This is a genomic window from Mucilaginibacter sp. P2_A4, assembly GCF_056405015.1.
Genome location: NZ_JBFUCX010000008.1, coordinates 1 through 115,343, shown reverse-complemented (window position 1 = coordinate 115,343; position 115,343 = coordinate 1). Strand labels below are relative to the sequence as shown.

General features: G+C 41.4%; 95 protein-coding genes (1 of these 95 running past the window's edge). 53 read left to right on the top strand and 42 right to left on the bottom strand.

Features of this window, described 5'->3' with window-relative positions:
• Nucleotides 1-151, bottom strand: the start of a protein-coding gene (locus AC1DYB_RS15975; protein WP_477436377.1) for a hypothetical protein. It extends 284 nt beyond the left edge of the window; 151 of the gene's 435 nt are visible here — the first part of the coding sequence; it begins with the start codon at nt 149-151; the stop codon falls past the left edge of the window.
• A gap of 203 nt (nt 152-354) precedes the next feature.
• On the opposite strand from AC1DYB_RS15975, the gene AC1DYB_RS15970 reads away from it, so the two are divergent.
• The 10 genes from AC1DYB_RS15970 (at nt 355) to AC1DYB_RS15925 (ending at nt 14,617) form a co-directional block, all read left to right on the top strand.
• Nucleotides 355-984, top strand: coding sequence for a hypothetical protein (locus AC1DYB_RS15970; protein WP_477436375.1), 630 nt, complete (start codon nt 355-357; stop codon nt 982-984).
• Between the two features lie 294 nt (nt 985-1,278).
• Nucleotides 1,279-1,725 carry a Fur family transcriptional regulator gene (locus tag AC1DYB_RS15965; RefSeq protein WP_295719095.1) on the top strand — a complete coding sequence of 149 codons (447 nt, stop codon included), beginning with the start codon at nt 1,279-1,281 and terminating at the stop codon, nt 1,723-1,725.
• The gene (locus AC1DYB_RS15960) at nt 1,722-2,555 is read left to right on the top strand and encodes an N-acetylmuramoyl-L-alanine amidase family protein (RefSeq protein WP_477436373.1); all 834 of its coding nucleotides are present in this window, start codon (nt 1,722-1,724) and stop codon (nt 2,553-2,555) included. The genes AC1DYB_RS15965 and AC1DYB_RS15960 overlap by 4 nt, the downstream gene beginning before the upstream one ends.
• Nucleotides 2,556-2,619: 64 nt before the next feature.
• Nucleotides 2,620-4,914, top strand: coding sequence for a glycoside hydrolase family 20 protein (locus AC1DYB_RS15955; RefSeq protein ID WP_477436371.1), 2,295 nt, complete (start codon nt 2,620-2,622; stop codon nt 4,912-4,914).
• Nucleotides 4,915-5,184: 270 nt separating this feature from the next.
• Nucleotides 5,185-6,615 (top strand): serine/threonine protein kinase, encoded by a 1,431-nt coding sequence (locus tag AC1DYB_RS15950; RefSeq protein WP_477436369.1) that lies wholly within the window; start codon nt 5,185-5,187, stop codon nt 6,613-6,615.
• 32 nt (nt 6,616-6,647) lie between these two features.
• A complete protein-coding gene (locus tag AC1DYB_RS15945; RefSeq protein WP_295719105.1) occupies nt 6,648-7,610 on the top strand; it encodes a hypothetical protein in 963 nt (320 codons plus the stop codon).
• A 90-nt stretch (nt 7,611-7,700) separates the two neighbouring features.
• Nucleotides 7,701-9,140: a PP2C family protein-serine/threonine phosphatase gene (locus AC1DYB_RS15940; protein WP_477436367.1), complete on the top strand. Its 1,440-nt coding sequence runs from the start codon at nt 7,701-7,703 to the stop codon at nt 9,138-9,140.
• Entirely contained in the window at nt 9,140-13,231 is a 4,092-nt protein-coding gene (locus tag AC1DYB_RS15935) for an FtsW/RodA/SpoVE family cell cycle protein (RefSeq protein ID WP_477436365.1), read from the top strand. The genes AC1DYB_RS15940 and AC1DYB_RS15935 overlap by 1 nt, the downstream gene beginning before the upstream one ends.
• A gap of 12 nt (nt 13,232-13,243) precedes the next feature.
• Entirely contained in the window at nt 13,244-14,041 is a 798-nt protein-coding gene (locus AC1DYB_RS15930) for an FHA domain-containing protein (protein WP_477436363.1), read from the top strand.
• Nucleotides 14,042-14,059: 18 nt separating this feature from the next.
• Nucleotides 14,060-14,617 (top strand): hypothetical protein, encoded by a 558-nt coding sequence (locus AC1DYB_RS15925; RefSeq protein WP_477396899.1) that lies wholly within the window; start codon nt 14,060-14,062, stop codon nt 14,615-14,617.
• A gap of 790 nt (nt 14,618-15,407) precedes the next feature.
• Here the strand turns inward: AC1DYB_RS15925 and AC1DYB_RS15920 are convergent.
• The 4 genes from AC1DYB_RS15920 to AC1DYB_RS15905 all read right to left on the bottom strand — a co-directional run bounded on the left by AC1DYB_RS15920 (nt 15,408) and on the right by AC1DYB_RS15905 (nt 18,758).
• Nucleotides 15,408-16,292 carry an alpha/beta hydrolase gene (locus tag AC1DYB_RS15920; RefSeq protein ID WP_477396901.1) on the bottom strand — a complete coding sequence of 295 codons (885 nt, stop codon included), beginning with the start codon at nt 16,290-16,292 and terminating at the stop codon, nt 15,408-15,410.
• A 92-nt stretch (nt 16,293-16,384) separates the two neighbouring features.
• The gene (locus AC1DYB_RS15915) at nt 16,385-16,765 is read right to left on the bottom strand and encodes a hypothetical protein (protein WP_477436361.1); all 381 of its coding nucleotides are present in this window, start codon (nt 16,763-16,765) and stop codon (nt 16,385-16,387) included.
• 91 nt (nt 16,766-16,856) lie between these two features.
• Nucleotides 16,857-17,744, bottom strand: coding sequence for an alpha/beta hydrolase (locus tag AC1DYB_RS15910; RefSeq protein ID WP_477436359.1), 888 nt, complete (start codon nt 17,742-17,744; stop codon nt 16,857-16,859).
• A gap of 27 nt (nt 17,745-17,771) precedes the next feature.
• Nucleotides 17,772-18,758: an MBL fold metallo-hydrolase gene (locus AC1DYB_RS15905; protein WP_477436357.1), complete on the bottom strand. Its 987-nt coding sequence runs from the start codon at nt 18,756-18,758 to the stop codon at nt 17,772-17,774.
• A 29-nt stretch (nt 18,759-18,787) separates the two neighbouring features.
• Here AC1DYB_RS15905 and AC1DYB_RS15900 point away from each other — a divergent pair, with 29 nt between their 5' ends.
• Nucleotides 18,788-19,018 carry a hypothetical protein gene (locus AC1DYB_RS15900; protein WP_477436355.1) on the top strand — a complete coding sequence of 77 codons (231 nt, stop codon included), beginning with the start codon at nt 18,788-18,790 and terminating at the stop codon, nt 19,016-19,018.
• Between the two features lie 63 nt (nt 19,019-19,081).
• Here the strand turns inward: AC1DYB_RS15900 and AC1DYB_RS15895 are convergent, their stop codons facing one another.
• From AC1DYB_RS15895 to AC1DYB_RS15875, 5 genes are all read right to left on the bottom strand, one after another.
• A complete protein-coding gene (locus AC1DYB_RS15895; RefSeq protein ID WP_295717334.1) occupies nt 19,082-20,224 on the bottom strand; it encodes an AI-2E family transporter in 1,143 nt (380 codons plus the stop codon).
• A gap of 286 nt (nt 20,225-20,510) precedes the next feature.
• Nucleotides 20,511-21,014: a hypothetical protein gene (locus tag AC1DYB_RS15890; RefSeq protein ID WP_477436353.1), complete on the bottom strand. Its 504-nt coding sequence runs from the start codon at nt 21,012-21,014 to the stop codon at nt 20,511-20,513.
• An 81-nt stretch (nt 21,015-21,095) separates the two neighbouring features.
• Nucleotides 21,096-22,073: a Gfo/Idh/MocA family protein gene (locus AC1DYB_RS15885; protein ID WP_477436351.1), complete on the bottom strand. Its 978-nt coding sequence runs from the start codon at nt 22,071-22,073 to the stop codon at nt 21,096-21,098.
• A gap of 118 nt (nt 22,074-22,191) precedes the next feature.
• Nucleotides 22,192-23,181: an L-glyceraldehyde 3-phosphate reductase gene (gene mgrA / locus AC1DYB_RS15880; RefSeq protein ID WP_477436349.1), complete on the bottom strand. Its 990-nt coding sequence runs from the start codon at nt 23,179-23,181 to the stop codon at nt 22,192-22,194.
• A gap of 94 nt (nt 23,182-23,275) precedes the next feature.
• Nucleotides 23,276-23,611, bottom strand: coding sequence for a winged helix-turn-helix transcriptional regulator (locus tag AC1DYB_RS15875; RefSeq protein WP_477396917.1), 336 nt, complete (start codon nt 23,609-23,611; stop codon nt 23,276-23,278).
• Nucleotides 23,612-23,729: 118 nt separating this feature from the next.
• On the opposite strand from AC1DYB_RS15875, the gene AC1DYB_RS15870 reads away from it, so the two are divergent.
• Nucleotides 23,730-24,221, top strand: coding sequence for a lipocalin-like domain-containing protein (locus tag AC1DYB_RS15870; RefSeq protein WP_477436347.1), 492 nt, complete (start codon nt 23,730-23,732; stop codon nt 24,219-24,221).
• Nucleotides 24,222-24,402: 181 nt separating this feature from the next.
• Here AC1DYB_RS15870 and AC1DYB_RS15865 read toward each other — a convergent pair whose 3' ends face one another.
• The 7 genes from AC1DYB_RS15865 to AC1DYB_RS15835 form a co-directional block, all read right to left on the bottom strand.
• Nucleotides 24,403-25,716, bottom strand: a complete 1,314-nt coding sequence (locus AC1DYB_RS15865; protein ID WP_477436345.1) for a bifunctional folylpolyglutamate synthase/dihydrofolate synthase — start codon at nt 25,714-25,716, stop codon at nt 24,403-24,405.
• A 129-nt stretch (nt 25,717-25,845) separates the two neighbouring features.
• Nucleotides 25,846-26,661 carry an energy transducer TonB gene (locus tag AC1DYB_RS15860; RefSeq protein ID WP_295717318.1) on the bottom strand — a complete coding sequence of 272 codons (816 nt, stop codon included), beginning with the start codon at nt 26,659-26,661 and terminating at the stop codon, nt 25,846-25,848.
• Nucleotides 26,662-26,797: 136 nt separating this feature from the next.
• Entirely contained in the window at nt 26,798-27,199 is a 402-nt protein-coding gene (locus AC1DYB_RS15855) for an ExbD/TolR family protein (protein WP_477398387.1), read from the bottom strand.
• Nucleotides 27,196-27,909 carry a MotA/TolQ/ExbB proton channel family protein gene (locus tag AC1DYB_RS15850; protein WP_295717314.1) on the bottom strand — a complete coding sequence of 238 codons (714 nt, stop codon included), beginning with the start codon at nt 27,907-27,909 and terminating at the stop codon, nt 27,196-27,198. The genes AC1DYB_RS15855 and AC1DYB_RS15850 overlap by 4 nt, the downstream gene beginning before the upstream one ends.
• On the bottom strand, nt 27,906-29,018 hold the full coding sequence (locus AC1DYB_RS15845) for an HU domain-containing protein (protein WP_477436343.1): 1,113 nt from the start codon (nt 29,016-29,018) through the stop codon (nt 27,906-27,908). The genes AC1DYB_RS15850 and AC1DYB_RS15845 overlap by 4 nt, the downstream gene beginning before the upstream one ends.
• Before the next feature lie 36 nt (nt 29,019-29,054).
• A complete protein-coding gene (locus AC1DYB_RS15840; protein ID WP_477436341.1) occupies nt 29,055-30,950 on the bottom strand; it encodes a hypothetical protein in 1,896 nt (631 codons plus the stop codon).
• A 36-nt stretch (nt 30,951-30,986) separates the two neighbouring features.
• On the bottom strand, nt 30,987-34,109 hold the full coding sequence (locus AC1DYB_RS15835; RefSeq protein ID WP_295717309.1) for a tetratricopeptide repeat protein: 3,123 nt from the start codon (nt 34,107-34,109) through the stop codon (nt 30,987-30,989).
• Between the two features lie 273 nt (nt 34,110-34,382).
• On the opposite strand from AC1DYB_RS15835, the gene AC1DYB_RS15830 reads away from it, so the two are divergent.
• The 3 genes from AC1DYB_RS15830 to AC1DYB_RS15820 all read left to right on the top strand — a co-directional run bounded on the left by AC1DYB_RS15830 (nt 34,383) and on the right by AC1DYB_RS15820 (nt 36,705).
• Nucleotides 34,383-35,480, top strand: a complete 1,098-nt coding sequence (locus tag AC1DYB_RS15830; RefSeq protein WP_477436339.1) for a PD-(D/E)XK nuclease family protein — start codon at nt 34,383-34,385, stop codon at nt 35,478-35,480.
• Between the two features lie 273 nt (nt 35,481-35,753).
• The gene (locus AC1DYB_RS15825; protein WP_477436337.1) at nt 35,754-36,260 is read left to right on the top strand and encodes a GbsR/MarR family transcriptional regulator; all 507 of its coding nucleotides are present in this window, start codon (nt 35,754-35,756) and stop codon (nt 36,258-36,260) included.
• A gap of 73 nt (nt 36,261-36,333) precedes the next feature.
• Nucleotides 36,334-36,705, top strand: a complete 372-nt coding sequence (locus tag AC1DYB_RS15820) for a hypothetical protein (RefSeq protein WP_295717303.1) — start codon at nt 36,334-36,336, stop codon at nt 36,703-36,705.
• 72 nt (nt 36,706-36,777) lie between these two features.
• Here the strand turns inward: AC1DYB_RS15820 and AC1DYB_RS15815 are convergent, their stop codons facing one another.
• Nucleotides 36,778-37,149 (bottom strand): response regulator, encoded by a 372-nt coding sequence (locus AC1DYB_RS15815; protein ID WP_477436335.1) that lies wholly within the window; start codon nt 37,147-37,149, stop codon nt 36,778-36,780.
• A 1,032-nt stretch (nt 37,150-38,181) separates the two neighbouring features.
• On the bottom strand, nt 38,182-38,541 hold the full coding sequence (locus tag AC1DYB_RS15810) for a response regulator transcription factor (protein ID WP_477399139.1): 360 nt from the start codon (nt 38,539-38,541) through the stop codon (nt 38,182-38,184).
• Between the two features lie 391 nt (nt 38,542-38,932).
• Between AC1DYB_RS15810 and AC1DYB_RS15805 the strand changes: the two genes are divergently transcribed.
• From AC1DYB_RS15805 to AC1DYB_RS15785, 5 genes are all read left to right on the top strand, one after another.
• Nucleotides 38,933-40,249 carry a gluconate:H+ symporter gene (locus AC1DYB_RS15805; protein ID WP_295717300.1) on the top strand — a complete coding sequence of 439 codons (1,317 nt, stop codon included), beginning with the start codon at nt 38,933-38,935 and terminating at the stop codon, nt 40,247-40,249.
• Between the two features lie 8 nt (nt 40,250-40,257).
• The gene (locus AC1DYB_RS15800) at nt 40,258-41,070 is read left to right on the top strand and encodes an alpha/beta fold hydrolase (RefSeq protein ID WP_477436333.1); all 813 of its coding nucleotides are present in this window, start codon (nt 40,258-40,260) and stop codon (nt 41,068-41,070) included.
• A 293-nt stretch (nt 41,071-41,363) separates the two neighbouring features.
• The gene (locus AC1DYB_RS15795; protein ID WP_295717298.1) at nt 41,364-41,714 is read left to right on the top strand and encodes a hypothetical protein; all 351 of its coding nucleotides are present in this window, start codon (nt 41,364-41,366) and stop codon (nt 41,712-41,714) included.
• Between the two features lie 205 nt (nt 41,715-41,919).
• Nucleotides 41,920-43,143, top strand: coding sequence for a BamA/TamA family outer membrane protein (locus AC1DYB_RS15790; protein WP_477436331.1), 1,224 nt, complete (start codon nt 41,920-41,922; stop codon nt 43,141-43,143).
• Nucleotides 43,144-43,250: 107 nt separating this feature from the next.
• Nucleotides 43,251-44,477: a multidrug effflux MFS transporter gene (locus AC1DYB_RS15785; RefSeq protein WP_477436329.1), complete on the top strand. Its 1,227-nt coding sequence runs from the start codon at nt 43,251-43,253 to the stop codon at nt 44,475-44,477.
• 30 nt (nt 44,478-44,507) lie between these two features.
• On the opposite strand, the gene AC1DYB_RS15780 is transcribed toward AC1DYB_RS15785, so the two are convergent.
• The 6 genes from AC1DYB_RS15780 to AC1DYB_RS15755 form a co-directional block, all read right to left on the bottom strand.
• The gene (locus AC1DYB_RS15780; protein WP_477436327.1) at nt 44,508-45,170 is read right to left on the bottom strand and encodes a dioxygenase family protein; all 663 of its coding nucleotides are present in this window, start codon (nt 45,168-45,170) and stop codon (nt 44,508-44,510) included.
• An 81-nt stretch (nt 45,171-45,251) separates the two neighbouring features.
• Entirely contained in the window at nt 45,252-45,935 is a 684-nt protein-coding gene (locus tag AC1DYB_RS15775) for a ClpP family protease (RefSeq protein WP_477399152.1), read from the bottom strand.
• Nucleotides 45,936-45,965: 30 nt separating this feature from the next.
• Nucleotides 45,966-46,238: a hypothetical protein gene (locus AC1DYB_RS15770; protein WP_477436325.1), complete on the bottom strand. Its 273-nt coding sequence runs from the start codon at nt 46,236-46,238 to the stop codon at nt 45,966-45,968.
• Nucleotides 46,219-46,764, bottom strand: coding sequence for an RNA polymerase sigma factor (locus AC1DYB_RS15765; protein ID WP_477436323.1), 546 nt, complete (start codon nt 46,762-46,764; stop codon nt 46,219-46,221). The genes AC1DYB_RS15770 and AC1DYB_RS15765 overlap by 20 nt, the downstream gene beginning before the upstream one ends.
• Before the next feature lie 426 nt (nt 46,765-47,190).
• A complete protein-coding gene (locus tag AC1DYB_RS15760; RefSeq protein ID WP_477394256.1) occupies nt 47,191-47,598 on the bottom strand; it encodes a hypothetical protein in 408 nt (135 codons plus the stop codon).
• Between the two features lie 54 nt (nt 47,599-47,652).
• Nucleotides 47,653-47,811, bottom strand: coding sequence for a hypothetical protein (locus AC1DYB_RS15755; RefSeq protein WP_477436321.1), 159 nt, complete (start codon nt 47,809-47,811; stop codon nt 47,653-47,655).
• A gap of 617 nt (nt 47,812-48,428) precedes the next feature.
• On the opposite strand from AC1DYB_RS15755, the gene AC1DYB_RS15750 reads away from it, so the two are divergent.
• The 4 genes from AC1DYB_RS15750 (at nt 48,429) to AC1DYB_RS15735 (ending at nt 52,638) form a co-directional block, all read left to right on the top strand.
• Nucleotides 48,429-50,336: an SPFH domain-containing protein gene (locus AC1DYB_RS15750; RefSeq protein ID WP_477436319.1), complete on the top strand. Its 1,908-nt coding sequence runs from the start codon at nt 48,429-48,431 to the stop codon at nt 50,334-50,336.
• A gap of 242 nt (nt 50,337-50,578) precedes the next feature.
• Nucleotides 50,579-51,289, top strand: a complete 711-nt coding sequence (locus AC1DYB_RS15745) for a hypothetical protein (protein ID WP_477436317.1) — start codon at nt 50,579-50,581, stop codon at nt 51,287-51,289.
• 196 nt (nt 51,290-51,485) lie between these two features.
• Nucleotides 51,486-51,992: a helix-turn-helix transcriptional regulator gene (locus tag AC1DYB_RS15740; RefSeq protein ID WP_477394262.1), complete on the top strand. Its 507-nt coding sequence runs from the start codon at nt 51,486-51,488 to the stop codon at nt 51,990-51,992.
• 55 nt (nt 51,993-52,047) lie between these two features.
• Nucleotides 52,048-52,638, top strand: coding sequence for a nucleotidyl transferase AbiEii/AbiGii toxin family protein (locus AC1DYB_RS15735; protein ID WP_477436315.1), 591 nt, complete (start codon nt 52,048-52,050; stop codon nt 52,636-52,638).
• Between the two features lie 97 nt (nt 52,639-52,735).
• Here AC1DYB_RS15735 and AC1DYB_RS15730 read toward each other — a convergent pair whose 3' ends face one another.
• Complete coding sequence (locus AC1DYB_RS15730) at nt 52,736-53,218, bottom strand: N-acetyltransferase family protein (protein WP_477436313.1); 483 nt, start codon at nt 53,216-53,218, stop codon at nt 52,736-52,738.
• A 186-nt stretch (nt 53,219-53,404) separates the two neighbouring features.
• A complete protein-coding gene (locus tag AC1DYB_RS15725) occupies nt 53,405-53,671 on the bottom strand; it encodes a DUF4342 domain-containing protein (RefSeq protein ID WP_295717275.1) in 267 nt (88 codons plus the stop codon).
• A gap of 461 nt (nt 53,672-54,132) precedes the next feature.
• Between AC1DYB_RS15725 and AC1DYB_RS15720 the strand changes: the two genes are divergently transcribed.
• The 4 genes from AC1DYB_RS15720 to AC1DYB_RS15705 all read left to right on the top strand — a co-directional run bounded on the left by AC1DYB_RS15720 (nt 54,133) and on the right by AC1DYB_RS15705 (nt 58,137).
• On the top strand, nt 54,133-54,549 hold the full coding sequence (locus AC1DYB_RS15720) for a LytTR family transcriptional regulator DNA-binding domain-containing protein (protein ID WP_477436311.1): 417 nt from the start codon (nt 54,133-54,135) through the stop codon (nt 54,547-54,549).
• 353 nt (nt 54,550-54,902) lie between these two features.
• Nucleotides 54,903-56,114 carry an epoxide hydrolase family protein gene (locus tag AC1DYB_RS15715; RefSeq protein WP_477436309.1) on the top strand — a complete coding sequence of 404 codons (1,212 nt, stop codon included), beginning with the start codon at nt 54,903-54,905 and terminating at the stop codon, nt 56,112-56,114.
• Between the two features lie 231 nt (nt 56,115-56,345).
• Nucleotides 56,346-56,798, top strand: coding sequence for an organic hydroperoxide resistance protein (locus tag AC1DYB_RS15710; protein WP_295717270.1), 453 nt, complete (start codon nt 56,346-56,348; stop codon nt 56,796-56,798).
• A 124-nt stretch (nt 56,799-56,922) separates the two neighbouring features.
• Nucleotides 56,923-58,137, top strand: a complete 1,215-nt coding sequence (locus AC1DYB_RS15705; RefSeq protein WP_477436307.1) for an epoxide hydrolase family protein — start codon at nt 56,923-56,925, stop codon at nt 58,135-58,137.
• Nucleotides 58,138-58,344: 207 nt separating this feature from the next.
• Here the strand turns inward: AC1DYB_RS15705 and AC1DYB_RS15700 are convergent, their stop codons facing one another.
• Together AC1DYB_RS15700 and AC1DYB_RS15695 are read right to left on the bottom strand one after the other, a co-directional pair.
• Nucleotides 58,345-60,156: a hypothetical protein gene (locus AC1DYB_RS15700; protein ID WP_477436305.1), complete on the bottom strand. Its 1,812-nt coding sequence runs from the start codon at nt 60,154-60,156 to the stop codon at nt 58,345-58,347.
• A 23-nt stretch (nt 60,157-60,179) separates the two neighbouring features.
• Nucleotides 60,180-60,878: a hypothetical protein gene (locus AC1DYB_RS15695; RefSeq protein WP_477436303.1), complete on the bottom strand. Its 699-nt coding sequence runs from the start codon at nt 60,876-60,878 to the stop codon at nt 60,180-60,182.
• A 462-nt stretch (nt 60,879-61,340) separates the two neighbouring features.
• Here AC1DYB_RS15695 and AC1DYB_RS15690 point away from each other — a divergent pair, with 462 nt between their 5' ends.
• The 4 genes from AC1DYB_RS15690 to AC1DYB_RS15675 all read left to right on the top strand — a co-directional run bounded on the left by AC1DYB_RS15690 (nt 61,341) and on the right by AC1DYB_RS15675 (nt 63,895).
• Nucleotides 61,341-61,985, top strand: coding sequence for an SGNH/GDSL hydrolase family protein (locus AC1DYB_RS15690; RefSeq protein ID WP_477436301.1), 645 nt, complete (start codon nt 61,341-61,343; stop codon nt 61,983-61,985).
• Nucleotides 61,986-62,522: 537 nt separating this feature from the next.
• Nucleotides 62,523-62,645 (top strand): hypothetical protein, encoded by a 123-nt coding sequence (locus tag AC1DYB_RS15685; RefSeq protein WP_477436299.1) that lies wholly within the window; start codon nt 62,523-62,525, stop codon nt 62,643-62,645.
• Between the two features lie 252 nt (nt 62,646-62,897).
• Nucleotides 62,898-63,539, top strand: coding sequence for a TNT domain-containing protein (locus AC1DYB_RS15680; protein WP_477436297.1), 642 nt, complete (start codon nt 62,898-62,900; stop codon nt 63,537-63,539).
• Nucleotides 63,536-63,895, top strand: a complete 360-nt coding sequence (locus tag AC1DYB_RS15675) for a hypothetical protein (protein WP_477436295.1) — start codon at nt 63,536-63,538, stop codon at nt 63,893-63,895. Before AC1DYB_RS15680 ends, AC1DYB_RS15675 begins: the two co-directional genes overlap by 4 nt.
• 49 nt (nt 63,896-63,944) lie before the next feature.
• On the opposite strand, the gene AC1DYB_RS15670 is transcribed toward AC1DYB_RS15675, so the two are convergent.
• Complete coding sequence (locus tag AC1DYB_RS15670) at nt 63,945-64,766, bottom strand: hypothetical protein (RefSeq protein ID WP_477436293.1); 822 nt, start codon at nt 64,764-64,766, stop codon at nt 63,945-63,947.
• Nucleotides 64,767-65,053: 287 nt separating this feature from the next.
• Nucleotides 65,054-66,787 (bottom strand): reverse transcriptase domain-containing protein, encoded by a 1,734-nt coding sequence (locus tag AC1DYB_RS15665; protein WP_477436291.1) that lies wholly within the window; start codon nt 66,785-66,787, stop codon nt 65,054-65,056.
• Nucleotides 66,788-66,990: 203 nt separating this feature from the next.
• Here AC1DYB_RS15665 and AC1DYB_RS15660 point away from each other — a divergent pair, with 203 nt between their 5' ends.
• Nucleotides 66,991-67,977 carry a BT4734/BF3469 family protein gene (locus AC1DYB_RS15660; RefSeq protein WP_477436289.1) on the top strand — a complete coding sequence of 329 codons (987 nt, stop codon included), beginning with the start codon at nt 66,991-66,993 and terminating at the stop codon, nt 67,975-67,977.
• 790 nt (nt 67,978-68,767) lie between these two features.
• On the opposite strand, the gene AC1DYB_RS15655 is transcribed toward AC1DYB_RS15660, so the two are convergent.
• The 3 genes from AC1DYB_RS15655 to AC1DYB_RS15645 are packed head-to-tail and all read right to left on the bottom strand — an operon-like array spanning nt 68,768 to nt 71,380.
• Nucleotides 68,768-69,763 carry an MlaD family protein gene (locus AC1DYB_RS15655; protein ID WP_477436287.1) on the bottom strand — a complete coding sequence of 332 codons (996 nt, stop codon included), beginning with the start codon at nt 69,761-69,763 and terminating at the stop codon, nt 68,768-68,770.
• A gap of 21 nt (nt 69,764-69,784) precedes the next feature.
• Nucleotides 69,785-70,558, bottom strand: coding sequence for an ABC transporter ATP-binding protein (locus tag AC1DYB_RS15650; RefSeq protein WP_295713265.1), 774 nt, complete (start codon nt 70,556-70,558; stop codon nt 69,785-69,787).
• Between the two features lie 12 nt (nt 70,559-70,570).
• Nucleotides 70,571-71,380, bottom strand: coding sequence for an MlaE family ABC transporter permease (locus AC1DYB_RS15645; protein ID WP_477436285.1), 810 nt, complete (start codon nt 71,378-71,380; stop codon nt 70,571-70,573).
• Nucleotides 71,381-71,945: 565 nt separating this feature from the next.
• Here AC1DYB_RS15645 and AC1DYB_RS15640 point away from each other — a divergent pair.
• The 5 genes from AC1DYB_RS15640 (at nt 71,946) to AC1DYB_RS15620 (ending at nt 78,913) form a co-directional block, all read left to right on the top strand.
• Nucleotides 71,946-72,824, top strand: a complete 879-nt coding sequence (locus AC1DYB_RS15640; RefSeq protein ID WP_295713269.1) for an AraC family transcriptional regulator — start codon at nt 71,946-71,948, stop codon at nt 72,822-72,824.
• A 241-nt stretch (nt 72,825-73,065) separates the two neighbouring features.
• Complete coding sequence (locus tag AC1DYB_RS15635) at nt 73,066-74,898, top strand: sodium:solute symporter family protein (protein ID WP_477436283.1); 1,833 nt, start codon at nt 73,066-73,068, stop codon at nt 74,896-74,898.
• A gap of 13 nt (nt 74,899-74,911) precedes the next feature.
• The gene (locus tag AC1DYB_RS15630) at nt 74,912-76,099 is read left to right on the top strand and encodes a glycoside hydrolase family 130 protein (protein WP_477436281.1); all 1,188 of its coding nucleotides are present in this window, start codon (nt 74,912-74,914) and stop codon (nt 76,097-76,099) included.
• Between the two features lie 148 nt (nt 76,100-76,247).
• On the top strand, nt 76,248-77,483 hold the full coding sequence (locus AC1DYB_RS15625; protein ID WP_477436279.1) for an AGE family epimerase/isomerase: 1,236 nt from the start codon (nt 76,248-76,250) through the stop codon (nt 77,481-77,483).
• Nucleotides 77,484-77,839: 356 nt separating this feature from the next.
• A complete protein-coding gene (locus AC1DYB_RS15620) occupies nt 77,840-78,913 on the top strand; it encodes a glycoside hydrolase family 26 protein (RefSeq protein ID WP_477436277.1) in 1,074 nt (357 codons plus the stop codon).
• A gap of 442 nt (nt 78,914-79,355) precedes the next feature.
• Here AC1DYB_RS15620 and AC1DYB_RS15615 read toward each other — a convergent pair whose 3' ends face one another.
• The 3 genes from AC1DYB_RS15615 to AC1DYB_RS15605 all read right to left on the bottom strand — a co-directional run bounded on the left by AC1DYB_RS15615 (nt 79,356) and on the right by AC1DYB_RS15605 (nt 84,913).
• On the bottom strand, nt 79,356-80,051 hold the full coding sequence (locus AC1DYB_RS15615; protein ID WP_477436275.1) for a hypothetical protein: 696 nt from the start codon (nt 80,049-80,051) through the stop codon (nt 79,356-79,358).
• Nucleotides 80,052-81,439: 1,388 nt separating this feature from the next.
• Nucleotides 81,440-82,738, bottom strand: coding sequence for a Na+/H+ antiporter NhaA (gene nhaA / locus AC1DYB_RS15610; RefSeq protein ID WP_477436273.1), 1,299 nt, complete (start codon nt 82,736-82,738; stop codon nt 81,440-81,442).
• A gap of 306 nt (nt 82,739-83,044) precedes the next feature.
• Entirely contained in the window at nt 83,045-84,913 is a 1,869-nt protein-coding gene (locus AC1DYB_RS15605) for a M1 family metallopeptidase (RefSeq protein ID WP_477436271.1), read from the bottom strand.
• Nucleotides 84,914-85,062: 149 nt separating this feature from the next.
• Here AC1DYB_RS15605 and AC1DYB_RS15600 point away from each other — a divergent pair, with 149 nt between their 5' ends.
• Nucleotides 85,063-85,299, top strand: coding sequence for a hypothetical protein (locus tag AC1DYB_RS15600; protein ID WP_295713288.1), 237 nt, complete (start codon nt 85,063-85,065; stop codon nt 85,297-85,299).
• Between the two features lie 33 nt (nt 85,300-85,332).
• On the opposite strand, the gene AC1DYB_RS15595 is transcribed toward AC1DYB_RS15600, so the two are convergent.
• Nucleotides 85,333-86,094 (bottom strand): NUDIX hydrolase, encoded by a 762-nt coding sequence (locus AC1DYB_RS15595; protein WP_295713291.1) that lies wholly within the window; start codon nt 86,092-86,094, stop codon nt 85,333-85,335.
• Between the two features lie 198 nt (nt 86,095-86,292).
• Between AC1DYB_RS15595 and bglX the strand changes: the two genes are divergently transcribed.
• From bglX to AC1DYB_RS15550, 9 genes are all read left to right on the top strand, one after another.
• Nucleotides 86,293-88,602: a beta-glucosidase BglX gene (gene bglX / locus AC1DYB_RS15590; RefSeq protein WP_477436269.1), complete on the top strand. Its 2,310-nt coding sequence runs from the start codon at nt 86,293-86,295 to the stop codon at nt 88,600-88,602.
• 932 nt (nt 88,603-89,534) lie between these two features.
• Entirely contained in the window at nt 89,535-92,702 is a 3,168-nt protein-coding gene (locus AC1DYB_RS15585) for a SusC/RagA family TonB-linked outer membrane protein (RefSeq protein ID WP_295713295.1), read from the top strand.
• A gap of 24 nt (nt 92,703-92,726) precedes the next feature.
• A complete protein-coding gene (locus tag AC1DYB_RS15580; RefSeq protein WP_477436267.1) occupies nt 92,727-94,493 on the top strand; it encodes a RagB/SusD family nutrient uptake outer membrane protein in 1,767 nt (588 codons plus the stop codon).
• 81 nt (nt 94,494-94,574) lie between these two features.
• Nucleotides 94,575-98,192, top strand: coding sequence for a VCBS repeat-containing protein (locus AC1DYB_RS15575; RefSeq protein WP_477436265.1), 3,618 nt, complete (start codon nt 94,575-94,577; stop codon nt 98,190-98,192).
• Between the two features lie 10 nt (nt 98,193-98,202).
• On the top strand, nt 98,203-99,522 hold the full coding sequence (locus AC1DYB_RS15570; protein ID WP_477436263.1) for a vanadium-dependent haloperoxidase: 1,320 nt from the start codon (nt 98,203-98,205) through the stop codon (nt 99,520-99,522).
• Nucleotides 99,523-99,538: 16 nt separating this feature from the next.
• On the top strand, nt 99,539-101,095 hold the full coding sequence (locus tag AC1DYB_RS15565; RefSeq protein WP_477436261.1) for an FG-GAP repeat domain-containing protein: 1,557 nt from the start codon (nt 99,539-99,541) through the stop codon (nt 101,093-101,095).
• A gap of 91 nt (nt 101,096-101,186) precedes the next feature.
• Complete coding sequence (locus tag AC1DYB_RS15560) at nt 101,187-102,740, top strand: FG-GAP repeat domain-containing protein (protein ID WP_477436259.1); 1,554 nt, start codon at nt 101,187-101,189, stop codon at nt 102,738-102,740.
• A 162-nt stretch (nt 102,741-102,902) separates the two neighbouring features.
• A complete protein-coding gene (locus AC1DYB_RS15555) occupies nt 102,903-105,698 on the top strand; it encodes a glycoside hydrolase family 2 protein (protein WP_477436257.1) in 2,796 nt (931 codons plus the stop codon).
• Between the two features lie 159 nt (nt 105,699-105,857).
• Entirely contained in the window at nt 105,858-106,556 is a 699-nt protein-coding gene (locus AC1DYB_RS15550) for a hypothetical protein (protein ID WP_477436255.1), read from the top strand.
• A gap of 60 nt (nt 106,557-106,616) precedes the next feature.
• Here the strand turns inward: AC1DYB_RS15550 and AC1DYB_RS15545 are convergent, their stop codons facing one another.
• Nucleotides 106,617-107,675, bottom strand: coding sequence for an agmatine deiminase family protein (locus AC1DYB_RS15545; RefSeq protein ID WP_477436253.1), 1,059 nt, complete (start codon nt 107,673-107,675; stop codon nt 106,617-106,619).
• Nucleotides 107,676-107,963: 288 nt separating this feature from the next.
• Nucleotides 107,964-108,833, bottom strand: coding sequence for a carbon-nitrogen hydrolase (locus tag AC1DYB_RS15540; protein WP_477396711.1), 870 nt, complete (start codon nt 108,831-108,833; stop codon nt 107,964-107,966).
• Nucleotides 108,834-109,004: 171 nt separating this feature from the next.
• On the opposite strand from AC1DYB_RS15540, the gene AC1DYB_RS15535 reads away from it, so the two are divergent.
• The 4 genes from AC1DYB_RS15535 to AC1DYB_RS15520 all read left to right on the top strand — a co-directional run bounded on the left by AC1DYB_RS15535 (nt 109,005) and on the right by AC1DYB_RS15520 (nt 114,059).
• On the top strand, nt 109,005-109,949 hold the full coding sequence (locus AC1DYB_RS15535; protein WP_477436251.1) for a lysylphosphatidylglycerol synthase transmembrane domain-containing protein: 945 nt from the start codon (nt 109,005-109,007) through the stop codon (nt 109,947-109,949).
• A 117-nt stretch (nt 109,950-110,066) separates the two neighbouring features.
• On the top strand, nt 110,067-111,842 hold the full coding sequence (locus tag AC1DYB_RS15530; RefSeq protein WP_477436249.1) for an aromatic amino acid hydroxylase: 1,776 nt from the start codon (nt 110,067-110,069) through the stop codon (nt 111,840-111,842).
• Between the two features lie 8 nt (nt 111,843-111,850).
• Entirely contained in the window at nt 111,851-112,555 is a 705-nt protein-coding gene (locus AC1DYB_RS15525) for an SDR family NAD(P)-dependent oxidoreductase (protein WP_477436247.1), read from the top strand.
• 64 nt (nt 112,556-112,619) lie between these two features.
• Nucleotides 112,620-114,059 (top strand): PAS domain S-box protein, encoded by a 1,440-nt coding sequence (locus tag AC1DYB_RS15520; protein ID WP_477436245.1) that lies wholly within the window; start codon nt 112,620-112,622, stop codon nt 114,057-114,059.
• 229 nt (nt 114,060-114,288) lie between these two features.
• Here AC1DYB_RS15520 and AC1DYB_RS15515 read toward each other — a convergent pair whose 3' ends face one another.
• Nucleotides 114,289-114,627, bottom strand: coding sequence for a single-stranded DNA-binding protein (locus AC1DYB_RS15515; protein ID WP_477393747.1), 339 nt, complete (start codon nt 114,625-114,627; stop codon nt 114,289-114,291).
• A gap of 150 nt (nt 114,628-114,777) precedes the next feature.
• On the opposite strand from AC1DYB_RS15515, the gene AC1DYB_RS15510 reads away from it, so the two are divergent.
• The gene (locus tag AC1DYB_RS15510) at nt 114,778-115,137 is read left to right on the top strand and encodes a hypothetical protein (RefSeq protein WP_477436243.1); all 360 of its coding nucleotides are present in this window, start codon (nt 114,778-114,780) and stop codon (nt 115,135-115,137) included.
• Here the strand turns inward: AC1DYB_RS15510 and AC1DYB_RS15505 are convergent.
• Nucleotides 115,118-115,343: hypothetical protein (locus AC1DYB_RS15505; RefSeq protein ID WP_477436241.1), on the bottom strand; the 226-nt coding region annotated here is incomplete at its 5' end. The genes AC1DYB_RS15510 and AC1DYB_RS15505 overlap by 20 nt on opposite strands.

The window sequence follows — 115,343 nt, the reverse complement described above, 5'->3', positions numbered from 1 at the left end:
TTTTTATTTCATCCACTATCTCATCTGCCAGGCCGCTCAATTCAATATCGAATGTAGTGCTTACAGCTTTTGCAAAGCCGCTGCAATTGGCGCTGTTTGCGTTAAAAACAGCCTCGCATGTATTGATTATTTTTTCTGCTAATGGGTTCATAAGTAGGTTTTTAGGTTAGTATTTGTTAATGTTTCAATAAAAATACGTAATTTTTTTTTGAAACATTATAGTTAGCCGGCGCAGTTTCCTGGCGCATCATATTACAGGGCATTTTAATTCTGTATACGGTAAACGTTCTTACTTAAATGTTTCTGTTTGTTACTTATAAATCATAATATTATTTTAGCCTAATATAATCATTCATGAAAAAACTTATCCTAAGCCTGTCTTTAGCTATAACCTGCCTTATAGCCTCGGCACAATCATTTGAAGGCAAAATTACTTATAGCAACACCATTAAAAGTAAATTACCTAATGTAAGCGATGCGCAGTTTACCACTATGATGGGCAGTATTCAAAACTATTATGTAAAGGGCGGCGATTACAGGTCTGATTTGAACGGGACTTTGCTGCAATGGCAGCTGTACATTAATGCTGATAATAAGCTTTATAACAAAATGAGCAACTCCGAAGCTATTCTTTGGAATGATGGCGCCGTTAACGCCGATGAGGTCATCAGCGCCGAACTGCACAAAGCGGTTACTGATATCCTGGGTTATAAATGCGACGAACTGGTACTTACCTGCAAAAGCGGCATTCAGAAATACTATTTCACATCCAAAATACCGGTTGATAGTAAATTGTTTATCAACCACAAATTTGGCAACTGGTATACCATCCTTTCAAAAACCAACGCCATGCCATTAAAAATGACTATCGACAACGCCCAGTTTTACATAGAAAGTACCGCGACCGAAATTAAACCCGGTAAATTGGATGCGGCCTTATTTACTTTGCCTGCTGGTGTAGCTTTGCAAAAAAGCCCGTATTAATACAAAACTACACACAAGGAGATAGATGTGCTACTGCCATCCCGAAACGGGGTGGCAGTTTATTTTTGAAAATCAAAAGCAAGATAGTTGCTGAATGAAAAGCTGTTGAGCATGTTTTGCCTGCGGGGTGAAACGCGCTTTGTATAGCTCAATTACAGGTTTGCAATTTCATCCTTAATTCAGCGTTATACATGCAATCGGGGATTTACAAATTAACCTCGTACGCAATTTTAAACCATTGTATATTCTTGTTAAATTTGTATCCTTATAAAACACTACTCCCCGAAAGGTTAAATGGCACAAACCCGTAATAATTTTCACTTTGAAGATTTGCTGAACAAGCATCATTTAAAAAAAACAGCCCCAAGACTAAGGGTGTTGTCCATGATGTCGTCGCGCAGCGCGGCCACTTCCCAGCCCGATCTGGAAAGTGTGATGAATGATATAGACAGGGTTACCCTGTACCGTATCCTCAACGCGTTTGAGGAAAAAGGAATCATTCACAAAGTATTTGATTTGAACGGTACAGCCAACTATGCCCTCTGCTCATCCAATTGCAGCGAGGAGCATCATCACGATGAGCACCTGCACTTTAATTGTACCGAATGCAAAAATGTGTATTGCCTGAATGATCTGCACCTGCCGGCCATCAACCTTCCCCCCGGGTTTGAGCCCCGGTGTTTTACATTATATGCAACGGGTTTATGCCCCAAGTGCAGTAAAAAGGCTATAAAAAAATGATCCTGAATAAAAAGCTTTTACATATTATAGCTGCTAACTGCTGCTTTGTGTCCCTGATTTTTTGTCTTTGCTCTTTCGCACCCGGCAGGGATACTATTCCCGTTAGTTCAGCCTTCCGGTTTAAAACGGTTATCATAGATGCCGGTCATGGTGGTAAAGACCCCGGCGCGCGTGGTTCCTATTCTGTTGAAAAGAATGTGACGCTGGCAATCGCCAAAAAACTTAAAATAGCTATAGATACAGGCATCAAAGGACTAAACACCATCATGACCCGTACCGATGATACCTTTATTCCGCTTAATCAGCGATCGGCCATAGCCAACCAGAATCATGGTAACCTGTTCATTTCTATCCACTGCAATTCATCGCCGGAGGGTAACGCGGCTTCGGCACATAAACGCAAGGGGGTGCTGTTGCTGGTTTATGGTTTTCACAGGCTGAAAGAGCAGGAGGAGGCCGTAAGAGAAAACTCGTCTATATTTATCGAGAAGGACTATAAGCAAAACTACGAGAGCTATGATGAAAGCGACCCTTCAAATGCCATTATCCTAAACGCCTATATTCAAAAATACCGCAAGCAAAGTATCCTGTTTGGCGACCTGGTGAACTCCGAGTTTACAGACACCAACGGCCGCTCAAGCGAGGGGGTAAAAGAGCAGGGCGTATTGGTACTGGCCCACAGCGCTATGCCCGCCGTACTTGTTGAAACAGGTTTTATTAACAACCCCGAGGAGGAGGATTACCTGAACTCTCCCGATGGGCAGAACGAAATTGTACAATCTATTATTACCGCCATAAATAATTACCGCAAGGCTATAGGCAGCTTGTAATTTTCTGGGATAATATCATACCGTCGCTATAATCAGTTATATTCGGCTTTATAAATCTATACTGATGATAAAGCTGCTTAACTCCTGTAAGTTCCTGGTAAAAACTTTAGTCCTGGTATTGTTCATCAGCAGTGCATCGGCACAAATTAAAGAGCAGGGCATAATTCCACAGCCTTACAAAGTTGAAAAAAGTAATCTTGTATTTGCTTTCTCCCCGGCAACAGGAATAGCTGTTGGTGATGGTATCGATGTCAACAATCTTAGTTTTTTTAATCAGTATTTCCATTCCCTTTCAGGGCATACGCTGTCGGTAAATAATAAATCGGTAATTCCTTCTATCAATTTAGATATCGACTCTTTGGCCATCACTGCAAAAGAAGGTTACCGGCTAATCGTCACTCAAAAAAAGATAAAAATAATTGGTCATGATGAGGCCGGTGTATTTTATGGGCTGCAGTCGCTTGTTCAATTGCTGAAACCATCCAACGGAAAAATAACCGTACAAGGCTGCACCATTGAAGATCATCCGCGCTTTGCCTACCGTGGGATGCACCTGGATGTAAGCCGCCATTTTTTTGATGTGGAAACCATTAAAAAATGGTTAGATATGCTGGCGCTGTACAAAATCAATACCTTTCACTGGCACCTTACCGACGACCAGGGCTGGCGTATAGAAATAAAGAAATACCCATTACTGCAAAGCATCTCGGCCTATAGGGATGAAACTATCATTGGGCATAAAAGGGATAGCCCGCACCTGTTTGATGGCAAACGATATGGAGGTTACTATACGCAGGACGAAGTTAAAGCGGTTGTAAAATACGCCATGGAAAGGCATATCAGTATCATCCCTGAAATTGAAATGCCCGGGCATGCACTGGCTGCACTGGCTGCTTACCCGCAGCTGGGCTGTACCGGTGGTCCGTATAAAACGGCTACCTACTGGGGCATATTTGATGATGTGTATTGTGCCGGTAATGATGAAACTTTTATATTTCTGCAAAACGTGCTGGATGAGGTGCTGCCGCTATTTCCATCAAAATATATTCATATAGGTGGCGATGAATGCCCAAAAACCAAATGGCAAACCTGCCCCAAATGCCAAAAGCGAATTAAGGATGAGCATTTAAAAGATGAGCACCAGCTGCAAAGCTATTTTATTGGTCGCATGGAGAAATACCTGAACAGTAAAGGCCGGCAAATTATTGGCTGGGATGAGATATTAGAAGGCGGCTTAACCCCCGGCGCAACCGTAATGAGCTGGACGGGCGAGGAGGGTGGCATAGCTGCAGCCAAACAACACCACGACGCTATCATGACCCCCGAGAAATATGTGTACTTGGATTATTACCAGTCTCTTTACGCTGCCGAGCCAATTGCAGGCGGGGGCTACACGCCGCTACGCAAGGTTTATAATTATGAACCAATAACCAAAGAGCTATCCGGCGATGAAGCCACCTACATTAAAGGGGTACAAGCCAATGCATGGAGTGAGTACATGACCAGCCCGGCACAGGCCGAGCGGCAACTATTCCCCCGGATGCTGGCTCTGGCCGAGGTGGGGTGGTCAGCAAAGGAGAATAAGGATTATGATGGGTTTTTGAAGCGGTTAAGATATCAGCACCCAATGCTGCAAAGGCTCAACATCAATGCCGCCAACACCTTTGACGAAATAACCGGCGATATAGGCACAAAAGCAAACCATCAAACATCGCTTAGTCTTAATACAACCCTGCCGGGTGGTAAAATATTTTACACAACCGATGGGTCGGCACCGGGGCTTAAAAGTAAATTATATAGTAAACTCTTAACCATCACCTCATCGGGCAACATCAAAGCCGCTTTGTTCAGTAATGGTAAACAAACAGGGCGCACATACATGCAAAGTTTTAACATGCACAAAGCGGTTGGCAAAACAGTAACGCTGGTAAATCAGCCTAAAGGTACCTATAACACCGGCGATATCTCTGGCCTGGTAAACGGCGTGTTTGGGAATAAGCTTTATAACGATGGCCAATGGTACGGTTTTAACGGCGATGATCTGGATGCACTGGTCGACCTTGGTTCGGTGCAAAAAGTATCACAACTGGGTATCAATATTTTAAAATACCACTGGCAAAAAATGTGGGAGCCGTCGCTGCTCACTTTTGAAGTATCCGAAGATGGGAAAACCTATACCGAAGTTTATCGCCAAACGGAATTTACCGCCAATGGCATTAATGCGGTGAGGGCGAATATAAAACCATTGCAAGCCCGGTACATCAGGGTAAAAGGTACCAATAAAGGCGTTATTCCGCCGGGCGAGTACATTGCCGGGGCAAAAGCCTGGCTGTTGGTGGATGAAATAAGTATCAAGTAGATGTGCAAATTTCAGATGTGCAGATGTGCAGATTACAGATGTGCAGATGAAAAATAGATATGCAAATTTTAGATGTTCAGATGAAAATCATCTGAAATCTGCAGATCTGTAACCTGCACATTTGAAATCTGCACATCTAAAATCTGCACATCTGAAATCTGCATATAAATTTTCATATTTTTATAACCAAACACTAATGTGTGCGTTATGTTGAGGTAACAAAGTTTAACAATTGTTATTTTAACCTTATAGCACTGCAAGTATAACTCAATGAGCAAAGTATTTACAATAACCGAAGGCTTGGAGAATATGGGGGCTTTGCGAACGGGCGGGCAAGGCTCTGTTTATAAAGGCAGGCGTTACGGCCCCATCATCACGGCGGTAAAGTTATTGCCGACCCCTATTCATACCGAAAGTACCGACGATAAGAATTTTAGAAACTTCCAGAACGAGGTTGAAAAACTAAAAAAGGTAAACGAAGAGCCTAACCCCAATGTGGTTAAGATCTTAAACTCTGGCATTACCGAGAGTGGCTCGTTCCCTTTCATCGAGATGGAGTACATTGATGGACCCGATCTGGAAGATCTGCTGAAGCCACCGCATGAGCCCATCTTTACCATTAAAGAGATCATTAAACTGGCCGATCAGCTGGCTAATGCCCTATCACACTGCCACAAGGTTTCGGTAAAGCATGGCGATATTAAAAGTAATAACGTAAAGTTCAACGTTCATACAGGCAACTATGTGCTGCTGGATTTTGGCCTTTCGGCAATGTCTGATGATCAGCGGCGTACCAGTATTCGCCATGCCGGCGCCATAGAGTTTATGGCTCCCGAGCAGAATGAAGGGCTGATGTATTTCCAGACTGATGTGTACAGCTATGGCATTATTCTGTATGAACTGATTGGAGGGCAAGTGCCTTTCCCATTGCGTGATAACGGCGAAACCGCCCGCAACGCGGTAATGCTGGCGCACATGGATAACCAGGTGCCCGATGTAATGGAGCTGCGTAAAAAGAATTTACCAGCCAGCTGGAATGATCAAAAGAAGGAACATGAAATGCTGGTGCCGGCCTGGCTGCTTAAAATTGTTTCTAAATGTTTGGAAAAAGAGCCCGAACACAGGTTCCCGAGCGGTATTGAACTGCAGGATGCCCTGGTACATAGCAGTATTTCAGCGGTAAACAGCAACCAGGTTGATGATTCATGGAACGCATCGGTATTGCTCAAGGAGAACGAACGCCTGCAGGGCTTACTGCTTTACTACCAGGAGGCCGAAAGTGCAAAGGGGGGGGATGTTATACCCAATAGTTCAGAGTCGCCGGTTGGTGTTGGCAAGCACGCGGTGCGGATCTCCAGACCGGTATTTATCGGTTTAATTGTATTATTGGTAGCACTTACCGGGTTTTCGTCTGTTATGGCTATTAAACACCGGCGGGGTATCTACAATACTTTTTTTAAATCATCGCAGCCGCCAAGAGATACTTTAAGCCACTTTGTTAAGCCGGCACAGGTTGATAAAGCGAAACCGGATAGCAACGTAAATCAACCCGTTAACAATGATAATGCATCAAGCATTCCGCCCGAGGTTGATTCAATTGCAGATTCAATACTCAGGGGAGTGAGGCACAAACCCAAAAGCGATCCGCAATTTTATCGCGATAGTGTAAAGGCCGCCGATACAACAAAATTGAGTTTTTAGTTAATGATAGTTAATCTCTAAAGATCCTCGGAATGGAATCAAAATCTACATTTTGGCAAAAAATAGGTTTGCAGGACTGGTTTCTGCCAAATGGAAAAGCTGCCGCTGTTGCCGCGGTAAATAATAAATCACTCACACCCGATGATGTTTACATGTACATTATCGAAAAATTCAGGGAATCAATTGGCCAGCTTTCTTTTGCCGATCGCGTGGTGTTTTACCATGAATATATCATCAGTTTTAACGAGGAAGATTACCAGGAGTTTATCAATAACCGCTCGGGCTTGTTTGGTATTATAGTTCACGAGTCGGTAAAGAAGTTTTATGAGCTCCTTCGCGAACACCAGGAGGTTGGTAAAAAGGTAGAGCCATCCAGCTCAAAATGGGTGTTCAGGCTGGTATCACATCCAGATTATGCCAAGGGCGATAAAGGTTTTATAGGTAAACTGTTGCCCGGTAGCAATAAAAAGGAAGAGAACCTGCGGGTTACTTTTATCCCCCGCCATACGGGTGTTGCCCAAACTTTAGATATCAGTAATGATATCCTGAAAGGCTTTACTTATTACAGCGAAGGCTATTATGAACTCCCTTACTCCAACGAGCTGCATTATGATGAAAAGGATGTAGTGAAACCCGGTCAGCAGGTTTTGGCCCGGCTGGATACCATTATGCCCGATAAACAGTTTGTGGGCCGTAAGGTAGAGTTCCTGATGAAGAATGAGGATATAGTAGTATCTGGTAATGAAGAAACCCGCGAAGAAGCAGCGGTATTTAAGATCCCGAGCGATTGGGTAAATACCCCGCACCTGCGTATCCGCATGAATAAAGCCGATGGCAAGCTGTACCTATCCTCATTTGGCGAGCTCACCATGATCAACGAGCAGGAGGTTACCCGCAGTGATGTAAACTCACCACAATGGGTAGAGTTGCCTTTTAATTCAAAAATATTGCTGAATGGTATCATCGGCATCAACATATTTAAACCCGAGGCATAATGTCACAAATATTATCAATTGGCATATTGGCAATATGCGTTTTATTATTGCTGGCCCATTTTATTGACATTAAACAATCCAGTAGAAACCATGACAAATAATTTTTTCGGGATAACGGATACGGGCAGGCAGCGGGATAATAACGAGGACGCCTTTATTGCTCAAAAAACCGGTGATGGTGACTTTATCATTGCTTGTGTTATTGATGGCGTGGGTGGTTATGTAGGCGGCGAAGTAGCTGCAGAAATGGCACGGGAGTGTATCATCAAAGATCTATCGTTCATAGCAGGCAACATTCCTCCCTTGCTGGTAAACACTTTTATTAATGCCAACAAGCAGATCTATGACCGTAAATTGCAGCAAAAAGAGCTTGCAAACATGGCCTGTGTACTTACACTGGCTGTTATTGATTTAGAGAATAACCAGTTTTATTATGCCCACGTTGGCGATACGCGCTTGTATTTGCTGCGCGATAATTCGCTTATCAAAATATCAAAAGACCATTCTTTTGTAGGTTTTCTGGAAGACTCCGGCCGGTTGAGCGAAGAGGCGGCAATGGATCATCCAAAACGTAACGAGATTAACAAAGCGCTTGGTTTCGACCCAAACATAGCCAAGGATGCCGATTTTGTAGAAACCGGTCACTCACCATTTTTACCCGGTGATACGCTGCTGATATGCAGTGACGGCCTTACCGATATGGTAGATAAAAACCTGATAAAAGGTATTTTAACCGGAAGCGGATCATTGGAAGACAAGGGCGCAAAACTAATTAATGCTGCTAATAGCAAAGGAGGCAAGGATAATGTGACTGTTGTGCTTGTGCACAATGATAAGGCTCCGCGCCAGCAAAATGCCACGCGTCCGGCAGCTGCGGCAGCAACAAGGGTTGCCGAAGAAATTATAGATCCCATACATCAACCTAAATTACCAGATCCCCCGCCAATATTGCGGGTAAAGCAAAAAAGTAACCGGGGTACGGTGATCGTGCTTGCTATTTTGTTCCTGGTGTTTTTATGCGGATTTGTGTGGGAGTACTGGGTAAACCAGCAGTTAAAGCATGATGACGTTAAGCCACCTGTTGCTATAAAAGCAGTGAAGCCCAAAAGCGCCGGAGAGATCAAGCTGCAGGATACCCTCAATAAATTAAAAGGCAATACACTTATATTATCTGAGGCCGATTTTAAGGAGCCTATTATTTTAAGCGACTCCATTTACATAGCAAAGGATAGTTTGTACATAAAAGCAAAAGGTAAAATTGTGTTCAGGAAGGATTCTGCCTACAACGGGCCAGGTATAGTGCTATCGACCAAAAGCAAGTATGTGGTGTTGGATAGTGTGGCCTTTGATGGTTTCCGGGTGGCGGTTGCAACCCATAATGATGCCCTGGTGTTAAAATATGTACAGTTTAATAACTGCGCTTTGCCCGTGCAAACCTCCTATATTTTCCCCGATAAAAAATACGTTTCGGGCAGGTTGTTTGGCGGTATGTTCAAAATAGATTCACTACCCAAAGTCATCAAAAAATAATGGATAAGGGTACACCCGCGGCTCCAGGCAGGCGAATGGAGCGACTGTTTTTATTACTTACCGGCATTGTGCTGCTTGTTTTGTTTGGTAAACTGTATGCCGTTTTGCAACAGAAGTTTGTTGATGTAGATAAACGGCTGCAGGATGGTACCATTGTAAACCTCAATGCGCCAAACCCCGCCAGGAATGTAGCCGCGCTATTAAAAAAAGGGTATTATTTTGACGACCCCAGGGATGTTGATTACATCCAATCAACTATTGCGGGTAAGGCAAATGCAGCCACAGCTTTTGATAACGCCGGTGAGCTTAATAAACGTAGGTATTACGTTAATGCCGATGAGGCCATGGAGCGAGGAGGCGAATCGTTCAGGCAAAGAGTTATGGATTCGCGCGAGTTGCTGGGTTACACAGGTGATGATTCTATCCGGTTTACTCAGGAAAAAAGCCACCCGCCAGAGGTCCCCGCACAAAATGACCTGGGCCTGGGAGAGTATAGCATTAGCGGTACTATTAAACATAAAGACGGGCTGGTTGCCGGGGTTTTGGTTAGGCTGAATATGATATTGCCTAAGGATAGCATCTACTCTGACGAGGAAACCGCCGCTAAAAATACAACAACCGAAAATACCGTTGCTTCAAAAAAAATATATGTTTTAAATGGCGATAAAAAACGCCAGCTGCAATCGCTAACTGCTTTTGCCCGTACTGATGCTTACGGTAAATACGCCTTTAAAAACCTGCCTACCGATAAAGCCTTTGAACTGTTACCCCTGCAACCGGGCTTTGAGTTTGGTCGCTCGCAAGGGGTGGTTGAGTTGAATGACGATAAAACCATTAACTTTTCACAGTCGGCGCATAGTATAAAGCTGCTTTCAACCCGCGATTTTAATATCCTGAAAAAAGAAGGAGCATTCATTGTTCGTACTATTGATGATTTTAATACCTGGTACTGGATCATAGCAGCCAGCTTTTTTGCCGGTTTCATCCTCATCCATATCTTGCTCAGTACTCGTTATCCGCAGGCCGATCAATTGATTTTACCCCTTGTAATGATGCTCACCGGCATCTCGTTCCTTACATTACTAAGTTTGCAGGACCCTTTACGGGATAGGTTTTTAGCCAAAGATACCCTGATGTATTTAGGCATAGGCGTTGGAGGTGTATGCCTGATGATGTTTATCAATCTTCGCCGCCTTACTGCCGATTCTATGTTATACAGGCTGCTAATTTTTAAAAATACCCGCAGCGCGGCAAACGGCTGGCCTTGGGCTATCGTGGCGATGGGCATTTTGTTCAGCACTATTTTATTTGGTACCGGCCCAGAAGGGAGCGGAGTGAAAGTTAACCTTTTGGGATTTCAGCCAAGCGAGATCGTTAAATATTTGATCGTTATTTTCCTGGCGGGATTTTTTGCGGCTAACGAAAAATTCATCAGCCAGTACGCCAGTTGGGGAAAACGCTGGTCGTTTTTTTCATTTGCTTTAACAGCTACGGTGATAACCCTGCTGCTGTTTTTAGTTTTGGGCGATTTGGGCCCGGCAATGGTGATCTGCTTCACGTTTATTATCCTGTTCTCCTTCTCCCGCGGCGATTTCCTGTCGATGGCCGGTTTTGTGGTTTTGTTTGTATTGATCACCTGGTTTTTTGATAATGTTTGGCTTAGCGCCGGTATTACTTTTGGTATACTGGGTTTAGTAGGATTTTTAAAACCGCGTTTCCTGAGCGAGTCGGCTATTATGGCGCTTATTGTGGTGAGCGCGTTTTTAACTATTGATAAAATTCCGGGGCTGGATAAGATCATTCCCGGCCCGGTTGAAAGGTTGGTTGAGCGTAAAGCCATTTGGCAGGATCCGTGGAACAATGAAGTGTACGGTGGCGACCAGGTAGCCAACGGCCTATGGGCTATGGCCGGCGGCGGCTTAACCGGCGAAGGTGTGGGCCAGGGTTTCGCGAAAACCATACCCGAAGCGCATACCGATATGATATTGCCATCTATTGGCGAGGAGTTTGGCTGGGCCGGTATGGCAGCCGTATTTATATTGTTTTTGCTGTACCTCCACCGCTCTATTATCATTGGGCGGCAAACTGGTACGCCGCTGCTCTTTTACCTCAGCGCGGGCATAGGCGTATGTACCTTTGTGCAGTTTTTGCTCATCGCGGGTGGATCAATCGGCGCTTTGCCGTTATCGGGGGTATCCCTGCCTTTTGAAAGTTACGGTGGTTCATCACTGGTAATTAATTTATTGGCTACCGGTTTTTTACTCTCTGTATCTATGGTAAAAGGTACGCAGGTGCAAATGAGCTTTATTACCAAACAACAGGATAAAAACCTGGTGCCTGCTTTGGCAGCTGCATTGGCTGCGGTGGTTTTGTTAACGGTGAATGTATCGCGCTACAGTGCCGACAATAAAAAGTGGGTGGTTAAACCGGCGCTGGTTGCCGATAAAAGCGGACTGCGGATGTTTAGCTATAACCCACGTATAGCTATCCTGATGAACAAGCTGCAGGCTGGTTCCCTATTGGATAGAAATGGGTTGATACTGGCTACCAGCAGGCCCGAACTGATTGAAAAGCAAAAAGCAAAATTGGCAACATCGGGTATAAGAAATTATGACCTCGACTCGGCCAAACACAAAAGACTGGAAAGATTTTATCCTTTTGAAGAACAAATGTTTTTTTGGACGGGAGATGTAAATACCGGTGTGTTTAACGGAAGCACCAATGGTTATTTTGCCGAGTACGAGCATGCCGCCGAGCTGCGCGGCTTTAAAATGCCTATCACCAGTTACAATGTAAAAGCATCCCGTTTCCAGGAAGACAGATTTTTGCCCCGTGGTGTAAAGGAAATGACGGTGGCCAAAAAAGATTATAGCGCATTGGCGCCGCTGCTACTGACAGATATTAACGGGCCTGAAGTAGCCGCATTTAAAAACCGCAACCGCGATGTAAAGCTTACCATGGATGCCGATCTGCAAACCAGTATTCAGCAATCTATAGCAACAGATACTTCCCTGTATGATAATCGCGTATCTGTGGTAGTGATGGAAGCCAGTACCGGCGATGTACTGGTATCGGCACAATACCCGCTGCCGCCCGTACATAACTGGGATCAGATAACGATGTCGCAGACGGATCAGAATAAATTATCCAACTGGATGACCACTACAGATTTGGGCTTTACCTACGCCTCGCAGCCTGGCTCAACGGCAAAGGTGTTAACTGCTATGTCGGCATTTAACAAGCTTGGAATGGCTGCAGCTGAGGTTACCTATCATGTGAGCACTGCGGAGCGCATCCGTACCAAAGGCATAGAGCCGGATGAAACCGGGGTAATCACTATGGAGCGGGCGATAGCGAAATCAAACAACGTATATTTTATTAAGCTGGCCAACCAACAGCATTTAGAGGAATATATGGTTAACCTTTACATGAAAACAGGAATGTTTCTGCGTGGCGTGGGTGGTTACTATTATAATAAACCGGCAGATAATGATGCACAAGAAGAAAAATGGCGTAACCTGTGGCGCAAAACCGAATTTAATACCAAGCCCCGTTATGACCCTAACAATATCCATAAAACCAGGGCTAAGGGTATCTCGGGTATGGCATGGGGTCAGGGCGAGCTGATAGCTACCCCGGCATCTGTGGCCCGGCTGGTATCGGGCGTGGCTAATAACGGTGTACTATTGGCCAATCGTTTTGTACTGAACATTGGCAAAACCAAAATGCCGGTAAAAGAGGGTATCAAACTGGCCGACAAGCCAGATTACGCCGCTATGTTGAAGCAGTACATGATAGCCCAAAGCGCGCCTAAAGTACCTATATTGGGTATAGCGGTTGCCGGTAAAAGCGGTACGCCTGAGCGTATTGTAAAAAATAAAAGCGTGAACGACGGCTGGTACGTGTTTTTTGCACCCGAGGCAAACGGAAAGGGTAATATGGTTGTTTGTATCCGTGTAGAATCAACCAAAGGGTCATCAGATGCTGTGCATTTAGCTGGTAAGCATGTAATACCATTCCTACTCAAGAAAGGTTATATGAAAAGCATAACCCCGGTAAATGTAGAAACACCAGAAGAAGTGAATCAATAAAAAATATAGAACATGGCATTTAATTTTTTTAGTAAAAGCGGTGGCGAAAAGCGCTCTGTGGATGTAAAAAGCCTGCGCGATGCCTTATTGCGTTTTATAAAGGAAGCTCTGCAAAAGGTAGAAGGCGGCGAGGGCAGGCATATTAAAGAGCTGCTGCTGTACGTTGCCCCCATTGCAGAAGAAAAGCATTTATATGAAGGTGCGGTTTACGTGCACGAAAAAGAAGTTTTCCGTAATGAGGTTCAAAGAATAGCAGATGATTACGCTATTGATCTGCCGGAAGACTGGACGATAGAAGTTTTATTCACCGATGAATTTCCGGCCGAAGCTTCTAAAATTCCCGGGCTCGACGCTGCTTTCCTGATGCATACCCGCAGGCAGGTTGCCCATAATGCTTCATCGGCAATAGCCTATATCCGGATATTGAATGGCGAGGCCGAACAGGAAGAATATGTTGTTAAGGCGACGGATGGTAAGATCAATATTGGCCGGGATAAAAAAGCGGTTACGGATAATGGATCGTACCGGTTAAATAAGATCATATTCCCGGCTACTAGTGATGATGAAAGCAATAAATTTATCAGCCGCCAGCATGCGCATATTGAATGGAACAAGGATGCCGAGTGCTTTATGATTTTTGCGGATGAAGGAGGCGTACCTCCGCGTAATAAAACCAAGATCCATATCGCTGCTGATGATAAGTTGATAAAACTAAACTCTACCCAGATAGGGCATCCCATGAACGAAGGCGACCAGGTGATTTTAGGAGAATCGGCAGTATTTTTATTTAGCGTTAAAGCCGAAGGATAGTAGAGGAGTTTTATTGAAATGATCAGGAAGATATTTTTATTGGTTTTAATAGTTGGCATAAGTGCTTTAGCGCACGCGCAAACTGCCGATGAGGTTTACAATACCTATATTGATTTTAACGAAGCCAGGCTGAACGCGGATGCGGACAGAGCAATGACCCTTGCCGATAAAATTCTGCCCGATACAGCCAAACTAACACAAAAGGTACGCACCAGTTTTTATAATTTCCTGGCTAAATTATATGAGGAGGATAATCAAAGTATAAAGGCCATTAAGTACTATCAATTGGTTATAGCCGCCCAGCCGAATTATTATATAGCGCACCGCGCATTGGGTTACCTGTATCTTAAAGATATGCAGGGCAAACAAACGGTGGTTGATATTGCCTACATTACCAAAGCAAAAAACGCCCTGCCCCACCTTGAAAAAGCCCAGGCCTGCGAGCCAGATGATAATACACTCACGATTATTAAGGTGCTTTACAAAAATTTACATGATGAAAAGGCCATCGATACGCTACCCGCACGTATGGAGTCGCTAAAGAAAAATTGCATCGATCTGTTAAGTGATCAGTAAGCTGCGGATGTGCGGATGTGCAGATGTGCAGATTTTAGATGTGCAGATTTCAGATGATGATTTTATGCTTTAAATTAATCGGCGTGATGCCCGCTTTTTAGCTTTCGAACTCCCTCAGGCTAATGTTGGTTTGTGGACCCATCTTTTCGTCCCCTCAGGGTCTCCTTGAAAAGGGACCCTGAGGGCGCTTGTTGGGTATAAATGCAATTCTAGCTACATGGCTCCTCAGGGTCCTCTGCGAGAGACCCTGAGGGGACTGAATGTGCAGATTTTAGATGTGCAGATATGCAGATGTGCAAATTTAGATGTGCAGATTTCAGATGATGATTTTCGTCCCCTCAGGGTCTCCTTGAAAAGAGACCCTGAGGGCGCTTGTTGGGTATAAATGCAATCCTAACTACATGGCTCCTCAGGGTCCTCTGCGAGAGACCCTCAATGTTATGAAGTTAGGAGAGTGATGGGTTGCTCTAGAGGAGCAAAAGCTTTGTAGAAAAACATAAATAAATTGTCTTTTGCGTGCCAGAGGTACGCTACCTAAGGTTCCGTACCTCTGGCACGGAGGTTCATTTTTGCTTTTTTGCTACAAAGCTATTCCCCCGCTGGGGGAGAAACTCATTAACTTAATAGCATTGGAGAGGCCCTGAGGGCGCTTGTTGGGTATAAATGCAATTCTAACTACATGGCTCCTCAGGGTCCTCTGCGAGAGACCCTGAAGGGATTGAATGTGCAGATCTAAAATCTGCATATCTGCACATTTGAAATCTGCACATCTTTTTTCCATCTGCACATCTTATTTTTGCCTGAAACTATCGCCTATAAACTCCAGGGCGTCGGTAATGCCGGTTCGCCAGTAGGTCCAGGTGTGGGCACCATCGCGGATGCGGAACTCATGAGGCACTTTCTTTTCCATTAATGCAATGTGCAGCAGTGAATTTCCTTTGCTTAAAGCGTCGTCGTCACCGCAATCTATCCAGTAACGTACATCTTTCAAATCATCGGTAGTTTTGCTTTGTACCAAACCCAATATGGAATTTGCTTTCCAGGTATCATTCAACCGTTCGGTACCTTTAAGGTTCGGACCGAATATTTTGCTGTATACTTCTGTCCAGCGGGCATCGGGTATGGCAGCAAAATCCTCATCGCTGCGTACTGCGGCGCTAAAGGCTGCCGCTGCCGAGAACATATCCGGGTGTTTTATGCTGTAAATTAGTGTACCATAGCCACCCATGGATAGCCCCGCAACGGCACGGTATTTTTTGCTTGTTTTAATGCGGTACTCCTTTTCAACAGTTGGGATAAACTCTTTGAAAAAGAAATCCTCATAGTTTTGTTTGCCATCGTAGGAGTTGATATAAAATGTAGCCTTTGCATCCGGCATCACAATAATCATCGGTGGTATTTTACCTTCGGCAATGGCTTTATCGGCATAGCGGTTAACCTCGCCAAACTGTAACCAGCCGGTTTGATCGTCACCATAGCCGTGCAGGAGGTATACTACCGGGTAGTTTCGGTTTGATGACTCGTAATCTGCGGGCAGGTAAATGGCATATTTTACATTATGCCCTAAAATATCGCTTTTAACGTTTTGCTCTTCAATTACTTTACCAACCGGAATGTGCTGCGCAAACGCGGTTGACGCGGATAGAAAAAGGCAGATTAAGATAAGTTTTTTCATTTGTAAATATTTTAGTTAGGAGCCGTATTTATTGCATTAGTAGTTATCACCAGCACATTTAATTTAAAATTCGCATATCTGCATATCTAACCTCAGTCGGCGTCCCTTACCCAGGGTTCTTCGCCAACAAGAGCTATGTTAAAAAGGGTAGCATCAATTTTAAATTTCCAGGTGATGTTTTCGTGTTTGTCGTTTTTAATATCGCTGCAGGTAAAAAAGTAATAAACCTTAAACTCGCATTTAAATGCCCCGTTTAAATTATCAGCATTAAAGGTTGCCTGAACTATATCAAACTCCCGCACCTCCGGCGCTCCGCCTTCGTCATAAAAGTAGGCTGCAAGGCTCCGGCATAGGTTAGTATGATTTTTTTTATCCTCAAACACCTGATTCAAAAACTGTTCAACGGAAATTTCACCACCCGATAACTTCCCGAGAATATCCGCAGAAAACGATAATTCAAAATCTTGTGCCATATCCAGGTATCAAGTAAATAATATCAAAAACATTAATAATCCGTACATCTATAATCTGCACATTTGAAATCTGCATATCTGCAATCGCAGCTTACTTCTGCCTAAAGCTATCACCCATAAAAATAAGCGCGTTGGTGATGCCGGTGCGCCAATAGGTCCAGTTATGGGCACCGTCGCGGATACGAAATTCGTGCGGCACTTTCTTTTCGGTAAGGGCGATATGCAGCAGGCAGTTTCCTTTGGTTAAAAAATCATCGTCGCCGCAATCTATCCAGTAGCGCACTTTGCTTAAGTCTTCTGCCGTTTTGTTTTGCACCAGGTCTAAAACTGAATTAGCTTCCCATGCCTTGTTTATCCGGTCTTTTCCCTTTAATCCGCGGCCATACAATTGACCAAAAACTTTTTCATAATTCTCATCAGCCTGGCCGATCATCTGATCACCAGGTAATACGGCCGCGCTTAAAGCAGCCGCAGCCGAAAACAACTGAGGGTATTTAATAGCATATATAAGGGTGCCATAACCACCCATTGAAAGGCCAGCAACGCCACGGTATTGTTTTTCGGTTTTTATGCGATAGGCTTGTTCAATATGCGGCATAAATTCTTTAATGAAAAAGTCCTCGTATTTTTCCTTACCATCATAAGAGTTAATGTACCAGCTCGAATCGGCATTAGGCATCACGATGATCATCGGCGGGATGGTACCATCGGCAATGGCTTTATCGGCATAACGGTTTATCTCTCCAAACTGCAGCCAGCCGGTATTATCATCAGTATAGCCATGTAAAAGATATACAACCGGGTAAGTACGGTTGGCGCTTTCATAATCGGCAGGTAAGTAAATGGTGAACTTTACATTACGTTTAAGAATTTTACTTTTAACAGTTTGTTCCTCAATTACCTTGCCCTGTTGCGCATAAGAGCTGCTTACGCTTAAAAGGAAGCAAAACAGCAAGCTGTTTTTTAAGATGTTTTTCATGTATTTGGTTTGGTTTTTGGCTGATAATTAAAAAGTTAAAGGTTTGCCCTGTTCAGGATAAATCAGGTTTAATTGCAATTTATTTTGTGCCCTGAGCTGTGCTTTTATTTTACTCATGTTTTTAACCGGTGGTTTTAGGTGGGTAACAACTATGTTTAATCCCTTTAATTCCTGTTTACCGGTTAAGGCGGCCAGCTTATTCATTTCCACCATGAGCCAATTGGGTGTAAGGTGACCAAACAGTGTTTTATCGGGCTGCTCATTAGGGAAAGATACTTCTATTAAAATAGCTTTTAACTGTTTGTTTTTAATAAGGGGAGTAATGGCCTGCCAAAGGTTTTGCAGGTTTTGGCTTTTTTCTATTTCGTCGGGACCGGTATCTCCCAGATATAAAACATAAGCATTGTTACTGTGTACTAAAAAGGCGGTGCTGGTAAGGTTTGAGTGGCTAAGGGGGAATGCCTGCACCTTCATATCAGTATTCTCTATGGCGGTTTCGTTACCGGGATTAAGCACCTGGTAATGGAATTTTTTTAACGCCGGGGTTTCGCCCTGATCGGCAAAGTTGGCCCAGCTTGCCCAGGTAAAATAATGTGTTTTTAGGGTTTCGAGCGTGCTTTGTAAGCCGTAGATATTTTTGGTACTGTCATCTGGCGAATTAATGATCAATCCGGCGAGGTGATCGAGATGGGCGTGCGATATAAAATATCCTTTGATGTATTGCCTCAATACGGTTTCTGACGGTGCGGTAAAAGCCTTATTTTCAATGGCTTTTTTAATGCCGTAGTGCAGGGTGCCGGCATCTAAACAGATATAATTATTGGTTCCATTGGCGGCCAGCATGTAGGCCGATAGGTTGCTTTCGTCGATACCACCCCAAACGCCCAGGGGCACCAACCTAAAGGCAGCAGTACTTTTGACCTGCGCCAATGTAAAAAAAGGCAGTAAAAGAAATATGACAATAATTAGTGAGGTATGCTTACGGGTCATTAACGGTAGTTTTTCAATTGCCATTATAAAACAATTGTTAAAGCACTAAATTAATGATATACCCATCAATTAAGCAAAATAAAATAAGTGTTTCAAAAATGATACCTGGTGGCCAGGCATCGCTCGCAAAAGAATTTTTTTATAGGGAGCCAAAACAGAAAAATTTTAAAAACGGGGCCACGCTTACGCCTGGTAGTAAGGGCTTGCTTACACTTTTTGCACCTGTAAACCGGGCGCAGGTTATTACTAACAATTTGCATTATTTTAAAGGGGTATCTTTATGATACAAATTTAAAATAAATTGCAAACAGTTAAAATGAGCAGATCAATTTTAAAAAAAAAGTAATTTACTCGACTTCGATTTTGGGGACTGCCACTTTGTTGTCCTCATTATCACCGCCCAACAGGTAACCCCAGGGCTTAAGACTTTCTATCCTGTCAAAAATAATTTTAAAAATAGCGATCACCGGAATGGAAAGAAACATGCCCGAAAGTCCCCAGACCATTTCGCCTACTATAATGCCAATGAATGAGATGAGCGCGTTAAGCCGTACTTTTGAACCTACAATTGTTGGCAATAGAAAGTTAGCATCAACAGCATGGATAGATATTACACTCACTATAACCGTAATGGTTTTGCCAATATTACCGGTTGCAAAGGTGATAATAGCGCTAAGTAATAAGGCGGTAAAAATACCTATATAAGGTATAATGTTAAATAAACCTACAATAATGCCAAGTAATACGGCATATTTTATACCTATCCACCAAAAAATGGTAATAGCCACGCTGGCCACAATTGCCATTTCAAGCAGTAAGCCCAGTATGTATTGTCTTAAGATGCTTTGAATGTTCTCTACAATATCCATCACCACGTGCGAGTTTTCGTCTCTGAAAACCCAGATGATAAAACGGAGCAGCAAGCGTCTGTAAAGCAATATGAAAAAGGTAAATATGAGGATAAATACATAAAATATCATGAGTGATGATATGGCCCCGAAGGTTGTACCCACCACATCGGTGCCCGATGCCATGATTTTTTTAGATGCATCGTTAACATACTTTAGTTGACTGCTGGCATTTATGTGGATAGCTGATTGTATCCACTCCTGCAGATCATGTAGCGATTGGATAACCTGGTTTTTAAGCATTGGCCAGTCGTTGGCTAAATTGGAGATCTGCGAGCCTACCAGGTACAATATGGAACCTACCAAAGCTACCATTAAAAGTATGGATACCAGGGACGACATACTGCGTGGCAAGCGTAGTTTTTTCTCTAAAAAATTGGAAACCGGCAACAGTAAAATAGCAAATATGAACCCAAAGATGAGCGGATCAAGAATATCTTTACCTACAATGATGAGGTATCCGAGGGCTAAAAAACCAATTAAAGTAAGTGCAAGACGTTCGTAAAAAGGGGCTATAAGTTTCTTTGCCGGCATATGGTAGAGGTTATATTCTGTTTTTTGATATGGGTAACGAATATTCATATCAGATGTTTGAAGATACAAAAATATTGATCAACAAAATTTATCCTTTTATTTTGTAGTGAGCTTTGTAAATCTGCACAAACCCGGGAAGGGTAATACGGGATAATTCTGCAACAGGCAAGGCGGAGACATTGCAAGCGAGAATGTCCTGTGGGATGCCGATCCGTCAGCCGACGGACGGCACGACGTTCGTTTTTGAATATCGAACGCTCTGACTATAGAAAAGGGAAAAGCCATTGTAAAGACGCGATTTCCTTGCATCTATACAATGGCTTTGTTTAAAAATCTATTTAAAATCAGTAGTTATCCAGCTGGCTAAATTGCCTTCTTTATTAATTTCAATCAGCTTCTCTACATCATCATCTTTTTTGTGCGATTCTTCGATGTTGTATTTGGCTATCATGGCTCTTAATGCTACCAGGTTGGCTGTGTTTTTGTCAAAGTTGGTTTTATGTTGTATGGCAAATTTGGCATATTGCGAGGTGTAGGTAAATAACAGCTCGGGGTTTTGATCTGACAGGTCATTAACTGCTTTGTTGATGGTTATGGAAACGTTATGAGCTCCCTGCACCCAGGCCAGGATAAACAAGCGGGCTACCCGTCTTTTATCTCTTTTGTCTTTCCAGCCGGTTTGTTGCAGCCAATCGGCCGTGGTTATTACCTGTGGTTCGTACATGGCAAAGTCGGCATCGGTTTGTAGAACATAGTTCATGGGCACATCAAATTTTTGTGCCCTTGTAGTTAAGCTAAAAGCAGTTAGTGCTACTAAAAGTATTAAAGTCGTCTTCATTTTTGTTTTTACGGGATTAATTAAACCAACGGAATTCCAAACGCAGAATTTCATGGATGTTTACTAATAAGGAAAAACCGTTCAATTAGTTTTTGTAAAGGCATCCAAAATATCCATTAATACAACGGCCTCGTCAATAGAGCAGGGGTTGGGGCCTTCATTTTTAAAGTAAGCCACAATCTTTTCTATCATTGGCTGCTGTATATGCTGCGGATGCTGAAACGTTATAGTTTCGTCCTCTGTGTCGGTTTTCCAGTTTATATAATTGCCAAAGAAGGGGAAGGTGATCTTCCCTTTTGTGCCGATGATTTCGCAGGTATCGGTGGCCACATTTTCGGCAACGTTAAAACACCAGGAGCCGTTGACCACTACCTTGTTTTTAAATAAAATCTGTCCGCAAACATGATCGTCGGCCGGGGTGGAGGCTGATTGATTAAGCGAGAAGCCATGATATTTCTCCGGCTCACCAAAATAAAACAACATCAAATCGAGCTGATGAGGGGCAAGGTCATGAAAATACCCACCGCCAGAGAATTCAGGAAGTACCCGCCAGTTGGTTTCAACATCGGCAATGAGTTTAGGCTTGCGACTTTGCCACATCCTGATCTGTACGGTACGCACATCGCCAATTTTTTGCTCATCCAACAGCTTTTTTACGGCCAAGAACATGGGTACTGCCCGGCGGTAATGGGCCACTGTTAGTTTAGAGTTGCCTTGCCTCACCGCATCAGCCATGGCACGCGCCTCGGCGGCATTACGGGTAACCGGTTTTTCTACATATACATTAAACCCTTTTTGCAAAGCACTTAAAGCATAATCCAGGTGCGATGATGGGGGAGTGGCAATGTAAATGGCATTTATATCCGCATCGCTCATCATTGCATCCGCGTCATTATACCATTTGCTCACCCCGTGCCTGCTGGCGTAGTCGGCAGCTTTGGCGGCATCACGGCGCATTACGGCAATAAGATCGCTATCCGCAATTTTTTTAAATGCCGGTCCGCTTTTTTTTTCGGTTACATCGCCGCAACCAATAATGCCCCAATTGATAGTAGCCATATATAGAAGCCCCCTCTAAATCTCCCCCTAAAGGGGGAGACTTTTAAAATTAAAATTTAATAAATTCAATATCGTATCGCAACTGCATTTCTGCTCCCCCTTTAGGGGGCCGGGGGGCCTAAGCCAATATCACCTCTATCTGCGCCAGTTCATCAGCAGAAAAAGCAATATTATCCAAAGCCTTTAATGAATCGGCCAGTTGCTCGGCGCGGCTTGCACCAATCAGTACCGATGTAACCCTGTTATCTTTTAATAACCAGGCTAATGCCATTTGGGCAAGTGTTTGGCCGCGTTGCAGTGCAAGGTCATTAAGGCGTTTTATCTGGCTTAGCCTTTCTTCGGTTATCTGGTTTACCTGTAAAAATCCGGTTGCCTTTGCCGCTCTGGAATCTTCAGGGATACCATGCAGGTATTTGTTGGTTAGTAATCCCTGCGCCAATGGCGAGAATGGGATACAGCCAACACCTTCATTACCCAATACATCCATTAAACCACCTTCAACCCAACGCTCAAACATAGAGTATTTGGGCTGATGGATAAGGCATGGCGTACCTAAGTCTTTTAATATTTTGATAGCTTTTGCAGCTTCTTCGGCAGGATAGTTGGAGATACCAGCGTATAAAGCCTTACCCTGGCGAACGATGAGGTCAAGCGCTGCCATGGTTTCTTCAAGCGGTGTTTCGGGATCCGGGCGGTGGTGATAAAAAATATCTACATAATCCAGCTCCATACGTTTTAAACTTTGATCTAAACTGGCAACCAGGTATTTTTTTGAACCCCAATCGCCGTAAGGGCCGTCCCACATGGTGTAGCCGGCTTTACTGCTGATGATCATTTCATCGCGATAACCACGGAAATCTTCTTTTAAAATACGACCGAAATTTTCCTCGGCTGAGCCCGGAGGCGGACCGTAATTGTTTGCCAGATCGAAATGGGTAATGCCGCTATCAAAAGCGAGATGTAAAATTTTACGGTAGTTTTCGGTAACATCAACATGCCCGAAATTGTGCCATAAACCCAGCGAAATGGCCGGTAATTTGATACCGCTGTTACCACAACGGCGATATTGCATTTTTTGATACCTATCTGCAGATGGAACGTATGTCATATATAAAAGGTAAGAATAGTTTGGTTTTTAATGTTCGTAAAAATAGAATTTTATATAGATAACCGAAGTAAATATTTTGTGATGATTGCTGGTTTTATGGCATAGCTTCCACATTATTAGTCAGCATTTGCTGTTTGGCCCAATCTCTTAATAAGGATAAAAAGGGGAGCAATTCCCTGCCGGTTTCGGTAAGTTCATATTCAACTTTGGGTGGTACTTCCACGTAAACTTTGCGGGTGAGCAAGCCATCGTCTTCCAGTTCTCTTAATGCCTGGGTAAGCATTTTTGGGGTAACGCCGGTAACTGTTTTACGCAATTCGCCATATCGCAGGATGCCAGTTCGTAATCGCCATAAAATGCGACCTTTATATTTACCGCCTATACGTTGAAAGGCGTAGTCTATTCCACATTTGGGCAGCTGTCTTTTCATTTTTTTATCTGTTAGTCAAAAATAATATAGCTGATTTACAGGTTGGTAACTTTTAAGTGACCGGGTTACTTTTTTGTGCCTACTTGATAAAGGTACAGCACAAATATAACTTTGATACATGAAAACCAACCTGATAATCATATTTTGTGTAATGAGTAGCCTGCTGGGATCGGCTCAAAAAAAGGAAACCAAACTAACCGGGACTTATGCATTGGTTGCCGTAGATAACATTCTTGCTGATGGCAGCCGGGTTCATTTATATGGGGATGCCCCGCAAGGCTTATTGATATTTGATGGGCAAGGTCATTATGCCTTACAGATCTTTAGCCAGGGGCGACAAAAGTTTGCTGCCAATGATAAAAGTAAAGGCACCGATGAGGAGAACCGTGCTGCAGTAAAAGGCAGTAATGCCCATTTTGGCACATATGCCGTTGATGAGGCTAATGGAACTATCACCTTTAATATTCAGCATGCCTCATTCCCTAACTGGGAGGGGACAAAACAGAAAAGGCCGTTTACCCTTATTGGTAATATTTTTAAGTATAGTGTGCCTGCGCCAACTACAGGAGGTGCTGTAACGGGGGAGGTGGTGTGGAGGAAGGTTGAATAGTCTGAATCAGAATTTACAGAATTTGAGAATTAACAGAATTTTCCACGCGTCATTGCTGCGAGGTACGAAGCAATCTCTACATAGGCAGGTCGAACTTGTATAGTCCCCTCTGTAGAGCTTAGAGATTGCTTCGTTCCTCGCAATGACGATCTGTTTATCACTCCTGTTCAGATAATCTAAATCATACAACCTCTGCCACCACAAAAGTACTTCCCCCCACAAAAATCAGGTCATTTTTACCGGCATTGTGTTGCGCTGATTGCAGGGCTTGCTTTACCGAAGGGTAAGCCTCCCCGTGCAAATTAAAGCTTTCGGCTTTAAGCTTTAAGCTTTCGGCTTCCAGCCCACGGGGAATATCTGGTTTGCAGAAATAGTAGGTAGCATCTTTGGGCAACATGGCTAATACTTTGGTAATATCCTTATCATTCACCATACCGATTACAAAATGGAGGTGCTGGTAGTCAACAGCAGCAATGTTTTTCATTACTTCCTCAATGCCATCGGGGTTATGCCCTGTATCGCAAATGGTAAGTGGGTGTTGGCTCAATGTTTCCCAACGACCATGTAAGCCGGTTAAGGTTTTTACCTGTGATAAGGCTGTTCGAATATGGTCATCACTGATATTGAATCCCTGCGAACGCAATTCTTCAACAGCAGATAAAACCGTTTTTACATTTTTAAGCTGATAAGAGCCAGTAAGGTCGAGATGAATGGTGAGTGGTGAATGGTGAGTGGTGAGTGGTGAGTTTTTTATAACATTTAACTCAAGCAAGTCGTTTTTTGAATCTTGACTTTTGGTGTTTGATTTTTCAACCTCCCAAACATCAGATGCAAACAAAATATCAGTCACTTCCTTTGCCGCTTTATCAATAAATACCTGAGCTGTTTCGGGCTGATTTTCGCCAATAACTACTGGGATGCCCGGCTTAATGATGCCGGCTTTTTCTGATGCGATGAGTTGTAGCGTATCGCCCAAAAGGTTCATGTGGTCCCAGCCGATATTGGTAATTACTGATAACAGGGGAGTGATGATATTGGTGGAATCCAACCGGCCACCAAGGCCAACCTCAATAACGGCAATGTCTACTTTTTCATTAGCGAAGATTTCAAAAGCCAGGCCCACGGTCATTTCAAAAAAGGATGGAGCTATCTCATCAAAATCATTTTTGTGGGCGGCAACAAAATCAATCACCGTTTGCTCGCTGATCATCTGCCCGTTTATGCGGATCCGTTCTCTGAAATCTTTTAAATGTGGCGATGTATATAAACCCGTTTTATAGCCCGCGGTTTGTAAAATAGCGGCAAGCATATGTGATGTGGAACCTTTGCCATTGGTGCCGCCAACATGTACACTTTTAAACCGATGCTGCGGATTGCCTAAACGTTTACAAAGCTCAATGGTATTATTTAAATCAGCTTTAAATGCCGAAGCCCCGTCCCGGGTAAACATGGGGAGTTGGGTGTAAAGGTATTGGATGGTATCGTTATAGTCCATTTGGGAGGTTGGCAGTTTTCAGTTGGCAGTTGATGTTAGTGAGTTCAGCGGCAACTATTGTTAATTAAAAATGCAAAGCTATTAATTGACTGTGCAAACTGCAAACTACCTACTGCAAACGGATGACTATTAATTCACCTTAAATACAAATACAACAGTACCTACCTGTGTTTCTGGTGCGGAGTCGAGCGGATTAAGCTTGGAATTTTTAACGGCATCTTCGCATTTCTGGAGCAGCGCTGCATCAGAAATGGTTGTACCGCGCGCGCCGGCACGTGCATAAACCACGTTGCCATCTTTATCAACCCTGATATCAACCATAATCTTGCCGCTTTGGCGGTTATCATCACTCACAGCAGGACGGCTTACAAAGCTACGTTGTGACATATTGAGGTTACCACCGTTGCCAGATCCTGTTCCGTTATAGTTATTGGTTAAGGTTGTCCCGGTTGGCTTGCCCTGGTTGCCGGGTTTGGCGCCTGTTCCGTCGCCTTCACCGGTACCTGTGGTTGCTTTGCCTTTATATAGCGCGTTTTGGTTTACTACAGGTTTAGTTACAGTTTTTGTAGGCTGGGCCGCGGTTACCGTATTGGTAGGCTTTTTGGTCGGAGTCGCCACTTCAGGGGCATCTTCGTTATTTTGAGTTACAACAGCTTTGTCGCTGCTTTCTGGCTGCGGTTTTTCTTCCGTTGGTTTTTCGGGGGTAACCTTATCCGGTTTGGTATGGTTTGCTTTTTCGGCTACAGAAGGCTCTTCGGTGCTCATATAGTCGCTACCCATACCTTCATCAACCGTGCCGTAATTTACCAATATGCCACCGGTACCATCCTCGGTTTTGGGTGGGTTTTGAAACACGATAAAATAACACGCGGCTATCAACACAGTCATGATTATGCCTGTTGCTAAAAACGCTTTCGGATAGTTATTTTCTTCCCTGTATTCCATTTTCTGTATCAAGTATTTAGTATCAAGTATCAAGACAGCGTCTTTGTTAGTATAGGGTCAAGTATCAGGGCGGCTGCAATAATTGATTGTAAGCTCATGAAAATCTTGATACTTGATACTAACTACTTGATACTTTCTATCCCTTCGGCTCTGTTGCCAGAACCAGTTTGATGTTTAATTTTTGTGCTATATCCATTACCTGTACCACATCCTGTATGGCTACTGTTTTATCAACATATAAAACAATGGTAAGTTCTGTTGCCAGTGTTTTATAACCCGAAAGGGTAGTTTGCAGGGCATCTACCGGTATTTCTTTTTTATCAACGTAATATTTCAGATCCTTGGTTACCGAAACTGTTATTGTTTTTTTTGATACTGATTGCCCGCTTGATGATTTGGGCAATACCAGTTTTATAACGTTAGGGTTTGTAACTGTTGACGCGATGAGGAAAAACAAAAGCAGGAAGAACATGATATCGTTCATGGCCGAGGTGTGAACCTCTGCCGATGCACCTCTATGTCTTTTTCTTAAATTCATTTGCTCGGCTCCTCTAACAGGTCAATAAATTCAATAGCATCGGTTTCCAGTTTCAGGATCACCTTATCAACCATCATATTTAAAATATGGTAGCAAACGTAAGCAACTATACCCACCATTAAACCGGCGGCCGACGTTACCATTTTTACATATAACCCTCCAGATATAACGCCCATACTGATGTTATCTGTTTTTGAAATATCATAAAATATTTTAATTACCCCGGCAATGGTACCCAGGAAACCAAACATGGGTGCAATACCGGCTACAATACCCAATATCCCTATGTTTTTTTCCAGCTTTGATACTTCCAGCTTGCCAACGTTTTCAATAGCGCCTTCAATATCTTTTATAGGGCGACCGATACGTAACAAACCTTTTTGCAGCATGCGGCCCAAAGGCGAATTGCTGTTACGGCAAATAGCAATGGCCGATTCTAAATTACCAGTGTGTATGCTTGAACGTACCTGGACCATCAGGTTCGATTCGTCTCGTGAAGCTTTGCGTATGGTGAAAAAACGTTCGAAAAATATAACCAGGCCCAGTACGGCCAGTATCCCGATAGGTACCATTACCCAACCACCCTTTATCAACAGATCGCCAAAACGTAATTCCTCTGGAGGTTGTGCCAACTGTGTGGCTGTATGATTAGCGGTATCTACTAAATGTTTTGCTGTATCTGTTACTTGCTGTATGAATAATAAAGTCATTTCTGAGTGTTAGTGAGTTGTTGAGAATATGAATCTTTGTATATTTTTTTTGAATCAATTAATTTTTGTCTTGCTGCTTCGGCTTCAGCAGAGGAGGCAAAACTGCCAATAATAACTTTAATACGCTGGCCGGTTCCCGGGCCAGTTAATATTCTTGCTTCCACTCCCCTTGCTTTCAGGTCCTTTATAAAAAGCTCGCTTTTTGCTGCTGTTTTAAATGAGCCCGCATAAATTACGAAAACAGGTTTAGCGACAGTGTCTGTATTTGCCACAGGCTTATTTAACGCCGAATCGGGTTGGGAAATTGCTTTTGTGCTATCTATCGGTGTATTGGCTTTTTTTACTGTATCAGTATCGGGTTTAACTACCGGCGTTGCCTTTGGCGCAACGGGTAGTTGAATTTCTTCGCCTTTAGAAAAGTTTAGCAGGCTGGGTTTGTACCTGTAAACCCCGAATAATGCAGCCGCCAAAACCACTACTATAATTGAAATAATGACCCAGATGCTTATACCGCGTTTTGGCTCAGATTCCTCTTCAACATATTCTTCTGCTTCCTGCAAATCAGCTGATGCAACAGGCACTTGTAGCTCCCTTATTGGTGGCGGAAGTGGCAAAGGCTCTGTTGTAGTAGCTGCGGTAGCTTCCTGTATTGGTGGTGGTACCGGTGTAGATGCTTGTACTTCGGGTTCGGCCAGCTGGTTTAATTTTTTTATGCTAACGGCTTCATAACCATAAAAAAGCGCATTATCGGTATTGGTTACCTGCGATTTAAAGGCGATTTTGCCCTTATCCATATAAAACCAGCCCAGGTCGGCAAATGGTACTTCCTGCAGGGAAACTTCTTGTTTTAAAGCGGTTATATATTTATCAGTAAAGTACTTTGATGAAGCCAGCGAAATCTTTTTCTTTTCGGCAATGTACTGAGTTAAGGTATCATCGCCCTCAAGTGTTTGCGGATCAAATTGTATTTTATAACCGGGCGGATAAAATTTACGCTCGGCCTCATTATAGGTGGCACTTACACGTACGTGCACAAAATAGCCCAGGCCTGGCACGCTTATTTCGCCGTGCTGGCCCAACAGTTCACTTAAATAGTTGGCTATATCCATTTGCTAAAAGTACGGTTTATTGTAAATATCAAATTCTTAAAACGAGAAACCGACGCCGCCAAAGATATTAAATCCGTAGTTAGGATAGTATATCCAGGTTTGATATCCTGAGTTTAAAATGTTATTTGCCTGTGCAAACACGGTAATTACCGGTGTTACGCGGTACTCAACACCTCCATTCAGATCGGCAAATGAGCTAATAGAACGGTTTTGTGTTAACAAATTGGTGTTTGGGGTAGGTGTTCCTAATGGTCCTGGCACAATTCCGAAAGGCCTGTCATAAGCGTCTCCACGGATCAGTAATGAACCTGTTATGCTTACTTTGTTATTGATATGTATGGCGGTACCGGCGGTTAATAAAAACTTGGGCAGGTTCCAGGCCTCTTTTTCGGTGTTCATTTTATAGTCCTTAAACTCAACGCGACCAAAAATATTTACATCATCGGTTGCTTTAAAGTCCAGCTCGCCATTAAAACCAGTTACGCGCGAGCGGCCATTATCATATATCACAATAAATTTATAGCCTTCGTTAGTTTGATTGCTTACCAATAGCGGCATATCTTTCACACTATTGCGAAATACCGATGCCTTGAAACTAAGCCCGGGAGCCAATGTGCCTTTTAAACCAGCGCTGATATCCAACTGATCAACAGAGTTTTTTAACTGGATGTTTTTATCGATATAAGGATTGATGGCGGCAAAATCACGGATGGACGCGCGGTTGATATCGCCCTTGGCTTCTACAAACAGGCGCACATATTTAGGGATCACCTGGTACTCCAGCTTAGCTGCCGGGAATATGAAGAAGCGGTTAAAGTCACCAAATTCTTTTTCAATGTTTACGCCCGCATCAATTTTATAATTGGTACCCTGGAATTTAATATAGGGGTTTAACCTCAGGATACTGTTGTTTAAATTGTAAAGGCTATCCTTTGGATTGCTTAAATCAATAGATGCGCTTAAGCCAGTATAAAATTGCTTAATGGTTTGGTTTAAAAATCCGGATAAAACAATGTTACTTTCCTTTGCCTGGTAAGCATTGCTAAACGAATAACCCTTTAATTTTACTGCATAAGTAAAATCGTTTTCAACATCCTTAAAGTTTTTTGCCAGCTCAACTTCACCGCTTATTTCGCTAAAGTGTTGTTTTTGGGGGGCGAATGTTAACGGGATGGAATCAGGGTGACCATAAAAATAAACGCCCTGGCGTTTGTAGTTGATACGGCCACTGATGTTGTTTTCTGAATTGATGCTTTTAATGAATACACCAACCTCATCCTTGCTTTCGTTTTGTTTTTCCCATGATCCGGCTTGCGAAAAATGTTTCAGGAAACCACCAACCTGCAAAGCCTGGTCGCGACCGTTGCCAAAATAGGCTTCGCCAAGTAGGGTTTTTAAACTACCAACACCAGCTTTCACATAATTGTTAAGCAGTACAGAATCCTGCTCGGCCGGTCTTTTTTGTGGGTCGAGGTGTTTTATTTCAGAGTCCTGGTCAAGTTTTTTATCTAAAGTAGTATAGGTAAGTGGTGCTTTAAACGGCGCTTTATCTTCCAGATCGGGGTTACGGCGAATTTTAACAGCATCGGCTAATACCGGTTTGTATGCTGTGGTTATCACTATTTCTTCGGAAACACTGCTGCCATTTGATGGGTTTGCACCATTACCGCCTTTTTTGGTAGTATCCTGGCTTGCTTTTGCCGCTGCATCGCCCAGGCTTTTTGAAGCGCCTGCATCAGCTTTTTTTGTGCCCGGTTTTGTAGTTGCTTTTTTTACGGGCTTGGCTGTTGCTTTAGCCGGGGTTTTTGCCTTTGCTTTAGCTGCTGTTTTTACTATTGCCTTTTTCGCGGGTTTCTTTGTTTGCGCTTGTGCAGGAACAAAGTATAATGCTATTATTAAGGTAAGCAGCGTGTAGGTGTATCTTGAGTTCATTGCTTGTCTTCTTTTTTATTATTCTTTGGGATCCTGTTAGTTTTGAGATGGAGTTTTAGTGGTATCTGCCGGTGCCGATTTATTACTATCGTCAGTAGCAGGAACGGCAGGTGCAGCGGTCTTGCTTGCTTTGCCTCCATTTAATACATCCAGTTTTTGTTTGGCTGTTGATAGTATCTCATCATCGGCCTTATAGTTATCAATAATGCTTTGCAGCGTTGCCTTAGCCTGGAAATTATCTTTTAAAGCCTTATAGTTATCGGCCAACAAAATATAGGTTTTAGCTATCCAGTAATCATAGTTTGGCATTTCTTTGGCCAGGTCAAAACACATTTTTTGCGATGTTTTGTAACGGCCTTTTAAATACTCCACAAGGGCCACATTGTATTTAGCTTCGGCAGCGGCTACTGTTTTGGTGTTGGTAATGGTGTAATTAAGTTCCTTAACAGCAGTTGTGGTATCGCCGCGTTGCAGGTAAGCCTTGCCAGCATATAAACCGGTACGGAACTTATCTTCCTGTGCCGATTTTTCGTTTTCCCTAACCAGTTTTACGTAGTTAAGTACATCATCCGGCATTTGCATTTCAGCGTAGCAAAGCATCAGGTTATTAACGGCAAAAGTATAATCGGCCTTGTATTCGGCGTTTGTTTCTAACCTTTTCAGGAACACTATGGCTTCATTATATTTTTTCTGTTGTATGTACAGCTTGGCCATCGCGATGAGTGATTTTTCACTGTACGCACTTGTCCAGTCGTTTAGGATCAAATTGTAATCGGCAACAGCTTCCTGGGTCCTGTTCAGGTTGGTTAAGCTTTGCGCCCTTATAAACCTTGCTTGTTTTTCATAGATCTGTTTTGCCGGAAACTTATCAAAATAGGCATTTACAGCACCTAAGGTACCTTGCCAGTCGCCTTTTAAATAAAGGTTATTGGCCGCGGTGATCATGATGCTCTCCTGATCGGCAGTGGTATAGTTACCAATTGGGGTAGTAGTAGCGTAATTGATAAATGTTTGCGCGTCGCCCTTATCGGTATATATTTTTTCTATCTGTTTAAGAGCTTGCTTGGCTTCATCAGTTGATGAATAGTCCTGTATCACTTTTTTAAATGATTCAACAGCCAGGTCATCACTGCCGGCATTGTAGTCAATTAAACCAATAGTAACCAACGCACGCGGCACGTAGCTGCTGCGCGGATATTTCTGGATCATGGCCTGCAGGTCTGTTTTGGCCTTTTCACCGTCAGTTTTCAGGAAATAGGTATAAGCGATCTCGAACGATGCATCATCCGCGTAATCAGAATTAGGGAACTTGTTCAGCACATCATTCAGTGTACTTATCTTGGTATCAAGCGATCCCTGTAAACCCTGGATCATACCACGCTGAAATAAAGCGTAATCTTCGCCCTGGTTGTGCATGGCAATAATGCGGTTGTAATATTCCAATGCCTTGCCGTAGCTTTTTAACACAAAGTAGCTATCGCCAATACGGGTTATAGCATCATTTTGTGTGCTTGCATCTTTTACATCGCCGGCTAAAAATTTCTCAAAGTAGTTAGCGGCTTTTTTATATTGTTCGCCATAAAATGCGGCGTAAGCTAAGGCATAGTTGGCGTAGTTGGCAACATCTGTTTCCTTAGCCTCGGGCATGGCCAAAAACTGTTCAAACGTTTCAACCGATTCTGAGTATTTACGTACCTCATACATGGACTCGGCCATCCAGTAGGTGGTAAGTGCTTCTGTTTTACTATCAACAGGGTTTTTTAACGAGCGCAGGAAAATACCTATAGCGTTTTCAAACGCGCGTTCATTATAAAACTCCAATCCGCGGTAATAGGTAACTTTTTGGTAGGCTATCTGCGCGCTTTGTGATTTATTGGGGATGGGTTCCAGTATGTCAACCGCTTCCTTGTAATTGCGGGAGTTTAAAAGTTCCTCGCCCAGTAATACCTTCATTTCATCGTTACGGCGTGAGCGTGGATAATTTTTAAGGTATAATCTTGTAGCCGCAAGTGCATCAGTATTAAAATCAAGCTCGTATGATAATTTGGCGTACTCATACAAGGCATCTTCCTGTAGTTGCTTATCATAAGTAAGCCTTGATGCATTAAGGAAAGCGTTGCGGGCGCTCTGCTTATTATTCATCTTCAGGAAAACATCACCAAGGGTGTAATTACCGCTTTGGCTGTATATATCTTTTTGCTCCACCAGTTTTTCCAGTTCGGTAGATGCCTGTGCATAATTACCAACTTTATAAAAGGTATAGCCTATTTGGTAGCTATCCTGCGTGTTTTGGGTACGGCCCTGGTCGCGGTCCTGGAAACGGCCATAATATTTAACCGCATTATCATAATCTGTTTTAGCAAAATATGATGCCGCTATAATGCGCAGCATCTCGGTTTCGTTTTGCTGATGTGTGCTGTTTACAATAGGTACAGCGTAATGGATCACATCATCATAGCGTTTATCTAAAAAGTAAACGGCAGATATGTAGTAAGGATAGCTGTTTTGGTATTTTTTTGAATTTTTTAGTCTTTCAAAATTTACCAATGCCAGGTGATAATCTTTATTAAGATAAGCTATGTAAGCAAAGTAATAGGTGGCGTCCTCGGTAAATTCAGTCTTTTTGGCTTTTACCTCGGCAAAAAGCAATTGGGCATCCTTAAAGTTACCTATAGAAAAATAGGCATAGCCTTTTCTAAACTTGTATTCGGTATTATCGTGCCCGTTAAGTTCAACGGCCTGTACTTTATCAAACCATTCCAATGATTTTTCATAATTGCCCTGTTTAAAGTATGATTTACCAATCTGAAAGTAAGCTTGCCTGGTAAGCGGGTTTTCGGGATGTTCTTTAATGAAGCGCAAAAACATGCTTTCGGCATCGTCATTATTTAAATTGAGCGCGCAAAAAGCCTCGTAATACTGGCTGTTTTCTTTAACCAGCGATAGGTCTGATTCAAACTGCGGTTGGGTTGTTGTTTTAAGCCGGGATGCTTCAACAAGGCGGAATTGCTCGGCAGCAGACACGTATTTACCTTTATCCATCAGATCGATAGCTGAGTGATAAGTGCGGTAAACTTTGGCAGATGGGTTTTGCTGGGCAAGGGCGTTTGAAGCAATAAATACCGGGATTAGCAGGGGGATGTATCTTTTTTTGATCATAAAGCGCATACTAACGATGGTGCTAAAATAGCGAAACGAAAAAGGGTAATTCACATAAGTAGTTAACAAATGTGGAAAACACTTTTATTAACGAAGGTAATACTAAACATGATATGTGTGTGGAAAACTTTAAAATTGAAGCACATTCCACAGCCGTTTGGCGTTTGGGCCAAAAGTAACTAATTACCATAATTTGCTGCAATTTTTTTGAATATTGGACGTGAGGAATGATATATTTTGCTGGGTGTTTGTTTAATTTTTGCTATGATCCTGATGAACAATTGTAAAAAACGCTTCATGTACAGGATGGTCATGTTGATGATTATTTTGGTTCACGCTATGTTTTGTAAAGCACAAAAAACAAACGGCCCGATTGTTTTAAATGATCAGCAATTTTTGTTTTCGGCAACGGAGTTTTATATAGCCGATGTGGTGGATGACCGTGATGACCGTAGTGCTGTAGCCTGGTTACTTCCCGCCGCACAGGTAAACGGGCCGGCGTCAAAATACACCCTCGACCTGAAAGATGGCGCCTCATCAGCGATTAAACAATTCATCAGCAAGGGACTTGCTGTTAACAAGGGCCTGCGCCCCATCACTATCCATATTAAGAAGCTGCGACTGGAAGAAACGCTACAGGCAGGGGGGCGAATTGATGGAAAGTTAGCCGTGGTATTTTCCTTTGTGTTACGCAGGAACGGGAATGATGTGCAACTGATTGATTACAAAGGAGGATCAAACTATACGCGCACCTGGGGACAGCAAATGGATGTAGCCGGGTTATTGGGTAATGTAATTCAAGGTGGAATGGTTTATTTTAATACCTGGATAAACAAGCAGGCTGATACCAACATCAAATTGGCTAAAGGGGTAAAACTTGTTTTTACTGAGTACACAGAACAACCCGAAGGTGATACCATTTATTATGCGGCCAACCGGCCGATAAAATGGACCGATTTTCAGCAAAAGCCGCCCACAAGTAAGTATGAGGCCCAGGTTTTTCCCAGCTTTGGTTATGACGAGGAAGTGAAGATGGTAAAAGGAATAATTAATATCCATTTGAGTTTAAAAAGTTACCTTCCTAAAAGTGCTTGCTGGGTAAAAGAGGGGGCACAAACCGCCTACAACCTTAATCACGAGCAAAGGCATTTTGATATAGTAAAAATAGTGGCCATGCATTTTAAGCAACTATTGCTAAAAGAAAAGCTGACCATTGAAAATTATGATGGACCAATTAATGTTCAGTTCCTGGATTCGTTTCGTGAAATGAACGATATGGAAAAGCGCTATGATGACGAAACCAGCCACGGGATTGACCATGATGCACAGGAACAATGGAACAAGAAGATTGATAAGGAGTTGGGGAGGTAGCTGCGTAGATGTGCAGATTACAGATGTGCAGATTTCAGATGATAGATGTGCAGATGATAGATTAACTGTCAGCGCCTGGATTTGCATAGATTACGTTAACTTTATTAAGTCGTAGATGCCCATTCTGGAATCTGCAAATCAAAATCCAAAAATCTGATCAATCTGTTTAATCAGAGTTCAGACAATATCATCTGCACATCTATCATCTGAAATCTGCACATCTGATTTCTTTCATTTATTTTTGAAAGTTTAAAAACTTCGTTATATTTGTACATGGAATTGGCAGAAGGAAAGCTTAAGTTTATTGAGGCCTGGGGTAAGTTGGGATCGGAGTGGGGGATAAACCGTACTATGGCCCAGGTGCATGCTTTGCTGCTGGTTTCGCCGGAGGCTTTAACTACCGAGGAAGTAATGGCCGAATTGAGTATATCCCGTGGTAATGCCAACATGACTCTGCGCGACCTGATTGACTGGGGCCTGGTTGAAAAACAACATAAAACAGGTGAGCGCAAGGAGTTTTTTTACGCTGAAAAAGACACCTGGGCAATTGCACGCCGGGTAGCCGAAGAGCGTAAAAAACGCGAGCTTGATCCCGTTTTAAAAATACTGTCGCAATTATCAGAGGTTAAAGGGGATGAAAAAGATCCGGCCTATAAAACTTTTAAAACATCTGTTGCGGATATCAATAAACTGGCCAAAAACGTGAACAAAACCCTGGAGACCATGCTGAAAGCCGAAGAGAGCTGGTTTTTTGGATCGATATTTAAAATGTTCAAGTAACATTTTTTTTAATCTTATATTTCAATTTTTCCTGAAAATTCAATAATTTATATATAATAAAAATCACACAATCATGAACTACTTTATTTTAACTTATCTTGTTTACCTGTTGGTAAGCATTGCATTAACAGTATGGGTTGCCAGGGTATTATTTAAAAACGGGCGCATTTTCCTGGTAGATATTTTTCACGGAAATAATGAACTGGCCGATTCTGTAAACAAACTATTAGTAGTTGGTTTCTATCTTATCAATATAGGCTATATGAGTTTGGCCCTGAAAGAAACTGGCGGCATACCCAATACCCAGGTTGTGGTTGAGGTATTGAGCTATAAATTAGGCTGGATCATCCTGATATTAGGAGCTATGCATTTCTTAAACCTGGTAGTGTTTTTTAAATTGCGTAACCGCGCCAAAAGGGATAAAGCTTTTGATGTTAATATTTAAATATAGGTTGTATAAAACAAAAAAGCAGGCTGCAAATTGCACCTGCTTTTTTGTTTTATATAATGAATTTATTTAAGCTGCTAAATCCAACTGTCTTTTTACACTGCGCAGTAAAACATCAATATCAAAGGGCTTGGCTATAAAATCATCGGGACATCCTTCTTGATTTAATGAACCGGTGGAAACATAGTGGCTTGCAGAAACCAGGATAACAGGGATATCATGCGTTTCTTTACCGGCCTTGAGGTGTTTGCATAGGTCGCGCCCATCTAAACCGCCAAGCATAATATCCAGCAGTATCAAATCTGGCTGATGTTCTCTTATCGTGTTAAACAGGTTGTACCCGTTTGATAGTGTTTCCACCTCGTAGCCAGAATCTTCAAGTATATATTTTAAAACCTCTAATATATCATTGTCGTCGTCCACCGCTAATATCCTTCTCATGGTAATATTTATTATGTATTCTATTAAATGGTGTGCTTATTAGTTAATAAAACGCATCATGATAATAGAAGCAAATGTTATACCAAGTTTATGCAGTGGTACTTAAAATGAGAATAATAAGGTAATTACACACGTTTTTTTGTTGGAATAGTGTAATAACTTTTTAATAATTTCAAATATTTCCTTAAAAAAGGTCAACAATAAAAAAAATACTACACTAAGGTGGTGGAAATTGCTGCAAAGCTGCAGTTTAACTGATTATTCGTTATGCCCGGTAAACACATAGCTTGATTTTTTACAACTGGCACAAAAGTATTTTCTGATAGGTAAAAAAAATAAAATATTTTTGGCAAACCAGCTCCTGTGCATTTGAAAATGATATTGCTTTCCGCATTTTCCGCAATAATATACTTTTCTCGACATTGTTTTATAGTGCCTGCCCTTTATAAAAATAGGCGGGGCTACCAAATTACGATATCCCAATTATAACGGATGTAAAAGTTATAAAAAAAATACGAATACGTTAGTATAGTGTTTCTTTAATTTAATTATTTAATAATTAATTAAACAAATACATATCGTTTACGCTGGCATCTATAGCAAATGTATCTTTTTGTAGGAAGAAAGAATAACAGGTGTTTTACAAAGAAACCTCTCGGAACCCTATTGTCGAGTTCTATTTTGCATTTGGGACATATAGGGAGCTTTTTGTGCCCCGCGCTGACGCTTTCATGAGAATTTATCGGTACAACCATAATACAATCAGGGGTTTATTGTATTTACTAATCTGTTTAAAAATCTGTTAAACAAAGATATTAAAATTGCTAATATCTTAACTATCAGTATAAATTATTATGTGATTTTGATTATTGGCTAATAAAATTGAGATATTCTTAATAAGGGAGGCTTTTATATCGCTTTTTTTAATATTTATCGATTTTCCCTGGAAAAGATAGGTAATTTGATAAACCTGGATGTAGTTTTATACCCCACAGTTATAGGCTGGAAACTGAGCTGAAGATGCTTTAAATATTATTTAATCAGGCTATTAACCTTTTCAACAAGTTCAATAAGATCAAAGGGTTTATTAATGATGCCATCACAGCCATAATTTAGCAGCTGATCTGTATTACTTACGTAAGCAGAAAAAATAATAACAGGAATATTGGCAAACTTAGGATGAAGCTTAATACTTTTACAAATTTCGCCCCCATTTGTGCCGGCAACGCGGTAATCTAATATAACCAGATCGGGATTAAACTCTTCAATCAAAGGCAATACTTTATCGCTCTCAGCAGTGCTGATTACTTCAAATTGCTCATACGTGAGGGTTTCATGAACAATTTCTAAAATGTCCTGGTTATCATCTAATACTAAAATACGTTTTGACATAAAAAACAGTGAAAAAGTGTAAAGGCTAAAATGTAGTTAAGTACGCTGATAAATTATTTGAATCAGTTAGCGCGATGGCAGGGCTAAAAATTTGTTTAATAGATCAATAAACAAACTTAATCATTTTTTAATTAAGTATTGGTAATTACAATTGGTTTTTAGTAATTTATTTTTTGTTCTAATTAATAAATTATTAAATAAAGATTTTTTTTGCTCTGCGGTTTTGCTTTTTATACTTAATCGGGATAGGCAGGAATGGTTTCTTGATCTATTTTGTATTGTAAAAGGTTTGCGCATATAAATCCTAAACTCAAATATTGTTATTACTTTAGGCCGCTAACATTTGCTTTTTAGTAAAGTCCCCGTCCTAAACGTATAACAGTTTGATATAATGGCACTATTAATTATTCTTGTTTGTATAATTCTGCTTGTTTTATTGGTGAGCTGGATTAAATTAAATCCCTTTATCGCATTTCTGATTGTTTCCATAGCTGCCGGCTTAATGTTGGGGATTCCTGTAAACAAGGTTACTGCATCGGTACAAAAAGGGATGGGCGATATTATGGGTCAGTTGCTCATCATTATTTGCCTGGGCGCCATGCTGGGTAAACTGGTTGCGGTGAGCGGCGCTGCCCAAAAAATTGCCGAAGTATTAGTTAAAGCTGTTGGCCAAAAATACATTCAATGGGCACTGGTTACTGCCGGTTTTATTATAGGCATACCCTTGTTTTATGGCATCGGCTTTGTGCTGATGGTACCACTCATATTTTCGGTAGTGTACAAATATAAGCTCCCGGCGGTATATATTGGCTTGCCTATGCTGGCTTCCTTATCAGTTACTCATGGTTTTTTGCCGCCGCATCCATCACCATCGGCACTGGTGGTGCTGTTTCATGCAAATATGGCCACTACCTTTATTTATGGCTTAATGATTGCCATCCCGGCAATTATACTTGCGGGACCGGTGTTTGCTCAATTCCTAAAAAAAATACCATCAGAACCGCTTGCTACATTCAGAGCAGAAGAATTGCCCGCAGATAAATTACCGGGTGGCTTCAATAGCTTTTTTACTGCCTTGCTGCCGGTTATGCTATTGATGCTAACCGCTTTTTTTCCGTACCTGGGTTTCAAAAACAAGGAATTATTAAAGGTTGTGGCCTTCCTGGGTGATCCATCTATTGTAATGCTAATAGCGCTTTTGGTAGCTACTTACACTTTGGGCATAAAACAAGGGAAAAAAATGAGCCAGTTGGCCGTTAATTATACGGATGCTATAAAAGATATTTCCCTAATCATGCTCATTATTGCCGGCTCGGGTGCTTTTAAGGAGGTGTTAACTGCCAGTGGCGTGAGCAACCAGATAGCCACCCAGTTACAGGCCTTTAACCTGCCTCCGCTGATATTGGGCTGGGTTATTGCCGCCATAATTCGTGTTAGTTTAGGTTCGGCTACCGTTGCTGGATTAACGGCCGCGGGCATTGTAGCTTCGGTAGTGCTTCAAAACCATGTGAACCCTAATTTAATGGTGCTTTCTATTGGCGCGGGGAGCCTGGCGTTCTCACATGTTAACGATTCTGGATTTTGGCTGTATAAGGAATATTTTAACCTGAGTATAAAAGATACCATTAAATCATGGTCGGTGATGGAAACATTGGTTTCGGTTATCGGTTTAGTGGGTGTATTGATCATTAACCAGTTTGTAAAGTAATCATCTCCATGAAAAAGCTATTTAAAGCAGGAACCATATTAGTGTTGATGGTGCTGGTGTATCATGTTGGCTTTGCACAGGAAGGTACTGCCGGGAGTTATTATTCCTCGTTTGACGGCACTAAAATCTACTACGAAGTTAAGGGGGAGGGCTTTCCCGTTTTGCTGATCCATGGGTTTTCGGGTACAGGGCAGGGCTGGAAGAACGGTCCGCTTTTTAATGATCTGTTAAATGCCGGCTATAAAGTGATCATACTGGATCAGCGTGGCAATGGCCGATCAGACAAGCCACATACCGACGCCGGGTACGCTCATGATGCCGAAGCTAAAGATATTATGGGCCTGGTAAGTAGTTTAGGTATCAAAAAATATAATGTAGTGGGTTATTCGCGTGGCTCAATCATTGCATCGCGTATATTGGTTTTAGATAAAAGGGTGCAAAAACTGGTAATGGGCGGCATGGGCGATGCATACACCAACCCCGATTGGCCAAGGCGTGTGCATGCGTATAAGGCACTCATGGGCGATACTACTTTTCACGATGTGGATGGCATGATCAAATACATTCATAGCAACCCCTTGTTTGATGTTACCGCGCTTACCCTGCAACAAAAATACCAGCCATCAACCAGTAAGGCCGAACTGGCTAAAGTGAAAATACCGGTACAAATAATTTGCGGAACAGAGGACAAAGACGGTGGATCTGAAGAAGGGCTTCAGCAAGCCATACCGGGGGCAAAATTAACTTACATTTCCGGCGATCATAATATTGCAGGCAAAAGTGTACAGTTTTCTGATACAGTATTGGCTTTTCTGAAGTAAAAATGCATTTGCAGCAGCGGCAGGGATTTTTGCAGCTACGAATAGCCGGGATGCTGTTAGCAGAGCGTGGTTTTTTTGATTGGAGTTGAATTGTTTATGTTCAATCGTCTGTTTATTAGTTTTTTACTTAAAAATAAAAGCTAAGCGGGCTATAGCAAACTCTTGCGATTAAATTCAAATATACCGTAACCTGGCGCCCCAAACGGCTCAGCGATCATCACAAACTACATTTCGGCTTGTTATTTGCATAGGTATCAATTGTATATTTTGTCACACTTATCAGATACATTGTTATGAAAAAGTTAATCATATTCGCTTGCTTGTGTTTTGCGTTCCTGCTCACGTTCGCATCAAACATACAAGCGCAAACTACCAGGAAAAAAGGAATCAGCGATCAGGGTAAAGGAGCCATTATAGGCGGCGCCGGCGGTGCCGTTGCAGGGGGCTTAATAGGGCATAACGTTGGCGGCGCATTACTTGGCGGTGCGGTTGGTGCCGGCGGTGGTTACATTGTCGGTAATGAAATTCGCCGTTCCAGAGAGAAAAAGGAACGTGCGCGCCGTATTGCATGGCGTAGGGCGCATCCAAGGCATCACCGTCCTTACAGTAAAACCACTACTGTAACCACTGTTAAATATCAATAAGGTTAAAAAAAGTTAAAATAACTTAATAAGCCTGCGGTTATTTCAATCGCGGGCTTTTTCTTGCTATCTTAAGGCTCCACCGCATAAATGGGGGCTTAAGGAATAAGTTTCATTAAATGCTTAACAATCAAATTATTCGTTAAAGTATTGAGTAAATTATTAAAAAACACCAAACAGCATATTTAAGTATTCCGTTTAATATATAATGGGTAAAGCGTTTATAGTATTATTATTTTGTTCAATTCCCTACGTTGTGATGGCACAAAACGCCATTCCCATTGCCGATACCCTTAAAAGCAAAACGGATACTATTGCACAAAGAGACCTGATAGATATTTTCAGATCGGTGTTTAATATTAAGCCCAGAAAGGTATCAACCGTTGAGAAAAAGAAGTTCTATTTTTCTATTTTACCCATATCCGCATCAGACGGGCGAAGCGGCGGGAGGGCTTTATTCACCTCAACCACAGCCGGTTTTTATCTTGGCGACCCGGCAACAACCAACCTATCCAGTTTTGTATTTACGCCTTATTTTAATTTAAAAGGCCGCTATGGTTTGCCTATCAGATCAAACATTTGGCTTAATAATAACCAATGGAACATAACAGGCGATACCCGTTTGCTGGTTTACCCTCAGTACACCTGGGGCCTTGGTGGGAATGCGCCCGAAGATCATAAGTTTTTGGTTAACTACAACTACGTACGTTTTTACCAAACAGTGCTAAAAAAAATAAAGCCATATTTTTACGCAGGTGTAGGTTATAACCTGGATTACTATGTAGATATTGAAAATCAGGGTGACAATACACTGAGTAATTTTAGTAATTATAAATATGGCACGGCCACAAACCAGGATGCTTTCTCATCAGGGGCTACGCTGAATTTATTGTACGATACCCGTAAAAACTCCATTGATCCATTACCCGGAGCTTACGCTAATATATCGTACAGGTTTAATACCAGGTTGCTGGGCAGCCATACCAACTGGCAGTCATTATATATTGATGTTCGTAAGTACGTTTCGCTAACCAATTCGGGACCTAAAAATGTGCTGGCATTCTGGTCATACTATTGGACATCGCTTACACCCGGAACGCCCTACCTCAACCTGCCCAGCCTGGGTTGGGAGCCTTACCAGCGATCGGGCCGGGGATTTAAACAGAACCGCTACCGGGGGCAGCGCCTTGCCTATTTTGAAACCGAATACCGCCGCGATATTACCCGTAACGGCTTGTTAGGCTTTGTTTTGTTTGCAAACGTAAACTCCGTTACCGAGCCCGATAATATGAAATTTACCTTTTGGCACCCGGCCGCAGGCTCGGGGTTGCGGTTTAAATTCAACAAAAAAGCAGGCACAAATATCAGTCTCGATTATGGAGTAAGCCGCAACTATTCGTCCATAAACCTCAACTTGGGCGAAACTTTTTAAGTCCGGGTTCATGGGCAATAGTCCATTGTTAGTGGTATCTTTGGCCCGTAATTTTAATACCCTTAAAACCCGTTGACCACGGTCAATCGACCATCAACTAATAGCATATGACCAAAAAACGATACTTTTTTTTAATCCTCATATTAGGTTCACTCACCGCTTTAGGGCCTTTTTCAATAGATATGTACCTGCCTGGTTTTAAGGCGATAGCAAAGTATTTGCATACCAGTACCGATCAGGTGGCACTGTCACTTTCCAGCTTTTTTATAGGCATATCTGCCGGGCAGTTATTATATGGCCCCTTGCTGGATAGGTACGGGCGCAAAAAGCCTTTATATTTTGGTTTATGTCTGTACATCGTAACATCTATAGGCTGTTTCTTTTCCACCTCGCTGGAGATGCTGATCATTATGCGTTTTTTCCAGGCGGTGGGCAGTTGCGCGGCAGGGGTGGCTTCCATGACCATGGTACGTGATCTGTTCCCGGTAAAAGATAATGCCAAGGTATTTGCCTTGCTTATTTTGGTGCTTGGCGCTTCGCCCATGGTTGCGCCAACTGTGGGCAGCTATATAACAGCGGCATTTGAGTGGCAGGTGATATTTTTAATCCTCACCATTATAGCCGTGTTAATATTGCTGGCCGTTATATTCTTTTTACCGGAAAGCTATCAGCCCGATCCCTCATTTTCCCTAAAACCCAAACCCATCATCACCAACTTTTGGGAAGTAATGAAAAATCCACAGTTTTTTACCTACGCCATAAGCGGTGCCTTTGCTTTTGCAGGTTTGTTTGCCTATGTTGCCTCATCGCCAATTGTATTTATAGAAGTATTTAAAGTGAGCCAGAAATCCTTTGGCTGGATCTTCGCGGGGCTTTCGGTTGGGTTTATAGGCTCCAGCCAGGTGAACAGCATGTTGGTGAGGAGATACAGCAGCGAACAACTGGTAAATGCATTTTTGATTTGTATGGTTGTTATTTCGGTAGTGTTTTTAATAGGTTCCTTTAATGGCTGGTTTGGCATGGGAGGCGCAATTGTTATGATATTTGGAGTTTTATGCTGTGTAGGTATTTGCAGCCCCAATACATCGGCACTATCGCTTGCTCCATTTACTAAAAATGCAGGCTCCGCTTCGGCGCTTTTAGGGGCGTTTCAAATGGCGGTAGGTTCATTGGCATCTGTTGGCGTTACGCTGATAAAAAGCCAAACCACTTTGCCAATGGCAGGGGTAATGGCCGCATCATCAATAGTGGCTTTGCTGATATTGGTTATTGGCAGGAGGTTTATTAAGAACAAGGTGGAAGCAGTGGCGGGTGCGGCTGTAGTTAGTCACTGATGAAAAACATGAAAAATGTTGTTTACATCATTAAGCCACGCTTACTTTATAATATCCCGTTAATTCTCCTTTTTTATTAGCGGTTATATTCATGATAAGGGTATCGTGTCTTTTAGTGTCCTTATCAACCCTTAATTCGTAATCTTCGGTAATTGTTGTGGGGTTGGGCCCTTTAGGGTATAGTGGTTGTTTATGGATCGTATTTTCGACTTTTTTATCAAAAAACAGGTTAGTAGTAAGCACAGTTTCACCATTGATGTGAACTTTGGCGTGCAGATGTGTTAAGCGGTTGGTATACCAACCAGGGAATATGGATGTAAACTCGCATTTACCCTTGTCATCCGTTATCTGGTAACCTCTTAGCCAGGTTTCATTTAATGTGTTTTCTGCTTTAAAATCCGAGTAATGACCTTCACTATCGCACTGCCAGATATCTACAATAGCGCCTTTAACGGGTTTGCAATGCTTATCCTCAACCATGAAAATATATTTTACAGGCGTACCTGTTTTATGCTCCACAATATTTGCACGATTTAATTTTTCATTTTTATAGTAAGGGCCTTCCGGTACCGGTGGGGTGATTGGATCATCGCAATCTGTTAAAAGATCTTTTACAGGAGTGTTTTTTGTTGAAGAAAAAAGACCTGCAAAAAAAGGGATACCTAATAATGAGATAAATTGGCTACGGTTCATTTCGGTAGGTTTAATTGAAAAATCGGTGTATTAAAGTTAAATATAAAAGCACCGATTTTTCAAACCCCGTCAAAGTTTTATTTACATGAGCACCTCATCAATAATCCCAAATCCCTTAGCCTCGTCGGCTATCATCCAGTAATCACGGTCTGATACTTCGTAAACCTTTTCGTAAGGCTGGCCGCTATGTTTGGCAATGATCTCGTATAGTTCCTGCTTTATTTTGAGTACCTGGCGGGATGCAATCTCGATATCAGATGCCATACCCTGCGCGCCGCCAGATGGCTGATGCAGCATCACCCTGGAATGGCGTAAGGCCGCACGCTTGCCTGCTGCGCCTCCGCATAACAGCACCGCGCCCATGGATAGGGCCATCCCGGTGCAAATGGTTGCCACATCGGGGCTGATGAAATGCATGGTATCATAAATACCCAAACCCGCATATACCGAACCGCCCGGTGAATTGATATACATCTGAATATCTTTTTTAGCATCGGTGGATTGCAGAAAAAGCAGCTGTGCCTGTATAATGTTGGCCACATTATCGTCAACCGCCTGGCCCATGAAAATGATGCGATCCATCATCAGGCGCGAGAATACATCCATCTGGGCTACGCGCATTTCGCGCTCTTCGGTAATGTAGGGCGTCATGGCCGTAGGCAAGGCACTTTTTTCGACCCCTGAGATATAACTATCTACCTGCGAACCGGCAATAGCATGGTGCATGACCGCATATTTGCGGAATTCCTGTTTATCGATATTCATGAAAATGTTGGTTTTGTGGTAAGCTTTGCCTTACCTGTTTAAAAATATGCGGGCTATTTTTTGTTTGAAACTGAGGTTTTCTGGTTGGGTGAATAATTGCTGATGTATTGCTTCTATTTCTTGTTTTAGCTGCCTGCGGCCATACTGCTGCACCAAAGTATAAACCTGTTTTTGGGCCGATACATTAGCCTGCAGATCGGTATCCAGTAATAGCCTGGCATCAAACAATAATGCATCTCCGGGGTGCTGTTTGTTGAGCAGGTGGGCTTCTGTTTGTGCTGTGTTATTTAAGGAAGTCCTCATACGTTAATGCTTTTTGTTTAACCGTTTCCCTCACTTTTTCGATGCATTTGTATTTCTGCACCGTTGCCGAGCGCACACCCGAAAAGCCGAATGTTGCTGCCACCTCCGTCATCGGTAATTTATCGTAATAAAAGGAGCGGAGTAATTCCATACAGCGCTTACCGCCGGTTTCTAAAAAACGAAGCAACTTATGTTCATCCGGTATGGGTGCAATTTCAGCAGTGGCGTTGGCTACCTGGGCTTCATTCAGGGGCGATGTTTGACTGCCTTCCCTATAGCGTTTGAGCCACAGGTATCTCGCCGTGCCGTAAATATAGGCACCATCGCTGTTGTTTATGGCTAAGCCGGTAGAAGCTGTTTTTTCGTAATAACTGAGCAAGGCATCCTGGAAAACATCCTTAGCCTCATCAAATGACCCGCCGCAGCGGGATACATACTTTGCCACAGCCGGGAAAACTTTTTGATATAAGGCTATAAAAAGCTCCTGCCTTTTTGCCGCCTGTTCCTGTAATTTAACCGCATCCATTGTTTACTGTTTATTACTATGTGCAAGTTAAGGAAGATATATCACCTTTTTTTGAAGATTTTTGGAGGGTGGATTTTTGAAGATTTTTGGAGCAAGGATTTTCGGACGAAGGAGCAAGGATTAACTTCGTTGAGTGGTTACGCAGTTTTTGGACGAGGAGGGAGGAAGGGGTTAGATCAGGATTCAAAGCGCGGTTGCAGATGGAATGTCGACGAAACCCCTCCCTGCCATTGCGCGCATTTCAACCGCACCCCTCCCATTGGGGAGGGAATTAAAAAACTTCAGGAAATCTATTCTATTCCAGCAGTTTGTGTCCTCACAAACTGCTGCTACCACGTTAATTGTGCAAGCTGTTTGTGAGGACACAAACAGCGGGAGGCATAACTTCATTTACTTTAACTACACGAACCCCGCAACACGAACCTCCTAAAACTTACTCGCCCGTAACGCAGTTACTTTGGAGCCATCTGCTCCTATCGTTTCAAAAACAATTTTGCTTTCTGTTAGCTCCGATACGGTAAAAACATAACTGCGTGTTTTACCGTCGGGTAGCACTTCTGTTATGTTCATATTGCTGCCATTAAGGGTAAAACTGCCGTGCGCCAGGAATTTACCACCCCATACAATCAGGAATTTCATTTCGGGGGTAAATTGAATATAAGGGACAACCTCATCCAGATCGGCCTTTTTCATTGTATCCGGCGGACTGGCATTGGGATGCTCAACCTTTACGTATTTCCATTTGCCGGTAAGGGTTGTAACACTAACCGATGGCTTGCATGATGTTAGCAGGAACAGTACAACGGCTAATAGTAAAAAGCTATGTTTAATCATGACAGGTAATATTTTAGCCAAGCTATGCAATTGCCTTTAAAATTAAAAACAAAACTATTTGCCTTTTGCGCGTTTTCTCATCTGTTCTTCGGCTTTTTTTAGCTCGTCTTTTTCACTCATCGGGAAATCGGTTTTAAGCTCTTTGCTGGCGGGTTTGCTGCTTTCTGTTGGTTTTGAGTCGCCTGTTTTATTTTTTGATGCTGATATGGACATGACGATTATTTTTTTTGATGTTATATAAAGGTGTTATTATACTAACTTATTGGGATTGCAAATTGTTTTTTTAGTATCAGGCGGGTGGTTAAGGTATTGAGGATGAGTAATATTGTTAAGTTGGGAATGGTTGCTTGCGAGGATACCATAGGTGTTAGGAAGAAATAAAAAGACAGGGGCAATGTGCGATTCCTTCCTCGGGGAAGGGGAGGTAGGGGTTAAGTCAGGCGTTCAAGTACGATTGCAGTATGTATATCGGCGAAACCCCTCCCTGCCATTGCGCGCATTTCAGCCGAACCCCTCCGTTGGGAGAGAATTAAAAAAAACTTTTGAATACCGGTGGCGAGGATGCAAGTATCGGTGTTAAAATCCTGTCTATCAATTAATCTCGCAAATTCAGGTTCAGGCGGAATGAGCGGGCAAAAATAAATTAACGGCAAATCATCACCGGTCAAAAAATAATTTTTAAAATTGTTGTAACAACCTATAACCGTAACTGTCTAAATGACACTAAATAGCCAAGGACTCCCTTCCAAAAGGTATGCTATTAAGTATTGTGAGGACCCGCACCTTAAGGGTTCCGTTAAAAAAATCAAATATTTAAATCTTTTAAAAAAATGGACAAATCAATTGTGATGTTATTTTATGCTGTGCCTGTAATTTTGGTGCTTGTAATGTACAAGTTTGTTTTACGGGTGTTTTTTGGTATGGTGATAGTACCCGATGACCGTATTGGCCTGGTGGTTAAAAAGTTTACCCTTTCGGGAAAAATGCGCTTGCCCGATGGACGTATCATTGCTACTAACGGCGAGGCCGGTATGCAGGCTAAAGCACTTGCGCCGGGTTTATACTGGGGTATGTGGCCGTGGCAGTATGGGATTACCATGGAGTCGTTTACAATTATTGAACAAAATAAGCTTGGGCTGGTAAAGGCAAAGGATGGTGCACCGTTTGATACCGGCCGTGTGCTGGGTAAACCGGTAAACTGCGATAAGTTCCAGGATGCGATAGCGTTTTTGGATAACAATGGTCAAAAAGGTCCGCAGGCTGCCTTCCTTACGCCAGGTAGTTACCGTATCAATACCTTTTTATTTGAGATTATGATGGTGCCTATTACCCAGATCCAGGAAAACAAGGTGGGTATTATTACCACCCTTGATGGTGAACCTTTGGCAAAAGGCGAAATTGCCGGCTACTCTGTTGAAGGTCATAAAAACTACCAGGACCCTATTGCATTTATTAATGCTGGCGGCCGTAAGGGTTTGCAGGAGGATGTAATTTTGGCGGGTACTTATTACCTTAACCCATGGTTTGTATTGGTGGAACAGGTGGATATGATCTACATCCCGATTGGTTATGTGGGTGTGGTTAACTCCTTTGTTGGGCCAGAAGGTAAGGATACCAGCGGCGATGCCTTTAAGCATGGTAACATTGTTAAACGGAACCAAAAAGGTGTTTGGGACGAGCCACTTGATCCCGGTAAGCACCCGGTTAACATTTATACCCACGCGGTTGAAATTGTGCCTACTACCAACATAGTATTAAACTGGGCCGATAGCCGTACCGAAGCGCATGAACTGGATAAAAACCTGTGTACCATTACGGTAAGATCAAGCGATGGTTTTACATTCAATCTGGATGTGTCACAGATCATACACGTGCCACGTAACGAGGCCCCAAAAGTAATAGCCCGTTTTGGTAAAATGAAAAACCTGGTATCGCAGGTATTGGAACCAACTATTGCCAACTATTTCCGTAACTCGGCACAAAAAAGTGATGTGATTGGCTTTTTGGCCAACCGTATAGATAGGCAAAATGATGCTAAGGAACACATCAGCACAGTATTGTCCTCTTACAACGTGGTAGGCGTGGATACATTGATAGGTGACATAGTGCCACCTGCAGCTTTAATGAAAACCTTAACCGATCGTAAAATAGCTGAACAGGAAAAAGTTACTTATGAGATACAACGCCATGCGCAAATTGAGCGTAAGGAATTTGAAAGTGCCAGAGCTGGCGCCGATATGCAGCCAGAGGTTGTAAAATCAACCCGCCAGGTAGAGATCAATACTCAAATGGCCGCTTCAAGGGTTGCCGCATCACGTGGTGAGGCAGAAGCCAAAACTATTAACGCTAAGGCTGATGCCGAAGTGAGAATCACGATAGCTAAAGCTGATGCCGAAGCCAAAACCGTAAACGCCAAGGCCGATGCCAACGCGACAGAGGTAAATGGTTTGGCCGAAGGTGCCAAAATAAAAGCCATAGGTATGGCCGAAGCCGAAGTAACCAAACAAAAAACCGAAGCCATGGGTACCGAGCAATATGCCATTGTACGTGTAGCCGAGGCCCTTGCCAGCAATGGAATTAAGTTAGTTCCCGAAATACTGGTAAGCGGTAAAGACGGTGGCGGCAACGGTATGATAGATGCCCTGATAGGCAGCGAAATGCTGAAAAAGTTACAGCGCGTTAATGAAGGTGGCGGCGTGAGTGGAGGAATAGTGAGCGGTGAGACTAAAGGTGAATAATGAATGATAAATAACTACTATCTTATTGCTTTGCAATAATGGTTTTTATAAAGGGTGCATCTTCGGGTGCACCTTTTTTTTATACTTTGCTTATATCGTAAAGGTCAAGGATGAATGTGCAACCGTCAGGCACTCAATGTTAAAGAGTTTTCATTGATGTTTTATATGATTGCAAAGCTGTTAATTTTAGTTAAATGCTGTTTTGTATAATTGTAGTTTAAATTTTATGTTTATTTTTATATATGCTTAAAAGGGTGTTTTTGTTACTTACGGGCTGCATAATTTCGGCAGTTGCATTGGGGCAAAGTTTGCATAGCGGTGTTGTATATGAGAATAAAACACGCGTGGTGTTGCAAAATATAAGGGTTGAAAATCTGGGCAGCAATAAGGTTGTTATTACTGATAAAACCGGTGCATTTAGTATAGGCGGCAAAGCCGGCGAACTGCTGGTATTTAGTGGTGCTTTTTATAAGCCGGATACTGTGCTGCTCACCGGCAATAAACCGCTTGAAATATTCCTGACGCCTCAGCATAATATGCTTAACGAGGTAAAAGTAACTGCCACAGAAGCCATACACGCTGGTTCATTCGCCGCGCCCGAATTTCATAACCAAACAATGGTGTATCATCGCGATAAGAATGGTGATTATGATGGCGGCGTCATTTTAAGGTTAAAGTATTTTAAAAAGGACGAGCGGAAACGCAAGCAACAGCAGGATTTTTTAATAAACCAGGACCAACAGGATCAAATAGTCAAGGTTTTTAATGCCGATAATATAGCCAAGTACCTGCCTTTAAAAGGTAAGGATATGGACGACTTTTTAGTTCTTTATACCCCATCGGCTAAAACTTATTTCAGTGCCGATTTTAACCTTGTGGTTTATCTGGATACCAGTTATAAAGCTTTTTTGAAGATCCCAGCTGATCAAAGGAATACGCAATTGGATCAATAATTTCTGCAAGGGGGAACTTTTAACAAAAATTATTCTTAGAAAGGCCTTCACCCAACCTTGGTTGAACGGTTCACTATAACATTCCACAACCCTACAATTAAGAATCTATTAATAACAAGTTGAGAGGATAATAGTTCGTTTATAACCATATTTGTATAATTGTAATTTTATAAACAAATTTGTTTATATTAGTCATATGGAAACTGTAATCGAAAAATATAAGGGCATTCATCCAGGAGTTATTCTGGAACGTGAGCTTAAAAAAAGAAACCTCAAAAAAGGCCCTTTTGCACTTTCATTACATGAATATCCTCAAACGTTAAACAGCATTACTAAAGGACAACGCGGACTGACGCCTGCACTATCTTTAAAAATTGACAAAGCTTTAGGATTGGAAGAGGGAACAATGCTTCTGCTTCAGACTTATTACGAAATAAAAAAGGAACAGCAGAAAGCTAATTTAGGGGAACGTCCTGATCTTTCTGTTATTCGAAAAACGCTGTTCTGGGATACAGATATCACTAAGATTGATTGGGAAAAGCAGTATAAAGCAGTTATTCAACGTGTGTTTGAACGGGGAAATGATGATGAAAAAAAAGAAATGCTGAGGTTCTACGGTAAAGATAAAATTAAGGCTATTACTGGCAGTACCAGAATTGCAAATAATACACTGCCCGTAATGGGACACGTAAAAGCAAAATAACATGCTCTATTGGAATACTGTAAATGCCCTTTTAAAACACTGTTTAATGACATTAATGGAGGCTGAAGAACTTAAAGACTTCAGACTTGTTGGCGGCACGGCGTTGAGCTTGTATTTGGGACACCGAATGTCTGTGGATATAGATCTTTTTACTGATGCAAATTATGGCTCTACTGATTTTGACGCTATTGAAAGATTTCTCAACAAAAGCTTCGGGCATGTAGATGGTGAGTTTGGAGGTAATCCGGGCATGGGAAAATCTTACCTTATTGGAACTGATCCGGATAACGTTATCAAACTGGATTTATACTATTCCATGGATCCTTTTTTTCAAGATGTGTTTCTGCGAGATGGTGTGCGCATGGCAACTATGGAAGAGATTGTTGCCATGAAAATAGATGTAGTACAAAGGGGCGGCAGGAAAAAAGACTTTTGGGATTTGCATGAATTACTAAGTCAATACAGCGTCGCGACCATGATCATTCTCCACAAGCGACGTTTTGAATGGACACATGATGAACGCCTGATTATAAATAATTTCTCGGATTTTGCTGATGCCAATGATGATTTGGATCCCATTTGCTTAAAAGGTAAGGAATGGGTATTTATTAAGGAAGATATTGAAGCGGCAGTTGCTGGTAGATAAGGTATTGTACTAAACACAAGTCAGCCACTACTCTATCCACCACACAAGACTTGCGCTAATGGGGGGCCGATATGCAGTTTTGAAGCATGAAGGTGTATTACAGCGGCCTGTACATGATATAGGTATCTACAAGCCCCAATTGCAGGTGCCTGAAACCATTAGGGGTAGTGCCGATAATAGTAAAGCCATTTTTTTGCCAAAGCTTTACCGCATCATAATTGGTTGAAACCACAATGTTAAACTGCATAGCCTGGTACCCTTGTTCTTTAGCTATTTGCATAGAGTGCCGGCAAAGCAGGCTTCCTATACCTTTGCCCCTGGCATCAGGATGTACCATATAACCGCAATTGGCTATGTGATTGCCCAGTCCCACCTGGTTGGGCTTTATGATATAAGTGCCTAATATTTTATGGTCCTCTTCGGCAACAAAGGTTTGGATGGGGCTTGCAAACCAATGTTTTTGTAAATCAGCTTTTGGAGTTTCAGGATCAAACGCGTACGTATCTCCTGTTTGTATAACTTTTGAGAATATTTCCCAAACTGAATCATAATCTTGTTGAGTGGCCGGTCTTATTTCCATAAACTATAGAGGAGTGCTGATGCAATTGTAAAAATGCACCATATTGTTGAATTTTACCAGCGGGATTTACGCGGCAGGTGTTCGCCAGTGATGGGAAAAGTATCAATAAAATGCATACAACAGCAATATTTGTTTTTAAACTCCAACTGCCGTTGCATGCATTTAACTTATTGCATTTGCAGTAATTTACAATTCGTCCTTCTGTTCTGCTTCCGGCTCTTCCCGTTCAACGGTAATGGTACATTCGCCAATCAGCGCGGCTACTGCTCCTACGGCTGCCAATACTGGTGCCAGGAAAATGCCTACTATACCTACGGCCAAAGGAAATGTCATCAATTCTTTACCGGAATGATCTGTTATGGTTATTTTCCTGATGTTGCCTTCGGCAATTAGTTCTTTTACTTTTTTAAGCAGGATATCCCCGTTTAGGGAGAATGATTCTTTTGAGGTCATGACAGGTTGTTTTATGGGGTTAATGTTTAATAATAAATTCAGTAAAACTTGCAGGTTATATTGATAACCTTTTGACGCTAAGTTGTTGAATTTGTTACCAATAAAATTTCGCCTCAAATAATAATAGGCCAATGGCTTACCGTACAGGCAATCATTAACGAATAAAGCAGGTTTTCTCCATTAATTATTCATGAAGTTAAGTTACTATGAACTAATAAAAAGTGGTATGATAGTACACTGTTTGTAAACTCCGGCCACTACCTTGCTGCAATTACGTTTTTAATCATTTTAATCTTTTTTGGAGTTTACTGTTTTACTATTTTTGAATAGAATTTCAGAGAACATGGACATTTGGTTTTTGGCCCCAAGGTAGATAGCGGTAGCCGAGTTTATTCTTTAACTGATTAAAGATGTAATAAACTTGGGCAGGCGGATGGTTAAGAAAAATAAAACCTAATAAGATGGAAACGCAAGTCATGAAAGTCACCCAACAAAATGGCGGATCTTATTCTGATGATGTGTTAGAAAAACGCGGGGGTAAAACAAGCTTCCTTGTTTTTAGGCAAAATAAATATAGCACAGTGCCCGTTGATCATATTGCTTTTTTTTATGTCACGTGCGAATCATCAGCACTTGTGTGCTTCGATCAGCAGGAATATGCTGTAAATTATTCATTGGACCGGATTCAGAAACTTTTGGCAAACAGTCAGTTTTTTAGGTTAAACAGGCAATACCTGATAAGCTTTCAGTTAATAAAGGATGTTGAGCATTATTTTGCAAGGAAACTATTGGTTAATCCCATTATACCTGTCTCCGATAAATTGGTGGTTCCAAAAGAAAAGGTAAGTATTTTTTTGCACTGGCTCGATAACCGGTAGTCTTTACAAAAAACAGGCAATTTTCAGGTCACCTTTAAAAAAGAAGTACGATCTTCTTTGAATTATTCCCCTCATTCCCTGGAGGCTATTAATACGTAAATTTCGTTTCTGGAAATTATAATCATCGCAAAAGTTAAAAAATTTTCGAGTTTAAAAATGTCCACCTCAGGAGGTATTTAGTCCACTTAACCTATTTGGTGCTGGATGCCGGTTGATGATATAAATATCTTTGCCAAAAAATAATGACACTTTAAAATTTACTACAAAACCGTTTAGCATACGCCATCAATTTGCTAATTGAATACAGTTGACATGGAGGATAGATGTAAGAAAGAAATTTTAAAATCTATACAATGGAAACCAGCACAGCAACTTTAGAGGAAGTGGGATCAGGCGAGTTGATCCGTCCTTTCCGGTTCAACTTTCCGCAAGCCGACCTTGATGATCTGCATCGCCGTATTTTAGCCACAAGATGGTCTGAAAAAGAAACGGTGGATGATTTTTCGCAGGGTACGCCACTGGCCACATTGCTGGCACTTGCCGGCTATTGGGCTTCAAACTATGACTGGCGTAAAATAGAAGCAAAAATAAATGCCCTTCCGCAATTTGTAACCAGTATTGATGGATTGGATATTCATTTCATACATGTACGTTCAAAAAATCCAAATGCCCTTCCAATTATTATAACTCATGGCTGGCCCGCCTCTATAACTCACAAGATGAAAATCATCGGTCCGCTAACCGATCCTGAAGCGTTTGGGGGAATGGCGGAGGAAGCCTTTGATGTCGTTTTTCCATCGATGCCTGGCTATGGATTTTCTGGCAAGCCAACAAGTACAGGTTGGGGACCGGAGCGTATAGCGAAAGCCTGGGTTGTGCTGATGAAACGACTTGGCTACAACAAGTTTGTGGCACAGGGCGGAGATTGGGGGGCACTTATCACAGAACAGATGGCTGTACAGGCAGCGCCCGAATTGATTGGGATTCATACAAACATGCCCGGCGCGGTTCCGGCAGAACTTAACGAGGCCGCATTTACAGGTGTGCCGACTCCTTCATGGTTATCCGGAGAGGAAAAACAGGCCTATGAGCAATTGGTATTTGTATACCAACATGTATACTATGCCGCCTACATGGCATCGCGCCCGCAGGCACTGGCCGCGTTAGCAGATTCGCCGGTTGGTATGGCGGCATTTTTAATCGACTTTGACGCCCGCGGTTTAGATCTTATCTCACGAGCCTTTGCCGGGCAAAATGAATGCCTTACACGAGACGAGATCCTTGATAACATCACCCTTTTCTGGTTAACAAATACTGCTGTTTCAGCAGCGCGTCTTTACCGGGAAAATAAGCTGGCCTATTTTAGCCCAAAGGGTATCACTATCCCTGTTGCCGTGAGTGTTTTTCCTGATGAGCTTTTTGTGGCGCCACACAGTTGGGTAGAAAAGGCATATCCAAATCTCATTCATTATAATAAACTTGACAAAGGAGGGCATTTTCCTGCATGGGAGCAACCAACACTGTTTGTTAATGAAATGCGTGCGGCTTTTAGTTCGCTCCGTTAATCTGTTGGGAAATGGTTTAAATACCATAAGACTGTTTAGAACGCTCAACCAATTTGATAACTGAATATTGTTTACATGGAGGATAAATTTTAAGAAAGTAATTATGAACGATAAACGCAGGGTGTGCCGCTCGCGACAATGAAGTTCCTTGCCAACTATAGGGCTACGGAGTATAACTGGCACAAAGTGGAAGTGAAAACTGAACAACACATATAATTAAAAATCAAAACAATGGAAAACACACATACAGAAGATCCACAAGTGGATACTCAGCTCACAAAAGTACTGTACACAGGCAAAACTCACACTACCGGTGGCCGCGATGGCGGCTCAGCTATTAGCTCTGATGGTCGTCTGGACGTTAAACTTTCCAGTCCCGGCACTCCAGGTACTGGAACAAATCCTGAGCAGTTGTTTGCCGCCGGCTGGTCGGGCTGTTTCATGAGTGCGATGAAGATTGCTGCTGCAAAAATGAAGGTAAGGTTTCCGGCAGATGCCGCCGTTGATGCTGAAGTGGACCTGGCCCAAACCGGGGAAGATTACCACCTGCAGGCACGCCTCAACATTAGTTTACCTGGCCTGGAACGCGAAGTTGCTCAGGCGCTGGCCGATGCAGGTCACCAAACCTGTCTGTATTCAAAAGCCACACGCGGTAATATTAATGTAGAGATCAACGTGGTTTAAGCCGGATACTCCGTTGATAAATAGTCTGAATACTACAAGGCCGTTTAGTCTGCCTAACCAATTTGTTGATAGACTACGGTTTACATCTAAAATAAATTAAGAAAGCAATTTTAAAATTTAAACAATGGAAACAATCACAGACACTTTAGAAGAAGTAGGATCGGCGGAATTGATCCACCCCTTCCAGACTACCTTTCCGCAGGCCGACCTGGATGATTTAAAACGCCGCATTTTAGCAACAAAATGGCCCGAAAGAGAAACCGTAGACGATCAAACGCAGGGTGTGCAACTTGATACTATTCAGGCACTGGCAAAATACTGGGGCACAAGTTATAATTGGCGTAACGTGGAGTCGAGATTGAATGCTTTGCCCCAATTTATAACAGAAATCGATGGCCTCGACATTCATTTTATTCACGTTCGTTCGAAACACGAAAACGCGTTGCCAATGATCGTTACACACGGATGGCCCGGTTCTATCATCGAACAAATGAAGATTATCGACCCGCTTGTGAATCCTACTGCACATGGTGGAAAGGCGGAGGACGCTTTTGATGTCGTAATCCCTTCCATACCGGGTTATGGATTTTCGGGCAGACCAACTACTACCGGCTGGGACCCTCAACATATCGCACGTGCCTGGGTTGTGCTGATGAAGCGCCTTGGCTATAAAAAATTTGTAGCACAAGGCGGCGATTGGGGCGCGCTCATCACCGAGCAAATAGGTCTGCTTGCACCTCCGGAGTTGTTGGCTATTCACACCAACATGCCTGGCGTATTTCAGGAGGACATTAACAACGCGGCATTTTCCGGGGCGCCGGCTCCCTCAGGTCTTTCAGCCGACGAGAAACTCGCTTACGAGCGTTTGCAATTTGTATATCAAAAAGGTATCGGATATGGTTTTCAGTTAGGATTGCGCCCGCAGACGATGTACGGACTCGCGGATTCACCGGTTGGCCTTGCGGCTTACTTTCTTGATCACGACGCACGCAGCTATGAACTCATCAAGCGCGTCTTTAACGGACAATCTGAAGGTCTTACCCGTGACGACATTCTTGACAATATCACGATCACCTGGTTAACAAATACGGCAATCTCTGGCGCCCGTTTGTATTGGGAGAACAAACTCGGGTACTTCACTGCCAAAGGACTCACCATCCCTGTTGCCGTCAGCGTTTTTCCTGACGAACTCTATCCGGCCCCGAAGAGCTGGGCAGAGCAGGCGTTTCCTAAATTAATCCATTACAACAAGGTAGAAAAAGGCGGGCATTTTGCAGCCTGGGAACAGCCTAAGATCTTCACTGACGAAATCCGGGCATCTTTCAAGTCGTTTCGCTGATTTGATAAAACAAGATCAGGGGATTTTTAAACCGGGCCGCTGTTTAGAGCGTTCCGGTTTTTTTATTAGTGGAGGGTGGTTGCGAAGAACCGTTTAGTGTATTTTATATAGAGAATTGTTTTGAAAGCATAGTGCAGACCTTGCAACGACCGCAAGGTTATTTTGCAACAGCATAAGTTAAATGAGTTTGTTTTTAATAGCATTTACCTAATAATAAGCCACTACTGATTTGCTGTTTAAATTAGTATCACTTCCCGGCTGATCATAATAAAAACGGGCCTCATTAAAGCCATCGGCCTGGTAAAGCCCAAATTGTTTTAACAGTAAAGCGTTCAGATTTACAGATGATACTCCTAAATACTTAGAAAAATCAGGGAGTTTAACAGGTGTAAGATAGCCCGCTGCTGGTGAGTATAGATTAAGCTGAAGGTATTTGGCAGAAGTAAAATCGATAAAATTGGCAAAATAATAATCGGAGGTACCTGTAATGGATGGTTTGAAGTTAGCCATTGATGTACCCGGCGTTGAAAAAGAGGGATCAAAAGTATTGATCCTGGCGGGGATGCCAGCTTCTACTTGTTTAATGATATAGTTTAAGTCACCTATTCTATAATTCGCGACTGTGGTATATTGCTGAAAAGGTTCATTGGGATAGTAAAAGTCGAGCTGGTTTGAGTTGCTGCTGATGTGGCCAAATGCATATGCGTAATCAGAAGATTTATCTTGTTTGGCAGAAACACGCAAATAAAAATTATCCCCCGGTGTGGTGTAGTTTTTTATAATGGGCGAACTGGTTACTTTGCTCAGATCAAGGTTGTAGTCTGTAGTTCCGACTGGTATTGTAAAGAAATTGTAGGTCACTTTGTTATTTTTTAACATCTGTACCCATAGTTTGCCTTTATCAGAACATTGTATTGGTGACAAAGAGCTGCTATCGGCCGGCGTGTTAATTTCTGCGCTACCCATATCAGTGCTTATGTTTAATTTATCAAAACCGGATACATTTTTTAAATGCAGCTTTAGCGTTGAGAAAGGCGGATTAGTATAGGTTCGGGTATTGACGTATACACTTCCCTTTTTTACCTGTAAGTAACCGGTGATATTGGGAGTTGTATGTATGTCATCCGAAATTCTTATCTCATAAAAATTAAAGCGGTCTTTAGTAAATGATTCTGTTGTTGAAAGCTTAAAAGATTTTGTGCCGGGTATATATTTCGTTTCAACTAATATTTTTCCGGTTTCATCTGTAGCAACAAAATAAGTAGTGGTAGCTGTATAGCCATCAGGTATTAGATTCAACGTGAGCAGGGTGCTTGACACAACAGGCACATCGTTATAGGCAAACGGACTAAAAACAACCTGCAACGTACCTTTATTGGCCACTACTGCCATGTTGTATTGGTTAAGTGTAACGATGCTTAGCCGTTTGCTCACCAGCTGGCCGGTTTCTTTTGAAACAAAGGAGATAGCGCCCTGGACACCGTTTTTAATATAGAGGTAATAGAAACCGTTACTAAGGCCGAGTTTATAAACGGCTGGTCCCGTATCTGCCTTAAATGTTGGTATGGTATTATCCTTAATAAATTTCTGATCTATCGTTATCAGTCCGTCGTTACTGGTAACGGTTAATGAAACAGCCTCTTTGTTATCAACGGTGTATGATTTCACCTGCCCTTTAAACCGCAAAAAGGTATCGGCAATTGCCGAAGGGTTTCCTGCAGATATGTTTATATCATATTTACCTTTATCAACTATTTTGGTGTAAGTAGTAATGTTTTTAATATCGATACTGTCCTTTATACGGGAGGCAACAGAATCCTTTGCATCTTTTAAATCAAATTCGAACGCTAAGTTACCGCCTACAACATTTTTCCAGGTACTGTTGATAAATGCAGGGTAGCTGATATCTTTAATGGTTATCTGGGGCGTAACCGGTACAGGATCCATGGTTGAATCGTGTTTTGCACACCCGGAGAATATAAAGAGTATAACTGTTATTACAGGGAAGTATTTTTTCATTTCGATAAGTTTTCCACCAAAACTTAATTTAGGTTGTTGTTTGATTTAAAGTCGTAGGTGTGCTTAACAACCGAGCCAGTTTTAGTTACAATTGCGGTTAAATTGTATTGGTTATTTGCAGCTACAGTTACGTTGGCAATAAAAAGATCGCCGCCGCTGGCTTCAGTAAAGGTCACTTTGCCTCCCGCTGATCCCGCAACGTAAATGAAATAATAGCCATTGGCTACACCTAAATTATAGGTTGTGTTTGTTCCGGTTGGGATAAAAGTTGGTACGGTGGTACTATCTATAAGTTTTTTGCTTATGGTAATAACACCATCAGTAGTAGTGGCCGGCATATTAATGGCAACATCTTTATTTATTACCACATTTTGGGCAAGGGCGTTAAATCTTATAAAGGTATCAGCTACTGCTGTGCTTTTTGTTTTTAATGATACATCATAAGTGTCTGCGATAACAGGTTTAGTATAAGTAGATAGCTTACTAAGATCGAGATCATCTGTTAATGAAGACGCAGTTAACGAGTCATTACTTTTGGCCGCGAAACGTATACTGGCCTGCCCGCCTAAAACTTGTTGCCAGGTACTGCTTACAACAGCATTTACCGCTAACTTGAACGAAACTTTAAATGTTTTAGAATTTGCCGGTATTTCAGTATGGTTTTTAGAGCAGCCGCTGCAAATGACAGCTGAAGCAAAAAGTGCAGTTATAATTTTTTTCACTTGCGACGGTTTAAGTTATCGGAGTGAGGAGTTTAGCCACATTCCGATGCCAATTTAATAAATATTTGTTAACTTTCTATAGTAGCGAAATGGCTATTCAGGTATCTTTATTTAATGAACGTCAGTTGGTAGGATGGCAGCACTAAGGCCAGGTAGAGAGTAAAGAAAACGCGGAAGGCTTCCCAGCCAATGGAATATTCATTCTTGTGCTACTATCTTGAAGTGTGTCAGTTCAGCGCTGATGTATTAGCTAATTTTGTGGGGAGAATGACTATTCTTTACTCTTAATTTTCTGCCTTAAATTAGGCAGTTTCGAATCGCCTGCTTTAAATTTTGAAATATCTCTATTCTGTTGCTAATTATGATGGGGTATTAATATATATGTCTGGGAAAAATGTTATCTTAATTGCGAAATACAACCGTTGAATATTTAGACAAAAACCGTAAATCGCAATTATTATAATGAAAAAAAATTACTTATTACTTATTTGTATAGTCATCTTCGTGTCTTGTAAAAAGGAGGAATATATCAATCCAAATTCAATAATCAGTTGGGGTGATAGTTTAACCAAAGGCTCGGGAGGGAGTAGTGTTACATATCCAAAAAAACTGTCGGAACTAACGGGTCGCGATGTTATCAATGAAGGTGTAAATGGTGCAACCAGCACATCAATTAAAAACAAAATGTTTGCGGCACCAAATTTACATAGCTATCCCACTATCATTTGGGCAGGGCGAAACAACTATATGCATTCAGATACGATACTTAACGATATCGCTTCGATGGTAAATTCGTTAGGGCATTCACATTACTTAGTTTTAGGAATAATAAACGGTGATACCCCGAACGAGTTAAAAGGTGCAGTTTATTATAAGCGTATTAAAGCTATTAATGATACTCTTGCAGCGAGATATGGTTTACACTATTTGGATATTAAACCTTATTTAATTTCAAAGAGAGATTCAACAAATATGAATGATGTACAGAATGCAAAAAATGATGTTATTCCATATACCCTTCGTTCAGATTTCCTGCACTTAAATAATAAAGGCTATGGTTATGTAGCCGAAGCTATTTATACTAAATATGATATTTTGGTTCAATAAGTTACTTTTCGGGGCATTCTGAAAAAGAGGTAACGGTTTTAGCTTATGGTGGTTGTTTTCGCCGCACCATTTGTTGATGATCTCGTTTTCTAAAAAGGCTTTAACAGCGACTGTTAATATGTAATGTTGCTACAGCTGTAATCGGGTATTAAATACATATCCAGACCTCATGCTGGTGCGGTGAAAATACCGACCAGAGCCTAAAACGGCTATACACTGATGTAAGAGCTAATTTTGGTGGGGAGATTGAAATGATCTTATCCAAAGTTTCTTATCTTACTCCGCCTAAATCAATCGGAGATGAACACTGCCAACCATAACCTAATAGTTGCCTCAAACCTGGTGAGAGCATCTGCGTTTATTAACGCGACCACTTATTTTATAGTTGAACCGAGGCCAGGAATAATCATGGAATTCCTTACCCTAGCCTTCACTATTCTCATCGCACGTTTAATACGAAAAGGTTACAAATGAACCAGGTGGGTTTTACTCTCTTTATCGATAATATCTGTTCCCTTGTATATTATAGGTCTATTTATGCTTAAGACAAATATGTTGTTACAACTACCTAACATCGCGATAAGCCTGGTAGAAACAGTAGCTGTTATATACTTATTCCTGCCTTATAGGGAGCTTGATTATGATGAAATTGAAGCGTAGGAAGCAGGCCCTTACAATTTTTTATATAGGATCAAAAGCATGGTGGTTGGTTATCAGACGGGCTTTATGCGACATGTGGCCCAAGCAATGTGAAGTATCAGAAAATCGACCGGTAATTAAAAATGAAAAAAGTCAAGATATATGTATATCAATAATACCAACATATTATTAAAAATAAATATGTCGATTTGAATTGATAAAGTATTTGCATATATTATATTTAGCTAGTTAATAAACCAAACATCTTGTCCTATGAAAACAATAAGAATATTGCTGTTGGCAGTATTGCTGCCTTTTGTTGTCAACGCGCAAACGGAGCATTCCAAAAAAACACACAAACACGTAGCCGGTTCAGGAAGGGAACATCATAAAAACGACAGCCTTGTACGCGGAGTTTCGTTTAGTGTTTTTGTAGCCTCTGTTGCCGATTTTGCCGACAGCACCAAAAAGCCGCTTGCGAAAACAGCCTGGCAATTATGGAAGCACGAAAAATGGGCCGAACTGGAGCAGTTTTTCAGCACAAACAACCTCAATGGCGGCTGGCCCCCAAACCGTGGCGCCCTGTCATTAAAAATGATTACGTTGCAGGCCGGCCTGTTGGTTGATCGCTATGGAGGTTATTACGATGCCGACAGTGTTTTCCAGGACCGCGGCACTTTTGTATCAAAGGTAGATGTGCCCTTTTCGCAACGCGCTTTGCCCGATAAAACCTTACAATCGCCATACAGGGTTTATAAAATTGTAAAACCTATCGACAGTGTAAAAAGAGGTCAGATTATCCCCTGGTTTAATAAGCCCGGTTTAGGGATCCAGTTTGAATTACCTTATAATATCAATGATCTGAAAAAAGGAGGGTATATTGCCGAACAAAAAGATAAAGAACGGCCCAAATGATAACCAATTATAAAAAGGTAAAGTCGCTCATATTTGATGGCCCCGAACAGGAGATCCTGCACAAATCATTCGATTTGAGCCGTGAAACCACCCTGATCACCCCCATAAAACTGGACGACTTTGCCAATAATAACCTCGAAGATCTACAGCACGCTATTAGGGCCGCCGACTTTGAATTCATTATAAAAACCGGAGCTTTTGTTACGGATGGTGGCTTCCTGAACCTATATAAGGGCAGCAATAACCTCAGGCTGTATTATTATAAAAAAGGTAATATCATAGTTGTTTTTGCCTACGGCGAATTTCAACCCGGCCGCTATATGCTTTACCTGGAAGGTTTTTGGGTAGTTGATTAGTGATGTATCCCCCGCTGCTCAAAGTCGGAATCGAACAGCGGAGGGGGGATCATTTATTTAATGATGAAGAAAAATATATTTCGTTGCCATAAAGGTCATATGTTGCCTCAAATGTTACAGAACTGGAATAAGTATAGTTATTTTTAGTAATAGGGTAATTTATATTTCCCCATGCATTAATAAATTTACCGTAAAATAAGTGGGTATAATTACCCGGTTCGTTTGTAACTATACCTGCGCTGTCTCGTAAATGTTCGCATTTCTCTATAAAAACTCTCACCTCACCATCTTTATTAAGTTGCCTGTTTTTTAATGTGCGTAATTCTGCTTTGGTTAATTTGCTAATTCTTTTGATGTATGATAATGTATCAAACGTTGTTACGATAGGAGCTACGCTTTTATCGTGATTTATCGCATCCTGTCTCTCATCGCCAGTAATACCCGTTACATCTAAGTTTTCCGGTATTAGACTTTGAGTTTTATAATCATGCCTCCAAAATTTTCCTGCATAATAAACATTACCCTTCCAATCGCCCCTGTAATAAAACCATACTCGATACCAACAATCAGGATTTTCAATGTTCGGCGATTTAGTATTAAACAAACTATCTGCTATCGTAGAGAGCTTAGAGGTGTCTATGGTTTGATATATAGGCTCTCTTATCAATACAACAGCCTGGGCGGGGGTATTTTCTAAAATCTCATATTTTACATTTGAACTATTGTTTTTGTTTCCGGTTCTGCTATCAGTATAGACCACGCTATGTTGTTGGTTGTTAGTCTGATCACATGAGTTAATTGTAATCATTAAGAAAAAAGAAGCGCAGGTGACTGTTGTGTAAGTCCACAGAATTGGTATTGTTTTATTCATGAGGTTATAAGGTTGATTGTGTCAATATTGCAATAGCATTTGACGTTTTCGCAATGCTCCAAATTGGAAGTCTTTTAGGAGCTTGAAATGTTGCTGATCAAACGTCTGAGATTTCAATATTCAATATGTGCTGGAAATCATTTCGTTCTGATATGAATCTCAGCATAATAATTAATCATAAAACTTTTTTTTTCGCGGTTAAATTGTGGACGGCCATGTTACACGTTTGCTAGCGTGGAAGGGTATTTGAAACGCTTTACGCTAGTATTACACTAACTTGATAGGTTCTATTTCAAAAAACCATGATAACTAAATGGATGGCCATAGAATGTTTTTTCTGAAAGCCTACTTGGTTTCTCACTAGGTTTAATTAAATTGGATAATGTTTTACCGAATTTTGATAAAGTATGTTTCCTGCTTCGGTCGAGATATTTACATTGCGTTCTTGACACGAAATTCATATCCAAACATTTAAACCCATTTGTCCAACAGAGTCCGTGTTGAGCGGTTTTATAATTGTATAAATTTGCCCGACCCACCGACATCGAAATTAGCCGGTTTTCCAAGGCATAAATTTGTTGTTTTTTTGATTTTCGGGAATGTTCATTAGCCCTATGTTTGGTTCGTTTGTTTAGGTTTAGCGCTTTTAGTACTTCAAGCATCTCATGCTTTTGCTTTGTGGCTTCTTTTAGCAGTGATTTCTTTCTTACCCTTATAATTCCGTCATACCTAATTTGATATCCCACAAATCCAAGCCAAGGTACAGCGCTTTTTGCATTCGAATTAGATGACCAGTTATAAGGACTCTTTGATTTGGTTTTCCAAAAACCACGGTCATAATTGGTAATTACTTCTGGTTTGTGAACAATGAGATTTAATGTGTCAATTTTTAGTAAATAACGGTTTAAAGCCGCATCACATTTTTCTTTAATAGTATGTAATATAACCATATCATCACAGAACCTAAGATAGAGTAACTCCGGATCTTTAGGTTCGCTATCAACTGCCTCATCCACCTCATGTAACAAGAAATTGGCTATCAAACATGATAAGGCTCCACCTTGCGGTACGCCAATGTCTTCCTCTAATAATTTATCACCATAATAATTGCTTTCCAATTTAACATGCGGCCAATCAAACACACCACCAGGAATGCCGAATTGATCAAAATAGTGAGTTCCATTATATTTTAATACAGTTTTGTTAAACGTATATGAGGCCAGATATTGATTAAATATTTTCCTTGCCTTTGACTCAAAAAACGCACCAGAGTCAGTAACTTTAAATATAAATTTTTCGAAAGCTTCTATAATTGTTTTGTGATTAAGGCAGTCAAAAAACTTTTCTAAATCACATTCGGCAACATAAATAGGTTTCTTGGGTCGCTCCTTCCTATACTCTGCTATTTTGTTAATTGTATCATGGTGAGTTCTTATTTCCTCGAGTTTTGACGATCTAAAAGCATATGAACAGTTATGAAGAAAAGGGTCAAATAAATCGGTAAGATATTTTGCTGTAAAGCCGATAATTATACGGTCTTCTAAATTATACAAAGAAATGGGCCGACAGACTTTGCACGTTGGCGTGTTGTCCTTTTTAATTGGGTTGATTACCGGGCTCTGGATATACATCATATCGGGATTGGCGGCTCTAGCCTGAACTCTTTCTATGAATTGCTGCAGTTTTACGTACCAGTCTGGTTGTGTTATTATTCCATTAATTACTTTATAATGAATTGATGTAATCGTCTTGTATAAGCTAAAAATGGTTGTGTCTTGAGAATTGTCAAATTTCTTTCGCTCTTCGTTATTAGCCCGATGCCAGGTTCTTCTACTTGGGAATAGCTCTTTTAGACTTGGCGGGCAATTGTGTTTATTTTTTAGCAAGAGTATAGAAACCTTGTGGAGGCTGATATCTCTTAGCAGGTGAAGTTTGTGTTTCTTCTTTGCTTGCTTTATGCGGTATTTACATAAAGTTTTTATAATGTTCTTGGCTGAAAAATAATCTTCATAATTAGGCATAAAGCTAAGAGTAGTGTGGATTTTATTTTAACCAAATACAAACATAAAAATTACGCACTGATAAACTACCGGAGGCTCAATGCGTGAAGCCATTTCTTCAGCCAATTTTATTTAGCCTATCTTAAAAAAGAACCGTCTCAACCTAATGGCTTACGCCACTCTTCTCTACTCTTAGCTTGGCTAAATGTATTATATTTGATTGCATGGTCAAAGGAAAAGAAATAATAATTTCAAGCTATAATAATAAAGCTGCCAAAACGAATGTAGAAATAACATTACTTGAGGAACTTAATTATATAATTAAAGGTAGATGCAAAACTCAGGTAGAACATTGTAGGCGTTTATATACTGCCGGTTTAATAGCCGAATACAAAATGGCCAAGTCTGTTTTGCCTGTTGTTACCTTTAGCGGAACGTTTAATGGTGCACATACAGCTGACAACCTAAGTGATTATAGCAAGCTATTCGTAATTGACATAGATAATATAGAAGAAGTAGAGCTTAAAGAGAAAAAAGAAACAATATTTGATGATAAGCACGTATTAGCAATTTGGATTTCACCATCAAATAGAGGATTGAAAATTCTAATAAGTACGGAATCTACAGCGGATGCACACAAGACCTATTATTCCGAAATCTGCAACTATCTATCTTCGACATACAACATATTGATTGACAAAAGTGGTAGTGATATTTGCAGATTATGTTTTACTTCTTATGATCCCGAAACTTTATTTAAAGACGAATGTGAACCCTTTGTTGTTGATTTGGAGGTAATAACAGAAAAATTAACGGCGACAAAAACACCGAAAGATTCCATAAAAAGAATTACAACATTAGATAGAAAGTTGGAGAAACGTTTGTTTTACGCTACTGAAGGTAAAAATTTGAGAAATGACCGAGATACAATAGATAAAATAATCAGATTTTTAAGATCACGCAAACTGTCAATAACCGACAACTATAATGACTGGTACAAAATCGGGTTGGCAATCGCCAATACGTTTACCTATGATTTGGGAGTAAAATATTATTTGTATTTGTGTGAGATGGACGGCATTAATCATGACGAATACAAAAGTGCAGGCATATTGGATTACTGTTACCGTAATAGAAAATTGAATGTAGTGAACTTCGCCACGATCATCTTCTTAGCAGAGCAAAAGGGCTTCGCAATAAAAAAAGTGTAAATTCATTAATTTTTTTTATTAATACTTCCGTCTCACACCTGCCTTTGACGGGGGTAACATAAGTTAAGCATTTGCAAAACAATAGCTTGTCAAACGCACAAAAAAATTAATAGCCTGCACCGTCCGGTGCTACCTGTTTGTAGAAAAATCACGCCATTAACCTTTGCCTCGTAGAGGCTACCCTTTACCACCATGTTGTCACATCGCAAATTTCGGGTAGCACCTACGGCGCAAAATTCATTTTTGTGTTATTTGCTACAAACAGGTAGCTCCTGACGGAGCATTTTTGCCTACTTAAAGTTTGCGTTAGCGATTGCAGCGGATACCGGCCAATGTGGCTAAGGCTTGTGCAGTACAAGCGTAAAGCGCGGGCCGCAGGTAACGCCATGATAAGATATGAGATTTCTTTGCGGAGCGGCACAAAGTTCAAACTTATAGCGGCTCTGCATAGCATTGCTTTGTTCTTTGGAATTACAGGTATGTTATTACCTCTATATCTTACAACAATGACAGATGGGAGAAGGGCCCGTGTAAATTGGAATCGTGAGAATCTGTTAATCCTATAAATACAGGTTCAGACAAAGGGGGCATTTGCTTGTCGGCTTTGCGCAGTTCGCTATTGCGTAGTTCCTGGTAATGATATATTAAATTCCCGTCATGTTGAACTTTTTTCAACATCCCATTTGCTAAGCCGACTGCTAATCAAATCACCTAACTGTCCCGTGAGGTGCTGAAACAACTCAGCGTGACTTGATGGAGATGTCATTTTCCCTTCACGCTCCGCTGTATTTTACTGTCCCGCCTTCTTCAAACTATCGGCCTTAGCCTTCTTCGCCTTGTCCTTAAAAAAACCTTTCAGGAAAAAGTTGTGTTGTGCGGCTTCCAGGTCGTCGTTTAGTTTGATGGAGCTTTGTTGCAGATTGTTAAGGGTGGTTTGTACCTGTACGGCGCCTTTGGGGTCGTTTAGTAATACGCCAATGGCGTTATCTGTTCTGTTCAGCTTGTCGCTGGCTTTGTTGAGGTTATTGGTTAGGGCTGATGCATTGCTGGCGGCGCTTTGCAGCTGGGTTACTGCCTGCCTTATCCGGTTAAATGTAGCGGTATCGGTAAGCAGGTTATCGGCAAGGCCCCCTTTGGTGTTTAATTTATTGCCGAAATGATCAAGCTGTACAGCCATCCGGGCTGCACTTTGGGTTGCGGCCTGTAGGTTAAGCATCGAGGCGCGTAACTGGTCGGCCATGGTGTTATCGGCCATTAAAGCGCCAACGGTGCCTTTGCCGGCCAGTATCTGGTGACTCAGGGCTTTAAAATCGGTGGTTATAGCCAGTAGGTTCTGGTTGTTTTCCTGCAGGGTTTTAAGCAGGTCATCGGTCGAGAGCATTTTTTCGGCCTGCAGGACATCGCCATCCTGTACTTCGGGCGCCTGTGGACTACCGCCATCTATCACGATGATCTTATTACCTATCAACCCATCCGAGCTGATTTTGGCCTGGGCATTGCGGTGGATGTATTGCTGGGAGGCCTGGTCGATACTCATAAAAACCTGTACCTGTGATGGCCCGGTAAATCTAACAGCGCTGATGGTGCCTACCTTTACGCCCGAGAACCAAACGTTGTTCCCCTTTTTTAGCCCGGCAACGTCGCTAAAAACAGAGCTGAGCTTGATGTTTTTTACAAAAGTCTTTTGCTGCCCGCCAAGTGTGAATACGCCAAGGATAAACAGGATTAAGCCGAGGGCTAAAAATAGGCCTACCGTAATTGCTTTTTTATTTTCTGATGAGTCCATGATAATGGTATAATGTCTTTTCTATTGGATAAAGTTGTAGTCGAAAAAAGGTTTAACCCGGCTATCGGTAGTATCAAATACTTCTTCGAAAGATCCGGTACGCTGAAATTGGCCGTCGAGCAGCATGGCAATGCGGTCGCCAGTTTGCTTGGCACAGGTTAAATCATGCGTAATGATGATGGAGGAGGTGTTGTAGCGTTCCTGTACCTCATTAATCAGATCGTTGATTTCGATACAGGTGATAGGGTCGAGGCCGGCGGTAGGCTCATCATACAGCATAATCTCGGGGTTCAGGATCAGGGTACGTGCTATCCCGATCCGCTTACGCTGGCCGCCCGATAGCTCCGAAGGCATCTGGTTAATGGTTTGCGACAGGCCCACGGCATCAAGAACTGTTTCAACAGCGGTGTTTATTTCCTGGCGGGTAATGCCCTTACGGTTACGTACTAAGGGAAACTCCAGGTTTTTGCGCACCGTCATACTATCATATAAGGCGCTGTTTTGAAACGAAAAACCTATCCTTACGCGCAACTCCTGTAATTCTTCTTCGCGGATATGGGCAATGTTATGACCCAATACATTCACCTCGCCCTTATCAGGACTTAGCAAACCAGATATAATTTTGATCAACACAGATTTTCCCGAACCCGAGCGGCCCAGCACCACCAGGTTTTCGCCCTGGTAAAGATCAAGATCAATGCCGCGCAAAACAGCGTAATCTTCAAAGGATTTTTCGAGCCCCCTTACGCTGATCACCGGGTTGGTATGGTCTGCTTTAACTATTTTCTTCTCCATGTTTCCCTTTGTTTAACGGAACCAGCTGGTTATCTGTACTATAATAATTTCTTCAATAAACACCAGGAACATGGCGGTTACCACAGCCCCGTTAGCGGCTTTACCCACACCCTCGGTTCCCTTGCTGGAGTTAAAACCCTGGTAGCAACCTACTATCCCAATAGTAAACCCGAACACAATGGATTTAACAAGCGATGCCACAAAATCTGTAAAAGTTAAGGGGTCAAATACTTCCTGTATAAATGTGCTCCAGGTAGTGCCCTCGTTTTGATTTACATTTAAAAAGCCCCCCACAATAGCAATAAAGCCGGTATAGGTTGCCAAAATAGGAATGGTAAGGGTGGTGGCAATTACGCGGGTGCATACCAAAAATTTAAATGGTTTGGTGCCCGATACTTCCATAGCGTCAATTTGCTCGGTTACGCGCATGGAACCCAGCTCGGCCCCGATGCTTGAGCCAACTTTGCCCGATGCTATTAATGCCGTAACCAAAGGAGCCAATGCCCGCATAATGGCTATTGACACCAGGGAAGGCAACCATGACTGCGCCCCGAATTGTGAAAGCGAAGGCCGTGACTGCTTTGTGAATATCACCCCCACTATAAACCCGGTTACGGTGATTAATGTGAATGAGCGTACACCTACTTCAAAGCATTGCTTCATTATTTCTTTAAATTCAAAAGGGGGCATAAAGGCCTCCCTGAAAAAGCGCAGAATGAATTGGTTGATGCGGTATAAGCTGATAAAAAAGTCGGTGATGCTTTGTCTAAATTTCGATCTTTTTTTTGCTGCCGCCGGTGTGGTGCTTTCTGCTGTATCCATTAAATATGATATAGTAGTTTTTGATTCATTTATATTATGGTTAATCTACAATAAATATTTACCAATTGTTTTGCTGGTGATTATATTATAGGGCATAATGTTAAACTGTTATGACTATTGTTTTTTGTGCTAATTTAATGCCATAATAAAAGGATGTTTAAATATACGGGCTTTTATTGGCATAAGCCGGAGTTTTAAGTATTGACCGTTTGGGTTAAATGTTAAAACACCAATTGGGTGCAAACCTAAGGCTTACAGTTTACATGCCGGTTAATGGAGTGTAAAATTTTGAGACATCATTTTTTTTATAAATTTTTATCTCTTTTTTGAAATTTCTTATCTGATTCTTAATCGTTTTTACCTGTTTTTTGAATATTCTTCGCTAATTTTTGATGATTTATTGAATACAAATTTCCAATATTATAACAGCTGTTTGTTTTTATCTGACAGAAATGGCAATGAAATGAAAGTAAATTATAATTCAAAAATTACAAAATGGTAAATAGTTGATATAATTTGGTTAAATTCGTATCAGGATTTTCTTCTTTTTAAACCTATACAATTTATGACGACAAGTAATGTGATGCGTGAAATAACGCCGCTTACCCCCAGTGATTGCTTTACCATTTTTTCGAGAGTTAAAAAAAAGTTCGACTTCCCCTTGCATTATCATGATGAATATGAACTTAACCTGATCATTAATGCCAAAGGCGCCAGGCGGGTTGTAGGTGGCCATATAGAAGTGATTGATGATGTAGAGCTGGCGCTGGTTGGTCCTAATTTGTATCATGCCTGGTTTACCCATCAATGCCTTAGCGAGGAGATCACCGAAGTAACCATTCAATTTCACAAAGATCTGTTTGATGAAAAATTTCTGAAGCGGAACCAGTTAAGCTTTGTGAAAAGCATGCTTGAACGCTCGCAGCGGGGTATCGTTTTTTCGCCCGAAACCATACTTGCTCTTAAAGATCGGATCATTAGCCTGGATAAAAAGAGTGGCTTTGATTCGGTGCTGGAATTGATGTCTATCCTGCACGATCTGTCTATCTCCCGCAATATGAAGATGTTGTCGGACCCGAGTTTTAGCAACGATAAGTTTTATTACAACAGCCGCCGCATCGAAAAAGTGTTTGAGCACATGAACGTGAATTACAACAAGCAGGTTACCCTGGCCGAGGTATCAAAAATTGCCAACATGCCCGAGGCTTCTTTTAGCAGGTTCATCAAAAAACGCACAGGTAAAACTTTTATCGATAGCTTAAACGAAATAAGGCTCGGTCATGCCTCCCGCATGCTGATAGACTCCACCGCTACTGTTGCCGAGATCGCTTACAAATGCGGGTTTAACAATATCTCCAATTTCAATAGGATCTTTAAACGCAAAAAGCTGTGTATCCCCAAAGAGTTTAGGGAAACCTACACCGGCAACCGGGTTTTTATTTAAGCGATTTGAAAATTTAAGGATGGCGGAATTGTGTAGATATTAAAATATAATGTTAAAAAAGTATTATAAAATTAACCTTAATAAGTTCACTTTTGAATCAACCAATTTAACTTAAACTGTGAAGGCGGCATGCCTGGCGGATTTTGATAAAAAGTCAGTAATTTTTTGAGGGTTTTTCTGGAAGGAATTTCAAAAAAAAATCAAAAAATCACAAAGAAAAAACAATAATCATGTCAAATAAATGAAGCTACACGCACTTGATGCTGCCATCATAGTTTTGTACCTGTTGAGCACCATTTTTATCGGCTTGTGGTATCGTAAAAAAGCCCGCGAAAATAAGGAAAGCTATATGTTGGGTGGTAAATCATTACCCTGGTATAAGCTGGGGCTAAGTGATGCATCCGACATGTTTGATATCAGCGGCACCATGTGGATGGTGAGCCTGTGCTTTGTATATGGCATGAAAAGTATCTGGATCCCCTGGTTGTGGCCGGTATTTAACCAGGTGTTTTTGATGATGTACCTCTCGCGTTGGCTGCGCCGCTCAAACGCTGCCACAGGTGCCGAGTGGCTGGCCACCCGGTTTGGCAAAACAGGACCTGGCGTAGGCAATTCACATATAATTGTTATCGCGTTCGCGCTGCTTAGTTGTCTTGGATTTTTAGCCTACGGATTTATTGGGCTGGGTAAATTCATTGAAATTTTTATTCCCTGGGATTTGGTTAAAGCCTATGTTCCCTTCAACGTTGCGCCGCAATATGTACCGCATGTTTATGGTATTGTATTTACGCTATTTGCTATGTTTTACTCCATTTTGGGCGGTATGCACAGTATTGTTCTGGGCGATATGGTCAAATACGGCATCATGTCTGTTGCCTGTATCTGGATCGGTTTTATTGCTGCTCATAAATTAGCAGGTCATCATTTAAATGTGCCCGACGGTTGGTATAGTCCATTTTTTGGGAAAAACCTGGGTATGAGTTGGTCGGGCATTATTAATGAGGTTAACCAGAAAATTAAGGATGATGGTTACTCGCTGTTCGGCCTGTTTTTTATGATGATGACCTTTAAGGGTTTCTTCGCGGCGCTGGCTGGTCCGGCACCTAATTATGATATGCAAAAGATCCTGTCGACGCGTTCTCCCGAGGAAGCCAGTAAAATGAGTGGTTTTGTGAGTATCATTTTGTTACCCATCCGTTACTCGCTTATTGTGAGCTTAACCATCCTGGGCCTGTTGTATTATAATCAAATGAACCTGAAGGATGCTACCGGCGCTATAGATTTTGAAAGGATATTACCGGCTGTTATCAATAATTTTTTGCCAGTTGGCCTGGTTGGGTTGCTGTTGGCCGGTTTGCTTGGCGCTTTCATGAGCACATTTTCCGGTACGATGAACGCGGCACAGGCTTATATCGTAAATGATATCTACATTAAATATTTTAACCCTGCGGCATCTACCAAAAAAATCATCGCCATGAATTACCTGGTAGGCGTGGTTGTAGTGGCAGTAGGGGTTATCCTGGGCTTCTTTGTAAAAGATGTAAACAGCGTACTGCAATGGATCGTATCGGCGCTTTATGGTGGCTACGTAGCATCAAATGTGCTCAAGTGGCATTGGTGGCGCTTTAATGCCAACGGCTTTTTTTACGGCATGCTGGCTGGTATTCTATCCTCTATGGTGTTTTCGCTGCTTATTCCATCCGGCGAGCTGTTGTATTGGTTTCCGCTTTTGTTCTTCATCTCCATGGCTGGTTCGGTTATAGGCTCCTACGCAAGCGCGCCAACAGATATGGCCGTATTAAAGTCCTTTTACAGCAATGTACGCCCATGGGGTTTTTGGGAACCGGTTAAAAAACTGGTAATGGCCGAAGATGAAAGCTTTGTGCCGAATAAAAATTTCAGACTGAACATGTTTAATGTGGTAATAGGGACTATTGCTCAATTATGCCTTACCATATTGCCCATGTATCTCATCCTCAACCAAAAATTCCCCTTGCTTGTAACCGTGGCATTGTTGGCAGTGATCATGCTGATACTGAAAAGGACATGGTGGAATAAATTAAAAGACTATTGATAGAAAGACATATATGACTCCTGAATTTAAACAAAGATTAACCCTGTTGCAGCAGGAACAACATCAACTTATAACAATGCCCAACCAAATAGCAGGTACCGGCAATGGCGTTTTTGATCGTTATATAAACCCGGTACTAACAGCCGCGCATACTCCAATTAACTGGCGGTATGATCTGGATGCGGCAACCAATCCATACCTCATGGAGCGCTTTGGCATTAACGCCGCCTTTAATGCCGGTGCCATAAAATTCAAGGGCAAGTATATGATGATGGTGCGTGTTGAGGGAGTGGATCGCAAGTCTTTTTTTGCCGTAGCCGAGAGTCCTGATGGAGTCAGCAATTTTACTTTTTGGGAATATCCTGTCAATCTGCCGCAAACAGATGAGCCTGATACCAATGTATATGATATGCGTTTAACACAGCATCAGGACGGGTGGATCTATGGCCTGTTCTGCACCGAAAGGCGTGATCCTGCCGCCTCCGCACATGATCAATCAATGGCTGTTGCCGCTTGCGGCATAGCCCGCACAAAAGACCTGGTGCAATGGGAACGTCTGCCCGATCTTAAAACCAATTCGCCACAACAACGCAATGTAGTATTGCACCCGGAGTTTGTAGATGGTAAATATGCCCTGTACACCCGCCCGCAGGATGGTTTTATTAGTGCCGGCACCGGCGGTGGCATTGGTTTCGGCCTGACCGATAATATGGAAAATGCAGTTATTGACCAGGAAACTATCATCGATAATAAAAATTACCATACCGTTTACGAAGCAAAAAACGGCCAGGGACCGACACCTATCAAAACCGATCAAGGCTGGTTGCACCTGGCTCATGGTGTACGCAATACAGCTGCCGGCTTGCGCTATGTACTGTATATGTTTATGACCGATTTAAACAACCTCACCAGGGTTACGCACAAACCCGGAGGCTATTTCTTAGCGCCGGAAGGAGAGGAGCGCGTGGGTGATGTATCTAACGTAGTATTCTGTAACGGATGGATAGCTGATGAGGATGGATCTGTTTATATCTATTATGCATCATCAGATACGCGTATGCATGTAGCCACCACTACGGTTGCTAAACTGATAGATTATGTGATGAATACACCTGAGGACGGCTTTAAATCGTCGACTTCGGTGGATAAAGTTTACGGGATTGTTGATAAGAATAAAAATATAGTACAGGAAATATTGTAGGTTTCGTAAGTGTCTATTCTCCGTAGAGACGCATATTTGCGTCTCCCGCGTGTAAATCGGAAATGCAATTCCGCTCGTCTGGTGGGAGACGCAAATATGCGTCTCTACAGAAAATTGCCTTATTAAAAATGTCATTTGATTTACAAGTATGACGGATAACACACCCCTGCCGCTGCACAAATTATCGCCTGAACAGCGAACATTATTGAATAATTACAAAACTGAGCTCAGCAACGAGCTCAGCAACATCATTACCTATTGGCAAAAATATACGCCCGATGAAGTAAACGGTGGCTTTGCTGGTAAGATAGATAACGATAACCAAGTAACGCCCGATGCACCTAAAGGCTCGGTTTTAAACGCCAGGATCTTGTGGAGTTTTTCGGCGGCTTATAATTTGAAGCCCGATGAAGCCAGTTTGGAAATGGCTAACAGGGCTTACGCCTACATCAATGCTCGTTTTATTGATGAGGAATTTGGCGGGGTGTACTGGTCTGTTGACGATAAGGGCAATATGCTGGATACAAAAAAGCAGGTTTATGCCAGCGCGTTTACGCTTTATGCCCTTAGCGAATACTATATGGCCTCTGGTTTAGCGGTAGTTAAAGATCAGGCTATTGCCCTGTATCATTTGTTGGTTGATAAAAGTTATGATCTGCATCAAACAGGCTACATGGAAGCCTTTGCCCGCGATTGGCAGCCAATAAACGATCTGCGTTTGAGCGCCAAAGATGCCAACGAAAAAAAGACCATGAACACCCATTTGCACGTACTGGAAGCCTATACTAACCTGTACCGCATTTGGCCTGATAGCGAACTTAAAAAGCAAATTGAAACGCTGATAAATAATTTTTGTGATCACTTTATTGATGCCGAAACTCATCACCTCGTATTGTTTTTTGACGAGGATTGGAACCGTAAATCGGATACGGTTTCCTACGGACACGATATTGAAGCAACCTGGCTGTTGCTGGAGGCGGCCGAAGTAATAGCCGACCAGAGCAAGATGGAGCAGATCAAAGAGATTTGTTTAGCAATTGCTGATGCAACTGTGACAGGCCTGGATACCGATGGTGGTTTATGGTACGAGTACGAACCTGCGAATGATCATCTCATTAAAGAAAAACACTGGTGGGTACAGGCCGAAGCAATGGTTGGTTTTTATAATGCCTGGCAAATCAGCGGCGATCAAAAATACCTCGATCTATCCATCTATAACTGGACTTTTGTCAAAACTAAAATGCTGGACAAGCAAAATGGCGAATGGTTCTGGGGGATTAAAGATGACGGCAGCATTATGCCCGGCGAGGATAAGGTTGGCCTTTGGAAATGCCCTTACCATAACAGCAGGGCTTGTATTGAAATTATAAAACGGATAAATTAGAAAATTAATGGCATGGTGAGTCGTAAAATCCGGTGGCCTCTAAAGGAGAGAATGACGTAACAAAAATGGCTGTCATCCTAAGCCTGTCGAAGGATAGCGGGCAAAGGCCTCTACGCGCGAGTCTTCGACAGGCTCAGACTGACAGACCCACACGCCTCAAAATCCAATACGTCATGGGTAGGAGGATATATAAAAAAGGCTTCGATAAGGGCATTTATTGCATATTGGTTTGCGAATTGCAAGCCGCAATCTATTATTGTTTTGAGGCTTGTTAAGCCGTAAGTTTAAAATAAAAGTTGGCGTTTTTTATGAGGATTTTTTATAGCGTAATTTTAATATTGATAATTTATAGCTCGATGGCAAATGCGCAACAAATGTATGCTCCTGCCGATAAAAAGGCCACTCGCGAAACTCGTGCTCTTTTTTACAGTATGCAGCGTTTGCTGGGTGCAGGGGTGATGTTTGGCCATCACGATGATACCGCTTATGGAGTGGGATGGAGGTTTGAAGCTGATAGGTCTGATGTGAAAAGTGTTACAGGATCATACCCCTCCATTTACGGCTGGGACCTGGCCCGTATTGAGCACGATAGTATTCACGATATAAATGGCATAGCATTTAAATTGCAAAAGCAATTGGTTAAAGATGCTTATGAGCGCGGCGGTATCAATACCTTTTGCTGGCATATGGATAACCCTGCCAATGGTAAAACCGCATGGGATACTACGGGCAATACCATTAAAGATTTAATTTCCGGCGGTATTTACCATGATGCTTACGTTCAATACCTGGATAGGGCTGCAGATTACCTGAAGGAGTTGAAAGGTAAAAACGGCGAGGCTATTCCTTTACTTTTCAGGCCATTTCATGAGCTTACGGGTAGTTGGTTTTGGTGGGGGAAAAAGCAAAATACTCCCGAAGAATTTAAAGCTTTGTGGCAGTTTACGATTGGTTACCTGCGCAATAACAAGAAGCTTCATAATTTATTGATCGTTTACTCCGCTGCCGATTTTGATTCGGAAGCTGAATTTTTGGAACGTTACCCTGGCGATGACTATGTGGATTTTATTGGTTTTGACAATTACTGTACCAAAAGTGTAGCTGGATATCAAACCAAATTGGATAAGCGCCTTGGTATTTTAGATGTTATTGCTACAAGTCATCACAAGCTGGCCTGCCTGCCCGAAACGGGCTATGTACAGATTCCGCAAGCTGATTGGTGGACAAAAGTTTTATTGCCAACCATGCTTCAACATAAAATATCATACGTAATGGCCTGGCGAAATGGCAATGTTAATCATTACTACGTACCCTATCCCAGCCAGGTAAGCGCTGACGATTTCGTAAAGTTTTTCAATAGTCCTCAGGTGATATTTCAGAACAGGTTAACACCGTTGAGTGTTTATGGGAAACCTAATTTGGGGAAGTAGGGAACAGCCCCCTCTAAATCTCCCCCGGTAGGGGAGACTTTTTGATCTTTCGTCCCCTCAGGATCTCCTTGAAAAGGGACCCTGAGGCCGCTTGCTTGGTATAACGATGCGTTTTCGACTTGCACGGAACCTCAGGATCCTCTATCGAGAGACCCTGAGGGGACGTAAGGATAATTTAATTTATTCAATCATTTAAATAATTAATTAGTTTTTAATAGAAGGCTATCAAGCATTTTCCTACTAATTAAATTGGTGTCTTTTTTTAAACTTTTTATTTTTTTATCCATTGTTGTAGTAAAGCCTTTGGTATTTAAAGATAATATACTAACATCTTTATTTTGAAAAATATCGGTAGTCTCTTTTAATGCATCATAAAAGAATATATAGTTTTTAGTTCTTCCGATATAGTAATAATCAGATGTTGAAATTATTTTAATACTTCCTATTTTGATATAGTTCCGTATGTCGATAAAAGTTTAGTATTCATTGATGTATTAAGACTAAAGGTAGTTGTATATAACGCAGCGTAATAAATGGCAATAAATACAATATTATATTTAGGGTCTAATTCTCTAAAATGATTTGTGCGGAAAATAAACTTAAAGTAAACAAAAGAAGCAATTGCGAATAAATTAACAAAATAGAATGCAAAGCCAGTCAGTTTTAATTCTTGATAAATTCGAGTATATTTTTCGTTCTCTATCATATGCATATAAATAAAGAACATTATTGTTAAAATGCCAATTATAGTAAAGAAGATAAAATTTGCTGTTTTAATCCTAATAATAAAACCCGATTTGTTAATCGATTCTTCTTTGGTCTTAATTTTTAATTTTCTATACCTAAAAAAAGTTCCAATTTCTGTGAATAATATATTTATGACAAAAAATGATAGCCATATTAAAAAATTTGTAGATGTTTCAAATATGATTTCATTTACATCGGTGTATGCTAATATATCAAGATGAAATGGGTAGTAATATATTAACTGATTTAGAATGCCAAGACCTAATAAGAATAATGTTATGATTGGTAGCAACGCAATAATTTGTTTAGCCAAACCTTTTTCTTCGTTTCGTTCTTTGTTTGTAGTTTTTAATACTTTATATGCAGGTAATTTATTTTCGTATTTAAGCATTTGATAAGGTTTGTTCAAAGGTAACTATTTACAAGGCTAAATTATATTAATGTCCCCTCAGGGTCTCCTTGAAAAGGGACCCTGAGGCCGCTTGCTTGGTATAAACGATGCGTTTTCGACTTGCATGGAACCTCAGGATCAGGCCCTGAGGGATTGTAAATCCCTCTTGCAAAATTTCACACTTTAGTTACATAATATCACTACGCCTTTAATTATCAAATAGTTATTTTGAAATTAGATTTGAATAATGAAATGGTTTTGGGGAGGTTGATTTCAGGCAACCTTTTCTTAGCCACCTGGGGAGGTTGCTTGAAAACAGCCTTCCCTTAATTATAGAATCTTGCCTGCCTGTTTCCTTTCTAAAAAGGATAGATGATTATATTCAACAAAACGCCACAACTTTACACACCTGCAAATAATCCGATTATATTTCAAATATCGTCGGATTATACCATTATCCTGTTTTATTTTGTCCCCAAGTGCCGGCACACGTGCCAGCATTGGGCATTTAATGACATATTTGTTTGCGAATTGCAATGGCACAATCTAATTAATGGAAATTGAAGCAAACCTACCAGTACATCCTCCGTGGACAAAACAATGATGAGAAAAATAAAACAGGTGAAACTGTTAGGGATCAAAATAGAAAAAGTGGATAAATGATGAAAAAAGCAATAACAACTTTAAATTGGATTATATCTATAATGGTAATTATTTCTTTGAGCGAAAGCTTTAGTGAATATTATGATTATAAATCTCAATATAATGTATTTGTAAGAATGTATAATGATAACTCTTATCTGAATATGTTTAAGGATTGTAAAGATATTTTTCATAACCAAATATTAGCACTTGAATTTATTAAACAAAGTTATCTACAACAATTCTATTGGAATATAGTAATTGTTCTATTGTCCCTGTTTTTATTATTTCTTAAAAATAAATGTACGTCAAAAGAAGGTTAGCCGCTTTTCTTTTTGCTCTTCGCTATTTTTTAAAGCCTTCCCTTCCGGCTACTGTGTGTACATAAGTTTGTTAGCATGGCTCTGATTTGGCTAAAGCCTCCCGTACTCTTTATTTATCCGTCCCATAAATGGGACGGCAATGAATTAAAATATTGTTTGCCTTCAATTCTTGATTGCCGTTGGTTTCAACCAACGGATAGAAAGCATTATAAGCATGGCTTTAGCCTAAATAATCAGTATTTTAGCACAAATGCAGTGTTAAGTTATTATACCAACCGAGTGAAAAAGATGTGTACAGACAGTAGCCCTTCCGGGAGGCGTTGGGTGCAGATTTTTGCCCCTGATGGTCTACTCCGCTGGCGCCCGCGTGTCGCGTGTGCCCCGATGACAAGTAAACAGCGTTTTGACCAGAGGGGACGTAAATTACGATTTCTTCAACACAACAACCCCCAATACACCTGCCAATAATGAAGCCAACAAAATGCCATACTTGGCCTGGTCAACCATTTCCGGATGAGTAAAAGCGAGTCCCGAGATAAAAAGCGACATGGTGAAACCAACGCCTGCCAGTAGAGCTACGCCTGTAATTTGTTTCCAGTTGGCCTTTGCCGGGAGTTGGGCACCAAATTTAACCATTAGCCAGGTGGCCATTAAAACCCCTGCAAATTTACCCGCCAGCAAACCAATGGCAACGCCCATGCTTACCGGGTTCCTTATGGATGTAAAAAAATCGGCACCAATAATAATCCCAGCGTTTGCTAACGCGAAAAGCGGCATGATCACAAAAGCCACCCAGGGATGCAGTAAATATTCCACTTTTTGAAGCGGGGTTTCGGCATCCATACTTAGTTCCTTTATTTTTTCGATGGTATGGTGCTGTTCGGCCGTGGTTAGGGTGCTGTTGTTAGGGATCTGTTTTTCAAAATCAAAAAGCAGCTTCTTTAAGCTTTCTGCATAATTTTTTTCGTTGATCCTGGTGCGTGCGGGTATAGTAAAGGCTACCAATACGCCGGCAATAGTAGCATGAACTCCCGAAAGCAAAAATGCCACCCAAACAGCAAAGCCTATTACCAAATAAAACGCGATGCTGCGAATGCCCATTTTGTTGCCAATGAGCAGTATTACCAATAACCAAATACCTATGGTTAAGGGAACAAGTGCAATATGCGTGCTGTAAAATATGGCTATTACCAGTACAGCGCCCAAATCATCGGCCACGGCTAATGCTGATAAAAATACTTTTACAGAGGTTGGGATATGTTTGCCGGCAAGAGAAAGCAGTGCAAGCGCAAAAGCAATATCGGTTGCCATGGGAATGCCCCAGCCATGTTCAGATTCGGTGCCTTTATTGATAAAAAAGTAAATGAGTGCCGGTGCCAGCATGCCACCCAAAGCAGCAACCATAGGCAATGATGCTTTTTTCATGGAGGATAGTTCACCTGCCATAAATTCGCGCTTTAACTCCAGGCCTATCACGAAGAAAAATAATGCCATCAGGCCGTCATTTATCCATAAGTGCAATGGATGATTGAGCACATAACTGCCAAAACCTAATGAAAATTTAATATCCCAAAGGTGATGGTATGAATGCGCGAACGGCGAATTTACCCAGGCAATAGCCACCAAAACGCTGATGAAAAGCACAATGCCACTGGTGTGCTCCTGGTGAATGAACCTATTTACCGGCTCAGTGAACTTATCAATTGGTAGCTTTTGCCTCATTATTTTTAAGTGTCAATTAATTAGTGTCAGGGTTTAGTATTCAAACAGAAGGTTCGCGCTGCGTTATAGATAAGTTTTCAGAACCGTCCTTGCGGTTTTTAGAGCCGTCATTGCGAGGTACGAAGCAATCTCTACACAGGCAACTCGATCTTATAGGGTCTCTCTGTAAAGCTTGGAGATTGCTTCGTACCTCGCAATGACGATCAGAGAACGTTTCCAATCCTTAACAGGTTGCTTCGGGCTCGCTGTTTTCCAGTCCTTTATCCTTGTTCCAACAATCCTTATTCCAACAATCCTTGCTCTAACCTACGGTTTCCAAACGTTATTTCTGTTGTCCGAGTCGGCATCATAAGTAGTGCCTAATACTATTTGTTTTATTAGGCCTTTTGCAGTGAAACTTAGTGTGGTTGTTTTGTTGCCCTTTGCCCAGCAGGCTATGCTTGTACCTACTGATTGTTTGCTGCCATCGGCGTAAAAAACAGTGAGGTGTACGGGTACCATTTTTGTGCCAATGCTGGTGATGGTAGCTTTGTATTTTGATGCCACATGGGTAACTTTACTAATTGCCAGGTCTGGTATTCCATTATCGAAGAACCAGTTTTTCCAAAACCAGTTCATGTTGGTGCCTGCGCCGGTATTCATACAATTGAAAAAATCTAAGGGCATAGGGTGTTTACCATGCCAAAGGCTGATATAGTTATGCAGGGCTTTGGTAAACAATTCATCACCCAGCATTTCTTTTACATACAGGTATCCCAGGCCGGGTTTAGGATAATTATCGGTAAATCGGGCTATCCCCGTTAACGCTGGTGTAAGTGTCATGATAGGTGCGTCCTGCTCCGAGCCGGCAGAGGCATTTACCGCGCTCATGCCATAGGAGTCTGCAATTTTAGGATCAATTTGCGGGCTGATGAGCCACTCGCCAATAGTTGCCCAGCCTTCGTCCATAAAGCCATATTTGGTTTCATTAGTACCCATATAAAACGGGAACATGGTGTGGAAGATCTCATGATCTGTTAGTTCTATCGCATCCTCAGTTTGCTCCAATGGGTTATCATTCACCATCATGGGGTATTCCATCTGGTCAAGGCCATCAAAAACGGTTTCATGCGGGTATGGATAGGGCCATTTAGGGAATTTATAGCTCATAGTCTCCACCGTTTTGCGGGCATAATTTACTACCTCGAAGTAGTCTTTATGCGCCGGGTTAAATACTGCATCTACACGCGTGCGCCTGCCGGTTTTAGGATCAACTACCAGGCTGCTTGCCTTCCATATATAATGGTTGCTGGTAGCAAAGGCCAGGTCTGTAACACTATCGGCCTCAAATTTCCAGGTATTAACAGGGTTCTTTTTAGTGATATCAGCAGCAGCTAAATCTGCTTCGGTGACAATATCAGTCACTTTATCATCAGTGCCGGCAGAGGTGATCAGTTTTACATATTTGGGATTATAAACTTCATCAGCATTTTTAAGATTGCCTGTCGCCCAAACCTGGTAATCGCCCGGAACGGTAATTTCGGCACTGAAATGACAAAAATCATTATAAAACTCTTGTGAACCTACGTAAGGATATTCGTTCCATCCATCAATATCATCATAAACAGCAATGCGGGGGAAAAAGTAAGCTATAAAGAAGGCGCCGTCATCTACCTGCCCGGTGCGTATATGTGATGTTTTGTTAAGCGTATAGGAGTAGGCAATATCCAAATGAACTTTTTGTTTAGAACTGATTGGCTGTATTTTTAATGACATATTAGTGCCCTTAATATGCAGTTTTGTGCTATCCAATAGCTGGTTATCCATACTTATGGATTTGATTTGTACACCATCCGTCAGGTCGGTTGGTAATACCGCCATCTCTCTGATGCTGCCCTTTTGATAGATGTTTGGATAGAGCTTAAATTCAATCTTCTTCAATGTATCAGGGCTATTATTTACATAATCAATACCAACTGTGCCAATAAGCTGACGGGTTTTAGGATCAAAATTTACTTTGATAGTATAGTTCGCCGTGTTTTGCCAGTAGCTTTTACCCGGTGTGCCGCTTTTGGTGCGGGTGCCGTTGGTATAAGTTTTTTGCAGGGTGGTATTTATGGGTAAGGTTATTTGTGCCGATGCTATGGTAGTACCCGATAGTAAAACTATGGAGAGTAATTTTTTAAGGTTGATCATGAAGCCAGATTAATATCAGTTATATTTGAGGTAAATATAATAAAGAGAGAAATAATTCGGTTGAATTTAGCTTTTGATTGGCTATATATTATGCATAGCAGATCCATTATTCTCCTTTTTAAAGTATTACCAATTATAACAGAACTAAGATGACTGCAGAAAAAATGATCATTATTACAGGCAAGCAATACCTTGAACTTAAACAAAGTTTAGAAGGCGGCGAGGGGCTTACCTACAATATAGGCACCGAAAAACACCCCGAACTGGTTAAAATAACCAACATGTACATGGATACTGATGCCGATTTTACACGCAACTCGGGCCAGTTTGCCAAAATGAATGAAGGGCTTAATATACAGGTGAAACTGGAGTATATTGTTGAATAAGTATTTTAAACCAGCACAATAAGAGTGGTGATATCACCACCCCCCTTTAAAGCCCATAGTTAGCGCATGGCGATAATTCTCCAGATCGAAAGAGTATAAATATGGAGCCTTATGTGCACCGCCTTTGCGGGGTTCCTCGGCGCGGTTCAGGATGCCAAAAGCCAGTATGCGGCGCTGAAAGTTGCGGCGGTCGAGTTTTTTATCCAGTATGGTTTCGTATAATTTCTGCAGTTCGGGCATCGTAAATTCCTTCGGCATCAGGTTATAGCCAATAGGTTGATAATTTAATTGCAGGCGCAGCGTATCTAATGCTGTTTTAAATATCAGTGAATGATCCAGCTGCAATTCGGGCACCTCACCCAGATCGCGCCATTCGCATATTTCAGAAAAACGATCAGGCGTTGGTGTTACCTCAAAAAAATCGACCAACGCATAATAGCCTATTGATAAAAATCGGCTGGAGAACCAGTTTCGTTCAGGGGGAAGCATATCTGCATACATATCATTATGCACTTTTGATCTGTCCGGATCACCAAATACATGGAACTGCTCTAAAAATATTTCGGCAAGACCAGTCCGTTCCTTTAAAATACGGTTGGCCGCCATTTCAATAGGTTCACGTTTAAGCACAAAGCCACCGGGCAGGTACCATTTTTCTTCGTTATGGGTTTTTAGCAGCAATACCTTCATTTGCCCTTCGTGAAAGCCAAAAACTACACAATCAATAGAAATATGATCGAGATAGGTTTCACGGGCGTCGTCGCAATACTCAATAAGTTCTTGTTTGGTTAACATTTGTGCTATTCTACAAAAATACTTTGATTATTTAATTATAATAATTACAATTGTGTACTTTATACACAATTGTAATGTTGTTGTATTATAGCCAATTATAAACGGTAATTTTAAATTAAATAGTTATAGAGTGAATAATGGCGCTCTTACCTGCCCAATATTTTGTAAATCTATATCCCTACAACGTAAATTTAAATAATGGAAAAGTATTTTTCAACTCAGCTTATAACCCGGGTTATTCCGCTTTGTATAGCGTTGCTGCCTTTAAATAAGGTAATGGCCCAAACCCAAACCGAGAATACAAAAATGAATGTTTTTGTAAGCGGTTTAATGAAGAAAATGACGCTCGACGAAAAAATTGGTCAGCTTAACCTGGTGACCAGTGGCGCGGCCACAACCGGAACGGTAGTAAATAAAGGAGTTGAAGAAAAAATAAAGAAAGGTGACATCGGCGGCGTATTTGGTGTTTGGGGAGCCGATAAGGTAAGAGCAGTACAGGACGTAGCCACTAAAAACTCCAGGTTACATATTCCCTTGATATTTGGTTTGGATGTAATACACGGGCATCGTACCATTTTTCCTATCCCGTTAGGAATGTCGGCCACCTGGGATATGGGTTTGATCAAACAATCAGCCCAGATAGCTGCGAAGGAAGCTACCGCCGAAGGACTTAACTGGGTGTTTTCGCCAATGGTGGATATAGCAAGAGATGCCCGCTGGGGCCGTATCTCTGAAGGATCGGGCGAGGATCCATGGTATGGCGGGCAGGTTGCCAAAGCTATGGTACAAGGTTACCAGGGCAGCAACATGAAAAATAGCGATGCGGTAATGGCTTGTGTAAAACACTTTGCATTATACGGCGGTGCCGAAGCGGGGCGCGAGTACAATACAGTAGATATGAGCCGCATTAAAATGTACCAGGATTACCTGCCACCTTACAAAGCGGCACTTGATGCAGGAGCCGGGAGTTTCATGAGCTCATTTAACACTATTGATGGTGTGCCTGCAACCGGTAACCAATGGTTATTAACCGATCTGTTGCGTAAACAATGGGGATTTAAAGGTTTTGTAGTATCTGATTATACTGCAGTTAACGAAATGGAGGCCCACGGCCTTGGCGATTTGCAAACTATATCGGCCCTGGCATTAAAAGCCGGTTTGGATATGGATATGGTAGGAGAGGGTTTTTTAACCACGCTTAAAAAATCATTAAAAGAAGGTAAAATAACCCAGTTTTATATTGACCAGGCTTGTCGCCGGGTGTTGGAGGCAAAATATAAATTAGGTTTGTTTGATAATCCTTACAAATCAATTGATGAGGCCAGGGAGGCAACGGATGTATTATCACCGGCCAACCGCAGTGCCGCGAGAGAAATTACCAAGCACTCTTTTGTATTGTTAAAAAATGATGCGCAAACATTGCCGCTTAAAAAAACAGGCAGCATTGCTTTGGTAGGCCCGCTTGCCAATAATCAGCGCGATATGCTGGGTACCTGGGTTGTTGCCGGTGATTGGGAAAAATCAATTAGTGTAATGCAGGGTATCAAAAACGTTGTGGGTAACGGTGTTACAATTAATTATGCTAAAGGATCCAATATTACAGAGGATACCACTTTTATAAAACGGTTAAACTTTGGTCCGGGAATGGTTTCTGTAGATAAAAAACCTGCCGACGAACTGCTGAAGGAAGCTATTGATGCGGCAAATAAATCAGACATTATTGTTGCAGTGGTAGGGGAGTCGCAAAGCATGTCGGGCGAGTCATCAAGCCGCTCGGATATCGATATTCCGGAGCCGCAGAAAAACATGTTAAAGGCTTTATCAAAATTAGGTAAGCCAATGGTTATAGTACTTTTCAATGGCCGACCGCTTACTTTAACCTGGGAGGATGAACACGCCAGCGCTATACTTGATGTTTGGGCACCCGGTACAGAAGCAGGTAACGCAATTGCTGACGTTTTATTTGGCGATTATAACCCGGGAGGTAAAATCACGGCTACTTTTCCGCGTAGTGTAGGGCAGATACCTATTTATTATAACCACAAAAATACCGGCCGGCCTTATGATGGCAAGGGACCATCAAAATTCAAATCAAATTATTTGGATATCTCTAATGATCCGCTTTATCCGTTTGGATATGGCCTGAGTTATACCACATTTGGTTACAGCGATGTTAAGCTAAGCAAAACAAAATTGAAAGGGAATGAAACATTAACGGCTACTGTAACGGTTACCAACACTGGTAAATATGCAGGCGAGGAAGTAGTGCAGTTATACATCAGTGATCCCGAAGCCTCGGTTAGTCGTTCAGTAAAGGAATTGAAGAATTTCAGGAAGATAAGTCTTAAGCCGGGTGAGGCTAAGGAGGTATCATTTACCATTACTCCGGAGCAACTGAAGTTTTACAACAGCCAGCTTAAATATGATTGGGAACCGGGCAAATTTGTTGTGCAAATAGGTACAAATTCAAATGATACTCATTTGGCATCATTTTGGTGGAGTAAGTAAGCTTACAACCATTATGTGATAAGTTATTTTTTTTAATAATATATAATGCCTTATATGGTCTTTTAGTTTTTAAGGTTTAATGCCTCCAATAAAAACGCCACACATCTTAAATGTGTGGCGTTTTTTACTTAATAAAGCTTTTTTTTTGCGGATGTATATGGTTCTCTTAAAACTCTATAAATGTAATATTAACATTTATTATTTTATTTATAAATGTAATATTAACATTTATAACGTCGGAAAAATAATAAATGTGGCAATGACATTACTACTAAAACATGATGATATTTTAACATGTAAGTGCGATAAACTGTGTAACATTGTTATAGCATAAACCTCAGCAAAAATCAAAAGGTTAAAACCATTTTGCATTAATATAAATGTCAAAACTTTGTTTTTGACGATACATTATCCGTAACGGCAGTATTTTTACTTTGCAAAAATTTTAAGTAAGTGGCGTTTTTGTTAATGATTTATTAATAAAATATTCACAATTTGTAATTTTCACGCTTTAAAGGTTTTATAAATAATTAATTTGCAAATCTGCAGTTTTCACTTGTGTAAACAATACACTCTCTTTACATTAGATGCATAGCCAATATAAATTTCTGGAATACCAGGAACAACACAAATTCTGATATTATTATAACATTTAGTCGTGTAAACCTTAATATTTAAGGAACATGAAAAGAGGGTAACGGCGTAAGTTAAATTTGTTACAGGAAGTTAGTATATGATAAGACTTTTACATTCCAACATTTTCAAATCTTCATTTAGTGCCCGGCCGCTTTTTGCGCGCCAACCTCACGATTTTTTTGTTCTCGCCAAAAAAATCGTTATGAGGCATGTTATAACCCAATTGCAAACTTAAAAAACACCAAATAGGCACAAGATCTTAAATCAAATATATTAATCAACTAAATCTCAATCTCATGTTTAAAAGTTTACTCCTAAAGGGAAGATTCCTTGGCGTGCTACTATGCTGCTTAGTTTCTTCATTGGTAGTTACAGCCCAAACAAAGTACAAGGGTAAAGTTATCGGCAGCGATGACAAATTGCCTATCATTGGAGCGTCTATACGTATCCAGGGATCTACTACGGGCGCTGTAACAGATGTTAACGGTGAATTCACCCTTACATTAACTGCCGGCCAAACACTGGTGGTTTCTTACATTGGTTATCAAACCAGCGAAATTAAAGTAGGAACCAGTACTTCTTTAACAATTACCTTAATTGCGGGTAGCAATGCACTGAATGAGGTAGTAGTAACAGGTTACGGTTCACAACGTAAAAAAGACATCACCGGTTCGGTTGCTGTTGTTAACGTTGCCAACTTAAAAACTGTACCAGGTGGCCAGGCAGCCGCGTTATTGCAAGGCCAGGCTGCGGGTGTTACCGTTATTAACAGCGGTGCTCCAGGTGGTGGTAGTGCTGTACGTGTGCGTGGTATTACCTCAACCGGTAATTCAAGCCCGCTTTACGTAATTGATGGTGTTCAGGGAAAATTTGAAGACATCAACGCAAATGACATCGAATCTATCCAGGTACTGAAAGATGCTGGTTCTGCAGCTATCTACGGTGTACAGGGTTCAAACGGTGTAGTTGTTATTACTACTAAAAAAGGTAAATCAGGTAAAGCAGTAATTACTTACGATGCTTATTACGGCAGCCAAAAACCATTAAGTGATGGTTTCCACATGGCAGGCAGCCAGGAATATGCTGATGCGCTTCAAAGATCAGTAGGTAGCGTACAGTACCCGGGTACTGGCGGTGCTATATTGAAAGATTATATTACCCCAACTGCATCAAACACCGGCGATCCTAAAACAGATCCTTCTACCTATAACATCAACAGTAACCAGATCACCAAAACCAATAAAGTTGGTACTGATTGGTTTCACGAAGTGTTTAAATCTGCACCAAGAACATTCCACAACATCACTGCAAGTGGTGGTAGCGAAAAATCAAGCTATTTGATGTCGGTAAATTACCTTAACGAGCGCGGTACATTGCTTAACACGTATTTAAAACGTTATGCAATGCGTGTTAACACAAATTTTGCAGTTGGTGATCATATCCGTGTTGGTGAAAATGCTTATTTATTCAACAAGGATAACCCCAATATTAATAACCAAAACGAAGGTAACGCTATTTCTTATACCTATCGTCAGCCTCCTGTTATCCCTGTATATGATATCATGGGCAACTTTGCCGGTACAAAATCTGCTGGTTTAAGTAACTCATCAAACCCTGTTGCAATACAAACACGTGCGGCAAACAATAAAGGTTATAACTGGACAATGCAGGGAAATATCTATGCAGAAGTTGATTTCCTGAAACATTTTACTGCCCGTACAAGCATAGGTGGTACTTTTGAAAACTATTACTATTGGAGCTTTAACCCAACTTCTGTTGAAAACGCAGAAGGTAATACTAACCCAAATACGTTCCAGGAAAGTGCTGGTTACCATAGCAAATGGATCTGGACCAATTCGGTTTCTTACAACCAAAAATTTGGTAAGCACGATGTTAAATTATTCGTAGCTGAAGAAGCACTTAACAATAACCAGAGAGGTTTACGTGCAGGCAGATCTAATTACAGTGTATCAACCACACCTGTATATGTAGATTTGGATACAGGTTCACCACAAGGTCAAAGTAACCAGAACATCGATATCGATTACCTAAGACTTTACTCATATTTTGGTAAGTTAGATTATGCCTACAGTGATAAATACCTGGTAAGTGGTACTTTACGTCGTGACGGTGCATCAGTGTTTTCTCCGGCACATCGTTATGGTACATTTTACTCGGTAACTGCAGGTTGGAGGATTTCGCAAGAGTCATTCCTGAAAGATGTTAGCTGGTTAAATGATTTAAAACTACGTGGCGGTTACGGTGAATTAGGTTCAATTAGTAACATTAACAAACTTAATGCAACTAATTTATTTGCGGCAAATCCACAAAATTCATATTACGATATTAACGGAACAGGTAATAGCGCTTTATTAGGTATCTATCGTTCACAAATTGGTAACGCATTAACTACATGGGAAACTGATAAAGTTACCAACGTAGGTTTTGATGCAACAATCCTGAACAATAAATTGGAAATTGGTTTTGAGCTTTACAAAAAAGATATCAAAAACTTACTTTTCCAACCAAGTGTTTCTAACGTAGGTGGCGGTCCTAATCCAGCTTTCGTAAATGCCGGTAACATCAGTAATAAAGGTTTCGATTTAAATGTTACTTACCATGGTAATGTTGGAAGCGATTTTAAATTTGATATTACAGGTAACATAACCAGCTACAAAAGCCGTGTTATTAGCTTACCAGAAGGTAAAAAATACTATGACTTTAACAGTGCCGGTTCAACTCGTATTGGTTCATTCACAAGGTTCCAGCCAGGTCAGCCAATGGGTGAGTTCTATGGCTATGTAGTTCAAGGTTTATTCAGGGATGCAGCCGATGTAAGTAGTTCTCCTACCCAGGAAAGTGCTGCGCCAGGTTTCTTTAAATACAAAGATGTTAACGGCGATGGTAAGATCACAACAGACGACAGAACTTTCTTCGGTAACCCTAACCCGGATTTTACTTACGGTTTTACATTGAATGCTAACTATAAAAACTTTGATTTTAACGCGTTCTTCTACGGTTCAAAAGGTAACCAGAATATTAACTATGTAAAATACTGGACAGATTTTCCACAAGTATTTAAAGGTGGCGTTTCAAGAGGGATCATAGCAAATTCATGGACTCCTACTAACCAAAATGCCTCAATACCCGTATTAACTGCTGCTGCAAACTTTAGTAACACAGCTGTATTTAATTCATATTACATGGAAAGTGGTTCGTATTTAAGGTTGAAAACATTAACTTTAGGCTATAGCATTCCAAATTCACAGGTTAAACAAATAGGCATATCAAGATTAAGAATCTATTTGCAAGGTGGTAACTTGTTCACAATAACAAAATACAAAGGTTTAGATCCTGAGATCCAACCATCTGACCTGAACAACAGTACTAACTTTGGTATTGATTTTGGTAACTATCCAGCCAATCAAAAAACTTATTTAATAGGTGTACAGGCTACGTTTTAACAACTATTTTAATAGATACAAGTCATGAAAAAATTTCAATTAAAATTAATTATCCCGCTATGCTTGCTGTTAATATGTACAGTATACGCGTGTAAAAAAAGCTTTTTAGATAAGCCGGCCCTGGGTCAGATTGACCCTGCTCTATTGTCAAACAAAGCGGGTGTCGAGAGTTTATTAATAGGTGCTTACTCGGAGCTTGATGGTTACGGTGGTAACGGTGCAGGACAGTCTGCAGCTCCATCAAACTGGATGTTTGGTAGTATCACCGGTGGCGACGCCTATAAAGGTTCAGATCCATCAGATGGTGCAAATGATCAAACCCCTGTAGCTACATTTATTTTACCTGCAACAAATTCATTTATAATAGGCAAATATGCTGCCCAGTATGATGGTGTTCAACGTGCTAATGATGTTTTACGCGGTATTCCAAACGCTAAGGATCTATCGGCCGATGATATTAAGAGGATCACTGGTGAAGCAAAATTCTTAAGAGGTTATTTCTATTTTGAATTACGTCGTAACTTCTTTATGGTGCCTTATGCCGATGAAACAGCTACAGATTTCGCTAACATCAAAAACGATAAAGATATTTATCCTTTAATCGAAGCTGATTTTAAATTCGCAGCTGAAAACCTTCCTGAAACTCAACCTCAAAGAGGTCGTGCCAACAAATATGCTGCAATGGCATATCTTGCTAAAGTTTACATGGCTCAAGCAAAATACACAGATGCAAAACCATTGTTAGCTACATTGATGGGTGCATCTGCTGTAACAGCAGGTGGACAACATTATGCTTTAAATGATCATTTTCAGCAGAACTTTAGCCCAGAGGCTGGTCAGAAAAACAGTGCAGAATCAGTATTTGCTGTTCAGGCATCTGTAAATGATGGTTCATTGGGTAATAACAGTAATCAGGGTGATAACCTTAACTTTCCTTACAATGGTGGTCCTGGTGGTTGCTGCGGTTTCTTTAACCCATCACAGTGGTTAGCAAACTCTTACAAAACCGATCCTACAACTGGTTTACCGTTACTTGATAATTTTAACGCTGCACCAGTGGTAACAGATGTTACTTATACAGGTACATTAGATCCACGTATCGATATCACTATGGGTCGTAAAGGTATCCCTTATCTTGACTGGGGTCCACACCCTGGTGATGCATGGATTCGTAACCCTGGATCTGACGGTCACTTCAGTCCTAAAAAGAACGTATACTCAAAAAGCGAAGTTGGTACTAACACAAGTACAGAAAATACCTGGACTTCTGCTTTAAGTACTTCAAACAACGTTAACCTGATCCGTTACTCGGATGTCATCTTATGGGCTGCAGAATGTGAAGTTGAAATTGGTAGCCTCACTGCTGCTATGGCAGATGTGAACATGGTTCGTGAGCGTGCACAAAAAACCAGCGGTTGGGTTTATTTAAATTCACCTTACGATGCTTCTAAATCAATTTATACTGTTCAAACTACACCGGCAGCTAATTACAAAATAGGTCTTTATACCTCATTCCCTGATCAGACTTATGCACGTAAAGCTGTACGTTTTGAACGTAAAATTGAATTGGCAATGGAAGGCCACCGTTTCTTTGACTTACAAAGATGGGGTAGTGCTTACCAGGCTGCTGAGATCAATGCATTCTTTGCAAGCGATAAGAGCATAGATATTACTTTGAAAGATGCTCACTTTACTCAGAATAAGAGCGAATACCGCCCTATTCCTCAAGCGCAAATTGACATTTCAAACTCAAAAGGACCAATTGTTTTAAAACAAAATCCTGGTTATTAATTTTTGATAACTGGTTTGATTATTCTAATTTAGGTGGAGATAATTATCTCCACCTTTTTTTATAGCCTACGTTTAAAATTCATGAAGAATATACCCCTGTTAAGCTGCCTGTTTATTTGCTTGTTAACGGCCTGCAAAAAGCCCACTTTGTTCAAACTCATTCCGTCATCACAATCGGGCATTACTTTTAGCAATACGATAGTTGAGGATGATAAAATAAACCCCCTTACCAAACTTAACTTGTATAACGGCGGTGGCGTAGGCATTGGCGATTTTAACAATGATGGCTTGCAGGATATTTATTTTGTGGGTAACACCGTATCAAACAAATTATACCTGAATAAAGGCGATATGAAGTTTGAGGATATAACGGCAAAAGCAGGCGTAGGTGGCAAAGGCGGCTGGGGCAGAGGAGTAGCTGTTGTTGATATCAACAACGATGGCCTGGCCGATATTTATGTATGCTATACATTATTGGATGATTCTGTTAAAAGAACCAACCTGTTATATGTGAACCAGGGAGTAGGGAAGGATGGGATACCTGTATTTAAAGAAATGGCTAAGGAGTATGGTTTAAATATCAATGTACACTCAACCATGGCATCGTTTTTTGATTATGATAACGACGGCGACCTTGATATGTACCTTACCGTTAATGAAGCTATAGCCAGTGATAATCAAAGCACATTTAGGCCAACAATAAAAGATGGCAGTCATAAAAGTACTGGCAGGCTTTACCGTAATGATTGGAATGCAGCTTTAAAACATGCTGTATTTACCAATGTATCAAAACAAGCAGGCATAACTATTGAAGGTTATGGTCACGCATCCAGTATTGTTGATATTAACAAAGATGGCTGGAAAGATATTTATGTAACCAATGATTTTTTACCCGATAACTTACTGTACGTTAACAATGGCGACGGTACTTTTACCGAAAGATCAAAAGAATATTTTAAACATACTGCCTTTAGCGCGATGGGGCAGGATTTTGAAGATGTGAATAATGATGGACTGGTTGACGCGTTTGAAGTTGATATGAACCCCGAGGATAACTTCCGTAAAAAGATGTTTATGCCAGCCAATAATTACCAGATATTTCAAAACTTTGATTATTACGGTTACCAATACCAGTACACCCGTAATACTTTACAAATTAATAAAGGCCCGCGTCTTGGCCAAAATGACTCTATTGGCGCGCCCATTTTTAGTGAAACTGCTTTTTTAAGCGGGGTTGGCCAAACAGACTGGAGCTGGGGACCGATGCTTACCGATTTTGACAATGATGGTTTACGCGATTTAATTATCACCAATGGTTATCCGCGCGATGTTACCGATCATGACTTTATTACTTTCAGGAACCAGGCTTTTGCAATTGCTTCAAGCAAACAGATACTGGATCAGATCCCGATTGTAAAAATACCCAATTATGCATTTAAAAATACCGACGGGCTACAGTTTACTGATGTAACCAAAAGCTGGGGGCTTAGTGCACCATCATTCTCAAACGGAGCGGCCTATGCTGATCTGGACAATGATGGAGCTATGGATATGATCATCAATAATATTGATGACGAGGCCTTCATCTACAAAAACACAGCCCGCGAACAAGATAAAACTGAAAGCAACTATTTACACATACAATTTCATGGCAGCCCGCAAAATCTGGGCGGCATTGGCGCCTTTGCCAATATCTATTATGATCATGGTAAGCAACAGGTGTATGAGAATACGCCATACCGCGGTTATTTATCAACCATCCAAAATATAGCGCATTTTGGTTTGGGTAAAACGAGCCAGCTTGATTCTGTTGTGATACGGTGGGATAACGGCAAAAAACAGGTTTTGAAAAACGTAAAAACCAATCAAACCATTAAGGTAAATATGGCCGATGCCAAAGAGCCCTATACGTTTAAACAACCAGCGTTAAATACCAATTCACTCTTCCGTGAGGTAACAAAATCGGCAGGAATAACCTACAAACACCAGGAAAAAGATTATATTGATTTTAACGTACAAAAACTAATCCCTCATAAATTATCGCAATACACTCCTGCCGTAGCCGTTGGCGACGTTGATGGTAACGGATTTGATGATATGGTAATTGGGGGCACAACACATTATCCGGCACAATTACTTTTGCAGCAGGCCAATGGCAAATTTATTCAGCGTGATCTTTTACCTCAGCCAAAAAAGACTGCCCCGGTTAATAACGCAATGGATATGGGCATGTATGTTGTGCCAAAAGCGGGAGTAAAGGATGAAGGTTTATTATTATTTGATGCCAACGGAGACGGTCATCCCGATCTTTACATTGCAAGCGGCGGTTTTGAGAGCGAACATGGTTCGGTTAATTACCAGGATAGGTTTTACCTCAATGATGGTAAAGGCAACTTTACGCTGCAACCAGATGCCCTGCCTAAAAACCTTACCAGTAAACTATGCGTAAAGGCGGCTGATTTTAATCACGATGGCAAACTCGATTTGTTTGTATCCGGCCGTGTTGATCCATGGAACTATCCTAAACCGGTATCAAGCTTTATATTGCGTAACGACAGTAAGAATGGCGTTGTTCGGTTTACTGATGTATCTGCTGCCATGGCCCCGGCATTGAAAGATATTGGCCTGGTATGTGATGCCACCTTTACCGATTTTAATAACGATGGCTGGCCCGACCTGGTACTTACCGGGGAATGGATGCCAATAACCTTCCTTAAAAACGATAAGGGCGTATTTAAAAATATAACAGCCGGTACAGGGGTACAGGATAAATTAGGCTGGTGGAACACCATTGCAGCCGGAGATTTTGATCATGACGGCGACATCGATTATATTGTTGGTAATACCGGACTTAACACATTCTACAAGGCATCAGATCAGCATCCTATTTATATTACAGCCAAGGATTTTGATAACAACGGTAGTTACGATGCCTTTCCATCTGTTTTTCTGAAAGATCAGCAAGGTGAGATGCAGGAGTTTCCGGCCTTTGGGCGCGATGATATTGTTAAGCAAATGATTAGCATGCGTATAAGATTTCAGAACTACAGATCGTTTGCTGTAGCTACGATGGATACCGTAATTACCCCAAAAATGCGCGAAGGTGCCATCAGGTTAAAAGCCAATTATCTGCAATCATGCTATTTGCGCAATGATGGCGGTGGTAAGTTTACGGTTTTACCATTACCAATGGAGGCCCAGATGTCGGCACTTTGCGGTATAACAGTTGATGATTTTGATGGTGATGGCAATCTTGATGTGGCCTTGAGCGGAAATGATTATGGTACCGAAGTTGCAACCGGCCGTTATGATGCGTTTAACGGGTTAATACTCAAAGGTGACGGGAAAGGCAATTTTAAACCGCTTAGTATTTTACAAAGTGGCCTGTATATCCCCGGCGATGGTAAGGCCCTGGTTAAGTTAAGGGGTGCTAAAGGTAATTATCTGTTAGCGGCTACCCAAAACCGGGATATGATGAAGCTATTTGAACTTAAACGTCCTGTTAAAACGGTTAGTTTACAGCCTTTGGATGCTTATGCCACTATAAAATACAAAAACGGTAAAATTACCAGGGAGGAGTTTTATAATGGTAGTTCTTTCTTGTCGCAATCCGGCAGATTTTTTAATATTGAAGACAATATGGCATCAGTAACCATAACTGATGGCTATGGCCACCAACGAACCGTACAGCTTAATTAATTACTTGTATATGAGATGTTTTAAAATATTTGTAGCCGTTGCCTGTTTATTCCTGGTATATAGCTGTACACAAAAAAAGAAGACTGCTTTACTGAAAGATGCCGATGTACTGCATAACAATGTTGATCAGTTAACCCAGGTGATCATATATGACGTATTTTCTCCCCCGGTAGCAAGTCGTATTTATGGTTATACTACCCTGGCAGCTTACGAAACCGCACGCTACGCCAACCCGGATTATAACTCAATAGCAGCGCAATTAAAGGGCTTTGGTAAACCACCCGAGCCCAAAAAAGATGTAAAGTACAATTTTACGCTTGCAGCCACCAAAGCTTTTTTTACAGTAGCCCACAAGATCACCTTTTCTGTTGATACACTGCAGAAATATGAAGATAAGGTGTACGCTATGTACAAAGATAATCTTGATGATTCTACCTACGCGCGTTCTATAGCGTTTGGTACCCAAATGGGCAAATTCATATTAAAACGCAGTGCGGTTGATAACTATCCTCAAACCCGTGGCAAACCTCGTTTTTTAGGTAATGAAGAGCCGGGTCAATGGCGTCCTACTGCACCAGACTATCTTGATGGTGTTGAGTTTTGCTGGGGTACTATGCATACGTTCGCGGTTGATACCTCAACACAGTTTAAGTTACCGCCGCCACCTCCTTTTAGCGAGGATAAAAACAGTGTTTTCTTTAAGCAAAATATGGAGGTTTACCAGTTGAGTAAAAATATTACTGAAGAGCAAAAAACAATAGCCCGCTTTTGGGATGATAACCCTTTTGTAATTCAGCATAACGGGCATATGATGTTTGCCAATAAAAAAATTACTCCCGGCGGCCACTGGATTGGTATAGCAGCTATTGCCTGTAAGCAAACACATGCCGATGTAGTAAAAACAGCCCAGGTTTACGCGCTTACATCAATAGCCTTGTTTGATGCCTTTATTTGTGGCTGGCAGGTTAAATATGAAACTAACTATATAAGGCCTGTAACCGTTATCAACGAAAAAATTGACCACAATTGGTTGCCCATGTTACAAACCCCTCCGTTTCCGGAGTATCCAAGTGGCCATAGTGATATCAGCGCGGCCTCGGCGGTAATACTTACCCACCTGTTTGGTGATAATTTTGCCTACCAGGATACCAGCGATTTAAAGTATATAGGGATGCAGCGCCATTTCGATTCGTTTTTAAAAGCTTCTGACGAGACCTCTATAAGTCGTTTTTATGGTGGTATACATTATCTTAATAGTGTAAACCAGGGCGCCGCACAAGGCAGGCAGGTTGGCGAATACATTTGGCAAAAACTAAAACTAAAAAAATAACTGTATATAGGTTTTTATGAATTTTAAAAAGAGTTACCTGGTTACTACTTACCTGCTTTTATTTACTGTTTTAATATCATTTGTTACGTTAATGTATGGTTGTAAACCCAAACCACAGCCATATAAACTAACCGGGAATGTTAAGGTGGATGGGGAAAACCTGGTGCAGTTAAAATGTACCAGGTGTCATGCCTTAACACCTGTAGATGCCCTACCCAAAAATGTTTGGTTAAACCATGTACTGGTTGGTATGGCACCCATGCTCAATATATCTACTTATGGCAGCTCTTTCTTCAAAAGCAATTCTAAAGATACAACGGGTGCCAGCATTGTGGAATGGTTAGCCATAGTTGATTACTACAGGAAAATGGCGCCTGATACCTTATTACCGGCCAAAAAGCCTGTTCCGTTAACGGAGGATTGGGCTGGTTTTACATTAAAAAAGCCGGCGCCATTAAAAGCTACCAGCTTTACAACTACCATTGCATTTAACAGTGCAACCAAAAAGTTATACAGCGCCGATGCGGTAAATGAAAAATTATATACCTGGGATGCCAATTTGAAGGCCGACACGATAGCGTCTTTACCTTCTGCAGGTGTCGATATTAGTTTTGATAAAGATGAGGCCGGAAATAATATCGGCTTTATCTCGGCCGTTGGCAGGATGGCGCCTATTGATTTCCCTAACGGAAAGGTAGTAAAACTTAACCTGGATGCTAAAGACGCGAACGGCGGCCAAACCTACATTGCATCCGATTTACCACGCCCCGTACAAACTCTAACGGGCGATTTTAATAAAGATGGGCTTAATGATGTGGTGGTATGCGGACAGGGTAATAAAAAAGGTGGTGTTTATTTATTAAAACAAAACAAGGATAAAACCTATACGCAACAAACTATTCTGGATAAGGAAGGGGCGGTACAGGCTGTAAAAGGTGATTTTAATAAAGATGGCTGGCCCGATGTAATGGTATTAACCGGTACCGGTGATGAAGGGCTATGGCTTTTAACCAATGATCAAAAAGGTGGTTTTACAACAAGAAAGCTGTTAACCTTCCCGCCAACAAACAGTTCAACCAGTTTCCAGTTAGCAGATATGGATCATGACGGTAATCCCGACCTGGTTTATACTTGTGGTTATAACTATCATGATTCGCGTATTTTAAAACCTTATCATGGTTTGTATATTTTTACCAATACAGGCAACTGGAATTTTAAACAAAAATGGTTTTATCCAATAAATGGCTGTACAAAAGCCATAGCTGCCGATTTTGATGGCGATGGCGACCTGGATATCGCTACCATTGCTTTTTTTGCAGATATGCAAAATACACCTGCCGAGGAATTCATTTATTTTGAACAAACAAAATCATTTGATTTTAAACCCCATGCAGTACCGGTAAGTAAATATGGCCGCTGGATGTGTATGGATGTAGCCGATTTGAATAACGATGGCAAGCTTGATATTGTGTTGGGTAATTATGCTAATGGCTTTATGTTCATTCACGGTTTGCAACCGCAATGGGATCGTAACCTGCCCCTCATTGTACTGGAAAATCACATGAAAAAATAGGATTAATAGGTTAATGTTATTTTTAACTTATAATTCATCAAATTAAGGCTTTTTAAAATGATCGCTTTAGCAAAAGGTGATAAGTGCGTACATGATTAAAAAACAAAAGTGGTCTGCAAATAAGATCTGTTTAATTATCCTTTCGGTGTTTACTATCCTGGTGGCTTTCAATAGTTGTGAGGGGGATGGTTTATCCTCAAGTGATGAAAAATATCTTGCCGAAGGTAAAAAGCTTGCTCAAATACGTTGCTCAAGCTGTCACCAGGCACCAGATCCATCGCTTTTGGATAAAACCACATGGGATAAAAGCATCCTGCCGGCCATGGCGCCAAAATTTGGCTTAAGGCCCTTTATGGACGATTACCTGGTTTCTTCGGCCTCAACCATATCTGCCGCCGACTGGCATAAGATCATGGTTTATTATAAATATTCGGCGCCCGATAAGTTGATTATTCCTAAGCCTGAAGCCGTGAAGGACTGGGCTGTTTTTAGCCTCCAACGTCCGCAAAAAGTTGACACCGCTAATGGGCCGGCCAAAACCACTATGGTTACCTATAATGTAAACGATAAGCACCTTTATACCGGTGATGCCGGTGGTAACTTTTATAAATGGGATAAGGATCTTCAATCAACCCTTGTAAAGAAATTTAATTCGGCAGTAGTTGATGCCAATTTTTTTAAAACAGCTGCCGAACCAAACGGCGCTATCATAACCTGCGTGGGTATTTTGCCGCCAAATGATCGGTTGAAGGGTAAAATGATTAGCATCGGCCTTAACAGCAGATCAATAGATAAAGATTCCCTGTTAATTACCGATAGCCTGCCGCGCCCTGTAAAAAGCGCCTATGCCGATTTTAACAAAGATGGATTGATGGATTATGTTTCCTGTGGTTTTGGAAATAACCAGGGCGGATTGTACCTGGTGCAGCAACGGGCAAATCATACGTTTATAAGAAAACCTATCAGGGCGATGCCGGGCCCATCCCAGGTTTATATCAGCGATTATAATAACGATGGCTGGCCAGATATGGTGTGCCTGTTTGCCCAGGCCGACGAAGGTATCTGGTTGTTTTTGAATGACAAAAAAGGGGGCTTTACAAGTCAGAATCTTTTGCACTTTCCGCCAGTATATGGCTCAAGCAGTTTTGAAATGGTTGATTTTAATCACGATGGCAAGCTTGATATTTTGTATACCTGCGGCGATAACAACGATTACTCGCCGATATTTAAGCCTTATCATGGGGTTTACATTTTCACCAATACAGGTAACTGGAAATTTAAACAAACCTATTTTTACCATATCAACGGTTGTTCAAAAGCGATGGCCGCCGATTTTGACAAAGACGGCGACCTTGACCTTGCCGTGATCGCATTCTTCCCCAATTTTAAATACCTCCCAACCGAAGGGTTCACCTATCACGAGCAAACCAGTAGTGGCAAATTCAAGGTTCACGAGATTCCTGTAAATACAGAAGGCCGATGGTTGGCAATGGATGTAAATGATATCGATCAGGATGGCGATCTGGATATTGTTTTAGGTAATTTTTCTATTGGAGGCGAAGGGCTAATCAACCAAAAAGGCTACAAACCCAACTGGAATATGTACCAGCCTGTGATCGTATTGCAAAACACGCTTAAAAAGTAGACCTAAAATTGTATTTGGTATCATTTGTATAACAAAAGGATAAATTAGTACCATAGCATCATGCTGTTTGTTAAGTAGTTTTACCTCTGTTATTTATTGCCGGGAGATGTTTTTATGCCCATTTATTAAATGAGCGTCACATGCCCCTGTTAAAAAATCATTATGATGAAAAAAACTATTTATGCTGCCTTAGGTGTTTTAGTCGCGAGCGTTTTACCTTCCTTTTTGTTGGCTCAGTCTGCCCCCGTAAAACAGGTTAAGTTATCTAATTTCGATTTGCAGTCTTCGGCCCTGGTGAATGCTACCGGTACCGAATTGTCAAGTATAAAATATCATTCGCCCGTGTACTGGTTTCCGGTTAAAGTACCCTCAACTGTATTAACCGGTCTGGTTGCCAATAAAATCTATCCCGATCCTTACCAGGGATTAAACAATATGCTGATTCCTGATGCATCTGATCAGTTTAACAAGGAATATAACCTGGAGCAGTATAGCCATTTACCCAATGATCCTAATCCCTGGAAAAAACCTTACTGGTACCGCACAACTTTTAAAGTGGCAGCCGGTGATAAAGGGCGCCAGTTTCAGCTGATATTTAAAGGCATCAATTACCGCGCTGCAGTTTGGCTTAACGGTAAGCAAATTGCCGATAGTACCCAAATGGCAGGCATGTTTGCCGAGCATAACCTGGATGTAAGCAATGCTATTAATGCCGGTGGCGATAATGCATTGGCTGTAAAAATATACCCTTTGGATTATCCGGGCTATCCCGCAAAAGAACAGTTGAAAGCTTTAGGCCCGTTTTATGAAAATGGTGGCCCCACCGGAGATATAGGTAAAAACGTAACCATGCTCTGCTCTGCAGGCTGGGACTGGATCCCCCCGGTGCGCGATCGTAATATGGGCATCTGGCAACCAGTTTTTTTGCGCACAACCGGGGCGGTAACCATTGGAAGGCCGAAACTGGTAACCAGCCTGCCAAACCTGCCTGATACCAGTATAGCTAAGCTATCGCTGAATTTAACACTATCAAATAATACCAACGCGGCTAATAATGGCAAGCTTACCATCAGCATAAAGCCTGAAAATTTTGCTGGGCTGCCAGTCCAGTTTACGCAAGCGATTTCCGTTGCTGCCAACTCAGGCAAGATGGTGGAGTTAAATGCCGATAAGATAAGCCAGCTTGTTATTCGTCAGCCAAAATTATGGTGGCCAAATGGTTATGGCAAAGCAAATCTGTATCGTATCCGCCTGCAATATGCCGATGTAAAGGGAATAAGTGATGATACCACCTTTGTTTTTGGGGTGCGTGAAGTATCATCCAAAGCAAGTATGGTGAACGGTTTTGTGCGTCGCCAATTTTACGTGAATGGTAAGTTGGTGCATTTGGTAGGCGGCGCATGGGTACCCGATATGATGGTGAACCGTGATTCGGCCCGTTATGATTATGAGATGCACCTGTGCCGCAATGCTAATGTAAACCTGGTGCGCATTTGGGGTGGAGGTGTTACGCCTCCTGACGCGTTCTGGAATGCGGCTGATAAATACGGACAGATGGTATGGTCGGATTTTTGGATCACCGGCGATACCCAGGGTGAGTTTAAAGGCTCGCCCGATTGGCCATTGGAAGGAAGCGTATTTGTAAAAAATGTAGAGAGCACCATTTACCGGATCCGTAACCACCCAAGTTTACTGGTATGGACGGGCGGCAACGAAGGCCATGCCCGTAAAGAACTATATGATAAAATGCGCAATGATATCATCGAACTGGATGGTACAAGGCCGTTTATCCCAAGTTCATCCGGCTTTGCCAAATTGCCCGAAGGATGGAAAGGTTCATGGCCGGATGATATGCCATCAGGCGTTTATAGTGGTGGTCCGTATGCCTGGAAAGATCCTAAGGATTATTATAAACTGGCAGATGCCGGCAAAGACTGGGTATTTAAGGATGAAACAGGTTTGCCATCGCAGCCGCCTTATACCACACTACCTAAAATTATCCCCAACCTTACCTGGGATAAAAACCTGCCGTTTCCGTTAAATAACAGCTGGGGGTATCATGATGCAGCAACGGGAGCAGGGCAATATGATAAATACTATGATGAAATGGCCAAAAGGTACGGTGCACCGAGTGATATTGTCAATTTTTCTGACAAGATGCAGTTCATGAACTATATAGGCTACCAGGGTATTTTTGAAGCCGACGGGCATAAACTGAACGAAACCGGTGGCGTAATGCTCTGGAAACTGAATGCAGCCCTGCCAAGTGTAATTTGGCAGATATACGATTGGTACCTGGAACCCAACGCCGGATACTACTCCATGCAAAATGCCTGTGAGCCTGTACATATTCAGTATAACTATGATAACTCCAGTGTGGCTATCATTAACCGTACCCATCATGCAACAGGCAGCCTTGTTGCTACCGCCGATATTTTCGATATCAACAGCAAGCTCATCAAATCATCAAAAGTAGAGCATGTTGGTTTGGCTTTAAATGGAGTACAGGAAGTTATCCAACTAAAAGATATACTGGCAGGTACACAAGGCGTAAGCTTTGTAGTGCTTAACCTGAAAACGGCTACAGGCAAAGCGGTATCACACAATGTTTACTGGCTATCGGCCAATGATGATTTTAAATCATTGAATGGCATGAAACATGCGCAGGTAAGCGCCAAGGTTTTAAAAGCTGAGAAAGGTGTAAGCGAAAGCAAATGGACGGTTCAGTTTACAAATAATTCAAATCAGATAGCATTCTTCGTTCGCCCGCAATTGATGAAAAATGGCGAAGAGGTAATGCCGAGCTACTGGACAGGCAACTACTTTACCCTTGCTCCGCACGAAAGTACAATTGTATCGGTAAGCGCCCCGGTAGCAAAATTAGGCAGCGTTACGCCAACCATATTAGTAGAAGGCTGGAATTTGGATAAGCAAACCGTGATTCTCCCTTTAAAATGATAGCGGACATTAACAACCAAGAACGCCCGGTTTCAAAAAAGCCGGGCGTTTTTGGTTGTTGTTTATTCGGGTTCTTTCGCAAAGGAACCTGAGTGATTTGCATTGTTTTACATCTATTAATAACTTACATTAAGGCACTTTAATTAGCATGTGCTCATCATGAAAAAAAGATATATTCTTCTAATCATTTGTTCTGTACTCTTTATTTTATTTATTATTATCATGATGTTTACTGCGACACAGGGTGTTGAAGATGCTAAAATAATGCAGGCCGATTCGTTGACATCAAGTAATATAATTCCAGCTGATTATATTGGTTTATTTAAAAAGAAAAATGCTATAATTTCTCTCCAAACTACAAATAGTAAAGCTAGAAACGCTATTGTAGATTTATATTATGAAAATAAGTATTGTGTTGAAATTTATAAGATTGATAGTAATGTAAGTAAATCACTCAAAGATATTATTGATGAGAATTATCAAGATACTCATGTTACTCTTGGAGCCGGATATCATTCATTTAATGATGCGAAACCTTTTGATATTGAGTATAAAACAAGTTTTCCAGATAAGGTGAACAACAAAATTTTTTTCAATTTTTTTGGGAATGATACCAGGGTAATTGAAAAAGAAGATTCGATAGCCAGTTACTATTCAAACTTTAAAAACCTATCTGTTCAATTTGATAAAAGCAGAGCCCAAGATATTTTTGCGCAGCCGAAGACTGATAATTCTTTTATGCCTGTAAATATTTCTTTCTTGAAAAAACAAAATGATTTGTTCTTTATCATACTGACAGCAAAGGATAAAAAAAATCAAATCAGCCCAAATACATTAAGTGAAATTCTTTCCAAATAATAAATTGAATTTTATGCACACCAAGTCAATAGTTGAATAGGTCTCACACATCTGAAATCATCAAATCTCCGGTTCCTGCTGGCTCAGGCAATGAAAGCTGCCTAATCCCCAGATAATATCTGTTGAATCAATACCCACCACTTCGCGGTCAGGGAAACATTGCTGGATAATTTGCAACGCCTTATCATCATTAACAGAACGATACGTAGGCACTACTACTGCCGAGTTGGCTATGTAAAAATTAGCGTATGATGCAGGCAGACGGGTATCGTCATGAATTACTTCTTCGGGCATAGGTAATTCCACAACGTTAAGTTGTTTACCGTTGAGTAGACGCATGGTTTTTAATGCCTCCAGGTTTTCCTGTAGCAAGTGATAGTTGTCGTCGTTTTTATTTTCTTCAACTACGGTAACCACGGTGTCTTCATTTACAAAGCGGGTGATATCGTCAATATGTCCATCCGTATCATCGCCCACAATGCCATCGCCCAACCATAAAATTTGCTCGGCGCCGTAATAATTACGAAGATAGCCTTCAATTTGCTGTTGATTTAACTGCGGGTTGCGGTTTTTATTGAGCAGGCATGCAGTGGTGGTTAAAATGGTGCCCTTGCCATTAAAATCAACAGAGCCACCTTCCATTACAATGCCCGGATTAAATACAGGCAACCCAAAATGCTTGCCAATTTTTGTAGGGATCACATCGTCCAGATCAAAAGGGGGATATTTGCCACCCCAGGCATTATAACCCCAATCAACAATAGCTTTCTGTTTAGTTTCAGGATTGATCAAAAAAGCTGGTCCGTGGTCACGGCACCAGGCATCGTTGGTAGCAAATTCAAATAGTTCAACCCGGCTCATGTCGACACCTGCGTTTTGCAGTTGAAAAGCAACAGATGCCTTCATGTTTTCATCAACCACATTAATGCGAACCAATTCGCCTTTGGTTAATACCTTGATGAATTCGATGTAGGAGGTGTAAATGGTATCTAATTTTCCCGGCCACGAAGCCTCTTTATGAGGCCATGAAAGCCATGTCGCTGTGTGTTTAGCCCACTCAGCTGGAAAGGAGAATCCCTGCGAAGCAGGAGTTTGTATAGTTGAAGTATTTTGGCTCATAATTGATAAAGCAAATATTTATATCCCACTCGTCATTGCGAGGTACGAAGCAATCCCCGACCTATAGAGCCGCTCTGTAAAGTTAGAGATTGCTTCGTGCCTACCTATGACGTTTTTTTGCAAAAAAAAAACTTTTTGTCATCCTGAACGGAGTGAAGGATCTGTTATCCGCCCTGTAAAGTCTGCGAATAGATCCTTCACTGCGTTCAGGATGACAAACCTTTTAAATCGTCATTTCCCCTTCAGTGCCCACTGGGTTTTAAAACTCGCAATGACGGTGGGAGGTGTTTAATCTTCGTCCAATAAACGTTTGGTTATAGGTTGATATGAATCAATTCTTCTATCCCTCAAAAACGGCCAATGACTTCTGTAATAATCAGATTTATCTAAATCCAGTTCCTGCACAACCACTTCTTCCTCATCATGTGAGGTTTGCTGAATAATTGCCCCAAATGGATTTGCAAAGAATGATCCTCCCCAAAATTTAACGCCTGCTTCTTCGCCAACACGATTAACACTTACTACGTGTATGCCATTGGCTACCGCGTGCGAGCGTTGAATGGTTTGCCACGCATTGTATTGCTCTACGTTAGTAGCTTCATCCTGCGTGGTTGCCCAGCCAATTGCTGTTGGGTAAAATAAAATATCGGCACCCATTAATGCGGTAATGCGTGCAGCTTCGGGGTACCATTGGTCCCAGCAAATAAGTACGCCTAATTTGCCGTATTTAGTTTTAAATACTTTGTAACCCAAGTCGCCGGGGGTGAAATAAAATTTTTCGTAAAAGCCGGGATCATCAGGAATGTGCATTTTACGGTATTTGCCTAAGTAACTGCCATCGGCATCTAAAACGGCGGTTGTGTTATGATAAAGACCTTGCGCACGTTTCTCAAACAGCGAAGCAATGATTACTACGTTAAGCTCGGCAGCAACTTTTGATAACTCATCTGTTGATGGGCCCGGGATAGCTTCGGCAAGTTTAAAGTTGTCATAATCCTCAACGTCACAAAAATAAAGGGAGGTAAAAAGTTCCTGTAAACAAACTATCTGTGCGCCTTTGGCCGCTGCTTCCCTTACTTTAACAATGGCTTTTTGCATGTTCTGCTGCTTATCTGCAGTACAGCTCATTTGCACTATGCCAACCTTTACTTTATTCATATCGATAAAAATTTGCGCAAAAATACTTCTTTTTAAAGATTAGTGATTAGTTGATTAAAGATTAGTTAGAATTTTGACCATTAGATTAGAGATTAATAATTTGTGAACAAACAGTGAATTTATTAGTTGATAAAATTTAACTAATTACTAATTAACTATCTTTGCGCCCGAATGACAGAAATAGAAGATATAGTTGACGAAGGCACCGAGCATAAAACCTGGAAAGGTAAGCTTTGGAATGTAGTTAAGGTTATTTTAATAATAGTGGTTACCGGCGGCCTGCTTTATTGGGTTTTTAGCAAGGTTCCTTTTGCTAAAATAAAATTCCGCCTTGCGCATGCTAACCGTGCCTGGTTAACTGCTGCTATTCTTTGCTACATTGGCTCAATGCTGTTTTCGTCATGGCGTTTACTCAGTTTCTTTAAATCTATTGGCCTTAAGCTGGATTGGCGTTTCAACCTGCGCTTATATTTTTTAGGCCTGTGCTACAACGTATTACTACCGGGCGGCATAGGCGGCGATGGTTATAAAATTTACTTACTGCACAAAACTTATAAACTACCTACCAAAAAAGTTTTTTGGGCTATTTTGTTTGATAGGCTAAGCGGATTTTGGGCTATTGGCGCTATTGTGGTTGGCCTTATTATTTTAATCCCGAGTTTTCCGTATCATTTGGCTATTCCGCTGAGTATCGTGTCGGTGGGTTCAGTAATTTATTATTTTGTTGCACGAAGATTTTTCAAGGATTATACCCATAATTTTTTCTCAGGCCATTTAAAGGCTATTGGTGTACAAAGTATGCAATTGCTTACTATCGTATGCCTGCTGCTTGCACAGGATTTTAACGGCAAGTTTGCGCCTTACCTGTTATCGTTTCTCTTCTCTTCATTAGCAGCAATTATCCCCTTTAGTTTAGGCGGCGGCGGTATTAGGGATGCACTTTTTTTAACCCTGGCACGTCAGTTTAACCTTACGGAAGATATGGCTGTTTATTTAAGCTTTGGCTTTTATCTCATCTCTATTTTTGTTGCCTTAATTGGTATTTACTATGTGATACGCCCAAGCAGGCTTGAGAAAGGGTTGCAAAAACCATCGGAATTAACTTCGGAAAATTAGTTGTTAGTCGGAATAATATTCCAATTTAAAACTCATATTAGAATCATATTCTGAATTTTGCAAGTGCGGCAACCATTTACTTAAATTGGCGTTCTATATATAAACCAATTTATTTTAATGAGCCATTTTAATGATTTTAATAATCCGCAGGTAGCGGCATTGCCCGGTCATTTAAAACAATTTATAGTAGATCAGCACTACGAACATTACACGCCCATTGATCATGCGGTTTGGCGTTATGTAATGCGGCAAAACTATAGTTACTTAAAGGATGTTGCTTATTATCCGTACATCCCCGGTTTAACCAAAGCCGGATTAACTATTGAACGGATTCCCAATTTACAGGAGATGAATGATGCCCTTGCCAAAATTGGCTGGGGAGCTGTTACTGTTGATGGTTTTATACCACCTGCCGCCTTTATGGAATACCAGGCTTACAGGGTGCTGGTAATAGCTGCAGACATTAGGCAGTTACGCCATATTGAATATACACCCGCGCCCGATATTATACACGAATCGGCAGGGCACGCGCCAATTATTGCTGATAAGGATTACCATGAATATTTGAGCTATTTTGGTTCGATAGGGGCGAAAGCGATGTTTTCGGCCCAGGATTTTGAACTTTATGAAGCCATTAGGGCCTTGTCAATTTTAAAAGAAATGCCAGATGCTGACCCTGAAGAGATCAGGAAAGCCGATGAGCTGGTAGCTTTCAGGCAGGAAAACATGGGCGAGCCATCAGAAATGGCATTGCTAAGCCGCCTGCATTGGTGGACGGTGGAATATGGCCTGATTGGTACATTGGAGAATCCAAAGATATATGGTGCAGGCCTGCTGTCATCTATTGGGGAAAGTGCCAGCTGTATGACGGCCGAAGTTAAGAAGCTTTGGTATACCATTGATGCCCTTAACTACAGCTATGATATTACTAAAACCCAACCCCAGTTATTTGTAACGCCAAACTTTCAAAACCTGATAGATGTGCTGGAGCAATTTGCCAATTCCATGTCGTTCCGCAGGGGAGGAGCTTACGGTTTGGGTAAGGCTTTTGAAAGTAAAAACACCTGTACGGTGGTTTATAGCTCAGGGTTGCAGGTTTCCGGTACGGTTACCGATTTTAGAGTTGGTAAAAATGAAGATCCTTATTTTTTAAAAACCAGCGGACCATCTGTTTTGTCAGTGAACAACAAGCAATTAAAAGGTCATGGTAAAAATTATCATCAGGATGGCTTCAGCTCGCCTGTTGGTAAACTTAAAAATATGCAGCCTTTAGAAAATATGGGGTTGGCGGAGCTGGAAAACATCGGTATTGCCATTAAGAAGGACGCGATACTTGATTTTGAAAGTGGTATCACGGTTAAAGGCAGGGTTAAAAATATCTTTGTATCTGAAGGGAAAACACAGATAATTACTTTTACGCATTGTAGCGTTACTGATGAAAAAGGCGTAATACTATTTGATCCGTCATGGGGCGTTTATGATATGGCTGTGGGCGAAAGCATCACATCGGTATTTTGCGGTGCAGCTGATAAAGAGGCATTTGAGGAATTTATTTACAAATCAAAAACTGCCACCCATCATGTAGAGCATGACTTTAAAAATATAGAATTGCACAAGTTATACCAGCAGGTGCGCTATTGCCGTCAAAAACAAGGTGAATATAATTTTTTAGGCAACGGTTGGCTTAAATTGCAAAAAGATCATCATGACGACTGGCTTTGTGCCCTGGAGATACTGGAGTTGCTGGAACATGAGGAGATTGAGCCGATACTGGTAGCTGAGATTCGTGGTTTTCTTAAGCAAAAGGTAAAAGACCAGCCCGAATTAAAAAAACTTATCACTGATGGTTTTTACCTTATTGAACATCCTGTTGAGCAAAAATTGGTATTTTAGTCGCTACTATGAACATCATTATAACAGGCGCCAGCAGCGGCGTAGGATTTGAAGCTGTAATTGAACTTATACTATCAGGAAACCATAAGGTAATTGCCCTTGCCCGCTCGCAGGATAAACTGGAGCGTTTGCTGGAGATAGCCCATGGCCTTAACCCCGATTGCCAGTTATATGCCCTCACTTTTGATATTGTGCACGATGATTACCTGGGTTTACAGCAATTTATCGAGGTTAATTTTGATAACAAGGTGGATATTTTAATCAATAACGCAGGGGTGCTTATTAATAAACCCTTTAGCCAGTTATTAGAAACCGATTTTGTAGAAATGCTGCAAAGTAATTTTATAGGTCATGTACGTATTATACAAGCGCTTTTATCATTAATTCCGGCAGGGGGGCATATACTAAATATTGGCAGTATGGGCGGCTACTCCGGTAGTGCCAAATTTCCGGGTTTGTCGGCTTATTCGGCCAGCAAATCAGCGCTGCACACATTAACGGAGTGCCTGGCGCAGGAGCTTGCAGATCAGGATATTAAGGTAAACTGCCTGGCATTAGGGTCGGCACAAACAGAAATGCTGGAGAAGGCTTTTCCTGGGTACCAGTCGCCGGTTTTGGCATTTGAAATGGGTAAGTATATTGCAGATTTCGCATTAACGGGTCATAAATTTTTTAATGGTAAGGTTTTGCCCGTTGCGGTAAGCACGCCATAAAATAATATTAAGTTATTACAAATATTTTATAACTTACGGGATATAAAAACCGTAAAAACCCCATATGGATATAAGATTCACATCCCTTTTTACTCATTCAAAAGATATTTTTTTTGTGATGGACGTGAATGGAGTGATTTTGCATACAAACCCTTCCTTTCAAAGCTTATTTGGCTATAGTGATGCCGAATTATCGGGTATTAATATTGCCGATATATGCCACCCGGCGGATAAAGAGCGAAAGGAGGAATCGCAAAACAGTTTGCTTTTACATAAGAAACTGCTGGGCTATCAAAGCAGGATAAAAGCAAAAAATGGCTGCTATTTTAGCGTTACCTGGTCTGTAATTTTAAATGATGATAATCTTATCTATTCTACGGGTACCCCGCAGATGGATGCGCCTGTTCTTGCAGGATTGACGGGTAACGATATTGTACAACATACCATTCAAAGCCTGAACGAGGGTTTTATTGTGCTTGATGCCGATTGGAATATCATGGTTTTTAACCCGGCTTTTCTGGCTTTGACCAATTTAAGCGCCGAAGAAATTAAACAATCGGGATTTACACATATAGAAAGCCTGGGTTTAACCCCAGAAGTATTAGCCGAATTTAAACGATCATTAAACGATAATGTATCATTACAGCTTCAGTATTTAAACGCTTACTCAAATTCATGGCTTCGCATCAACATGTACCCTTATCATAAACAGATAGCGGTTTTTATCAGGGATATTACTGAAATAAAAATCCAGGAATGGGTATTAGGATTGGAAAAAAGAGTGCTGGAGTTAAATATTACCACACAATATACGCTTGCGCAAACAACCAGCGAATTGCTTAAGGGTATTGAAGCGATATTCCCTGATATGCTCTGTTCTGTTTTGGAAGTAGATTACGCGCAGGAAAAGCTGCTTAACCTTGCCGCGCCACGGTTGCCACAATCATATTGCGATCAGATGGAAGGCCTTCAGATTGGCCCCAATGGAGGCTCGTGCGGTAGCTCGGTGTATCATCGCCAGCAAATTATTGTGAGTGATATTGAAAACGACCCCAGATGGGTTGATTATATTCAGATGGCAAAACCGTATGGCTTAAAAGCCTGCTGGTCTGCACCGGTTATGAATACAAAGGGTACAAAGGTTTTGGCTGTATTTGGTATTTATTACACTACCGTTCGTGAGCCCAATAATGACGAACTGCGACTGATTGAACGCACTGTTGACATCCTGCGCGTTTTAATTGAAAGTAAAAAAAATGAGACCTATATTAAAGAGCAAAACAACAGACTTCACGCTATTGCCAATATAAGTTCGCATGAATTAAGGCGCCCGGTGGCCACCATTTTGGGCCTGGTAAATTTGTTCGATAAGCACAATGAAATGAGTTCGCTTAACAACGAAATAATTGAATACCTGCATATATCCGCCAGGGAACTTGATGCCGTTATTCACGATATTGTTGAACAAACTATTAATGTAAACACCATCTGGGCAGAAGTTTGATAGTTAAGAAAGCGAAATGCCTTTTATTACTTTCAGCCAATCATTTCGTGATTTCCGAACCCAGTGAAATACCTACCTGCCAACATGCAATGCTTGCCGGTAGAGTAGTTCACTGCATTTCAGGATAACAAACAGTTCATTATTTTTCATCGGGAGGTGATACCGCAAGGCGATCATCCACAGAACCAACCCGCCATTGCGCTCCTTTTGGTTCCTGCCCTTTTGCTCTTCAGCCCTTCGCGCCAACTTTTAAAAATTCATTCACTACAATTTCTGATACGTAACGCTTTACCCCGTCCTTATCGGTGTAGTTGCGGTTGGCCAGCTTGCCTTCAATGGCTACCTCATCGCCTTTCTTTAAAAGATCTTCGGCAAGTTTGGCCTGGGCTCCCCACAAAACAAGATTATGCCATGTGGTATCGGTTATCTTTTCGCCTTTGTCATTTTTATAGCTCTCGTTGGTGGCTATAGATATCCGCGCCATTTTTTTGTTGCTGTCGAAAACTTTTACTTCCGGATCCATACCTAAGTTGCCTACAAGGCGTACACTGTTTCTTAATGAGTTCATCGTTTTGTTTTTTAATGTTTGATATATGTTTTGATAACGATACAAATGTGCGGCTACCCCGAAAATTTAGCCGGATAGTAACCGTTTATAGTCGATAGTTTCCGTTTGTAAGCGTTTGCAAACGGATAGGTAATTGTGTATCTTTATGCTATGAACCAGGAAAGAAACTGTTTGGATTGCGGCGAACCCCTGCACGGCCGGGCCGATAAAAAATTCTGTAATGACCTATGCCGCAACAACTATAACAACCAGCTTAACAGCAACAGTTATAACCTGGTGCGCAATATCAACAATATCCTGCGCCGCAACCGCCGCGTACTGGAGGAGCTAAACCCAACTGGCAAAACCAAAACCACCCGCAAAAAACTGGCAGCAAAAGGCTTCGACTTTGATCATATCACCAGTATCTACCAAACCAAAACCGGATCAACCTATATGTTTTGTTATGAATATGGTTATTTGCTGTTGGATGGGGATGAGGTGTTGCTGGTTAAACGGGAGGGGGAGTAGTTGCCAGTTGCCAGTTGCCAGTTGCCAGTTGCCAGTTGCCAGTTGCCAGTTGCCAGTTGCCAGTTGCCAGTTGCCAGTTGCCAGTTGCCAGTTGCCAGTTGCCAGTTGCCAGTTGCCAGTTGCCAGTTGCCAGTTGCCAGTTGCCAGTTGCCAGTTGCCAGTTGCCAGTTGCCAGTTGCCAGTTGCCAGTTGCCAGTTGCCAGTTG

Coding starts and splice junctions, on each gene's coding strand:
- AC1DYB_RS15895 (WP_295717334.1), bottom strand. CDS start 20,224: ATGAATATTCGTTACCCATATCAAAAAACAGAATATAACCTCTACCAT.
- AC1DYB_RS15550 (WP_477436255.1), top strand. CDS start 105,858: ATGAAAAAAAGATATATTCTTCTAATCATTTGTTCTGTACTCTTTATT.
- AC1DYB_RS15830 (WP_477436339.1), top strand. CDS start 34,383: ATGAACAATTGTAAAAAACGCTTCATGTACAGGATGGTCATGTTGATG.
- AC1DYB_RS15865 (WP_477436345.1), bottom strand. CDS start 25,716: ATGGACTATAACGATACCATCCAATACCTTTACACCCAACTCCCCATG.
- AC1DYB_RS15510 (WP_477436243.1), top strand. CDS start 114,778: ATGAACCAGGAAAGAAACTGTTTGGATTGCGGCGAACCCCTGCACGGC.
- AC1DYB_RS15595 (WP_295713291.1), bottom strand. CDS start 86,094: ATGTTAACCAAACAAGAACTTATTGAGTATTGCGACGACGCCCGTGAA.
- AC1DYB_RS15580 (WP_477436267.1), top strand. CDS start 92,727: ATGAAAAAATTTCAATTAAAATTAATTATCCCGCTATGCTTGCTGTTA.
- AC1DYB_RS15745 (WP_477436317.1), top strand. CDS start 50,579: ATGCTTAAAAGGGTGTTTTTGTTACTTACGGGCTGCATAATTTCGGCA.
- AC1DYB_RS15620 (WP_477436277.1), top strand. CDS start 77,840: ATGGCAAATGCGCAACAAATGTATGCTCCTGCCGATAAAAAGGCCACT.
- AC1DYB_RS15690 (WP_477436301.1), top strand. CDS start 61,341: ATGAAAAAAAATTACTTATTACTTATTTGTATAGTCATCTTCGTGTCT.
- AC1DYB_RS15535 (WP_477436251.1), top strand. CDS start 109,005: ATGACAGAAATAGAAGATATAGTTGACGAAGGCACCGAGCATAAAACC.
- AC1DYB_RS15615 (WP_477436275.1), bottom strand. CDS start 80,051: ATGCTTAAATACGAAAATAAATTACCTGCATATAAAGTATTAAAAACT.
- AC1DYB_RS15555 (WP_477436257.1), top strand. CDS start 102,903: ATGATGAAAAAAACTATTTATGCTGCCTTAGGTGTTTTAGTCGCGAGC.
- AC1DYB_RS15845 (WP_477436343.1), bottom strand. CDS start 29,018: ATGGATATAGCCAACTATTTAAGTGAACTGTTGGGCCAGCACGGCGAA.
- AC1DYB_RS15825 (WP_477436337.1), top strand. CDS start 35,754: ATGGAATTGGCAGAAGGAAAGCTTAAGTTTATTGAGGCCTGGGGTAAG.
- AC1DYB_RS15730 (WP_477436313.1), bottom strand. CDS start 53,218: ATGGAAATAAGACCGGCCACTCAACAAGATTATGATTCAGTTTGGGAA.
- AC1DYB_RS15905 (WP_477436357.1), bottom strand. CDS start 18,758: ATGGCAATTGAAAAACTACCGTTAATGACCCGTAAGCATACCTCACTA.
- AC1DYB_RS15900 (WP_477436355.1), top strand. CDS start 18,788: ATGATATACCCATCAATTAAGCAAAATAAAATAAGTGTTTCAAAAATG.
- AC1DYB_RS15795 (WP_295717298.1), top strand. CDS start 41,364: ATGAAAAAGTTAATCATATTCGCTTGCTTGTGTTTTGCGTTCCTGCTC.
- AC1DYB_RS15820 (WP_295717303.1), top strand. CDS start 36,334: ATGAACTACTTTATTTTAACTTATCTTGTTTACCTGTTGGTAAGCATT.
- AC1DYB_RS15970 (WP_477436375.1), top strand. CDS start 355: ATGAAAAAACTTATCCTAAGCCTGTCTTTAGCTATAACCTGCCTTATA.
- AC1DYB_RS15735 (WP_477436315.1), top strand. CDS start 52,048: ATGGAGGCTGAAGAACTTAAAGACTTCAGACTTGTTGGCGGCACGGCG.
- AC1DYB_RS15525 (WP_477436247.1), top strand. CDS start 111,851: ATGAACATCATTATAACAGGCGCCAGCAGCGGCGTAGGATTTGAAGCT.
- AC1DYB_RS15800 (WP_477436333.1), top strand. CDS start 40,258: ATGAAAAAGCTATTTAAAGCAGGAACCATATTAGTGTTGATGGTGCTG.
- AC1DYB_RS15755 (WP_477436321.1), bottom strand. CDS start 47,811: ATGTCCATATCAGCATCAAAAAATAAAACAGGCGACTCAAAACCAACA.
- AC1DYB_RS15660 (WP_477436289.1), top strand. CDS start 66,991: ATGGTCAAAGGAAAAGAAATAATAATTTCAAGCTATAATAATAAAGCT.
- AC1DYB_RS15635 (WP_477436283.1), top strand. CDS start 73,066: ATGAAGCTACACGCACTTGATGCTGCCATCATAGTTTTGTACCTGTTG.
- mgrA (WP_477436349.1), bottom strand. CDS start 23,181: ATGACATACGTTCCATCTGCAGATAGGTATCAAAAAATGCAATATCGC.
- AC1DYB_RS15570 (WP_477436263.1), top strand. CDS start 98,203: ATGAGATGTTTTAAAATATTTGTAGCCGTTGCCTGTTTATTCCTGGTA.
- AC1DYB_RS15930 (WP_477436363.1), top strand. CDS start 13,244: ATGGCATTTAATTTTTTTAGTAAAAGCGGTGGCGAAAAGCGCTCTGTG.
- AC1DYB_RS15855 (WP_477398387.1), bottom strand. CDS start 27,199: ATGAATTTAAGAAAAAGACATAGAGGTGCATCGGCAGAGGTTCACACC.
- AC1DYB_RS15885 (WP_477436351.1), bottom strand. CDS start 22,073: ATGGCTACTATCAATTGGGGCATTATTGGTTGCGGCGATGTAACCGAA.
- AC1DYB_RS15630 (WP_477436281.1), top strand. CDS start 74,912: ATGACTCCTGAATTTAAACAAAGATTAACCCTGTTGCAGCAGGAACAA.
- AC1DYB_RS15920 (WP_477396901.1), bottom strand. CDS start 16,292: ATGAAAAAACTTATCTTAATCTGCCTTTTTCTATCCGCGTCAACCGCG.
- AC1DYB_RS15740 (WP_477394262.1), top strand. CDS start 51,486: ATGGAAACTGTAATCGAAAAATATAAGGGCATTCATCCAGGAGTTATT.
- AC1DYB_RS15540 (WP_477396711.1), bottom strand. CDS start 108,833: ATGAATAAAGTAAAGGTTGGCATAGTGCAAATGAGCTGTACTGCAGAT.
- AC1DYB_RS15815 (WP_477436335.1), bottom strand. CDS start 37,149: ATGAGAAGGATATTAGCGGTGGACGACGACAATGATATATTAGAGGTT.
- AC1DYB_RS15805 (WP_295717300.1), top strand. CDS start 38,933: ATGGCACTATTAATTATTCTTGTTTGTATAATTCTGCTTGTTTTATTG.
- AC1DYB_RS15750 (WP_477436319.1), top strand. CDS start 48,429: ATGGACAAATCAATTGTGATGTTATTTTATGCTGTGCCTGTAATTTTG.
- AC1DYB_RS15810 (WP_477399139.1), bottom strand. CDS start 38,541: ATGTCAAAACGTATTTTAGTATTAGATGATAACCAGGACATTTTAGAA.
- AC1DYB_RS15685 (WP_477436299.1), top strand. CDS start 62,523: ATGCTTAAGACAAATATGTTGTTACAACTACCTAACATCGCGATAAGC.
- nhaA (WP_477436273.1), bottom strand. CDS start 82,738: ATGAGGCAAAAGCTACCAATTGATAAGTTCACTGAGCCGGTAAATAGG.
- AC1DYB_RS15645 (WP_477436285.1), bottom strand. CDS start 71,380: ATGGATACAGCAGAAAGCACCACACCGGCGGCAGCAAAAAAAAGATCG.
- AC1DYB_RS15875 (WP_477396917.1), bottom strand. CDS start 23,611: ATGAAAAGACAGCTGCCCAAATGTGGAATAGACTACGCCTTTCAACGT.
- AC1DYB_RS15935 (WP_477436365.1), top strand. CDS start 9,140: ATGGATAAGGGTACACCCGCGGCTCCAGGCAGGCGAATGGAGCGACTG.
- AC1DYB_RS15850 (WP_295717314.1), bottom strand. CDS start 27,909: ATGACTTTATTATTCATACAGCAAGTAACAGATACAGCAAAACATTTA.
- AC1DYB_RS15600 (WP_295713288.1), top strand. CDS start 85,063: ATGACTGCAGAAAAAATGATCATTATTACAGGCAAGCAATACCTTGAA.
- AC1DYB_RS15725 (WP_295717275.1), bottom strand. CDS start 53,671: ATGACCTCAAAAGAATCATTCTCCCTAAACGGGGATATCCTGCTTAAA.
- AC1DYB_RS15960 (WP_477436373.1), top strand. CDS start 1,722: ATGATCCTGAATAAAAAGCTTTTACATATTATAGCTGCTAACTGCTGC.
- AC1DYB_RS15710 (WP_295717270.1), top strand. CDS start 56,346: ATGGAAAACACACATACAGAAGATCCACAAGTGGATACTCAGCTCACA.
- AC1DYB_RS15790 (WP_477436331.1), top strand. CDS start 41,920: ATGGGTAAAGCGTTTATAGTATTATTATTTTGTTCAATTCCCTACGTT.
- AC1DYB_RS15965 (WP_295719095.1), top strand. CDS start 1,279: ATGGCACAAACCCGTAATAATTTTCACTTTGAAGATTTGCTGAACAAG.
- AC1DYB_RS15530 (WP_477436249.1), top strand. CDS start 110,067: ATGAGCCATTTTAATGATTTTAATAATCCGCAGGTAGCGGCATTGCCC.
- AC1DYB_RS15585 (WP_295713295.1), top strand. CDS start 89,535: ATGTTTAAAAGTTTACTCCTAAAGGGAAGATTCCTTGGCGTGCTACTA.
- AC1DYB_RS15700 (WP_477436305.1), bottom strand. CDS start 60,156: ATGAAAAAATACTTCCCTGTAATAACAGTTATACTCTTTATATTCTCC.
- bglX (WP_477436269.1), top strand. CDS start 86,293: ATGGAAAAGTATTTTTCAACTCAGCTTATAACCCGGGTTATTCCGCTT.
- AC1DYB_RS15655 (WP_477436287.1), bottom strand. CDS start 69,763: ATGGACTCATCAGAAAATAAAAAAGCAATTACGGTAGGCCTATTTTTA.
- AC1DYB_RS15680 (WP_477436297.1), top strand. CDS start 62,898: ATGAAAACAATAAGAATATTGCTGTTGGCAGTATTGCTGCCTTTTGTT.
- AC1DYB_RS15705 (WP_477436307.1), top strand. CDS start 56,923: ATGGAAACAATCACAGACACTTTAGAAGAAGTAGGATCGGCGGAATTG.
- AC1DYB_RS15670 (WP_477436293.1), bottom strand. CDS start 64,766: ATGAATAAAACAATACCAATTCTGTGGACTTACACAACAGTCACCTGC.
- AC1DYB_RS15770 (WP_477436325.1), bottom strand. CDS start 46,238: ATGAGGACTTCCTTAAATAACACAGCACAAACAGAAGCCCACCTGCTC.
- AC1DYB_RS15915 (WP_477436361.1), bottom strand. CDS start 16,765: ATGGCACAAGATTTTGAATTATCGTTTTCTGCGGATATTCTCGGGAAG.
- AC1DYB_RS15520 (WP_477436245.1), top strand. CDS start 112,620: ATGGATATAAGATTCACATCCCTTTTTACTCATTCAAAAGATATTTTT.
- AC1DYB_RS15765 (WP_477436323.1), bottom strand. CDS start 46,764: ATGGATGCGGTTAAATTACAGGAACAGGCGGCAAAAAGGCAGGAGCTT.
- AC1DYB_RS15840 (WP_477436341.1), bottom strand. CDS start 30,950: ATGAACTCAAGATACACCTACACGCTGCTTACCTTAATAATAGCATTA.
- AC1DYB_RS15665 (WP_477436291.1), bottom strand. CDS start 66,787: ATGCCTAATTATGAAGATTATTTTTCAGCCAAGAACATTATAAAAACT.
- AC1DYB_RS15575 (WP_477436265.1), top strand. CDS start 94,575: ATGAAGAATATACCCCTGTTAAGCTGCCTGTTTATTTGCTTGTTAACG.
- AC1DYB_RS15870 (WP_477436347.1), top strand. CDS start 23,730: ATGAAAACCAACCTGATAATCATATTTTGTGTAATGAGTAGCCTGCTG.
- AC1DYB_RS15945 (WP_295719105.1), top strand. CDS start 6,648: ATGGAATCAAAATCTACATTTTGGCAAAAAATAGGTTTGCAGGACTGG.
- AC1DYB_RS15910 (WP_477436359.1), bottom strand. CDS start 17,744: ATGAAAAACATCTTAAAAAACAGCTTGCTGTTTTGCTTCCTTTTAAGC.
- AC1DYB_RS15925 (WP_477396899.1), top strand. CDS start 14,060: ATGATCAGGAAGATATTTTTATTGGTTTTAATAGTTGGCATAAGTGCT.
- AC1DYB_RS15890 (WP_477436353.1), bottom strand. CDS start 21,014: ATGAAGACGACTTTAATACTTTTAGTAGCACTAACTGCTTTTAGCTTA.
- AC1DYB_RS15860 (WP_295717318.1), bottom strand. CDS start 26,661: ATGGAATACAGGGAAGAAAATAACTATCCGAAAGCGTTTTTAGCAACA.
- AC1DYB_RS15565 (WP_477436261.1), top strand. CDS start 99,539: ATGAATTTTAAAAAGAGTTACCTGGTTACTACTTACCTGCTTTTATTT.
- AC1DYB_RS15640 (WP_295713269.1), top strand. CDS start 71,946: ATGACGACAAGTAATGTGATGCGTGAAATAACGCCGCTTACCCCCAGT.
- AC1DYB_RS15605 (WP_477436271.1), bottom strand. CDS start 84,913: ATGATCAACCTTAAAAAATTACTCTCCATAGTTTTACTATCGGGTACT.
- AC1DYB_RS15950 (WP_477436369.1), top strand. CDS start 5,185: ATGAGCAAAGTATTTACAATAACCGAAGGCTTGGAGAATATGGGGGCT.
- AC1DYB_RS15675 (WP_477436295.1), top strand. CDS start 63,536: ATGATAACCAATTATAAAAAGGTAAAGTCGCTCATATTTGATGGCCCC.
- AC1DYB_RS15715 (WP_477436309.1), top strand. CDS start 54,903: ATGGAAACCAGCACAGCAACTTTAGAGGAAGTGGGATCAGGCGAGTTG.
- AC1DYB_RS15545 (WP_477436253.1), bottom strand. CDS start 107,675: ATGAGCCAAAATACTTCAACTATACAAACTCCTGCTTCGCAGGGATTC.
- AC1DYB_RS15780 (WP_477436327.1), bottom strand. CDS start 45,170: ATGAACCGTAGCCAATTTATCTCATTATTAGGTATCCCTTTTTTTGCA.
- AC1DYB_RS15720 (WP_477436311.1), top strand. CDS start 54,133: ATGGAAACGCAAGTCATGAAAGTCACCCAACAAAATGGCGGATCTTAT.
- AC1DYB_RS15760 (WP_477394256.1), bottom strand. CDS start 47,598: ATGATTAAACATAGCTTTTTACTATTAGCCGTTGTACTGTTCCTGCTA.
- AC1DYB_RS15775 (WP_477399152.1), bottom strand. CDS start 45,935: ATGAATATCGATAAACAGGAATTCCGCAAATATGCGGTCATGCACCAT.
- AC1DYB_RS15515 (WP_477393747.1), bottom strand. CDS start 114,627: ATGAACTCATTAAGAAACAGTGTACGCCTTGTAGGCAACTTAGGTATG.
- AC1DYB_RS15650 (WP_295713265.1), bottom strand. CDS start 70,558: ATGGAGAAGAAAATAGTTAAAGCAGACCATACCAACCCGGTGATCAGC.
- AC1DYB_RS15835 (WP_295717309.1), bottom strand. CDS start 34,109: ATGATCAAAAAAAGATACATCCCCCTGCTAATCCCGGTATTTATTGCT.
- AC1DYB_RS15940 (WP_477436367.1), top strand. CDS start 7,701: ATGACAAATAATTTTTTCGGGATAACGGATACGGGCAGGCAGCGGGAT.
- AC1DYB_RS15625 (WP_477436279.1), top strand. CDS start 76,248: ATGACGGATAACACACCCCTGCCGCTGCACAAATTATCGCCTGAACAG.
- AC1DYB_RS15785 (WP_477436329.1), top strand. CDS start 43,251: ATGACCAAAAAACGATACTTTTTTTTAATCCTCATATTAGGTTCACTC.
- AC1DYB_RS15560 (WP_477436259.1), top strand. CDS start 101,187: ATGATTAAAAAACAAAAGTGGTCTGCAAATAAGATCTGTTTAATTATC.
- AC1DYB_RS15955 (WP_477436371.1), top strand. CDS start 2,620: ATGATAAAGCTGCTTAACTCCTGTAAGTTCCTGGTAAAAACTTTAGTC.